Source organism: Pseudomonas sp. RT6P73 (assembly GCF_054897715.1).
Genome location: NZ_JBUBUV010000003.1, coordinates 1 through 96,091 on the forward strand (window position 1 = coordinate 1; position 96,091 = coordinate 96,091).

At 54.9% G+C, this 96,091-nt stretch carries 93 protein-coding genes; 53 read left to right on the top strand and 40 right to left on the bottom strand.

From position 1 onward, the window contains the following. Positions 1-2,072 (top strand): helicase-related protein (locus tag ACYZT6_RS31080; protein ID WP_462030042.1); only part of this gene is annotated, 2,072 nt, incomplete at its 5' end. Between the two features lie 1,278 nt (positions 2,073-3,350). On the opposite strand, the gene ACYZT6_RS31085 is transcribed toward ACYZT6_RS31080, so the two are convergent. The 3 genes from ACYZT6_RS31085 to ACYZT6_RS31095 form a co-directional block, all read right to left on the bottom strand. Continuing rightward, positions 3,351-3,698, bottom strand: a complete 348-nt coding sequence (locus ACYZT6_RS31085) for a hypothetical protein (protein ID WP_462030043.1) — start codon at positions 3,696-3,698, stop codon at positions 3,351-3,353. Continuing rightward, on the bottom strand, positions 3,688-4,173 hold the full coding sequence (locus tag ACYZT6_RS31090) for a hypothetical protein (RefSeq protein ID WP_462030044.1): 486 nt from the start codon (positions 4,171-4,173) through the stop codon (positions 3,688-3,690). The genes ACYZT6_RS31085 and ACYZT6_RS31090 overlap by 11 nt, the downstream gene beginning before the upstream one ends. Before the next feature lie 86 nt (positions 4,174-4,259). After that, the gene (locus ACYZT6_RS31095; RefSeq protein ID WP_462030045.1) at positions 4,260-4,793 is read right to left on the bottom strand and encodes a hypothetical protein; all 534 of its coding nucleotides are present in this window, start codon (positions 4,791-4,793) and stop codon (positions 4,260-4,262) included. Between the two features lie 294 nt (positions 4,794-5,087). Here ACYZT6_RS31095 and ACYZT6_RS31100 point away from each other — a divergent pair, with 294 nt between their 5' ends. Together ACYZT6_RS31100 and ACYZT6_RS31105 are read left to right on the top strand one after the other, a co-directional pair. After that, complete coding sequence (locus tag ACYZT6_RS31100) at positions 5,088-5,516, top strand: hypothetical protein (protein ID WP_462030046.1); 429 nt, start codon at positions 5,088-5,090, stop codon at positions 5,514-5,516. Between the two features lie 63 nt (positions 5,517-5,579). After that, on the top strand, positions 5,580-6,536 hold the full coding sequence (locus tag ACYZT6_RS31105) for a SprT-like domain-containing protein (RefSeq protein ID WP_462030047.1): 957 nt from the start codon (positions 5,580-5,582) through the stop codon (positions 6,534-6,536). Position 6,537: 1 nt separating this feature from the next. Here the strand turns inward: ACYZT6_RS31105 and ACYZT6_RS31110 are convergent, their stop codons facing one another. From ACYZT6_RS31110 to ACYZT6_RS31120, 3 genes are read right to left on the bottom strand one after another with little or no spacing between them, the layout of a single operon-like run. Beyond that, positions 6,538-7,494: a tyrosine-type recombinase/integrase gene (locus ACYZT6_RS31110; protein ID WP_462030048.1), complete on the bottom strand. Its 957-nt coding sequence runs from the start codon at positions 7,492-7,494 to the stop codon at positions 6,538-6,540. Further along, a complete protein-coding gene (locus ACYZT6_RS31115; RefSeq protein ID WP_462030049.1) occupies positions 7,491-8,042 on the bottom strand; it encodes an N-acetyltransferase in 552 nt (183 codons plus the stop codon). Before ACYZT6_RS31115 ends, ACYZT6_RS31110 begins: the two co-directional genes overlap by 4 nt. 13 nt (positions 8,043-8,055) lie before the next feature. After that, positions 8,056-8,445 carry a hypothetical protein gene (locus ACYZT6_RS31120; RefSeq protein ID WP_462030050.1) on the bottom strand — a complete coding sequence of 130 codons (390 nt, stop codon included), beginning with the start codon at positions 8,443-8,445 and terminating at the stop codon, positions 8,056-8,058. A gap of 387 nt (positions 8,446-8,832) precedes the next feature. Between ACYZT6_RS31120 and ACYZT6_RS31125 the strand changes: the two genes are divergently transcribed. Further along, the gene (locus tag ACYZT6_RS31125; RefSeq protein WP_462030051.1) at positions 8,833-8,994 is read left to right on the top strand and encodes a hypothetical protein; all 162 of its coding nucleotides are present in this window, start codon (positions 8,833-8,835) and stop codon (positions 8,992-8,994) included. Between the two features lie 708 nt (positions 8,995-9,702). Here the strand turns inward: ACYZT6_RS31125 and ACYZT6_RS31130 are convergent. Both ACYZT6_RS31130 and ACYZT6_RS31135 read right to left on the bottom strand, forming a co-directional pair. Then, a complete protein-coding gene (locus ACYZT6_RS31130; protein WP_462030052.1) occupies positions 9,703-10,647 on the bottom strand; it encodes a hypothetical protein in 945 nt (314 codons plus the stop codon). Further along, complete coding sequence (locus ACYZT6_RS31135) at positions 10,644-10,859, bottom strand: hypothetical protein (protein ID WP_169878315.1); 216 nt, start codon at positions 10,857-10,859, stop codon at positions 10,644-10,646. Before ACYZT6_RS31135 ends, ACYZT6_RS31130 begins: the two co-directional genes overlap by 4 nt. A 243-nt stretch (positions 10,860-11,102) precedes the next feature. Between ACYZT6_RS31135 and ACYZT6_RS31140 the strand changes: the two genes are divergently transcribed. Further along, positions 11,103-13,061: an AAA family ATPase gene (locus ACYZT6_RS31140; protein WP_462030053.1), complete on the top strand. Its 1,959-nt coding sequence runs from the start codon at positions 11,103-11,105 to the stop codon at positions 13,059-13,061. Between the two features lie 652 nt (positions 13,062-13,713). Here the strand turns inward: ACYZT6_RS31140 and icmT are convergent. From icmT to ACYZT6_RS31160, 4 genes are all read right to left on the bottom strand, one after another. Next, positions 13,714-13,983 carry an IcmT/TraK family protein gene (gene icmT, locus ACYZT6_RS31145; protein WP_462030054.1) on the bottom strand — a complete coding sequence of 90 codons (270 nt, stop codon included), beginning with the start codon at positions 13,981-13,983 and terminating at the stop codon, positions 13,714-13,716. Further along, entirely contained in the window at positions 13,980-15,323 is a 1,344-nt protein-coding gene (gene traJ, locus ACYZT6_RS31150; protein ID WP_462030055.1) for a plasmid transfer ATPase TraJ, read from the bottom strand. Before traJ ends, icmT begins: the two co-directional genes overlap by 4 nt. Positions 15,324-15,810: 487 nt before the next feature. Continuing rightward, positions 15,811-16,377, bottom strand: coding sequence for a hypothetical protein (locus ACYZT6_RS31155; RefSeq protein ID WP_462030056.1), 567 nt, complete (start codon positions 16,375-16,377; stop codon positions 15,811-15,813). 33 nt (positions 16,378-16,410) lie between these two features. Continuing rightward, a complete protein-coding gene (locus tag ACYZT6_RS31160; RefSeq protein WP_462030057.1) occupies positions 16,411-18,666 on the bottom strand; it encodes an LPD7 domain-containing protein in 2,256 nt (751 codons plus the stop codon). Between the two features lie 257 nt (positions 18,667-18,923). Here ACYZT6_RS31160 and ACYZT6_RS31165 point away from each other — a divergent pair, with 257 nt between their 5' ends. The 3 genes from ACYZT6_RS31165 to ACYZT6_RS31175 all read left to right on the top strand — a co-directional run bounded on the left by ACYZT6_RS31165 (position 18,924) and on the right by ACYZT6_RS31175 (position 21,525). Continuing rightward, positions 18,924-19,454: a hypothetical protein gene (locus tag ACYZT6_RS31165; protein ID WP_462030058.1), complete on the top strand. Its 531-nt coding sequence runs from the start codon at positions 18,924-18,926 to the stop codon at positions 19,452-19,454. Beyond that, entirely contained in the window at positions 19,429-20,145 is a 717-nt protein-coding gene (locus ACYZT6_RS31170) for a hypothetical protein (protein WP_462030059.1), read from the top strand. Before ACYZT6_RS31165 ends, ACYZT6_RS31170 begins: the two co-directional genes overlap by 26 nt. Before the next feature lie 1,110 nt (positions 20,146-21,255). Beyond that, complete coding sequence (locus tag ACYZT6_RS31175) at positions 21,256-21,525, top strand: hypothetical protein (RefSeq protein ID WP_462030060.1); 270 nt, start codon at positions 21,256-21,258, stop codon at positions 21,523-21,525. Here the strand turns inward: ACYZT6_RS31175 and ACYZT6_RS31180 are convergent. The 15 genes from ACYZT6_RS31180 to ACYZT6_RS31250 form a co-directional block, all read right to left on the bottom strand. Then, the gene (locus tag ACYZT6_RS31180; RefSeq protein WP_462030061.1) at positions 21,515-21,904 is read right to left on the bottom strand and encodes a hypothetical protein; all 390 of its coding nucleotides are present in this window, start codon (positions 21,902-21,904) and stop codon (positions 21,515-21,517) included. The genes ACYZT6_RS31175 and ACYZT6_RS31180 overlap by 11 nt on opposite strands. A gap of 127 nt (positions 21,905-22,031) precedes the next feature. Continuing rightward, positions 22,032-23,831, bottom strand: a complete 1,800-nt coding sequence (locus ACYZT6_RS31185; protein WP_462030062.1) for a hypothetical protein — start codon at positions 23,829-23,831, stop codon at positions 22,032-22,034. A 103-nt stretch (positions 23,832-23,934) separates the two neighbouring features. Further along, on the bottom strand, positions 23,935-24,696 hold the full coding sequence (locus ACYZT6_RS31190) for a hypothetical protein (RefSeq protein ID WP_462030063.1): 762 nt from the start codon (positions 24,694-24,696) through the stop codon (positions 23,935-23,937). A 33-nt stretch (positions 24,697-24,729) separates the two neighbouring features. Beyond that, positions 24,730-25,233, bottom strand: a complete 504-nt coding sequence (locus tag ACYZT6_RS31195) for a hypothetical protein (protein ID WP_462030064.1) — start codon at positions 25,231-25,233, stop codon at positions 24,730-24,732. A gap of 136 nt (positions 25,234-25,369) precedes the next feature. Next, on the bottom strand, positions 25,370-27,550 hold the full coding sequence (locus ACYZT6_RS31200; protein WP_462030065.1) for a DotA/TraY family protein: 2,181 nt from the start codon (positions 27,548-27,550) through the stop codon (positions 25,370-25,372). After that, positions 27,547-28,173, bottom strand: coding sequence for a hypothetical protein (locus tag ACYZT6_RS31205; RefSeq protein ID WP_462030066.1), 627 nt, complete (start codon positions 28,171-28,173; stop codon positions 27,547-27,549). Before ACYZT6_RS31205 ends, ACYZT6_RS31200 begins: the two co-directional genes overlap by 4 nt. After that, positions 28,173-29,426 (bottom strand): conjugal transfer protein TraW, encoded by a 1,254-nt coding sequence (gene traW, locus ACYZT6_RS31210; protein ID WP_462030067.1) that lies wholly within the window; start codon positions 29,424-29,426, stop codon positions 28,173-28,175. Before traW ends, ACYZT6_RS31205 begins: the two co-directional genes overlap by 1 nt. Further along, complete coding sequence (locus tag ACYZT6_RS31215; protein ID WP_462030068.1) at positions 29,423-32,494, bottom strand: hypothetical protein; 3,072 nt, start codon at positions 32,492-32,494, stop codon at positions 29,423-29,425. Before ACYZT6_RS31215 ends, traW begins: the two co-directional genes overlap by 4 nt. Before the next feature lie 18 nt (positions 32,495-32,512). Next, the gene (locus ACYZT6_RS31220) at positions 32,513-33,259 is read right to left on the bottom strand and encodes an HNH endonuclease (RefSeq protein WP_462030069.1); all 747 of its coding nucleotides are present in this window, start codon (positions 33,257-33,259) and stop codon (positions 32,513-32,515) included. A gap of 45 nt (positions 33,260-33,304) precedes the next feature. Next, positions 33,305-33,760, bottom strand: a complete 456-nt coding sequence (locus ACYZT6_RS31225; protein WP_462030070.1) for a DUF6750 family protein — start codon at positions 33,758-33,760, stop codon at positions 33,305-33,307. A 22-nt stretch (positions 33,761-33,782) separates the two neighbouring features. Next, positions 33,783-34,316: a conjugal transfer protein TraQ gene (traQ, locus tag ACYZT6_RS31230; protein WP_137808332.1), complete on the bottom strand. Its 534-nt coding sequence runs from the start codon at positions 34,314-34,316 to the stop codon at positions 33,783-33,785. Positions 34,317-34,325: 9 nt separating this feature from the next. After that, positions 34,326-35,225: a hypothetical protein gene (locus tag ACYZT6_RS31235; protein ID WP_462030071.1), complete on the bottom strand. Its 900-nt coding sequence runs from the start codon at positions 35,223-35,225 to the stop codon at positions 34,326-34,328. Positions 35,226-35,261: 36 nt separating this feature from the next. Next, positions 35,262-36,614, bottom strand: a complete 1,353-nt coding sequence (gene traO, locus ACYZT6_RS31240; RefSeq protein WP_462030072.1) for a conjugal transfer protein TraO — start codon at positions 36,612-36,614, stop codon at positions 35,262-35,264. A gap of 9 nt (positions 36,615-36,623) precedes the next feature. After that, positions 36,624-37,829, bottom strand: coding sequence for a DotH/IcmK family type IV secretion protein (locus tag ACYZT6_RS31245; RefSeq protein WP_462030073.1), 1,206 nt, complete (start codon positions 37,827-37,829; stop codon positions 36,624-36,626). Positions 37,830-37,837: 8 nt separating this feature from the next. Continuing rightward, positions 37,838-38,584, bottom strand: a complete 747-nt coding sequence (locus tag ACYZT6_RS31250; RefSeq protein ID WP_462030074.1) for a DotI/IcmL/TraM family protein — start codon at positions 38,582-38,584, stop codon at positions 37,838-37,840. Positions 38,585-39,601: 1,017 nt separating this feature from the next. Here ACYZT6_RS31250 and ACYZT6_RS31255 point away from each other — a divergent pair. The 20 genes from ACYZT6_RS31255 (at position 39,602) to ACYZT6_RS31350 (ending at position 55,419) form a co-directional block, all read left to right on the top strand. Continuing rightward, positions 39,602-39,757 carry a hypothetical protein gene (locus tag ACYZT6_RS31255; RefSeq protein WP_462030075.1) on the top strand — a complete coding sequence of 52 codons (156 nt, stop codon included), beginning with the start codon at positions 39,602-39,604 and terminating at the stop codon, positions 39,755-39,757. Positions 39,758-40,010: 253 nt separating this feature from the next. Continuing rightward, entirely contained in the window at positions 40,011-40,913 is a 903-nt protein-coding gene (locus ACYZT6_RS31260) for a replication initiator protein A (RefSeq protein ID WP_256660587.1), read from the top strand. A gap of 336 nt (positions 40,914-41,249) precedes the next feature. Next, on the top strand, positions 41,250-41,543 hold the full coding sequence (locus tag ACYZT6_RS31265; protein WP_462030076.1) for a hypothetical protein: 294 nt from the start codon (positions 41,250-41,252) through the stop codon (positions 41,541-41,543). A gap of 311 nt (positions 41,544-41,854) precedes the next feature. Further along, positions 41,855-42,493, top strand: coding sequence for a nucleotide-binding protein (locus ACYZT6_RS31270; protein ID WP_462030077.1), 639 nt, complete (start codon positions 41,855-41,857; stop codon positions 42,491-42,493). Beyond that, the gene (locus ACYZT6_RS31275) at positions 42,490-42,771 is read left to right on the top strand and encodes a hypothetical protein (RefSeq protein WP_307402472.1); all 282 of its coding nucleotides are present in this window, start codon (positions 42,490-42,492) and stop codon (positions 42,769-42,771) included. Before ACYZT6_RS31270 ends, ACYZT6_RS31275 begins: the two co-directional genes overlap by 4 nt. Positions 42,772-43,834: 1,063 nt before the next feature. After that, positions 43,835-45,469: a DNA cytosine methyltransferase gene (locus tag ACYZT6_RS31280; RefSeq protein WP_462030078.1), complete on the top strand. Its 1,635-nt coding sequence runs from the start codon at positions 43,835-43,837 to the stop codon at positions 45,467-45,469. A gap of 57 nt (positions 45,470-45,526) precedes the next feature. After that, on the top strand, positions 45,527-45,709 hold the full coding sequence (locus ACYZT6_RS31285; protein ID WP_462030079.1) for a hypothetical protein: 183 nt from the start codon (positions 45,527-45,529) through the stop codon (positions 45,707-45,709). A 903-nt stretch (positions 45,710-46,612) separates the two neighbouring features. Further along, positions 46,613-47,389 carry a hypothetical protein gene (locus ACYZT6_RS31290; RefSeq protein ID WP_462030080.1) on the top strand — a complete coding sequence of 259 codons (777 nt, stop codon included), beginning with the start codon at positions 46,613-46,615 and terminating at the stop codon, positions 47,387-47,389. A 149-nt stretch (positions 47,390-47,538) separates the two neighbouring features. Then, complete coding sequence (locus ACYZT6_RS31295) at positions 47,539-47,811, top strand: antirestriction protein ArdR (RefSeq protein ID WP_462030081.1); 273 nt, start codon at positions 47,539-47,541, stop codon at positions 47,809-47,811. Between the two features lie 60 nt (positions 47,812-47,871). After that, positions 47,872-48,189, top strand: a complete 318-nt coding sequence (locus ACYZT6_RS31300) for a hypothetical protein (RefSeq protein WP_462030082.1) — start codon at positions 47,872-47,874, stop codon at positions 48,187-48,189. Positions 48,190-48,281: 92 nt separating this feature from the next. Further along, on the top strand, positions 48,282-48,833 hold the full coding sequence (locus ACYZT6_RS31305) for a hypothetical protein (protein ID WP_462030083.1): 552 nt from the start codon (positions 48,282-48,284) through the stop codon (positions 48,831-48,833). A 65-nt stretch (positions 48,834-48,898) separates the two neighbouring features. Further along, on the top strand, positions 48,899-49,504 hold the full coding sequence (locus ACYZT6_RS31310) for a hypothetical protein (protein WP_462030084.1): 606 nt from the start codon (positions 48,899-48,901) through the stop codon (positions 49,502-49,504). A 336-nt stretch (positions 49,505-49,840) separates the two neighbouring features. Further along, positions 49,841-50,260 (top strand): DUF7831 domain-containing protein, encoded by a 420-nt coding sequence (locus ACYZT6_RS31315; RefSeq protein WP_462030085.1) that lies wholly within the window; start codon positions 49,841-49,843, stop codon positions 50,258-50,260. Between the two features lie 817 nt (positions 50,261-51,077). Continuing rightward, positions 51,078-51,641 carry a hypothetical protein gene (locus ACYZT6_RS31320; protein ID WP_462030086.1) on the top strand — a complete coding sequence of 188 codons (564 nt, stop codon included), beginning with the start codon at positions 51,078-51,080 and terminating at the stop codon, positions 51,639-51,641. Positions 51,642-51,645: 4 nt separating this feature from the next. Beyond that, positions 51,646-53,280 (top strand): DNA sulfur modification protein DndB, encoded by a 1,635-nt coding sequence (locus ACYZT6_RS31325; protein ID WP_462030087.1) that lies wholly within the window; start codon positions 51,646-51,648, stop codon positions 53,278-53,280. A 14-nt stretch (positions 53,281-53,294) separates the two neighbouring features. Further along, complete coding sequence (locus ACYZT6_RS31330) at positions 53,295-53,789, top strand: hypothetical protein (protein WP_462030088.1); 495 nt, start codon at positions 53,295-53,297, stop codon at positions 53,787-53,789. Continuing rightward, on the top strand, positions 53,786-54,124 hold the full coding sequence (locus ACYZT6_RS31335; RefSeq protein WP_462030090.1) for a hypothetical protein: 339 nt from the start codon (positions 53,786-53,788) through the stop codon (positions 54,122-54,124). The genes ACYZT6_RS31330 and ACYZT6_RS31335 overlap by 4 nt, the downstream gene beginning before the upstream one ends. Positions 54,125-54,137: 13 nt before the next feature. Next, complete coding sequence (locus ACYZT6_RS31340; protein ID WP_462030091.1) at positions 54,138-54,374, top strand: hypothetical protein; 237 nt, start codon at positions 54,138-54,140, stop codon at positions 54,372-54,374. Positions 54,375-54,485: 111 nt separating this feature from the next. Beyond that, positions 54,486-54,914, top strand: a complete 429-nt coding sequence (locus ACYZT6_RS31345) for a hypothetical protein (protein ID WP_462030092.1) — start codon at positions 54,486-54,488, stop codon at positions 54,912-54,914. 238 nt (positions 54,915-55,152) lie between these two features. Then, positions 55,153-55,419 (top strand): hypothetical protein, encoded by a 267-nt coding sequence (locus ACYZT6_RS31350; protein WP_462030093.1) that lies wholly within the window; start codon positions 55,153-55,155, stop codon positions 55,417-55,419. An 812-nt stretch (positions 55,420-56,231) separates the two neighbouring features. Here the strand turns inward: ACYZT6_RS31350 and ACYZT6_RS31355 are convergent. Genes ACYZT6_RS31355 through ACYZT6_RS31365 form a run of 3 tightly spaced genes read right to left on the bottom strand, consistent with a single transcriptional unit; the run spans position 56,232 to position 58,059 of the window. Continuing rightward, positions 56,232-56,879, bottom strand: coding sequence for a hypothetical protein (locus tag ACYZT6_RS31355; RefSeq protein ID WP_462030094.1), 648 nt, complete (start codon positions 56,877-56,879; stop codon positions 56,232-56,234). Further along, on the bottom strand, positions 56,872-57,555 hold the full coding sequence (locus tag ACYZT6_RS31360) for a nucleotide-binding protein (protein WP_462030095.1): 684 nt from the start codon (positions 57,553-57,555) through the stop codon (positions 56,872-56,874). Before ACYZT6_RS31360 ends, ACYZT6_RS31355 begins: the two co-directional genes overlap by 8 nt. 9 nt (positions 57,556-57,564) lie before the next feature. Next, a complete protein-coding gene (locus tag ACYZT6_RS31365) occupies positions 57,565-58,059 on the bottom strand; it encodes a hypothetical protein (RefSeq protein WP_462030096.1) in 495 nt (164 codons plus the stop codon). 235 nt (positions 58,060-58,294) lie between these two features. On the opposite strand from ACYZT6_RS31365, the gene mobA reads away from it, so the two are divergent. The 15 genes from mobA to ACYZT6_RS31440 are packed head-to-tail and all read left to right on the top strand — an operon-like array spanning position 58,295 to position 74,967. Further along, positions 58,295-58,600, top strand: coding sequence for a plasmid mobilization protein MobA (gene mobA / locus ACYZT6_RS31370; RefSeq protein ID WP_462030097.1), 306 nt, complete (start codon positions 58,295-58,297; stop codon positions 58,598-58,600). Further along, positions 58,597-60,822 (top strand): TraI/MobA(P) family conjugative relaxase, encoded by a 2,226-nt coding sequence (gene traI / locus ACYZT6_RS31375; RefSeq protein ID WP_462030098.1) that lies wholly within the window; start codon positions 58,597-58,599, stop codon positions 60,820-60,822. The genes mobA and traI overlap by 4 nt, the downstream gene beginning before the upstream one ends. Positions 60,823-60,882: 60 nt before the next feature. After that, the gene (locus tag ACYZT6_RS31380; RefSeq protein WP_462030099.1) at positions 60,883-61,338 is read left to right on the top strand and encodes a DotD/TraH family lipoprotein; all 456 of its coding nucleotides are present in this window, start codon (positions 60,883-60,885) and stop codon (positions 61,336-61,338) included. 12 nt (positions 61,339-61,350) lie between these two features. Beyond that, positions 61,351-62,736 carry a type IV secretory system conjugative DNA transfer family protein gene (locus ACYZT6_RS31385; RefSeq protein ID WP_462030100.1) on the top strand — a complete coding sequence of 462 codons (1,386 nt, stop codon included), beginning with the start codon at positions 61,351-61,353 and terminating at the stop codon, positions 62,734-62,736. Continuing rightward, complete coding sequence (locus tag ACYZT6_RS31390; protein WP_462030101.1) at positions 62,733-63,242, top strand: toxin co-regulated pilus biosynthesis Q family protein; 510 nt, start codon at positions 62,733-62,735, stop codon at positions 63,240-63,242. Before ACYZT6_RS31385 ends, ACYZT6_RS31390 begins: the two co-directional genes overlap by 4 nt. 16 nt (positions 63,243-63,258) lie before the next feature. Then, positions 63,259-65,019, top strand: coding sequence for a hypothetical protein (locus ACYZT6_RS31395; RefSeq protein WP_137808377.1), 1,761 nt, complete (start codon positions 63,259-63,261; stop codon positions 65,017-65,019). After that, a complete protein-coding gene (pilO2, locus tag ACYZT6_RS31400; protein WP_462030102.1) occupies positions 65,019-66,311 on the top strand; it encodes a type 4b pilus protein PilO2 in 1,293 nt (430 codons plus the stop codon). Before ACYZT6_RS31395 ends, pilO2 begins: the two co-directional genes overlap by 1 nt. Then, positions 66,298-66,837 (top strand): hypothetical protein, encoded by a 540-nt coding sequence (locus tag ACYZT6_RS31405; protein ID WP_462030103.1) that lies wholly within the window; start codon positions 66,298-66,300, stop codon positions 66,835-66,837. The genes pilO2 and ACYZT6_RS31405 overlap by 14 nt, the downstream gene beginning before the upstream one ends. A gap of 14 nt (positions 66,838-66,851) precedes the next feature. Continuing rightward, a complete protein-coding gene (locus ACYZT6_RS31410; RefSeq protein WP_462030104.1) occupies positions 66,852-68,531 on the top strand; it encodes a GspE/PulE family protein in 1,680 nt (559 codons plus the stop codon). Next, positions 68,528-69,592, top strand: a complete 1,065-nt coding sequence (locus ACYZT6_RS31415; RefSeq protein ID WP_462030105.1) for a hypothetical protein — start codon at positions 68,528-68,530, stop codon at positions 69,590-69,592. The genes ACYZT6_RS31410 and ACYZT6_RS31415 overlap by 4 nt, the downstream gene beginning before the upstream one ends. A 17-nt stretch (positions 69,593-69,609) precedes the next feature. Continuing rightward, entirely contained in the window at positions 69,610-70,221 is a 612-nt protein-coding gene (locus tag ACYZT6_RS31420) for a type 4 pilus major pilin (RefSeq protein WP_462030106.1), read from the top strand. 12 nt (positions 70,222-70,233) lie between these two features. Then, complete coding sequence (locus ACYZT6_RS31425) at positions 70,234-71,115, top strand: ATPase, T2SS/T4P/T4SS family (RefSeq protein WP_462030107.1); 882 nt, start codon at positions 70,234-70,236, stop codon at positions 71,113-71,115. A gap of 11 nt (positions 71,116-71,126) precedes the next feature. Further along, a complete protein-coding gene (locus ACYZT6_RS31430) occupies positions 71,127-72,806 on the top strand; it encodes a glycine-rich domain-containing protein (RefSeq protein WP_462030108.1) in 1,680 nt (559 codons plus the stop codon). Between the two features lie 14 nt (positions 72,807-72,820). Next, positions 72,821-74,506, top strand: a complete 1,686-nt coding sequence (locus ACYZT6_RS31435; RefSeq protein WP_462030109.1) for a putative bifunctional diguanylate cyclase/phosphodiesterase — start codon at positions 72,821-72,823, stop codon at positions 74,504-74,506. Continuing rightward, positions 74,506-74,967, top strand: coding sequence for a lytic transglycosylase domain-containing protein (locus ACYZT6_RS31440; RefSeq protein ID WP_462030110.1), 462 nt, complete (start codon positions 74,506-74,508; stop codon positions 74,965-74,967). The genes ACYZT6_RS31435 and ACYZT6_RS31440 overlap by 1 nt, the downstream gene beginning before the upstream one ends. Position 74,968: 1 nt before the next feature. Here the strand turns inward: ACYZT6_RS31440 and ACYZT6_RS31445 are convergent, their stop codons facing one another. After that, positions 74,969-75,226, bottom strand: coding sequence for a helix-turn-helix domain-containing protein (locus tag ACYZT6_RS31445; RefSeq protein ID WP_462030111.1), 258 nt, complete (start codon positions 75,224-75,226; stop codon positions 74,969-74,971). 911 nt (positions 75,227-76,137) lie between these two features. Between ACYZT6_RS31445 and ACYZT6_RS31450 the strand changes: the two genes are divergently transcribed. From ACYZT6_RS31450 to ACYZT6_RS31460, 3 genes are read left to right on the top strand one after another with little or no spacing between them, the layout of a single operon-like run. Continuing rightward, the gene (locus tag ACYZT6_RS31450; RefSeq protein WP_462030112.1) at positions 76,138-76,698 is read left to right on the top strand and encodes a hypothetical protein; all 561 of its coding nucleotides are present in this window, start codon (positions 76,138-76,140) and stop codon (positions 76,696-76,698) included. Next, complete coding sequence (locus tag ACYZT6_RS31455; protein ID WP_462030113.1) at positions 76,691-77,137, top strand: hypothetical protein; 447 nt, start codon at positions 76,691-76,693, stop codon at positions 77,135-77,137. The genes ACYZT6_RS31450 and ACYZT6_RS31455 overlap by 8 nt, the downstream gene beginning before the upstream one ends. Further along, positions 77,127-77,864 (top strand): prepilin peptidase, encoded by a 738-nt coding sequence (locus ACYZT6_RS31460; protein ID WP_462030114.1) that lies wholly within the window; start codon positions 77,127-77,129, stop codon positions 77,862-77,864. The genes ACYZT6_RS31455 and ACYZT6_RS31460 overlap by 11 nt, the downstream gene beginning before the upstream one ends. Positions 77,865-78,703: 839 nt before the next feature. Here ACYZT6_RS31460 and ACYZT6_RS31465 read toward each other — a convergent pair. From ACYZT6_RS31465 to ACYZT6_RS31505, 9 genes are read right to left on the bottom strand one after another with little or no spacing between them, the layout of a single operon-like run. Continuing rightward, positions 78,704-81,094: an ATP-binding protein gene (locus tag ACYZT6_RS31465; protein ID WP_462030115.1), complete on the bottom strand. Its 2,391-nt coding sequence runs from the start codon at positions 81,092-81,094 to the stop codon at positions 78,704-78,706. 18 nt (positions 81,095-81,112) lie between these two features. After that, complete coding sequence (locus ACYZT6_RS31470; RefSeq protein WP_462030116.1) at positions 81,113-81,439, bottom strand: hypothetical protein; 327 nt, start codon at positions 81,437-81,439, stop codon at positions 81,113-81,115. After that, on the bottom strand, positions 81,436-81,894 hold the full coding sequence (locus tag ACYZT6_RS31475; protein WP_462030117.1) for a hypothetical protein: 459 nt from the start codon (positions 81,892-81,894) through the stop codon (positions 81,436-81,438). Before ACYZT6_RS31475 ends, ACYZT6_RS31470 begins: the two co-directional genes overlap by 4 nt. Beyond that, positions 81,891-83,276 (bottom strand): ATP-binding protein, encoded by a 1,386-nt coding sequence (locus tag ACYZT6_RS31480; protein ID WP_462030118.1) that lies wholly within the window; start codon positions 83,274-83,276, stop codon positions 81,891-81,893. The genes ACYZT6_RS31475 and ACYZT6_RS31480 overlap by 4 nt, the downstream gene beginning before the upstream one ends. A 9-nt stretch (positions 83,277-83,285) precedes the next feature. Further along, positions 83,286-85,508 carry a TraM recognition domain-containing protein gene (locus ACYZT6_RS31485; protein WP_462030119.1) on the bottom strand — a complete coding sequence of 741 codons (2,223 nt, stop codon included), beginning with the start codon at positions 85,506-85,508 and terminating at the stop codon, positions 83,286-83,288. 10 nt (positions 85,509-85,518) lie between these two features. Then, a complete protein-coding gene (dnaG, locus tag ACYZT6_RS31490; protein WP_462030120.1) occupies positions 85,519-86,793 on the bottom strand; it encodes a DNA primase in 1,275 nt (424 codons plus the stop codon). 51 nt (positions 86,794-86,844) lie between these two features. Beyond that, positions 86,845-87,840: a DsbC family protein gene (locus ACYZT6_RS31495; protein WP_462030121.1), complete on the bottom strand. Its 996-nt coding sequence runs from the start codon at positions 87,838-87,840 to the stop codon at positions 86,845-86,847. 3 nt (positions 87,841-87,843) lie between these two features. Then, positions 87,844-88,962 (bottom strand): secretion/conjugation apparatus DotM-related subunit, encoded by a 1,119-nt coding sequence (locus tag ACYZT6_RS31500; RefSeq protein WP_462030122.1) that lies wholly within the window; start codon positions 88,960-88,962, stop codon positions 87,844-87,846. Between the two features lie 9 nt (positions 88,963-88,971). Beyond that, positions 88,972-89,370, bottom strand: a complete 399-nt coding sequence (locus ACYZT6_RS31505; protein WP_462030123.1) for a lytic transglycosylase — start codon at positions 89,368-89,370, stop codon at positions 88,972-88,974. Between the two features lie 140 nt (positions 89,371-89,510). On the opposite strand from ACYZT6_RS31505, the gene ACYZT6_RS31510 reads away from it, so the two are divergent. From ACYZT6_RS31510 to ACYZT6_RS31540, 7 genes are all read left to right on the top strand, one after another. After that, a complete protein-coding gene (locus ACYZT6_RS31510; RefSeq protein WP_462030124.1) occupies positions 89,511-92,030 on the top strand; it encodes a type IA DNA topoisomerase in 2,520 nt (839 codons plus the stop codon). An 8-nt stretch (positions 92,031-92,038) separates the two neighbouring features. After that, positions 92,039-92,440 carry a hypothetical protein gene (locus ACYZT6_RS31515; protein WP_462030125.1) on the top strand — a complete coding sequence of 134 codons (402 nt, stop codon included), beginning with the start codon at positions 92,039-92,041 and terminating at the stop codon, positions 92,438-92,440. A gap of 1 nt (position 92,441) precedes the next feature. Further along, positions 92,442-92,828, top strand: a complete 387-nt coding sequence (locus tag ACYZT6_RS31520; protein WP_462030126.1) for a hypothetical protein — start codon at positions 92,442-92,444, stop codon at positions 92,826-92,828. A gap of 60 nt (positions 92,829-92,888) precedes the next feature. Beyond that, positions 92,889-93,128, top strand: a complete 240-nt coding sequence (locus ACYZT6_RS31525; RefSeq protein ID WP_307402592.1) for a helix-turn-helix transcriptional regulator — start codon at positions 92,889-92,891, stop codon at positions 93,126-93,128. Further along, positions 93,125-93,322 carry a hypothetical protein gene (locus tag ACYZT6_RS31530; protein WP_462030127.1) on the top strand — a complete coding sequence of 66 codons (198 nt, stop codon included), beginning with the start codon at positions 93,125-93,127 and terminating at the stop codon, positions 93,320-93,322. The genes ACYZT6_RS31525 and ACYZT6_RS31530 overlap by 4 nt, the downstream gene beginning before the upstream one ends. A gap of 224 nt (positions 93,323-93,546) precedes the next feature. After that, positions 93,547-93,852 carry a hypothetical protein gene (locus ACYZT6_RS31535; protein ID WP_462030128.1) on the top strand — a complete coding sequence of 102 codons (306 nt, stop codon included), beginning with the start codon at positions 93,547-93,549 and terminating at the stop codon, positions 93,850-93,852. Positions 93,853-94,001: 149 nt separating this feature from the next. Beyond that, positions 94,002-96,091: Eco57I restriction-modification methylase domain-containing protein (locus tag ACYZT6_RS31540; protein WP_462030129.1), on the top strand; the 2,090-nt coding region annotated here is incomplete at its 3' end.

Here is a 96,091-nt window from a genome sequence, read left to right on the forward strand (position 1 = left end):
GCCGCTACCTGCAGCAGCGTAACGACGGCCGTGGGGTTTTCTTTGCCACCGGCACACCAATCAGCAACACGATTGCTGAGCTGTACACCATGCAGCGCTACATGCAGTACGACGAATTGAAGGCCCGCGGAATTGTCCACTTTGACGCATGGGCTAGTACCTTTGGCCAGGTCGTATCGGGGTGGGAGCTCGACGCTACTGGCGTCAACTACAAACTGAACAGCCGATTCTCGAAGTTTCAAAATGTCCCGGAACTGATGGCACAGTACCGAGTGTTTGCTGACGTCATCACGAAGGCAGATCTCGATCGCCAGGCACAAGAGCGGGGTAGCCGATTCCCGGTACCGCGTGTGAAAGGCGGTCGACCACAGAACATTGTGGTTGAGCGATCGGAAGATCAAGCCGAGTTCATGGGTGTGCAGTCTGTGATGAAAGACCTGCAGGGCCAGACGGTGTACCGCGCCGATGGGATCATGATGAAGGAGTGGAACAAGGGCTCAATCATCCATCGCATGGAGAACCTTCCGAAAGATCCTCGAATTGACAACCCGCTGAAGATCACCAATGAAGCACGAAAGGCAGGCCTCGACTTCCGACTGATCGATCCAAACGCTGACGACCACCCAGGTAGCAAAATCAACGTCGCGGTCGAGAATATTCACCGGATCTGGTCCGAGTGGAATGACCGCAAAGGCACCCAGCTTGTGTTCTGCGATCTGTCTACGCCGAAGCTGAAAAGAAGCTCAGTGGTCGTTGCTTCTGGCGATGAAGATGAAACGGACGACGATCTGCCGGCAATTTCCATGGACGAACTCCTGGCCAATGGATCTTCATTCAGCGTGTATGACGACATCAAAGCCAAGTTGATTGCCCGGGGCATACCCGATCACCAGGTGCGCTTCATTCACGAGGTCAGCACCGACCTGCAGAAGTCCAAGCTGTTCGATGAAATCAACAGAGGAGATGTTCGAATCTGCTTGGGATCGACCGCGAAAATGGGCGCGGGCACAAACGTACAACGGAGATTGGTCGCGGAGCATCACCTTGATGCCCCATGGCGTCCCAGCGACTTGGAGCAGCGCGAAGGCCGCATCATCCGCCAGGGCAACCTGTTCTACGAGCAGGATCCTGACCTCTTCGAGGTTGAGATCCTTCGCTACGCCACAAAGCAGACCTACGACAGCCGGATGTGGCAGACCATCGAATACAAGGCATCTGGCATTGAGCAATTCCGCAAGGGCGATACGCTGCAGCGGGAGATCGAGGACGTGGCCAGCGAAGCGGCCAACGCGGCTGAGATGAAAGCTGCAGCAACTGGTAACCCGCTGATCTTCCTGCAGGTGAAATTGAGTGCCGACCTGAAGAAAATTGAGGCTGTTTACTCAAACCACAAGCGCAACCTGCACAGTCTCGAAAGCCGACTGGATTGGCTCGCCGGCGCCGATTTGCGTGCAGACCGGACCGTGAAACGCTGCAGCGCGGAGATAGATTTGCGTGACGCTAACACCGGTCCTGAGTTCGCTTTCAAGATCAACGACAAGGTGTATCGCGAGAAAGAGCGTGACCATTTGCTCAGCCAGATCATGTACAGCATGAAAAAAGCTGTCGAATCACGCGCCCAGTCGCTGGCCGAAGCCCCTGGAATAATCAAGGTAGGCAATTACCGTGGCTTCGACATCGAGGTCCATGCGCGCCGAGACACCATCCAGTTCTCACTCGCCGGCGTCGACAGCTATGAGCCTGAAAATCTTCGCTACACCGTCGATGACAAATTCAGCCTGGCCGGTTTCACCAGTCGAGTTGACAACTTTCTGGGCAAGTTTGAAGGCTGGAGGCAGGAGGCGGAAGAGTACCGAGTCAAAGAGAAGCTTGAGCATAGTCGTGCGATCGTGGAGAAGGACAAGCCGTTCCCTCAACAAGCAAAACTTGAAATGCTTCGACAGGATGTTCGTGACGTCATGACTGAACTCAAGCTGATACAGGCTGATGACAACCATGTTTCGACTTGGAAACCACTGTCCTATGCAGAGGACGCCAAGCCAACGCAGGAGAAAATGCGACTCCGCATGTAGTGCTTTGAAGGCCGGCCGGCGGCCGGCCTTTTTACTCGCGTAGCGCAACCACTTGGGCGATCGTTGAAGCTCTTTGATGCTCACCGCCGCCGGCGCCTCACGGAGCGCCAAGCCCAGGACGTCGACCAAACCCGCCGCGCGATCGAGCGTGGATCTGCTGGCCAACACCTCACCCTCTCCTGGATATGCTTCACCGGCGATCGCCGGCCGTGCCGGCCGTGCCGATCGGCACCGGCCTCGATCACGATCACCTGCAACAGCTGTCGCCGGCGCCGCCGGCATCGAGCAGCTGACCAGGTGCTGGCCCGGGCACGTCGACCGACGTGCACCAGGTGCGCGATCAGCCGCGGGAAAGAGCAGGGCAGGGCACGGCCACCTGGCGGTGGCCGCCGGTGCCGCCGGCACCTGCAGGAGCACCGATCACCCACGAACCCCACCGCCTGCACGGGGATCCCCTGACCCATCCCCTAACACAGCCCGTGGATTTGTGGATGACGGCCATCACCGGCCGCCGCCGGCGGCCAAACCCATCCCCCCGCCCTTCCCTCCAGGAAGGGAGCGAGTCGGCCTCTGACCCCAACGGCAATGGGGGAGGAGCAACCCCATGACCGCCGGGGGAGCCTTGATCACCAGCCACCTGGTAAAGGGGCGCTGCGCTTCAGTCCTCACCCGTTCGGTGCTCGCCTGCAAGCAGGCTGCGCGCCGCGTGCGGCTTCCGGGCTGACCCTTGACCAGACAACGCTACTCTGTGCGCTTCTACTGGCTTAGCCCAACGGTTTCGGCTGGGCTTGGGTGCAACTGGGCGATCGTTTCCTCGATTAATTCAGTGGCTGAAATACCTTCCATCCACTTTTTGTGGCTTGGGTAATAAGAAAGTCAAAAGCTTCGCGCTTGGTGTAGGCAAACCCCATCGATCGGCCATTGATTTCGTATTCATACTTCTTGTGCGCAGGCCCGACTTCACATCCTGGGACGGTATAGGTCGTCAACGTGGCATCAAGAAGTATCCCGTCGCGCAGGACCTTAAGGTGATCTCTCGACATAATTTTTCCGTGGATTCAGTGCTGATTGCGGAGGGCTGCTTTCGAGGCGTCGCGTTCGATAGCGGCCTGAGTATTCAGGATCGGGAACGAGCCTCCCAAGCCAGGATCGCTCACGACTGCTTTGCTGCACCTGGTGCATTCTTAAATGCAGTAACCCTGCTTGCCGTCAGGATGGCCATGGGCGATTTGAAAGTTGTGTCGGCCTAGCAGGCACAGAATCTTCATAGCGTTTTTCCTATCCGCGATCAATCTTGCAGTGGACTGGTATTACTTGGCGCAAAACCCGTTGGCCATCTCCGCCAATCAATGGCTCCTGTCCTTGCTGGGCGGGTCTATACACGCCATGCCAAGGCGAGTTGGTTTCAGCGTCACCCACTTCGTAGGCGAACCCATTGATGCAAATCTCGGCGCTGGTATCGGCGGTGAGCATTTCAAACTGAATCGGATGTTGCTTAATGACCTGCTGAACCCCCACGGCGCCGATCAGCATCCCGACGCACACACCCAAGGCAGTCGCGGCAATAGTGCTCCAGCGGATCGCTAGGGTTGCTGGCTGAGTTCGTGGTATCACGTTATTTTCCAAGGCTATTTTCCTTCCTGCAATTGGTAGCAATCAAGGCTTCAGCCGCAGCGATGGCGTCTGTATTAAGCCGATACCCGTCGAAGCTGCCTTCGGTTGCCCCCATTTTCTGCCACTCAACAAATTGTGGTCGAAAGTCGCACACGCAGTCAGATTTCAAGTCTTCAGCGAGCATTATCAGCTGATCAATTGGCATGAATGCGGTGAGCAAAGGCCGACCATCGGAGTCCTCAGCTAAGCACTGAAGCGTTTCCTCAATTCGCGCGCTCCAGCGCGCATTTGAACGCAACCAATTCATAATTTCCCCACTGTCTCGTACGACAATTTCAGCATCGGCCAAGGGAACAGAGCAATTGAGCAGGCGGGGCATCTTCATTTGTTCCGCTAAGGAAACCATTTCTGGATCAGTGATTACCTCATCAACGCAGGCGTAGAAGGTGATTGGCATCTTGGTATCAATATGGCTGAGTTTGCTCATTTGGATCTCCACAAAATAGGCTACCAGTGACCACGTCCTGGGAGGCCCAATTAAAGGCGGGTGGTGTGCTGCGGGACTTTCCCCTGTTACCAAAAAGGCGTCAGTGGCACGGACTCGCGACGGTCGAGTGCAGCTTCGTGCTTGTCATGGAATGCTCGGTACGAATCGATGTTCGCCTCGCAAAAGCGCTCCAGTGCTTCTGGGGCCAAGCGCGGGCTGTAGACTTGCGGCGGCTCCTGATCAGCATCGATGAACTGTTGAGTGCCGTCCTCAAACTCTTGTAGCCAGGCCACCGTCACCAGGGTTTCAACCTCGGTGGTGAATGGCCAATCACGGGCGCCGTTTGGGTCAAAAGTTAATGATTCAAAAAACTTGATTGCCTTCAGCCCACGCTCAGTGGGCGGGCCTGAGTGGGGAGCTGATACCAATTCGGTTTTGCCGTCCGGGTAAACTTCGAACTGTGCATTGCAGGCCTCACAGTCTTCGGGCCTTAACGGTAGGTCGTCGTCACGAACCACGCTGATTTGCGTTGCCACTGTACCCGCGCAGTGTGGGCAGGCCACGTCCATGGTCTGCCCAGCAGGCCATACGTGTCTTTTTGTGGCTTGTGATTCCTTCATCGTATTCACCCTTTCCCTTAACTCGTTGCGTCACGCATGTCTGATGCCTTCTGGTAGTGAGTGCGCGCCTGTGGTTTCGCTAGGAGGGCTAGCACCTCCAGTTGTCCGCCGCTCGCAGGCCCTATCGGAGTCGTCCTACACCCACTCCAGAAGGCACCAACTGTTCCTTTTGCAGAATGGCCCACGCAAACCACCTTCTTTGATAGTTTTCGTATAGCAGCTACTATACAAAACATAAATCAGCATCGCCAGCTTATCACCGGTGATGTACACCCGCTGTTGAAGGAGAGGGCTGTGAGAGAAGAAGATTTGACCGTTAAGCAGGCGTTGATCGATGCCGGTTTCGGGGATCAACCAGCGACCTGCCGTGGCGATCTGTACTGGACGTTGACAACACTCATGCAGACCGACTCCGTTAAATACGAAGACCTTGTAGACAGGCTACGCGTGATTCTGAGTTCCGCTGATGCGCTTGACACGGAGGTTGAGCTGGCCAAATTAAAAGCCTTACACAAGGTCATCAAGGCATGTCCGGACTGTGGCAAGCGCCCGGGTATCCTTTCCGGATTGATACCAGGTACAGGGGAAGGCGAGGTGGCCTGTTTACACGAAGAGGACGTCACCATGCGACGCGGGGAAACCCTGGCTGACGCGATTGCTAATTGGAACAGCGATGATTGGACTTTGGGGGTAGTGAGGGCGGTGTACGAGATCACCGGGTAGTTACTCGTAGTCTTTTGAAGCAAGGCCCTGGTCAAGGGCCATTTTTTCAGCACAAAATATGTATTGCACAATACATTTGTAATGGGGATTAACGTGGTGGTGAAAGGTTATCTTCGCCCAACCGAGGAAGCGTACGCTGAGCTTCAGCGTGCTTACGATTATTACAATGACCACCTTTTTGCATCCCAGGAGCGCCTGCCGCCGTGCATGATCACCTACCAGCGCGAAAAGCGGACGATGGGCTATTTTTCCAAGGGACGCTTCATTCGTTTGGATGGAACGAAGACCGACGAAATCGCGATGAATCCCGACTACTTCGCGTCAATTCCTCTCGTGGAGATATTGCAAACCCTGGTTCATGAAATGGTCCACCTGTGGCAGGAGCATTTCGGCAAGCCCAGCAGATCCTGTTACCACAATTGGGAGTGGGCTAGAAAGATGGAGGCTCTGGGCCTGATGCCTTCCTCAACAGGACAACCTGGTGGTAAGAAAATCGGTCAGTCGATGAATGACTACGTCATCCCGGGGGGCCGTTTCGACAAGGCCACTCGCCGTTTGCTGAGCACAGGCTTTGCCATCTCATGGATGGATCGCTTTCCTATCAGCGTTCGGCCACTCGCTGCTCTAGCCCCCAATTCACCGCCTTCGGGATCCATGGATGTGGAGACTGTTCGGCCTGCTGCCGTCGCGAACGATCCGCTTCCACCTGCAGTAGATTTAGACGATGGCCATAACGGCGTCAGTCCTGGTTTTGTGGCTCAGGAACAACTCCCGCAGCAGACACTGATTGATGCCGGCTACCAAGCGCCGGCTATGGGGGAACTCGATATTGGCGTTCGGGAAGAAGTCGATCGGAGTAATCGGGACAAATATTCCTGCCCTACGCCTTCCTGTAAAACGAACGTGTGGGGTAAACCCGGTCTGCTGATCATTTGCGAACCATGCGGCCTGAGGTTGGAGTCCAAGCTTGCGAGCCTCAAACCTACGTCGGTTGTTGGTCTAGAGGAGGCAAGCGCGTAGCTCAGTACTTCACCTTGTACGTGGGTGAATCCTCCGCACGCTGGTCGCGTCGATCGTAGATCCGTGTTGTGCTGATGTTTGCATGGCCCAGCCACACCTGAACCTTGGCGATATCGGCGCCGTGCTCCAGGGCATTGGTCGCGGCCGTGGCGCGCAGGCCATGCACGCCCAGCCCGTCGACGTGGATCCCCGCCGCGTGTGCCCACTGGGCCACCACCTTGTAAATTCCATTCGCGCTGATGCCGGCGCCGGTGGTTTTGCCACGGATCGAGCGGAACAGTGGGCCATTACCCGGCTCGCGTTTGGCGTCTCGCTCCAGGTACACGTGGATCCGCTCGGCCGCGACCGGATGCAGCGGCAAATAGCGTGTCTTACCGCCTTTCCCTTTCACCTGCAGGTGTTTGATCCCGCGCCGCTCCTGCAGGTCGCCGGTCATCAGCTGTGCTGCTTCCTCGCGGCGTAGGCCGTGATACAACAGCACGGCCAAAATGGCCCGATCTCGCGCACCCTTCAATGTTTCGGCGTCCGGTGCCTCAAGCAACAACTTGGCCTGGCCGTCACCGAGTGCCGGCGTTTTCCCTTCATTGGTTTCAATCTTGGGCCGCTTCACGCCGTGCACGGGGTTACCGCCGGCGACGGCATTGCTCTCCAGGAGATGATCGAACAGGCTGGCCAGTGCCGCCAGTTTGCGCCGAATAGTGGCCCCGGCCAGGCGTCGAGTTTCTAACTGGGCACGCCAGGCCAAGACGTGGGCCCGGGTCACGCTGCGAAATTCATCAGCGCCGATGAGGCCGACAAAGCTGCAGAAGTCGGCCAGGTCGATCTGGTACGCGCGGCGGGTGCGCGGGTTATCGATATTGGCAAACCATTCCGCCGCTGCCGGCACGCGGGCCAGCTGCTGAAACTCGGCGGCGGTCAGGCGCCTTTCGCCGGCGCCGGTGCTAATCAGCTCGTTCATCGAATACCTGGCCCTGCAGGTCGCCCCGCCGCGTGTTCGCTGGCCACCCATTCCCAGTATTCACGGATCAGGCGTTTGTCCTCGGCCTCGGGCACCAGATGCTGCCAACGTTGCTTTTCCAGTTCCATTTGCTCGGTGCCGCGCAGCTCCCCCTCGATCACAGCGTCGACCGCTGAGAATCGCCGGCGAGCCCGGTACCAGAACCCATCGGATGAGGTGTACTGGTACAACGGCACAATCGGCACCTGATGCGTGCGCCACAGCTGCCACAGCACGCCGAGGCCGACGCCTTTGCGCTGATGCGCCGGGGCAATGTCGAGCATGTTGATGTAAACGCGATCGAGCAGCGGATTGATGCCGTAATCGACGTGGCCAACGCGCTGGCCACCGACCTCGATGTTGTCCAGGTAGTCGGTACCGGGAAACACGAAGTTGCCCCGGGGGGATTCGCTGCGCAGGTTTAGCAGTCGTACGCCGCTGGCCAGCGCATCAAGGCGGACGATCTGGCGGCGCTGGAAGAAATCGCGCAAGGGATCGAACAAGGGCATGGCCAGCTCCTGGTTACGGGTGGGTGAACGCGACGTTGACGAAGGGGTTGTGTTCGATATTGACGTAATCATTGGCCGGAATGGGCGCGCCGCCGTGTCCTCTAACTGCCAAATACCAGTTGGCAGGATTCCCTCCCCGCTGGTGGGATTGCGTGACGTCGCCCTCCGTCAGCGTCAGCCCATTGCGGTGCACCATCGTGCTGCCGACCTGCACAGTCTTCGCTATTTGACGGGTGACCGTATAGCTGTTCCCGTTATGGTCATCCATAGCAATGATGAGCTGTTGCCGACATACGCCACATATCCAGTGCTTTTTATAGGCCTCTGGAAGTTCAATACGTTGGAGTTGACCACATTGGCAGGTGTAGTGCTGATCGTGGTTTGTTCCGAGGGTAAAAGTCATTATCGCCGTCCTTAGTCAAATAGGTCGATAACCTATTTTATCACCACTTATCCGATGGAGAGAGTATTCCGGCCGGTTGTCGAGATTTTTTAAATATGCGTGTTTAAAAAATCTTGACAGCGGAGGATTTGTTCTAAACGTGACCCATCGCTTGAAAAGTGTGCAATTGACCAATTTTGCGCCCATGTCAGTCGTCGCGATCTCTTCACTACTCGGCTCGATTAGGTATCCTTGCAAATACTGTTAATTTGTACAGGTTTTTATATGGCTCGCGATCTTCCGCCTTTTCGGTCAGTCACCCAGTCAGAGCTACGAGATTTTTGGACTAAGCACCCTGATTCGGACGTCCGTCGCTTAATTCTGGAGGTCGAGAGTTACCGACGTTCAATGCTAGAAATAGATCGCTTGTATGGGTCGATCCAGCAGGCTTGGAATACAGAGGTTGGCGGCGAGTTGGTCGCGCTCTACATGCTCAAGCGCATTGTGTTCGATGAGCGGATGCGTGGTCTGCAAGCCGTTCGTGAACCGATCCATCCCCAACGCTCTTAAGTAGCTACGTTGCAGACCAAGACGCCGGCGCGGGCGTGCGACCGACGTGCATCCGGTGCGTGATCAGCCTCGTGAAAGAGCAGGGCAGGGCACGGCCACCTGGTGGTGACCACCGGCACCACCTGCAGCGCCAAGCAAAGGACGTCACCCAAACCCGCCGCACCGATTGAGCGCGGATCTGCCGGCCAACACCTGACCCTCTTTTAGATATGCTTCACCGGCGAGCGCCGGCATCAAGCAGTTGACCAGGTGCTGGCCCGGGCACGTCGACCGACGTGCATCAGGTGCGCGATCAGCCGCGGGAAAGAGCAGGGCAGGGCACGGCCACCTGGCGGTGGCCACCGGCGCCGCCGGCACCTGCAGGAGCACCGATCACCCACGAACCCACCGCCTGCACGGGGATCGCCTGGCCCATCCCCTAACACAGCCCTTGGATTTGTGGATGACGGCCAACAACGGCCGCCGGCGGCGGCCAAACCCATCCCCCCGCCCTTCCCTCCAGGAAGGGAGCGAGTCGGCCTCTGACCCCAACGGCCTTGGGGGAGAAGCAACCCCATGACCGCCGGGGGAGCCTTGATTACCAGCCACCTGGTAAAGGGACCGCTGCGCTTCAGTCCTCACCCGTTCGGTGCTCGCCTGCAAGCAGGCTGCGCGCCGCGTGCGGCTTCCGGGCTGACCCTTGACCAGGTTTTAAGCAAATAGTGAGGGTTAAGACTTTGGACGCTTTGGCGAGGGGGGAGTGTGTGTAACAGGCCGATCGAGTTCAACTTTTGCTTTCGGCGCAGAGAATTTCGACCCCAGCGGCTCACGGTTATGGCCCTTATATTGGGTTTCCTTCCTCAACCGGGCATCCCCCACTTGCTTCAGTATGCTGGGCCAGTTCTTTTCAATAAACTGTTTGGGTAGCAAGTCGGGATCAATTGGAATTGCCTTTAGCAGGTCCAATCCGTAATCGTAAAATGCGTCTTTACCATTCCGGGAAAGAGCCAACTCGTGAATCCGTTTAAATAGCGGAACGGCTTCACGATATCCGTCCTCAACGAGGATTTCACGTAGATAACAGTTTGATGCGCGAATGGCTAACTGCGTCCGAACAGACTCCCGCTCACGGCTACTACACCAGGGAGCGTATAGGTTGAACAGACGAGATTGTAAACAAGACACTGGGTCAATAATAGCTATGCGTACATCGTCTAGTACAACTGATTCCAAATACTTGTAAATATCAGCAGTGCTGACCCCTGCGATGGCATCAAGAATATCAATAACAATCTTCCGATCACCGTCCCATGCAATTTCTGCCGCGGCTAGGTTCGGAGTATGATCTTCAATAGTGGCGCGACGAAAACTAACATTCATTCGATCTTCACAGAAACCAACGGAACCTTGTCTTCCTATAAAATCGAGATCGTCGCTAGTTGCAAACTGAAGTTCCTCGCCGGTCATCTCGTCAAGCAGATATTCACGCGCCCACAGTGACAACGCCTGTCCACCAACAACTATCAGACCATATTGGTCTACAGCTTCACGTTCTGGTGATCTATAAACATCCTTGATTCTCTCTTTGAAATACAGAAAGAGTTCGGAACGCTCGAAGTGGTCAGGTGTTTGTGAAGTGCCGTCAGGAAGATCAGGGTTATCTTCAGGACTCATTCAGACAATGCCAGGAAAGCCGGAGGAGCGATGCGCTGACGACGTTGCTGAGATCCCGCTGGTTTACGCATAACTGCTTTAATGCGTTCGGCAGAAGCCTCCAGATCGGCAGGCTGCGCAGACGCAACTGCGGACATGAGGACGTCACGCCGCGAGCGTTTGCCTTCCATGATCGCAAAGAAACTGCCTGATGATTGGTCTGGTTGGCGCATAACGTCGCTCCAGCAAGGTGTGTATAGGTCAATCCTAGCACGAGGGCTGATACCCGTCGATGGCCCGTGTGGCAGTGACGGCGGCGAATCCAAGGGCGCAGCGACCGGACAAAGCATGGCATAAATTTGGGGCTTTTACGCTGTTACGTATTTACGCAATTACGTATTCAATTTAAAGTGTCGGCATTGCGCTCGAGCCCTGGCCCGAATGCCGCGACCATCATCCTAGGACGAACCGAAGAAATGAATTCGCCAAGCCGCTTTGTACCAGCACCTGTCCTCTTTCTCCCTTTGGCCCGTGAGACCGCAGGAGGGCTGTCCGATGCAGCGCTTGTCGATAGCTTCTTCAAGACTGCGTCTACCGCTGAGTTAGCTGTGGTGCTGCTAATACAAAACCTGAACGCTCTTGTTCAGCAAAAGGTATCCGTTACCAGGATCGAGGTAATGTATGACGGAGCTCTGCGCGCAGGGCTCGCTTCCACCCCAGCCGATGCACCGTCTTTCGCGGCACAGGTCCAAAGCCGCTTCAAGGCCTCTGTATTTGCGCACGGGCTCACCTTGCTCCCAGCGATCGGAGCTGATTTGCTTGATGCCGACGAACTATCGAAACGTGACTATCTTACTTCTGACGGTAACTGGGACTTTACGTTTGGCCCACGATACAGCCTGAAAATTAAACCTTTAAGCCGCGAGGTACGCCTCCCTACTGGTGGCGTCCTGCAGTTGAGCGACCAACAGAGCCGGCTATTCGACGAGTTCAACGCTTGCCAGGACGAGTCTTTCCACATTCAAGGCTACGCTGGCACTGGCAAAACTTATTTGATCGTAAAATTCTTTGAGTATTTGAACCCAAAGTCGACGTTGTTGATGGCTTACATGCCTGGCCAAGTTCACGCTCTGAAAAACCGGATGGTTCAATCCGGAGTAACAGCGGAGCTTAATGCTCATACCTTCGGACATGTTGCCAATCAGATTCTTAACCGGGACAAAACGTCACTAGGTTGGAGAATCAGCGATCCACAGCGATCGCAGTCAACCTATTTGGTTAGTGATCAGCAGATTGCCAACTGGCTGAACTTCCGGGCTGTAGGCTCTTTAAGGCCTCGGGATGTTGCTAACGTGTGTCATCGGGCTGTGTATAGCTACTGTCTTTCTCCGAGTCCTACTATAGAGCCCCGTCACCTACCTGCAATAGGTGGCGCGCTTAATGACGCGGATATTGCTGTACTGATGGAGTATAGCCGACTGATATGGAGTGAGCTGATATGGCCTTCCGCTCCAGAAATTAGGCTTCCTGTACGTAACGCGCACCGAATCAAGTTTCTATCACTGCGACGGGAGGTTATTCCCGAGGAATACACACACGTCATTATTGATGAAAGTCACGAATTAAGCGCACCTATGCTGCAAATCCTCGACCGCAGCCCACAGGCCGTACTTACTCTTGGAGATGAGTTTCAACATCTACACGGTATGACATCGCGTCATGGCGCAGTCGTTAGACAGAGATACGTGACGCAGTCCGTGCGCGCGGGTAAAGAAATGGGCGAGATTCTGAATCCGTTAATCCAAAAACACCCAAGTGTGATCAAGGAAAGCTACGAAGGCCGGTCAGAACACCCTATGCAATTGCTCCCATACAACAACATGTCGATTCCTGAGAAGCCAACGACAATTATTGTTGCTAACGAATGGGGACTGATGGGGTGGTTCATCAGGCTTACCGAAGCAGGCGCGAAATTTCAAATGGCCGATCGGGCGAAGAAAGAACTTACTACGTTCCTCACAGACCTGATATTGCTGTTCACCGAAGGAACCAGGCCCCGGCATCGTATGATATTCGGATACGCCACTTGGGACGCTTTAGGTTCTGCTATGGGACGCAACTACGAATTCAAAGCAGTTCAAGAGTTACTTGATCGTGGTTTTACTTTCAACGACCTCGCTGAGCGTATGCAGAATTTTTGCAGTGAAGATAATGCCAAGATCAAGCTCGCCAGAGTCGATGACGTCAAGAACCAGGAATACGACACCGTCCTGTTGTCGCGTGATCTGTTACGGCCGCCTCGGGAAGGTTCGACGCACGCACTTGCCACTGTATGTTCCCTTCTTTACACCGCGAGTTCGCGAGCGAAGCACGAGTTGCTGTTGCCTGGCAACATGAAAGACTGGCTAACCGCTCTCTCCCAACCAACCGCCTAATCTCCGTGTCGATCTGCTCGCCGTACTTGGATATTCGGCGCTGCAGGCGCCTCACGCAGCGCCAGGCCCAGGACGTCGCCCAAACCCGCCGCGCCGATCGAGCGCGGATCTGCTGGCCAACACCTCACCCTCTCCTGGATATGCTTCACCGGCGATCGCCGGCCGTGCCGATCGGCACCGGCCTCGATCACCTGCAGCTGTTGGCATCGAGCAGCTGACCAGGTGCTGGCCCGGGCACGTCGACCGACGTGCACCGCCGGCACCTGCAGGAGCACCTATCACCCACGAACCCACCGCCTACACGGGGATCGCCTGGCCCATCCCCTAACACAGCCCGTGGATTTGTGGATGACGGCCAACACCGGCCGCCGGCGGCGGCCAAACCCATCCCCCCGCCCTTCCCTCCAGGAAGGGAGCGAGTCGGCCTCTGACCCCAACGGCCATGGGGGAGGAGCAACCCCATGACCGCCGGGGGAGCCTTGATTAAAAGCCACCTGGTAAAGGGACCGCTGCGCTTCAGTCCTCACCCGTTCGGTGCTCGCCTGCAAGCAGGCTGCGCGCCGCGTGCGGCTTCCGGGCTGACCCTTGACCACATGAACGCAAAAAAAAGGCCCCTCACGGAGCCTCAGTTGACTGGAAAACCAGGATATTCCTAATCGAGATCCTTAAACCGGTTGCGATACCACCATGGCCTGGCAAAGATTCTTGATCCCCTTATAAAGTGCAGAGCCTTACCCCATAGAACTTTGAATGTAAGACCGAAGCGAGCGAGCACCGCAAAAAAAACGATCGTGCCCACAGCCAGCGCAAACGTCCAATATGCCCAGTGAAACATCCAAATAAATATGGGCAAGAATGCCATGCAGGGGATACCGAATATTTTCGGGGAGCGACCAGCGTGTTGCCAAATTGAAGCACTCATGCAGCAACTCCAGAACGTGTACGGAAAGCTTTGTGTCCGGCTAGTTCGATGAACTCCTCTTTATCGATACGCCCAGCTTCGAATAGAGCCCATGCCTTGTCATCTAAGGTCGCGCCGGCTTTTTCAAGCTTTAACCGCAACTCCAATGCCCACCGCTCGTATGAGTGATTTTGAAGTTCGTTTCGTAGATCCCGGTCAAACACCACGAATTCGCGGATAGCTTGTCGCTTTCCATCTGTGGTTTTGAGCAAGCGCTGGACGACGATAACTCTCAAGCACCCCATCAATCGCGAAGCGACAGCCGACTGCTGCGCAGGCGGGTAAACCTGAATAATCCGGTTGATCGTTTCCGGAACCGATTCGGTGTGTACCGTTGCATAACAGAGGTGGCCGCTTAATCCCGCCTCGATCATCGCGTCCATCGTTTCCAGGTCTCGCGCTTCGCCGATACCGATGATGCTTGGCTTCCGGCGCATTGCATTTTTCAAACCTAGCGCGAACGTCGCGATGTCCCGGCCGATTTGTGATTGGGACGGTTGAGGGCCTTTCCAATGAGCGCCTCCCAGGACGAACTCGATCGGATCTTCGTAGGTGACAACCTTGCGATCTGGCATTTCCTGCCCTGCGTAGCCATAGATGCCCGCCTGCAACGTTGTCTTACCCGACCCGGTTGGACCACATACCAGGACCAGGCCTTGGCTAGGGTACATAGCTTCAAAGAGTTCGCTTTCGATCCCCATTTTTAAGATGTCTGGCAGATCTGACGGGATAATTCGCATGGTGATCGAATACGCTTCATCGAGCTTCGCGACACGAGCCTGAACGAAGTTGCAGCGAAACCGGAGAAATCCGCCGCGTTCAATGCCGAGCTCTTCACCTTGCAACTCAAGGGCCCTGTCAGCGCCCTTGCCGGAGCGGATGTTTGACTCAACTTCAGCTTGCCACACGGTTGCAATAAGGGTTGGCAGTTGACCCTGTTTAATGGTGTGCAACGTCGCCCGGCATTGGCGACCGTGAATTTCAGCCCAAATGTAATCGCCGCCCTGGATAGTCAGGTCTGAAACGCCGTTGTCCGCGCAGTACTTCAAGAAACGCTTGAAATTATGAGGGCTAAAATCTCCCTGGAACTCAAATGGCTTAATCAACGTATCCTGCAATAAAAAACTATCTGCAGAGTGCGCCCCTTCAGTTGAGAGTCGTCCTGGTTCATTTTGTGACGACATAGGATGCCTTCTGTCCTGGTGCAGCTGTAATTTTACTAAGCCGGCGCTCAATTTCTTTTTTGTATCGACGCGCAGGTTCGCCTCCAGCAGGGCGGTGGTACATTCCAGCTGCCTCAAGCCAGTCCCCGCTTGTTTGGAAATGTGTCCGCAGTAATATCGCTGCGACCTCTAAATTTCTTCGGGGAAAGAGGGAGTCACACGGTGTAGCGAAATACTTATGTCCGTTGTAACCCCAGTTCAATTGACCAATCCCTATGTCTACCGACTTTCCGCCGTGTTTTGCAACGGCTTTGTTAGCCTCACTACAGGCCTCTTGAAACGTCGCGAAACGTTTTGGCGTTCCTGCCACATTTAATGTCCACGGCCAAGGATAAATACCTATGGTCAGTTCCGTATTGCTCTCAGTTTGAGCAATTGCATATAAGTAGTTAGCAGGCACACCCTGTTGCCATGCAATCTGAATGTATGTAGGCGGGGGCTCTTGGCAGCTTCCTACCGTTGGAAATACTGCTGAAAAGATTGCGACTACTAGAATTCGAAAAATGCTCATCGCATGATCACCATTGAAGATTCAGAATCACGGCTATTTAGGACATTTATGACGCTACTTCCAAATGTCGTTCCAGAATGCACCGTCATCAGAAGTAGATGTATTTCCTGATGGTGTGATTAGATCCTGCGTAGATTGGATGGCAGCAGGGGCGGACGTAGAACTAAAATTAGAAAGCGTTCCTACGCTGCCTGGCGCAGTACCAGGTGAACCTGAATTGATCGTCCCTGCGCCTGTCGCTTGTTGGTACTTATCGTAATCCGAGTACAAATTTTGTAACGCAGAGCCCATTCGGGACTCAGTGGCACCATCAACCGTGTCGTTAATCTTGTCACGGGCTAACATGCAGACTTGGTTGAAAATCTTTTCGGCCCATTCCCCAAATGTTTCTGACGGTCCGTATGTTGGGCCAGCTTTTATTCCTGTTACGCCACCCACACATTTTTCCAAAACGTCTGAGAACGAGAGCTCGTCCTCGACGGTTTGTTCCGCCGCCTTCTTGTCCTCCTCGTATCCGCTTTTACTACCACGAACAGCGGCCTCACCGCTCCGGCACGTTGCTGCATTCACGTTCGCAGACATGCAAAACAGAAGTAGAAGGGCACTGATCATAACTTTCATAACGGATCCTCGGTGGAGAAGGCGGCAGCTCAATCAAGCTCGAGCGCGGCTACGCGGTTTTTTTGGGGCGCTGGGTTCTTGGGCGCTGGCCGCCGCCGGTGGCTGCTTTGCCTCCGGTTGTGCCGCCTGCGCCTTCGTCTTTGGGTCAGTCGCTGCCTCGGCAGACTGTTCCCCTGCCTTGGCTCGCTCAGGACGCGCGACGCGGTCCTGCACGAAACCCAGCTTGCGATGCATGTCCTCGTCGACGTTTTTGGTGATCCGAGCGCTCAGCGTCTTGCCGCCGACGTTGAACAACACATCATCGAAATAAACCGGCTTCTGGTCATTGCGCTTGTTCAGCGCATTACCGAAGCCGAATTCTTCCCATTTGGTGTCATCACCCTGGCCGACCGCTTTGGACAACTTGATGAAGTTCGGTTTGATTTCGCCAGTGCCCTCATCAGGTTTACGCTCATTGAGATGCGCGATAACTTGATGTTTGACGCCGTCAACCTTCATGAAGCCCTGGAGATAATCGCCCTTACCTTTGAAGAGCAGTACGGTGGTGTCGAAATCGTCACCTACCTTAACGACTCCTCGAAGAATCAGCTTTTGATCGTCGCCGTTCTCTTGGTTAACACCTGGACTAGCATTTTGCTCTGTCATCTGACTCTCCTGCTGTGCTGTGTGTGAATATTTCGCTGTACTGCTCTGTTTGAAGGCAACCAGTTGTTCCTGGGCGTTGGATGGAGCAGCAACCTGGTTACCGCTTTTATCAAACCAGTAGAAGATATCTGCGGCAGGCTCCGGCCCAAGATCGCGCAGCAGCGCCTCGCACTCTTTGTCATCGGCACTCCAACTTTCAATTACGGCGTGCTGCACTTGCCACCAATCCTTTGCCGAAATTGGAGTAAGCTCACTGGAAGCAACGACTGGTCGAGTCGTGGGTTCGACCAATTTCAAAGTTGGAGGAGTTGCCTCCTTCAGATCGGCAAATTGCTCATCGGCCGCTGGCCGATCAGTAACCACGATCCACTCATTTCGGTGTGTGTTAATTGTTTCAGTGTCGATAACTTTGCCCTGGTCATCTTTGATGTCCTTTTCGACCGTGACCGCTTTCTTACCGTTATTGACAAGTTCAATCATTTCACCGCCTGCAACGGACGCTGTTGCCATTGCATCGGCCAAACCTACACCCCAAGTTGTCGACAACTGGCCGTCACTGTTTTCCAGGACGACGAAGTAACTGGCTTTGTTGTCTTTCTCATGGTTGTACGGCGCTACACCGTGCTCCACCAATCTGCCGGCGAGCCGATTGACAGGCTCGGGCTCCTCTCGTTTCACCGCAACCAGATTGGCACTGGAATTCACATTGGCCTGCGCGACGGCGGCGACCAACGTTTCGTCTTGAACTGTCTCGCCAGTAGCGCCTTGAGTGTGTTTCGGCATTGCAGGCGGGAGTTTGTAGTTGGGATACGCGACAGCCAATTCGCGCAAAAGCATTTCTTGGGCGGGACTTTTGAGACGGACCTCAACATTGTTCTTGAGCATCACTTCAAGCGCTTTGCGTTTGAACTCATCTGTCCCGGTCAAGGAGAACGCACCGCCGTACTTTTCTTTGGCCAGAAGAATGGCGCCGAGGATCGACTCCTCGTCGTCGAGCGCTTTGTCCTCGACGATAATGTGGCGACCATGATCGATGAACGCTGGCCGCTCGCTCACCAGGTAGAGGACGCTCCCGTCTGGTCGTGTCTTATAGGTGATGCTTTCAAGCACTTTGCTCGCGGTAGGCAACTCAGGTGCATGATCGGGATGCTGCTCGCCGCCGGAGAAGCCATTGAGTCCCGACGTGTCTTTCGGCAGCTTCGCCTGGGCATCCGTATCACGCAGGCGGGCGACGAGGTCTTTTGCAGTAACCCGGTCCTGCTCAATCCCCCGGCGTAAGCTCTCTTTTTTGAGCTCTTCCACTTTGCCCGCCACATCGCCCGCGAGCTGCTGCATTTCTGCGCGGTACGCTTCGTAGTTTTGGAAGTTAGCGGAGATATTGTCAGCAGCAATTTCCTCGTCAACTGACGAGAGAAGCCTGAAGCTCGCGATGTCCCCATCGACCCAGTGACGCAGCAGTCGTTCGGGAATATCCGGGACTGCCTCAGACTCCCCAAGCATTGTGTCGCGCCACTGAGCAAACCTGACAGAACGAGCTTCTATCGCCGCTAGTGGCGATTGGCCCACAAGATCGCTATCCGAGTCGTTTTGACTGTAGACAGCGTCCGTAAATTGTTGCATTTGTGCGTCCGACTCTGCGCTCATGGGGATCTCCCTATGCTTGTGGTAATTGCTACCTCTGCCATCGCCTTCAGTCGTCCTGAACTACTGCTGAAAACGAGGGTCTGAGGTGGTGCCGTTTGCGTACTGCCGTTCTTTTGTATTGTGTATACTATGCAAAATAGCAGCATTTTGGAAGATCTGTAAAATCTCCATGCTCGGAAACCTATTCCCGGCCTGCGAGTCAGAAATTTCCTACCGAGTGATGCTTCTTTGCTACCATCAATTAAAAGAGAGTGGACATGACCAAACAGCCCCTTCAGCCGATCTGCGGAACCGACCTCGAAAGGTGGCGCCTTGAAAATGGCCTATCAAAAGTGGCGGCAGCAGATGCATTCGGTTTGCAGAAGGCGAAATGGGAAGAGCTGACCAGTCAGGAGCGCTCTAGCACTCCTATCAGCGACCCTGCTGTGGCTTTGTGCCTCTATGCGTATAAAAGTTATCCGGAGTCTTCGCCGGTTGAGCATCCGCCCGCTATCAAGGAGTTTTTTGACTACCTTGGGCTCGATGCTGAAGCCCCGCAGGACCTAGAGATGTTTGCTACGTTGACCGGGAGGTCAGCGCCGTCGGCTTACCGTTTGATCAAGCATGGCGGTAAGCCAGGAAGACCAGTAATACGATGGATCGAAGCTGTGCGCAGACTGAATATGACTTCAAAGCAGAGTCAAAAATTTATGCGCGACGCGGTGAGCACTGTTGCTGACCACCAAGGCGTTGAGAAAGTTCTGATTCAAGGTTGGACTAAAAATGGTGAAAGTAGCGAACACGAATGAGCAAGAAAAGAACGAACATATTATCGAGTTATCGACACTTTACTTTTACCAAGGTAACGCGCCGCGCTCCATAGCATTAAAGGACTGCGGATTAAAAACTAAAAGCTCCATTGAAGGGGCTTTTTCTGCGTTGTATGGATATCAAAGTAAGCAGGAAGCTTTTATGGCTGCACGCAGCTATGCGAATCAACATCGCCTAGATTTTACAGTAATTGATTTTTTAGTTAAATTGAATGAAAAGCAAAATCCGCTGATGATGAAACCGGAGGACATGGCTAATCATGACTTCATTACATTTCAACGGCTTTCGAAAAGCTCTATGGAAGAAGTTCAGTCAACTCTCAGAAGCATACTTGTTTCAGAAGGAACTGATCCGGATAGCCTCGGTATATTCAAACCGCATATTGTTTTAATGCAACGCCCCGATCTGGTGGCGAAGTTGATGAATCAACCTGAGTGGCAACACTTCAAGGTAATTGCGCATCCTGCTGATCTTGAGTTTAGCCCCCGGCCATTGAATGTAGGAACTGTACCATTCCGGCATTGGGACGCTATTCAAGAAGCTACTTGCCGTCTCAATCCAAACATTCGCATCACACTTGATCCTCCAGCTCCAACAAACTCCGACAGTTCAGATACTTTAGCTCATACGCCTCTGCATAAGACTAAAGCAACTCAACGTATGCGCTGATCGGATAAGCTACTTAAGAGCCGGCTTCTTGCCGGCTTTTTCGTTGGTCTTGAAATGGGGTAGCATTTTACCCGTCTTGATCGCCCCCGCCGATCGAGCGCGGATCTGCGGGCCACACCTCCCCGCCTCCTGGATCTGCGTCATCGGCGATCGCTGGCCGTGCCGATCGGCACCGGCCTCGATCACCTGCAGCAGTCGCCGGCGCCGCCGGCATTGAGCAACTGACCAGGTGCTGGCCCGAGCGCGTCGACCGACGTGCACCCGTTGCGATCAGCCGGGGAAAGAGCGGGGCAGGGCACGGCCACCTCGCGGTGGCCACCGGCACCGCCTGCAACGCCTGGCCCAAGACGTCGCCCAAACCCGCCGCGCCGATCGAGCGCGGATCTGCTGGCCAACACCTCACCCTTTCCTGGATACGCTTCACCGGCGATCGCCGGCCGTGCCGATCGGCACCGACCTCGATCACCTGCAGCTGTCGCCGGCGCCGCCGGCATCGAGCAGCTGACCAGGTGGCCCGGGCACGTCTACCGTCGTGCACCAAGTGCGCGATCAGCCGCGGGAAAGAGCAGGGCAGGGCACGGCCACCTGGCGGTGGCTACCGGCGCCGCCGGCACCTGCAGGAACACCGATCACCCACGAACCCCACCGCCTGCACGGGGATCCCCTGACCCCTCCCCTAACACAGCCCTTGGATTTGTGGATGACGGCCAACACCGGCCGCCGGCGGCGGCCAAACCCATCCCCCCGCCCTTCCCTCCAGGAAGGGAGCGAGTCGGCCTCTGACCCCAACGGCCATGGGGGAGGAGCAACCCCATGACCGCCGGTGGAGCCTTGATCACCAGCCACCTGGTAAAGGGGCGCTGCGCTTCAGTCCTCACCCGTTCGGTGCTCGCCTGCAAGCAGGCTGCGCGCCGCGTGCGGCTTCCGGGCTGACCCTTGACCAATCAATCGAACACGTCAAACCAATCCGCTTATAGCTGGAGTATTTGAAGGGGGAAAGTCGATCAGCTTACGCAACAACGTATGTACGTAATTACGTAATGTGATAGAGTGGGGTTCACCGGCGGCTACCGGTTTCAGTCAGTACCAATCAACGTCTAGGAGACAGCAATGTTTATCTGCCAACCTGAAAATAAAACAGCGGCCATCTGTGGCTTGGAGCACGGTGAGAGCCTGATCATCCCGTGCAATGGCAGCACAGTTCAATCGACTCAGAACTCTATCCAGGGTATCTATTCCAAGAAGGGGCTGAATACTGCGGAGTTCAGTCAACGCAAGGCGCTGCTGGTCTTTGACGAAAAAACAATACCACTGGCGGTCATTGTGGTGACGAGGACGGTAGGCCCGTTACCAGGTGATAGCGGCTCAGTTACCGCCTGAAGTCGAGTGCGATCAGGCCAGTGAATGCCAGATCCTGAACGCTAACGTCCGGGATAGGCTTTCCCAGAAGCCGTGCTGCTTCCACGATTATAAAACACTCCCGAGGCATCACTCTCATGACCTCCTGAGAGCTGCGCAGACGGTCTAGAGCAGCGTCCGCTGTTTTGAGATTGTCCTCGTCCTTACCCCTCTTAAAGCAACCGATCATGTCACTGGCGGAACGTGCCTGCGTCTGAAGAGCTACCAGCGCGGTTTTCAGTCGTTCAGGCGTTGAGGAGACCATGTTGGGGGGCAATTGGTGATTATTCAGCACCGCAAGTCGCGAGCGCTTGTCAGCAGAGGGGAACGACAACGACGAAGCCGCTTGCAAATCTGTCATATCTTGTTCCATATTAATATAATCTATTAGACTCCGGCCGACTTTAACATAATGTCTATTATACGTATTATCAATGACTTACGATCAGCAGCCGCGCAACATGGCCGCGCGGTAGCTGATCTGACTGTCAGCGCATTCTCATAGGGGTGGCAGTTCTGTTATTTTTTTCCGTAACTTGTTCCGCAGGTGCTTGAGTACCTGGTGCACCGGCCTGTGAATTGTTGCGATCAGGAGCAATCGCCGATTTGTATGCATTGCGCAGTTCAGGATCCCGGAAAAGGCTCTCACCAGAAGGACCATGAACTTTCGCCAGTAAACCCGCGACTTCACGCGCTTTGGCCTTCTCCATGTCCGCACCCCGCGAGCAGCTCTCGATCGAGCTCACGACTTGCTTGAACTCGGAACCGCTCAATGGACGACGATTTTTATTCGCCGCTTCGGTCAACTCATTAGCCCAATGGGCCAGCGAACCCTTTTCTGGCGGCGCGGGTTTAGCAGCTCCATATCCATTGACCAGGTCATGTTCAGCACGCACCTGCTGAAAACGCTCAGGGCCAATCTGGCTCGCTTCGTACTCTGCACGGCGCTGAATGTCAGTCAGGATGGCCATACGGGGTTTCTCGGATTCGAGTGACCCCATAACCCCTTGCCAAGCTTCGAACTTCTGCTGATCGGTGTTCGAGAGCCGATCGTGGTCTTGCAGGCTGGGAAGGGGCTCTTCCGCCTTCGTCGCCGGAAGTGAACGTTGGGCGATGGCCCCATCAATATCACCCTTGACCGTTAACAGATCCTGCGACGTAGCGGCCATAAACTCCTGACGTTTCTCATCGTCAGTCATTAGCGACCGCCGTTCTTGGGCCTCCGCTGTCGATTGACGGATTTCGCGCCACGCCTGGTCGCTCTGAGCTCGCGCCTCGGCCAACTGATCGGCCCCCTGCAGGCTTGCCGCGTATTCTGCGCGGGCCTGTGGATCGTCCAGCCGTAGAGTGCGTTCTGGATCTTCCGCGCGCTGACTGGCCATCCAACTGTTGAATCGCAACTCATCTGCGTCTGAAAGAAGGATTTCCGTGAGGTTTTCTGGCAACACTGTCGTGGTGTCGACCCGCAACTCGGGAACATCAGCACGGAGCAACTGTTCGAGGTTTTCTGGCAACACTGTCGTGGTGTCGACCCGTGACTCGGGAATATCAGCGCGGAGCAGCTGCTCGAGGTTGTCCGGCAACACTGTCGAGGTGTCGACCTGCAAGGTCAGAGGGTTCAAGGCATCGTGAGCTGAGCGAACTTCCGCTAGAACAGAGACACCCAGCTCACTTGCTTCAAACTCAGCGAATCGCTGCTCTTCGGTCAAGCCGGCCATGCGCTCGCGCTGTGACTCGACGGAACCCATAACTGAGATGAAAGCCTCGTAACGCTCGTTCACACTGTTCTTGAGTGCAGGTCCTGGGAGAGTTTCATCTGGTGCCGAGAACGGCTCCTCGAAGCCCGCCTCGAACGATTTGGTAAAATTGCTGATGCGATCGCGAACCGCGACTAGCAACTCACGAACTGCACTGAAAGCATCGTCGGGTACAGATGCACCTTCCTTCACACTGATATGAAGATCGGTTTCACGATCGGTCAACCCTTCCTCGTAGTAACGCAGCAACTTGATGCTGTCTTTTGCTTCCTGAGGGATCGGATCTCCCCGTTCTCCAGCGCTTTTGATCGCGTAGAATTCAAGCTCTTGGCGATTGAACTCATCGTGTTGAGTACGCACGACGGCCAGTTGCTCTGGGCCGAGCCCACTCGCTTTGAACTCAGCGTAGATTTGCTCTTCGCTCAGCCCCGCCAGTCGTTCTTTGATCGACTCCACCGAGTTCATGGTCGTGACCCATGCTTCGAGCTTCTGCTCCTCGGTATTGCTGAGCCGTTCGTTATCTTCTTGCATAGTAAACCTCCAGCCTGTTAGTAAAACTTCCGGTGACACAACGTTTTTTGGGCAAAGCGAACCCGCCGCGAATAATCGCGGGGATACGCAAGTTAGAAGTTAGTTAGAGGTTTACTGTGCTTAGAACTTCTTTAGTAAACGCGTCGACAAGATCAACACTTGCATGCACAGGCACCGTCTTAACCGTGCCACCTTCAACTCCCTGCACGAAGAGATAGATAGTCCCGCGCATACTCAATCCACCTTTGGCCCGCGCGGCTTCAACCAGACGCGCAGTGTTCTCATCAGCAACTGGCAGCACGCACGGCAATGAACCTGGAAGAGTCTTTAAATAGACTCCCTGCTGATTCCGTAACGAGCCTGACCAGCAAGATGCGCCGTAGCCGCTCAGAGGAAAGCCTTTGAAGGAAAGGTCGTAAGCCCCTAGGGTGACATTGGTCATTGCCAATGGGGCTTGAGCCAAGCTACCAAAGGGCAGACTGAAGTAGTCCGTTGCTTTGTAGGTCCGCAGTTTCGCCTGGACTTTAGGCAGCTCTGTATCGGCGATGTCTTTGCGTTTGAAGCTGTCCGGTTCCTGGAAATATGTCGGTGATAGACGACTTAACAGCTCCGACTCCGGTAGAGATTCGCCGGATCGACTGTTCAGCACATACGTCAATGCCAACCCGCCCGCCTCACTGTTCAAGCTCACGTAGCTATTGAGGTTCACGCTAGGGTCTGCCTCAGGCGTAACTTCCTTTGGCTTCACCACATCGTTACTCGACTGCGTGACGGCGGGTCGCAAACCCTTCGGAGTGTTTTCCACCTGGTCGCACGCGCTGAGAAGCGAACAACCCAATAGAGCCACTGCAAGCTTGATCTTCATACGTCTTCCCTACCCTTCATGATCCAGAATCTTTCAGCCAAACGAAGCTGTCAGCCTGGCCATCAAATCGTCCGACTGGCGACGATCAAAACGCACGCCGATCAGCGGCAGAGCCGCGACTGACGTCATCAGTTTCAGCAACGCAGGCTTACCTTTATTGGTTTCGACTTCCCAGGCGCTAACGTCGGGAAAATCGAGCACGGCGCTGGTTCCATCGGAGATATCGACGTAAACCAGTTTTCTCGCCTCACGGTTGAACCCGACATAGCGATTGAACACCGAGGACACAGCCTCGTAATCCACCTTGAAACCCGGTGCACATTTGTGGACCTGGTCAAGGAGGCGGCTTTTCAGCCACTTCGGGATCACAGAGAACACCAGGTAACCCAGTGCAAAGTAACCGGCACTGGCCAAAAGTACCGGTACGGTCACCTCGGGCTCTTTGCTGGAACTGAACAAACCAATCCCGAACAGCAACGCCACCGGGAACAGGCCTACTGCGTAAAACGGTCGAAGCAGATACCAAACGGTGTTCATGGTGTGTCCCCTTAGCGGCGCTGTCTTTTGTATAGTAGTCATAATACGGACTCGTGAGTTGATATTAGCACGCGATATTGACAGCGCAAAGGGGGATTGATAAGGGGCTGGAAGATCTTTTCCAGCCCCTCACCCATCAAGCCTTGATCCCGTTACCCTCTTTTTCAGAGCCAGTGTTCTTCCCGCCACCGCCGCCGCCCTTGATGTTTTGCTCAAGCTTGGCGCCGAACACGTTGAGCGCGTTCTTCATCTTGTCGTTGTCATCGCGGCCGAGAGTGCCCGACGCATGGCCACCGACCCAGTTAATGACCTGGTCCGGCACGATGTAGATCAAGTTGAAGCAGCTATGAACCAGGTTCAGGCACATTGAGCAGTAGATCGTCAGGTAGAAAACGATGCTGACCAGACCAGTAATGGAGTCGAATTGAGCGTTGGCCAACGCGATGCCGAACATCTGGTTGAGCAGTGTTCCACCGGCAACAACCCCGGCGCCGCCAAGGAAAAAGCCGATTACCATCAGAATTGGTCGCACCGTCACGTTCAGCAAAAAGATGTAGCCATGGCCCGACTTCTGGCCCATGCCGTCCCCATCCCCGCCAAGGTGCGCAAGCGCCCAGAGCGGCGCACCGATAATGGCTTCACCCACCACTACCAGCCAGTTGACTGCTGCGCCGAACCAGATCACGAAAGGAACCATTGGCAGATAAGTCGATAGCGTTCCGCCCAGGATGAACAGCGCAATGATCGCCATGACCACAAAGGGAGAGACTGCGTCCAGCACGCCTCCCAGGACGTCTCCGATCGACGTGAGCGCGTTCGCCGCACGAGCGGCCAGGCCCGCGGCGGACAGCCCGTCCTTCACAGCGATCAAGGTTTTGGCAGCTACGTAAGCACCGAGAGCGGTTTCGCCGGCAACCATCGTGTAGTCGCCAAGATTTTTCATCTTGATCAACGGATTCAGCTGGCCCCTGCCCTCCCCGCCGGCATTCACGTCGATCAGGTAATTAACAAGCCTTTGTCCTGGAGCGGAGAACACGGAGCCGATGACCTTGCTCGCGTCGGAACCGGTTGCGCCCTTTGAGTAATCGCCAGAACTACTGGTACCCAAGGTTGGACTGTAGGAAGAACTCGACTGCTGTGCACGAAATGCCGCGCTCGTAGTACCCAGGACCGAGAGCATTGCCGGGTCGCCATCTGCCGACATACCGTACACCGATGCTTTCGCTGCTACCGCGTCAGACAGTTTGGTATTGGCCTGGGCAAAAGTCTGGTACCAGGCACCAAGCGTCAACCACCCCCCTTCCTTGATCGAGTTACTCAGCTTCGAAGCGAGCTCGGCAATGTTGCCCTGCTTAGTGGCCGCGATCGAGCTGATGGTGTTTTCGTACTGCTGCGAAGCGGACTGAATCGCCATCTCAGCGTCAGGTACCGATCCGCTCCCGGCCTGTTTCTTCAAGACACCAGTGACGAAGCCCTGCGCCGCGCTATTGAGGGTCGCTTGCATCTGCTGCAGCGCAGTCAGATGAGCGCGGCGGATATCCGATGCGTCGATCGTGCCGCTGAACCAGCTTGTGGATTGTGGCTGCGGTTCCAGCGATGCGTTGATATCGGCGCCTCCGCAGACAAAGCTGGTGTTTTTCAGGGCGAACCCGCTAGCGGTCGGGCTCTGCTGAATGTACCCGTCCTGCGTTATTAGTGCCCCGCTAGCCTCTGCCTGGGCCAGCCCCGCATTAATGGAGTGCATGCACAGGTTCATCTCGAAAACACTGCGAGCGAGACTCACAGTGCTCGGCATCACCGGCTGAGCAACCATAGACTTGCCTTCGTTGAACGCTTGTACCGACGCATCCACGCCCAGGTTTGCGATCCCTACGCCCATCAAGGACGCGGCCCACAGCATCAGTAGCTGGGATAGCGCCCAACCGTTTGCCGTGGGTACCAACGCAGAAAGGCCCCAAACAAGCCTAATCGGGTCCCACACCATGTGACGCTGTTTATCAAATACGGCGCCGTCGTGTGCCGACTGGGTCAGTTTTCTGAAGAGCATATAGGCCGCGAAGAAGCCACCGATCACGAGCAAGGCGGCATTGGTCACCTGGAACACGCTGGCCAACACCGTGTCCCCTCCTCCGGAGCCACCGGTGGCCAACGGGTTGTTGACCACGTTGCCGTAGATAGATACCAGGGCTTCCCTGGATTTGTCGCCAGTGCGCTTAGCTGCTTCAGCAATGCCGCTCAAAGACGTTGAATCGGCCAATGCCGGCAATGCACTCACGGCGCCGATGATGGCAAGGGAAACACGGATTAGCCTTTTCATGACTGTTTCCTTCCATCGGATCGGCTCGATTTTTGAGCCTTGCGGCTCCAGGTGATTTCCGGATTTATCAGTTGTCGGAACCAATCCCGGTAGTCGGACATGAAGTCGCGGACGCTCCCCCTCTCCTCCACAGAAAGTCGCTTGGTTTTAAGCTGCCACAGCCTGAGTTGCGCCCCTAGCGCGGCCATAAAGAACACTGGCTGGCTTACAAGAAGCGATAGAGCCCCAAGCAGTATGTCCTTGGGATGCCCGAAGAAAATCCCTCCTGCGACGGCACAGCTCCCTGTGAGAGCAAAAAACACTCCCGCTGCAAGTGCCCAACGCTTTTTCATCAGGAACGACCGGTACAGTTCTGGTATCGACGGTGCATCAGCTGAGCGGGAAGCCATTGCTTCCTCGAACGACAAGCCAGGTCGATCTTCATCACTTGCCTTATCGTCGGAGAGAACTCGTTTTGCCTCAGCGCTGAGCTCCTTCAGATACTGCAAGTTCTCCTTGTTCCGCTCCACTTCACGCTTTGTAAGCGACAGAGTCCGCTTCATCGCAGCGAGGGGCATGATGACGTGCCAAACGGTCCAGAGAGAACCTTTGGCACCTGCTTTTACAGCGTTCTTTAAGTCCATTACTGCCCCCCCATGCGGCCAGACACGGACTTATACAAAGTCCCTAGAATCGGCGTGTATTCATCCCTAGCCGCACTGGCCAGGAGCTGACCGTTGATGATGTTCGACTTCTGCAGTTCGTCCTTGATGCCCAGCATCAGCCAGTTGTTCAGAGAGGCAATACGGATTTGCTCACGCTGCAGGTTCTCGCCACTCAAGGCCTGTAGATCGGCCTGGTACTCGGTGTTGGCATAACGTCGGCCAACCTCGAACGCTTCAAATTCCCGAGCAGACATCATCCCGGTACTCTTGGCAGTATCAGACGCGAATTCCTTGTAGTACGCGGCTGCTGCAGGAGAGATCAACGCCTCCTTTAACAGGTCTTTCGTCGCTGGGCTGGGCTGACTGTTCGCGATCCGCTGCTCCTGCGGATCCGCCGCGGCTGAGATGATCGCGTTGTATTGGTTCATCAATCCGACGTACTGGCTGCCGGCAACAGTGTCCGCTTCACCCTTTTTCAGCTGAGGTGCGATCGAACGACGAGTAGAGTTCTGCACGTACATGCGTGCTGCGTCGATCTGATCCTGGTTGAACGTCAGATCAGGAGCCTTCCCATTCTCCCCAGCGCCTGAGAGCACCGAATCAACTCGCTTGTCTGCACCAGGCATACTGGTTGACACGCTTGGGCAGGCCTGTGACCCACCGTACGCCGCGTAGTCGTCAGCATCACAGAATTGAGCGTGAACCTTGGCCGCCCGGGACGAATCGATTTCAGGGGCGATCGGCGGGGTATTCAGTGCTTGAGCGATCGCCTTATTGCTCACCTTCGCTCCACCACCGGGGCGCATGCCGCCCTTCGCAGCTTGAGCAGATCCAGCAACCACGTGTGCACCGCCAGAGGCAGACTCACTGCAAATGTTCGAACCGACGAAGTAGCGCTGACGCGCCTCTTCGAGTTTACGGTTCTTTTCCTGGCTCACTGCGAACTCGCGTTGAGTTTTGCCATCGGCCTCGATAGTTTTGGCGATTTTCTGGCCATTTTCGTTTACTGATGTACCAATTTTTTGCAGCAGCTGTGTAACGCTGCTGTTCATGGAATTAACGGCAGCAGTGGTGCCATTGACGGCCCCTGTAACAGCGGTGTTCATCATTCCCACCGCTTGAATCAGCACGGCGTCTACCACAGGAACAATCGAAGCATTTGCGTTGCTACTCATCGCTACGCAAGCGGCGAGCACCGCAGCTGAAAGCAACTTCCGTTTGTGCAGACTCATGCTCCCACCTCCATTTCCTTGGCCAGCTTATTCAGGTAACCGTCAGCCAGCCTCTTGGCCAACGTGCTCACCACGGACGCGCCGTCGCTGTCAGATGCATCGATTTTCATCTGTTCGATCAACGGTTGAGCGGTGCCTGTAGGGAATTTCTCTGCGAGAAGCTTCCGTGCCGCGTAATCGCCGAGTCGCTTGTACAAACGATCGCGCAGCGCAACGTCCTCGAGCGTTGTCGAGAAGGCCCACAGCTCGATCGGACCAACAGTGTTAGTAAGCAGCTGAACGATGTAGCCAACCTTCGTTTTAAACAGCGCGAGAAAGTTACCGCCGAGACGCGGATCGGGACCGGTGGCTTCGCGTTGCAGGCGGCGGATGGCCTCTTCAGAGATCTTGAAGACGTCACGCAATACGTCTTCGTCGGCAGTGTTACCACCGCGCATGACGTACACCGCTGTCGCCGCGTTCAGCAGAGCCGTCGGGAAGTCGTAGAGGTATTGCGATACGAGCACGACGCGGATACCCCACTTACGCCCTTCCCTCGCATCTTTGATGCAGGTTTGGACGAAGGCATCCTGACCCTGGGTGTTGTGAAACTCGTCGTAGGCAATGACCTTCTTTTCGTCTTTGACGTCAGCGATCCGCTTCATGTGATACTCGTGGTACATCGGCGCAACAACCGGGAGCACCACTTCTTCGCGGAGGAAGTAGTTTTTGGCCGCCATTTGCCGAGCAAACATGTACATGATCGCCGTTCTCACGCTGCCCTCAGGCGTCTGTGAGCCAATTACATCGTTCAAATCGATCGAAATAACGCGGGTTTCACCACTTACCTCAAAACGAGTTCGACCGCTGAATAGCGCGTACTTCGAGATCGCCACGCTGAAGCAGCGAGCCATATATTCCAGTACCGGCTCACCATCAGGAGTTTTCGCGCTTTGATACAACTGACGAACCGACTCGTCAGACAGGTAGGCTCCAAAGTCTGTGAACACAGGAACTGCCTGCCGCTGAGCGATAGCTGCTTCGCGAATGTAGCCAGCAGCAAAGAGCATATCCGTAACTTCCCACCAGGTCGCAGCGCTCCACCAGGCGTCATCGTGTTTGGCACGTAGGCCGCACTCAAGCAGCACCTTGTCAACGACAAGCTCCACATGATCCTCGTACGTAAGAGCTGACTCTCCTGCACGCTTGCTGTAGGCAATCTCAATCAGTTTATCGACGACACCGGAACAAGCCGCCGGCGCCGATTTCGTTTTCGGATCCGTGCAAAAAAGCGTCAGAAAGTCCGACAGGAACTCTTTCTCACGCGAAGTGGGCAGACGAGCACCCAACTGAGTATCAGCAGGATTCACTGCAAACTCGGCCGAGTTCTGCAGGCGCATGTAAACGACTTCGTTTTTGCGATGCTCAGGCAATGAGTCACGGATTAGGTTGATTAACCCTGCAGACGACGGCCCCACATCGATAATCGTCATCAGCGGAAGCCGCGTATTGCCCGCCCGGTGGATCGTTGCGCTGTTCATCGTGTTGAGCAGCACGGATTTGCCGGAACCTGGAGGAGCGGACAACGCTTCGATCCAGGTGTCCTGGAGAGAGCTACCAAGCTGCACCACGTAGATTTTGCCGTCCGGCGTTCTGAGTACCAATGACCCGCCTTCGCTCCACGGCGTTGCCGGCCGCTGGAACGGCATCATCTTCAGCGCATCAGGTAGAGGCGGAACCATCCGATTCGCGGGGTTTTTCAGAGTAAACCCGGGCATTGTCGAAGCCCAAGCCGCAACCGGATCCCCATGAACCGAAGTCACATTGCAGATGCCCCAGGCCTGAATGGCTTTTTCCAATGCCGCCATACGACGCTTGGTTTCACGCTCGGTGCTCGACCAGGTTGAAGCCGTGATCTTCATCGAGCAGATCGCGTCGATCTTGCTCCGTTCTTCCAGATCCAGGAACGATTGGCGGATCTGTTTGTTTGAACCAATCATGCCAACGAAACCGGCCATCATCTGCCGACCTCTGGTTTCCGACAGACCTCCAGGCGACAGATCGATGCGGATCCGCCACGGAATTTCCCGGGCGACGGTGTTGAACAGGTAGGAAAACAGCTGCGGATTCTGTGGGCCAAGCTCCATAGCAATATTGCCGTGCCAGAGATTGTCGGTCTCGATCAGCGAGCGCCTGGTATCAACGTCATTCGTCACGACCTGAAAATTTACAAGTGGCGCAGTGAGATCAGAGAAGTCTTTATCATCCTCACGGCCGTGGGGTATAAAGCGGTCGCCAGGTAACACCGGCCGGAACTTTTGAGACGTTCTTTCGCGGTTTACCATGATGCGTATGCGCTTGGTCGCCTCATGAGCGCTCAGTTGCTTCAACAGTATTCCCGGACGTCCTTCTGCACCACAGCCGTCAAAATCCTTCTGTACCCGCTCAATCATCGTGTCGTGCCGATACTTCAACGTCATCAGCACTTGGGCCGGACTTTGCCCGAACTCAACACGCGGCATCTCGTATTTGAGGATGTCTTGCTCAAGCTCCTTTCGCTCGCGCTTCAGATCAACGCCGATACAGCTCGCATGGGTATAGACCACCAACAGATTCTGCTCCCACGCAACTAATGGTGCGTTCCGCTTCACCCGATCGATGATGATGTCTTCGGTGTTGATGCCCATGCGTCGAGCGGCGTTAATCTGTGGCTCAGCAAGGCGCATCAACTCATCCAGCGCCCGATCTGGATCGCGCTCGAACCCGAACGTCAAAGAGTGTCCGGGCTCACGCATGTAGCCACTCATTTTCAATCGAAGATTTTCGATCAATTTGTCGAAGTCGTCCTCGGACAGGATCTGATAAGTGCCCTGCACGTCGAAAACCGTCAGGAGAGAACCTTCGTGCGTGACGAGCGTATAGGGGTCTTTCAGAGACGGATTACGACTGATGTCCTCATCGGTCAGTCCGATGGCTGTAGCGAGCTCACAGTAGCTCGCAAGGTCTTTACCGACCATGTACCGAGACATGTAGGCAAGGAAGCCTTCAGTGGCATCGACAAGACCATCAAGAAACTTAGCAACGCCCATCGTGCTTCCCTCAAAAAATTATGCTGGTGGGTTCATAACGCTGAAATAGACGTCAGCCCATTTCGCGACCGGATAAGTCACCTGGTAATCATGAGCCCACAAATTTGCGGCCTGGCTGTACGGGCCAGGGTTGAAAACTACCGCCAGCCCCTCGAACACGAGTTCTCGACGGCCTTTGTCGCTGTCGCTTTGACGCAGAAGTGCTTTGGCGAACACAGCCGGTGAATAGGTGCCCCACGCGTCTTCGGTGTACTTGAAATGCGAACCGAGCCAATTCAGTAACTTCTTCGCTTCGGTCTTGGTCGACTCGTCACCGGCCTGCAATGCCACCATCAGCGTTCTCTGCAGATGGTTTACGTCTTGGCCACTCAGGCCCGGGAGATAAGCAATAACAGCGTTCCCTTCACCCAACTCGCCCAGGTGTTGCCACCCATGACAGAGATGATCTACTGCCCGCAGGTTGTGCTCACGGATGTCCTGGTGGTTATCCGTCAAGTTGTGAATCTGGTTATGGCTTGAGTGAAAGCCGCAAAACATGCAGCGGTGGCCATCTTTCAGGAGTGTCTTTTTTTTCAAGTCCCCAGACTTGAACTCCCGCGCCACCGGCTCCCATTCAGCGCCTGACTTATCACCCCAAATCTGGCTCTTCGTAGAGAAAAAAAGCGCCGGGAAGGCCGTCTTGTCAAAGCCTGTGCCCAAACCATCTTTGGGCACGACTTTATCCAGATCGACTGCAGCGGGGTCTTGTTGCGAGAGATCGTTCATGGCGTCAAACCCGGCGACCTTACGGCCGCCGATCCATCAGGTGGATTACTGAGGCACTTGACCGTAAGTGCTAGTCGCCATCCCCACGGTTTCACCAGCTTTACCCATGAGGAACCCGATACCGCCAATTCCCGCGCCGGCAAGGATCGGGATGAAGATCTGGGTCGCCTTGATGTCACTGCGCGCGCCGTCTTGTCCTTTTTTCCACCAATTGAAGCCACCGTATGCGGCACCGCCGAAGCCCAAAAATTTAAAAATTTGTGCCAGGCTATTCGTTCCCGAGGTAGCTTGGCTCGCACCCGTGCTGAGCATTCCAGCCATACCTTCTCCGTCAGCAGATGCGCCCGTGGAGAATGCCAAAGCACCGAAAGTGATCGCAGCGGTGGTTAGCATGATCTGCCGTTGGGCAGGATCCGCTGTGTGCTTATCGCACCAGGTTTGTAGACCGATTTGAGCCTTGCAGCCCAGTTCAATGGTGTAATCCAATAGATTAATTTTCATCAATACATCCCCTTTTTAAGTTTCACCAAACAAGGCCCAGAGAAGCCCGGGCAGCGTCGATCACATCCGGAATTTGCACCAGGAAGGAACCGAAAATCATGTGTGTGAGGGCACGCCATACCGCATCGTCCGCCCCCTGGTTCGACTGACCGTCGACGGTTGCCTTCTTCAGCAGTAAAACGCCCTTGAAGAACATCACTCCACCGAAAACGCTCGCGAGAGTCAGCACAGAGTTGATCGCTTCGGCGAAGCGCCCAAACTCCGCAGCACCGCTGTAGGCAATTGGTCCGTAACTGACGGTGCCGGATCCGAACGACGTCCAAGCAGCGTTGATAAAACGAGACAAATTCGCCATCAGCGCAGCAATGATCAGCAGCGGGACAATGTCCCCAACCGTTACTGGACTGGAACCTGGCAGACGGGATGCTCTTTGCAGCCGCATCAACGCTGATCCCGCGTAGACGGTGCCGACGAGAATCCCCAATACCCACAGGAATCGCCAAAGGGCGACCGCGAACGTGTTCGCGAACTGGGTAATCATTTGTGCGAGATCCATGACAGCTCCTTAGCGAATAACGCCCTTGGTCGTCATGACCCGGCGACTCTTCGGATCAATCGACTGGATCTGCGTATCGCCGACAAGGTCGCCCACTTGCACCACGTAAACCTGTTCGGAATCTTGTATCCAGGCTTGACCGGCGTAGATGGTGTTCAATGTGAAGCCGTTGTTTACAAGCGTTGTGCTGGTCGGTTTGCTCGGTGCCTTCGCCGAACGCGTGGCACCAGGTGCATTGACCTTTGGAGTTTTGTGAGCATCGTTTTTCGCAGCTGCAGATTTGGCCGCTTTTGAGCTGGAGGCACCGCCGGTCGCATCCACACCAGGTCGACCTTCAAGTAATGCGATTTTTGCTTGCAGCTCAGCCATCGACTGCTCAAGTGTCACGACACGCGTCTGCAGCTCTTTGTCGACAATCGGAACGCCCTGAGGCGGCACAGCGGCAACCGGAGGGACGCTCCCAGGCTCCGCTCTAAGCGCTGCAGGCGCTGAGGCAATTTCAACTACTGCAGTCGGTACCTGATTAGCAACACTTCCAGGATCAGAAACGGTTCGTTGCGCGTCTCGGGAGGTGACTTTCCCTGCATCTCGCATGGCGTCCGCCGGCGTGAAAGACGGCTGAGCCGTAACGCTTCTGGGCGCGGGACTCGCACTACCACCAAACGAAAAGAGTCCCGGCATGAAAGACCACACCCCCCCTACCACAACCAGCAATACCAACCCGGCAGGCACGGCGTACTTCTTCACTTTTTCAAATGAAATAGCAGTAGGCAGACTGATGGCCCTCCTAGCTTGCTTCGGTTTTGGCTCGATTTTCTCTCGCTCGTCAACTGCAGGCGCAACACCGGGCGCGGGGACTGCCCGGGACATGTCGAATACGTCCTCTTGCGGTTCAGTCTTATTAGTCATGATCATTCCTTTTTGTATCGTGGCAATGATACAGAATTAATAGGCAGAATAGCCAGACTGAGTGTTTGGGTAAAGCCCAGTCGCCGGCAGATTGGTGATTGGGTACCCCGCTGGTCGAATTGCTGGCTGTTGCTGTTGTTGCTGCTGAACCGGAGGCTGCGATGCCGGTTGGCTGAGCGTATTTAGATCCACCGCGGGAGCAGACGCACCTGCAGAAAGGTCGTCGGTGGACAAGACCGGTGCCATGAACTGAATGCCGATCGTGTCGTTCTTCGGGATCAACACCTGTTTAGTGGGCATCTGCGCGGCGTCTTGAGCCAACACTTTGCCTGCGGTTTCCCCCATGCCACCGATCATCGTTCCAAGTACGGCCGTGCCGTCCGGCGTGGATGGATAGGTCTGAATGACGCCACCTTGCGGGGTGATGATGTTCTGGGCGCTGGACTGTTCGTACAGTTGCCCCGTTCTGCCTATGCCGGCAGCAATTGCTGGAAGGATGATCCGAGTGAAGTAACGGTTGTTGACCTCTCCGGAAAGGGCACTGCGTAGCGTGTTTTGGTCGATCGCCTTTGCGGTAATTTTGTAAGAGCGCCCGCGCCATTTCATGATGGTGAAGGTCATATCGATCGATTCATTTATGCGCTTGTAGCCTTGGGCGTACACAGTCAGCCCCTGGTAAGGACCTGAGGGGACCGAAGCAATCACTACAGAGTTTTCATCGGTGTCGAGATCAGTACCCAGCAACGCAGGGATTCGAACAAAGTCATCAAGGATCTTCACGACGGGTACGGAACTGGTTGGCTGACCCGCGCTCGGGTGGCCACCAGGCACACCTACGCCACTCGATACGCTGTTGTTCACTGTGCCTGCGTAGCCGCTTTCGTCAGTAACTGTCGCAACCGTATGCTTCGATCCTCCCCAGTTTTTGATGAGCCCCGCCGCCTGAGTCCGAATGCGATCTCTGCGCTCTTTTTCCTGGTCGGACAACACCTCTGGCTGATGCTGACCAGCATTCGGCTGAGGCGCTGGCGGATACACGTAAACAATTTGAGGTTGTTTCGGTTGCTCTTGTGCAGCGGCCTTGGATTCAGGTGCTTCCTGAACTGGTTGATCCCTGGTGGAAATCACAGAGACGTAGGTTTTTCCTTCCTGCTCCGCATTAGTTGCATTGGACTGGTTGTACTTGTTCAGCACTTTTCCGTAATGCTCGCTTTCGGGCGAGGCCGTGCCTTTGCCGGCAGTATTGATCGCCACCGAGCTCGGTGCGGCCGTGGAGCCAGTAGCGAAGAAGTAGCCGTAAGCGACGTAGCACCCACCAACGACCACAAGGGCCACTGTGGCGACGATCCAGATAGTGTTCCGTCCAACATCTGCTTGCATTTCACTCATGATTCAACCTCAAAGAATGTCGAGCTGGACGGTCACGGAACGACCCATGTCTGAGAACGTGACGTACGGGGTAATAGGCATGCGGTACACCCGCGTGCCATTGGCAGCGGAACTGGTCTGATCAAACGGAGATTTGATGTCGTACGTTGTTCTGACGAAGAGTTCGTTTTCCAACTGCCAAACCTTCGTGTCAGCTGGAATTTCGCCATTGGCTTTAATCGCCTTGGCACCAGTCGGGGGCAGTCCATCGAGAAAGGCTTGAAGCGTGTCGTCGTATAACGAGATTTTTCCTGGACCGGTCACGGCGTTTTTGGCGTTTGGCCCTCGACCAGGCACGCGGACATCGAGCCGGACATCTACAATCCGACTGATCTCCTTGCTGTTCTCCTCGCCGGTGGCGAGCTGAATGACTACCGGAGTGGCTAGCCCTTGAAGGAATACCGTCACCGTCCCCGTTTCATATTGGCTCAATGCCGAAATCACCACGGCATGGGACGGTTTCAACCATTCGACGTAAAACAACGAATCGTCGGAAATACGCGGTGCGGCCGCTAGCGGCCACGGTGCTCCCGTCGAGTCGATAAAAACCAGCGAGCCAGGTGTGCCCTGCATTAGCCGTGCGATCGGCATCGACGATCCAGGTGACAGGTCGACGGAAATGCTGCTGATTCTCGGCACCGCACGAATCGTCTTAAACGCTTTAGCGTCACGGCTGGCATCAAATTGTTTCCGCAATTCACGGATTTCGCCGGGGGTGAAGGGTGAAACAACCTCCCCCGCTATCGCGCCAGCGGACGGTTGGTTAGGCGGAAACAAGCCCCGTGTACCGTCATCTTGAGGTCGCTGCGGTGGGCCTGGTTGCGCCAGATACTGCGGCTGCGCGCCTGGCTGCACTGGGTAACCTTGAGCGTTCACTGGTACGGGAAAGGCTTGTCCAGGCTGCGGCACCGGATAATTGTTCGGGCCGTAGCTGGTAGGAGGGAATGCGGCTTGTATTTGCTGCTGAGACGACATTGCCTGTTGTTGCGGAACTTGAGTCGAGCTGACCCATTCAAGCGATTCCTTCGAACCGACTTGCTGGGCACCTGCCGCTTGATTTGGCACTGGTGCTTGAGTTGGCACTGGTTGTTGCGTGGGGAAACCTTCGACGGCAAAAACAGAAGGCGAGCCAAAAGCTGCCAGCAACGCGGAGACAATGACTGGACGATAGAACATGAGCTCACCTATAGCGGCTTGGTAACCAGTTGGGCCGCACCGATACCTTCGATTGAGTCGAGAGTGTCGATGCGCTCAACACGCACCGTTGCGAGAAAGCGCTGGGTTGGCAGTTCGGAGGTCTGCCCAGTCAGCTTGATTTGAATAGGGATTTCGATGTTCCAGAAGTACACGCCGTCCTCGATCCCGTCTTTCACCAGCACACCGGTGCCCGCTGTAATCGACATATTCATGCGCTTCTGCCGCACGAGATCGAGGATTCCAGCGTTTTGCAACGCGTCGATGTATGACTTAAAGCCCAGGCGGGTGTATCGAGGTCGGTTATCTTCTAGATCCTGGCGATAGTTTTCGAAGTCCATGGTGAAGGAGCGCGTGAGCGTGTCCTTCGCGTACTGAATCACGTCACCGGGCTTACGGTAGGGTTGCGACATGGGGATCATTGGGAAAATCCGGCCATTGTCACTTGCAAAATACTCACGCAGGGGATGCACGGCGAACCAGGTGCTTACGCAGTTGAGACCTATCGAGACCAGTAGCGCTGTGCCGAGGATGTAATTCATCTTCACTGATGCCACGGCGATGAAGGAGATCTTCTTCCGCTCCTTTTCAACACGTTCAGCAGGCTCAATTGCATCGCTGGTCTGTTTAACCTGCGAAACCACCTCGGATATGATCTGATTGATCAGCGCACGGTTTTCCGAGGCGAAAGGGCTGGGTAATTGGGATCCAGCCCCTAGTGGTGTGTCGTTGCTCATGGCGGATTCGCCCTCCTCGCTTTTCCGTATTATATACACGATGCGAAAAGGAACAAGAGACGAGTACCAGTGCTTTCAGCGCTATACGCCACTATCCGCCAAGTGGTGTCAGGTTTTGTTAGTTTCCATGGTGGATAGATTACAGAAATCAGTATGCGATTCAGGCTACTCGGAAGGGCACGTATAACGCCGACAAAATACGGCTCACTTCGTATATCGCCGACATAATCTAAGGATTGAACGCTGCCAAAAGCCCGTAATTACGCAGCAAAACGGGTGGTTTCATCTAAAACAGCCTGATACACCCCTTCCGAGCTCGACACGTATAACGCCGACGCCCTAGGGATATCACCGACAACTGTGGATAACTCGCTATCTCACACGTATAACGCCGACATACACGACCGTCTATCACCGACATTTACACGTATAACGCCGACAGGCATTTCGTCTTTTACCGACATTCATGATTCCAGAAGCCTTTAGATTCAATAGCTTCAGAGCAATTGTTAAAGGGTTAACACGCGCGCGCGGTTTTTACCTGTCTTAACCAATCTTTAAGCTTCTAACCCGTTATCAACAACCTCGAATGAATTTCCTGACGATCGCAACAGATCCGAAACCCACTCAGAGATGTTCTCCCAGTTGAGCATTCCAGGAACGACTGCAAGCGGGGGGCAAGGTCAGCGGATCGCGGCGCCAGTACTATCTGAAAAGCGTAATCAGGAAGAGCAGTACGCAGTGGCCGACAGGCTGTCGTTGTTCTACGTCTTCAGAGAAACGCACAGAAAGATGCTTTCGGTTCATCCCTCTGAGCCAGGCCTCCGGTTCAACGCATCACCCCGTATCCATACTTGGCAAACACCTCACGCCTCAACGATGAGCCTTTCGCTTGAATGATGAGGTAAGAGTCAACACCGGCCGCCGGCAGCGGCCAAACCCATCCCCCCGCCCTTCCCTCCAGGAAGGGAGCGAGTCGGCCTCTGACCCCAACGGCCATGGGGGAGAAGCAACCCCATGACCACCGGGGGAGCCTTGATCACCAGCCACCTGGTAAAGGGACCGCTGCGCTTCAGTCCTCACCCGTTCGGTGCTCGCCTGCAAGCAGGCTGTGCGCCGCGTGCGGCTTCCGGGCTGACCCCTGACCAGGTAGAGCAGTTAGATGAGGAGTGATTAGGCAAAGCGAGGGTTATCTACGTAATTACGTGTTTACGTATCTACGTAATCTGAGTAACATGCGCGTCAGAAACGACGAAGCCCGAGTGGCGGCTACCGACTCGGGCTTCTACCCGACAGAGTCCGTCTAGGAGCACTTTTGGGTTTCAGCATGTTACGTTTCGATTTGATGGTCAGCAAGTGAAGTGATGACCGGAATTTATCTGATGGTGGTATTTTTGCCACCAGCAGCCTTGCGGGGGGAATGAGCGTGAGCTCGAACGACGACCTTAAACCATTTGAACAAGCCGACCTTTTTCACGCCAATCTCATGGAATGGCCAGTAAAAGACGATTTGGCCAGTATGGAATTCCCTATTTTTTCCCTGTCGAAGAAACACGACACGGAGATCCGGGAATACGAAAACCCCACCACCAAAAAGCGGATCCGGATAACACCCTCTGTTGTCGGAGCTGCTACGGTTTTCGATAAGGATCTCCTGCTTTTCATCGGTTCCCAATTGATCGAAGGGCGGAAATTGGGTCAACCACTTGCTCGCAAGGTAAAGGTCGATATCTATCGTTTCTTGACCGGCACATGTCGATCACCAGGAGGGAACTCCTATTACCTGGTCGTCGATATGCTGCGTCGTCTCAAAGGTACGAACCTCGAAACAAACATCGTCACTGGCGGTGTCGAGCAGGTCAAAGGCTTCGGTTTTATTGATGACTATGAAATTGAGCGAACTACTGCGAACGGCAAGGGTGCACTTGAAGTCAGCGTCACGATTTCCGAATGGCTTTTCAACGCTCTGATCCACTTTGAAGTTCTCACCATCGATCGACGGTACTTCGGACTGGGCCAAGCACTTGAACGACGTCTCTACGAGTTGGCCAGAAAGCACGCAGGGAAAAAGGTTTTTTGGAAGTGTGACATCGAAATTCTCCGGCAAAAATCAGGCTCCAGTCAGGATCTACGACGGTTCCGCTCCGAAATCAGAAGCATCATCAAGCGTGACTCGCTGCCGGATTATCGAATTGCTTTGGATAAAAGCAACAAGGTGCAAAGGGTTGTTTTCTATACCCGTAATAACAAGGCGCTCTCGGAAGAGCTGAGCAACATGGTTGACGGTTACACATGGTACGAGAAGCTGGAAAAAACTATCCCTGTTTAGCTTCCAGGTGTATATCGCCGACATTTCCCATGCGCCCCCCCTCCTCTCCCAAGATCGCCTACCCGGCTAAACGCCGGCTTGGTGTCGGCCTTCTGCCGCTTCAGCGCAGGTTTGTGACATACCCAAAAAAACGATTCGCTGGGGGCTCAGGGAGGAGCTCTCACGCTGTGTTTCGCGGCACGTATATCGCCGACAAACTCAAACTACTTATTACGTATGTAAGTATTTACGTAAGTACATAATATGACTATACTTCGCATGCCACGTCCAAAACACAGCAAGCCACTGGCGGCTACCAGTGCTCGCAGTGCCGAGAAACCGTCTAGGAGCATCGCGATGATTTTTGCGCCAAAACCCCCGGATCCTGATGTGATAAACCAGGTTGAATCCGAAATCCGTCGCTTGAAAGACGCCCAGCAGATGATGCTGGACGCCAATGAAGCCGTAGTCAGAGACGACGAGAAGACACTTGAATGCATGGGCTTCGAGGAAGATCACATCGCTGAACTACTCAAGCGCAAGGAGTCTGGAAGAGCCGCATTTCCTGACTACGCCATCCGCAACAATCAAGAAGCTATCGAACATCTCCAAGGGCTTCTTGCGAAAGCGAAGCGTGGAATTGCTATTTGATAAATTAATTACGTATGTAAATACGTAATTATGTAGGGTTCGCAATGATGCTTAGAGAATACGTCGTCCTCTTTGTAAACATGGCCTCACCGCAGCCCTCCCCCGAGGAGGCTGAGATTGCTATTCAGGTGAACGATCTTGCTGAAGGCCAGATCGAGGAACACCTCCTCGATCAGACAAGAAACCAACTGTCGCAGAAATTCAAAACCGAACCGAGAGACATCGCAGTCCATGGGTTTACCTTGATTTCTCAGCGATCAAATATTAAAGTTACGTAAATACGTACATAATTATTTATGTAAGGGGGCACAATGACAACGTATGCAGTAGTAAACACCAAGGGCGGTGTTGGCAAGTCTACAAATAGCATTCACTTGGCATGCCATCTGGCAACCAAAGGGCCAACGCTACTCATCGACGGCGACCCCCAGGAAAGTGCTGCGACCTGGGCCGCCTGGCGTCGTGATTGCAAGGAGGCTGAAGGTTTGCCTATGCCGGTCACTATTTGCTTGCGTGGTAAAGCCATCTACGACGAAGGCAAACACCTGGTCACCAACTATAAGAACACAGTGGTCGATGCTGGTGGTCGCGATGCGCCCGGTCTTCGTAACGCCCTCCTGCTTGCTGATGTGGCGATTATTCCAGTAGGCGCCTCAGACCTTGATGCAGCTGCAATGACAGATTTGCTCGAGGTGGTGGACATTGCGAAGGACTACAACCCCAATCTTGTTGTAAAGGTCCTGTTGGCCCGCGTGGATCCGCGCACTAAAGATGCCAAAGACATGCTGAAATGGCTCCAGGAAAACAACCTCAGCGCATTATCCGCTCGTGTGTGCGAGCGCGTCGTATTCCGCCGCTCGATTGGCGAAGGCCGGACCGTAGAAGAACTGGCGAAAGACCCGCAAGCAATTGCGGAAATGAAAGCGTTCTATGAAGAGATCACGCAATGAAAAGCAAACCTTCCCTCGAAGAGTTCCGATCGGGCGGCGCCGAAGGCGCTGTTGAGCCATCTGCTGCTGCAGCGTCGGCCCGGGTAGCTACCCCGGTGCCAACCAATGTCAATGAGAAGCAGAACAAAACGATCCGGATCCGTAAGACGTTCAATGAGCGTCTGGCAGATGAGGCATTTGCTCGATCCAAGAGCGAAGGTAAAAAAGTCAATGAGTCGGACATCATCGACGAAGCGCTGGAAGCCTGGTTTACTAAGCAAGACAAATTACGCAAGTAACTACGTATTTACGTAAGTACGCAAGCCGCCTTCGGGGCGGCTTTTTTGTTTGCATTTGTCGGTGATATACGTAGTTCTGCCCTAAGTAGGCCCTCCCCTCCCCCGCCTCCTGACAAAGCGCTCGGCACGCTCCGCGCGGATCTGCTGACCAACGCCTCCCCCTTCTCCTAGATATGCCTTACTAGCGATCAACAGCCGTGCCGATCGGCACCGGCCTCGATCACCTGCAGCTGTTGCCGGCGCCGCCGGCATCGAGCAGCTGACCAGGTGCTGGCCCGGGCGCGTCGACCGACGTGCACCAGGTGCGCGATCAGCCGCGGGAAAGAGCAGGGCAAGGCACGGCCACCTGGCGGTGGCCAGCGGCGCCGCCGGCACCTGCAGGAGCACCGATCACCCACGAACCCCACCGCCTGCACGGGGATCCCCTGACCCATCCCCTAACACAGCCCGTGGATTTGTGGATGACGGCTAACACCGGCCGCCGGCGGCGGCCAAACCCATCCCCCCGCCCTTCCCTCCAGGAAGGGAGCGAGTCGGCCTCTGACCCCAACGGCCATGGGGAGAAGCAACCCCATGACCGCCGGTGGAGCCTTGATCACCAGCCACCTGGTAAAGGGACCGCTACGCTTCAGTCCTCACCCGTTCGGTGCTCGCCTGCAGGCAGGCTGCGCGCCGCGTGCGGCTTCCGGGCCGACCCTTGACCAGTGCAAATATTTCTGTAATTACGTACATACGTATTTACGTACGCACGTAACTGCAATATAGTTCAATCACCTGCTATTCCGCAGGCTCAAATGTCATTGAGGAAACGACGATGCCGCAACCCCGCGTTGATCTTGCCAAGATGTCACTTAACGAAATTCGCGAGCTGCCATTGTGGAGGCTCTCGGAGCTGCCTGTATGGCGTCTCGCAGCCGCGATCACCAGCTGTCCGAGCGCATTGCAGGGCGGTATCTACAAAATGCTTTGTAAAAGTACGTAATTACGTACGTAGGTATTTACGGTGAAAGCCAGGCGGCTACCTGGCTTCTTCCGACACATTCCCCGTCTAGGAGCGCAATACATGACTGCACAAGCGACCATACGCTACCCCCTTCACCACTTTCATATGTGCTGTGGATCTGGAGCCGGGGCCAAAGGCTTTAACATGTCCAATCCTCGGGTTGGCAACCTGGTTGGTGACTGGATCTGCCTCGGCGGTGTAGACGTCGATCTTGATGGCCTGCAGGACTTTGAAAAGCTTACGGGTGTGAAAGGTACACAGATGGATCTTTTCACCCGGGATCAGTACACCAGGTTCCATGGGAAAGAGCCTCCAGTTGGCTGGAAGGAAGCCACCCCAGATGATATTCGGCGCGCTGCACAGAACGTCACTCCACATGCCTGCTTCATTAGTAGCCCCTGTAAAGGCGCTACTGGCCTGTTGCCAGAGTCAATGGCCGGCACACCGCGATACCAAGCCCTGAATGAACTCACCTTGCGCTGTATTTGGCTGATGTTGGAAGCGTGGAAGGATGACCCGGTACCTCTCATCCTCTTTGAAAACGTTCCGCGTCTCAAAACGAGGGGGAGACATCTGCTGGATCAGATTGGCAAGCTGTTGTCATTGTTCGGCTATGCCTTCTCGGAAACAGCTCATGACTGCGGTGAAATCGGAAACCTGGCTGCCAGCCGAAAGCGGTTCTTGCTAATCGCGCGACACACCGAAAAGGTACCAGCCTTCATCTATGAGCCACCGAAGCACAGCCTCCGGCCCATCGGTGATGTCCTGAGCCGTATGCCTTTGGCTGGTGATGTTGAAGCAGCAGGCCCCATGCACCGAGTGCCTTCGCTGCAATGGCAGACCTGGGTTCGCCTGGCGTTGGTCAAGGCCGGCGGTGATTGGCGCAGTTTGAATGAATACGCGATCGAGGACGGGTATTTGCGCGACCTGGTCATCATTCCTGAGTACCGCAGTGGTTATCTTGGGGTTCATCAATGGGGAGACAGCAGCGGAACCATTACCGGCCGCGCAGGGCCGACTAACGGTGCCTTCTCGATTGCTGATCCTCGTGTAGCTCAATCGGCTCGATGGAATCATGGGCAGCAATTCGGCGTGCATCACTGGATGGACAGCTGCGGGACGATACCCGGCCAACAGTCCCCAGGTCAGGGACGCTTCGCGATTGCAGATCCACGTCCTGGGATGGCAAAAAAGAAGGGTGATCCCTACCTTACAGGTGGGCACTATGGGGTTGTAAGATACGATCAGCCAGCATCGGTTGTTTCAGCTAGTGCTCGACATGATAACGGCCGTTTTTCAGTGGCAGATCCACGTCTGCCAGAGCCAAACGAGCGCTTAACTTGTATTATTCGATCGTTGGACAACACCTGGCATCGGCCTTTCACAACCCTTGAGCTTGCTGCATTACAGTCTTTTTTTGACCCTGAGGATCACTGGTCTGCTGACCCTTTAGATGCTCTCGAAATCAAACGGCGCCATGAAATGGAGCTTTTTGAACTCTATGGCTCGAACGACAGCGATTGGCGTCAGCGCATAGGTAATGCTGTGCCGCCCAAGGCCGCTAAGGCCATTGCCGATGTTATGGGCACGACACTGCTTCTGGCGGCGACAGGCGAAACCTTTGTGCTCAGCAATATGCCTATCTGGGTTCGCCCCATCGCAATGGCAATCAGCGTTAGCAGGCACGCCGCTTAATAATGGTTTGCGTACCTATGTAATTACGTACATAGGTACGCAAGGAGGTAAGTACATATGGTGGTCAGCAACGAAGGGATGGATCCGGTACTTCTGGTGAAGGCTGCGCAGTTTTTTTGGGATCTAGGCAGCCAGGAGCAGCTGGGGCCTCTGGAGTTGGTTGAAGTCATTCGCAGGATTTCTCAAGGTGAGCATCCAGCTAATGTGATTCCTCAACGTGTTTTGCCCTTCGGATCGTAGATGTCGGTGATATACGTACTTATTATCGCCCTGCCTTCCGACTATTAGCGCCGCCGGCGTCTCACGCAGCGCCTGGCTCAGGACGTCGCCCAAACCCCGCCGCGCCGATCGAGCGCGGATCTGCTGGCCAACACCTCACCCTCTCCTGGATATGCCTTACCGGCGATCGGCACCGGCCTCGATCACGATCACCTGCAGCAGTCGCCGGCGTCGCCGGCATCGAGCAGCTGACCAGGTCCTGGCCCGGGCACGTCGACCGACGTGCACCAGGTGCGCGATCAGCCGCGGGAAAGAGCAGGGCAGGGCACGGCCACCTGGCGGTGGCCACCGGCGCCGCCGGCAACCTGCAGGAGCACCGATCACCCACGAACCCCACCGCCTGCACGGGGATCCCCTGGCCCATCCCCTAACACAGCCCGTGGATTTGTGGATGACGGCCAACACCGGCCGCCGGCGGCGGCCAAACCCATCCCCCCGCCCTTCCCTCCAGGAAGGGAGCGAGTCGGCCTCTGACCCCAACGGCCATGGGGGAGGAGCAACCCCATGACCGCCGGGGGAGCCTTGATCACCAGCCACTTGGTAAAGGGGCGCTGCGCTTCAATCCTCACCCGTTCGGTGCTCGCCTGCAAGCAGGCTGTGCGCCGCGTGCGGCTTCCGGGCCGACCCTTGACCAAAAAAGCTAAAGAGGCATTCCTAGCATGTGTACTTACGTAATTACTTGCTTATGTATGTGCGCCATGTCTGCGCGGGTTTGTCGGCAATATACGTGCAAGAGAAACGCGAAGGGAAGCGGGGGAGGAGGGTCGTAAAAGAATTTCTATTGTTGCGTAATTACGTATGTACGTACGTGCGTAACTATTGCATTATGTAGGCCCGTGCATTGTCGAAAAGAGAAATACACCCATGCAGAACCCGTGGAAGCACGCATTTCATTCGGGCATGAGCTCCGCATCTGACCTCCGGGCGGCTATCCAGGCTGGCGTGCCTGTAGGGGTAGTTGCGAATCTTTTGACCAATGCGCAGGTGTTTCTGGCTTTGCCGAAGTATCTCGATCGAGGGGGAAAGGTGTTCGTGGACTCAGGTGCTTTCACGGCGTTTCAAAAAAGAGAATCCATGCAGTGGGATAGGGTGTTTTTCACCTACGACGCGTTGATCAACCAAACAGACTTTCCCTCCAATTTGTCCATCGTTGCGCCCGACGTGGTCGGTGACCAAGCTGCCACGCTAGGTTTATGGCATGAGCATGCGATGCAGATCACTGGTTGGATTGCACGGGGAGTTCGAGTGATCGTTCCGCTGCAGAAGGGCGTCTTGAGTGCTGGCCGTATGCTTGAAAAGGCAACTGAGATCTTTGCCTCAAGCAAATTCGCAGCAGGAATCCCGTCAAACCTGGAGGCGATGACAGCCGCTGATTGCTCAACTCTTTGGCATCATGATTTTCACATCCTTGGTCGCGTGAAGCTAACGCCTGATCTCTCTTTAAAACTCGAAGCGTTAGGCAAGAACAACCCAGGGGCTCAATTCACGTCAGATGCAAACTGGCTTCGCTCGCGGTTGAAGAAAATTAGCGCGATTCAGACATCAAGGCCTGACATGCGTTATCAGCTTGAAACTCGCAGGACGCAGGCGGTCAGAGCTGTTCTGGACTTGGACGCCTACGAGAGTGCCATAAGTATTTAGGTATGTACGTACGTACGTTAATGTTTGAGCGGCAACATTGTCGGTGATATACGAGATCGGGAGGGGCAGGACAGCGAAGAGGAGGGGGGGCATAATCCTTGTCACGCGAGCCCGTCCACAAACACACTGAAACAAAAAAGGAGTCGTCTATGAGTCGGCTAATCGATGCGCTAAATGCAACCGTTGTTAAATGGCGAGCAGGCAACCAGGATCGCCGTGGCGGCGTGGTATTAGTTTGGGACGGTCAGGTGTACGGGTGGAAAAACTGCTTGCGGGATGCGATACACGAACGCCCTGGGGCTTATGCTGTAGATGAGGATGGCCATGTCTTTGTCGCCGAGGGTGGCGATGAGTACAACGGGGCCAAATGTTGGGTTGTGGTTGACCTTGACGCGACCGAAGCTCAAGAAGTGATGAGGTAAAAACCCGGTCGCGCCGATCGAGCAACGCCCAAGCCATACACATCGAAGGAGTGAACGCGCATGAAGCCCCGCAATGCACTTAGTCTGAGGTTTACCCCGGACGTGGCTACATTGGAGACCATCAAGCTTGATCTGAGTTCTGGCGTGACTGCCGAAGTGTTCGGTGATCCCGAGAATGCCACCTACGAATGGCGCCTTGTACATGACGATGGGATGGTGGAGCAACATTCCGACTGTGGCTATGGGATTCCATCAATCGCGCTTCGAGACGCCCTGGTGGTCTTCTACGGCCCACCTCCATTTGGCATAGATATCGTGGACCTGCGAACAGAAGATGAACGCACCCAGCGGCACTACGGATTGAAGCAGCCCCGCTGAAGGAAAAATAGCTCCACCACCAGCCCCGCCAGTCGGGGCTAAGCCAGTGAAAAAACACCATTTTTCACGCCCACGAAAACAAGGAACCGATTATGAACAACACGTTGAACATCGAATCGGCGTTGGCATTGGATGGCCGCATTTTTGCCATGCTTACCCCCGCCGAACTGGAGCTGTTCGAACTGGCCCGCGCCGAAGGTCGTAAGCACGGTGTAATCGCCACCATCTTAAGCGCGGCAGATTCTGACGAATTCGCTCAAGCCAACTCGCAGGCGCATCAGGATGAGATTATGCGCCGTATGAACGGCACCGTTTCCGTAGTGCGCGGTACTACAGACATATTCGCGGAAGCAGCGGCCCTGTCACTCAGCAAGTTTCCGCCGCCGCGTTTTGTGACTATCACCCAGGACAAGTCGCAGCTAGAACAGCTTTACCCCAAAGGGGGGGATGGTAAATCGACCGTAGAATCTGACTACGAAGAAATCAACATTACGGCAGTGCTGGAGCAGCGTTTCGCAGTGGGGCAAGGCGTTGTCACGCTATCGGCCAGCATGACAGATGAACAAATGCTGACCTTGATCAAAAGCGCCTGCACCTGGAGCAAAGGCAAAGCGTTTCAGGTCATCCCACCTCAAGCCGGATGAGCAGCAAAAGTCGCTCAGCGGCACCCCAAGCCCCAGCCTCCAGAATCGAGCAGGAGAACGTGATAGTGGTTGAGTACATTGAAGTCCCACCTCAAGAACCTGCGAAGCAGATAACTGCTCGGCATGTTGCACACCATCTCGGTGAACACCTAGCTGGTTTTCTGGCTGCAAACAACTTGAGCAGTTGGGCACCAGAGGACGACCACGTTCTTCGTGAGGATCGACTCAGCGACCAAGTTCTCCTGGTCAGTCAATGTACAGGCCTGTCAGTAGACCGTTTTCGACGGTTGGCTAAAAAGCTTAAAAAGCTTGGGCAGGAAAATGGTGGCGAGTTGACGCTTACAGCGACCAAACACATGCTCGCGCATTCGCTTGGGTATTCCTCATATCAGATGGCAATGCAATGCCGAACCGTTGACGAGTTCATAGAAAATATCTGGCCCAAGGGCGCCGCAATGAGTCTTGTAACCTTGGACAACGCCATAGATGGTTTGCACGTAAGCCCCGACCTTCTGACATTGCTCAAAGAGCGTATTCAATTCAATCAAAAGCGCGACCAAGCCCTCACGGAAACAATGGCAGCCGCCCCTAAGGTAGGGAAGAAAATGAAACAAGAGCGCCGTGAGCGCCAGAGACGCCTGGATCGTGAAGACAAACGACCAAGAGAATAATCTTTAAGTAGATTCAGTCGAAAACGCCACAGTCAGTCGCGCATAGGATTTTTCGATGAAGATGCAGAGCGTAGATCAAGCAGTGTTCAAGTCCGCTGTGCCGTGTGCGCCTGCATCGCTGCGAACCTTCCGCCTGCACTTGACGGTAGCCCAGGCCGGGGGCACCCAACAAGGGAATGGCTACGCCCAAAATGCTCACCCGTTCAGACTCGCTCTGCTCGCTTAGCTGCGGCTTCCGCTTTTGCCCTTGCAGTGCGCTTTCCCGGCCAGTCAACCGGCGTGCTACGGCGAAAGGCACTCAGCGAAGCAATGGTAACTACCTCGGGGGAATCCGATTTGAATCACTCTCAAGCAAATCAAAATCCGGCTCAAGCATCTAGCAAAGCAATGGTTGAAGCGCATTTGAGCGTGGAGCTTCTGCGGAGTAATCCGGACAAAATCTACGTCTTCGGCGACAACCTTTTGCGCCGTGGTACTGCCTGTCAAGCAGCAGTGCGAGGCGAGCCGAATGCTTTCGGCATTCCTACCAAGCGTGCGCCGTCTATGGCGTCATCGGCCTTCTTCTCGGATCGGCCTGATGAGGTGCAGGCAGTGTTGCAAGCTTTGCGCGAGCTGTACGTACTTGCTCGCACCAGGACGGTAGTGTTTCCGGCCGCAGGGCTGGGCACTGGCCTCGCTCGGATGGCGACCAGTAGCCCGAAGGCGTACCAGCAAATGCGCAGCATCCTTTCGGCTCACTTCGGATTCGATCAGTGATTGTCGATAGCCGATTCAGCGAGTCGGCTGCCAACAACCACAGTTAACGGAATTGACAGCTGGTAAGGCTTTCTTAGGGATAACTCCACGCACTGCCACCAGGCGGTGGACTCCGGCACCACCTGCAGCGCCAGGCCCAGGACGTCGCCCAAACCCGCCGCGCCGATCGAGCGAGGATCTGCTGGCCAACACCCCACCCTCTCCTGGATACGCTTCACCGGCGATCGCCGGCCGTGCCGATCGGCACCGGCCTCGATCACGATCACCTGCAGCAGTCGCCGGCGGCGCCGGCATCGAGCAGCTGACCAGGTGCTGGCCCGGGCACGTCGACCGACGTGCACCAGGTGCGCGATCAGCCGCGGGAAAGAGCAGGGCAGGGCACGGCCACCTGGCGGTGGCCACCGGCGCCGCCGGCACCTGCAGGAGCACCGATCACCCACGAACCCCACCGCCTGCACGGGATCCCTTGACCCATCCCCTAACCAGCCCGTGGATTTGTGGATGACGGCCAACACCGGCCGCCGGCGGCGGCCAAACCCATCCACCCGGCCTTCCCTCCAGGAAGGGAGCGAGTCGGCCTCTGACCCCAACGGCCATGGGGGAGAAGCAACCCCATGACCGCCGGAGGAGCCTTGATCACCAGCCACGGCGTGCCGTGACTGCGTCGGGCTATAAGCACACTTGCATACGTATCTATGTAATTACGTATGTATGTGTTTACGTAACTACGTACAATAGATACAATACAACACAGAGCCGATCCGCCCTACTCCCGCAGCGGTGGGAACGTCAAAACTAAAATACTCAGGAATGGACCATGGTTACTCACTACTCAACGATTACTAATCAAGTCGCGTGCGGTCGCAACAACCACAACTTGGTATCAAGCAAGGCAGTCGCACCGGTGACCTGTAAAACGTGCCGTTCGACTGAAGCCTATCGCGCTGCTCAAGCGTCGCCCGCAAAGGACATGCAAAGGGAAGACATCGATGTTCACACTCAAGCTTCCCCGGTTGGTACCGGTACTCCGGTCGCCAAAGTTGCCTTTCAGGAATGGCTATCCAAACGACGTGGTCGGGATCAGTTGCCCCGTGGTAAGTATTTCAATGATAAGCGAGATGGGCTAAAGGCCTTCCAGGTAGGTGACTGCGACATTGTTGCGGCTTATACGCCAAAAGGAGCGATTCAAGTTTTCTGTGAGCAAAGCGGTTTTCCGAGTCTCGACTACACCGTCGCAGACGTTCAGTTGGTCGGCAATAAACACCTTGATTCACTCATGGTGTTCGACCAGGACGAGGGTAAAACTGAAGTGCTAAAAACCTCACTTCGCCAAGACGTTGCTGCCCTCAACGCCCCGGCATACATGTACGGGTGGGAGTGAGCTCATGCACAACGTCGTGATTGCAACCGAAGCGTGCTTTTTGGATGAGCAAGTCTCCCGTGGTCAAATAGTTTCAGTCCACACTGCATCCCATACTGCGAGAGAAAGCGCTCAGAAGCTGAACAAACGCAAACTCGCTTCGTTCAGTAAGCCGATGTTCATCGCGGTACATTCAGACCAGCCGCGTCGCAAAGGCGACATAGCGGAAGAGCTGATAGTAATGCACGAAATGGAAGCGCATGTAGAAACCTGCAAACGCCTCATGCGTGCAATTCTCTCGTTTGAACTCACCGGCAAAGCAGACAAGCGCGCTGATGATGCTGGTTACGAGCTGCAGCAGTTAGGTCTCAGCCTGGAGGAGCTACGCGAGCGCTACGAGCAAGAGGTTCGCGAGGAGCATCAGGACCAGGTACTGCGCCGGCAGACAGAGGCCCACAAGCGGGCGCGTGGGTTTGAAGCGCAGAAATCAGTTGATGAGATCCGGAATGAGCCGTGCTTCGCCGTTCCAGCCGTCCGAGGCGTCCAGGCGGGCAGTGAATATTATTTGGCACAAATTCCCTACTCGATCCTGGCTAGGCTGTTTGTCTTTGATGAAGAAGCGGTGCCGGCCGAACTGCGCGCCCAACGGACGCTGAACAAAAAGCGTGCTGAAGCTATCAGCGATTACATGCTGGAGAACCGTTACGAATATGTGTTGCCCGCGCTGACGGCAAGTGTCGATATCGCCATGGCGTTTGAGCCACTGGAGGGCATCGCGCAGCTAGGGACTTTGCACATACCGATGAGTGCAACGATGCTAATCAATGATGGTCAGCACCGCCGCACTGCCATCGAACTTGCCTTGAAAGCAGATCCATCCCTCCAAAACGAAACAGCGCCTGTCCAAATCCACTTCGATCAAGGACTCGCCCGCTCGCAGCAGATCTTTGCCGACATCAACAGCAAAGCTGTTAAACCTTCGTCCGCGATCAGTGCGCTGTACGACCATCGCAACCCGTATAACGCATGGATACAGACGCTGCTTAACGCGATGCCGAGCATCAAGAAGCGGATCGACTTCGAGAATGCGACACCAGGACAACGCTCCTACAAGCTCTGGAGTTTGGTGGCCTTCAAGAAGTTTGTGACGTTACTCACCGGGGTAAGTGAGAAAACAATAAGTCAGCTGGACGATACGAAATTGAAGGGTATTGCAGGCATGATCAACCGTTTCCTCAAGGAGTGCGGTGATCATTTGCCACAATGGGGCCAGATGATTGAGGGGTGGATTACCGCTGTCGAGGTGCGAGAACAGATGGTGATCGGCCACGCCGTATTCCTTGAAGCGTTGGGCATGTTCGGCAAACAAGCACTGTTCGCTGGCCCTTATCTGGCACCGATTGACCGGGATGCCAAGGTTGTGGACCACACCCGGGCTCGATGGGATGTAATGCAGGGCCTCAAGGGCGTGGAAGTGGGGAAAGGTGAACCCAACTGGGAAAACCGCTGTGTAGTTTTAGGGAAGATGCAGAAAACCAGCGATGGGACCAAATCCACAGCAGCGAAGTTGCTACAGATCGCAGGAGTAGAGCTGTCGGCAGATTTGGCGGCGGTTAATGATCGGGTCGAAGCAGCAAACGGCGCTAACGCTACGGCGTAAAGGGGGAGACCAGCATGGCCACGTCCGAGGAACACAACAAGCTGACGAAACTGGGCGCGAGTTGGTTCCGCAAGAATGGCTTTGGCGTTGTGACCACGGAGCTGACCTCGGCACGTAGTCGCGAACAGCCAGATGTGATCGCTTTCCGGAGCAGTTGCTCCGCGATGATCGAGGTCAAGGTAAGCAGGTCAGACTTCTTTGCAGATCGTAAGAAGCCTGAGCGGGAGGCCGGCGGCGTAGGGATTTACCGCTTTTACCTGTGTCCAGATGGTTTGATCAAGCCAGAAGAACTGCCCCCTAGATGGGGACTGCTCTATGCCAAGGGGCGGACCATTGTCGCCATCGTCAAACCGCAAGGCAACATTTGGCCTCCCTTGGCAAAAGAACACCCAGCATCCGAGGCATACTTAGGGCCATGGCACGAGTTTCAACATGTACCTGATGCTGTCGCAGAACGTAGCGCACTTTATTCAATTGCTCGTCGTCTCACGATGGCAATAGCAAAATGAACGACCAGGTGCGCGAGGAGCGCTCGACGCCGAAACAGACTTTCAAACGAACTGAAAGGAATCCAGCCATGCCGACGACCGAACCACGCTACCCTTTGCTTTTGACCATGGTCCAGTTGAACGAGCTGAAAATCATCCTTGACGCGGCATCGGCCAGCGAGGGGGATCCGGATGCGGTGATATTTTCGCTGCTGGATCAGGTGCGCGAAGTGCGGGTCAAGGCGGCCAATGTGAGCAGTTTGCGTAATCCAGGTGCCCAGGGGCAAGCCGCTGAAACGCTGGCCAACGTGGACTCGGACTTTTACCTGCGCTTTATCTCTGAAGACAAGAAGTGAAGGGAATTTGCCAATGAGCACGAATGAAGCCGAAAAGAAACTCAATGCCGTACAGTCCGACCGCTGGCTTTGGCTGTTGGCCGCCTTCTCCACCGCTAAAACGCAACGCGACGTAGCCCGCGCCATGATCCGTATTGAGGGTTACCTGCTAGGACTGCTGGATGGCCAGGTGATTAGCGAGCTGGAACGCGAGGCGCTGTATCAGCAAGCCAAACCCTTGGAAATGGAAGCCGCGCACCGCACCGCCTAACGCGTATGAAGGAAATATCGCCCGCTGCACCCCAAGCCCCGGCCCTAAAAAGCCGGGGCCAAGGACGTAGAGAAATACGGTTTTTACTGCTATCAACGGGATGCTCTCGCTATGAACACATTGGAACAAACCATCGTCAACCAGGCGAAAAATCGGCTTGCAGTAGTGTCCTCTTATTACGGCAAAGGTGGTGTCTCCGACGAAGACGCTCACGATTTCGCCACCGACACGGCGCAGCTCTTGGCGCTGCTGGAAATTTGGCATATTTCGGGCAGTGGTATGAGTGCCGAAGGAATCGCAGCTTTGGAGGCCGTTGAAGCTGATTATGCTGCGCTTGTGCGGTCGAACAGCGAGGCAATGACTGTGACACTGGACGCCGAAGCGGTCGAGGCACTTTCGCACTACCGGCAGGCTCTGTCAGCATTCCAGGCCGTAGGGCATGGATCTGACGAAGGTGCAGACCTGTTCCTGACCTCCGAGAGAGCCGCCGAAGAGTTGGGCAGGTTAATTGCCTATCTGGCCCCGGCCACCACCGACTGATCCAGGAAAAAACCGATGATTGTCATACAGCAATACGCATTGCGACTCAAGACTAAGAGCCATAAAAACCGACTGCCGCGAGGTGCTAAGCCGATCAAAATAACGGTCGAAGATCCGCCCGAATTCCAGATTCAGGGTGCCAAATCTACGCCCATTATTCGGACGCTGGACTAATTGTTCTGACGTTCAGGGAAAAAAGCCGCCTAGGCGGCGCACGGAGCTGAAAGGAGCCCGCGCCATGTACGACGAAAAGCCCCCGTTTGCGCCCTTGGCGCCGGATGTCCAGAAAGTGCGACTGGAAACGGTCCTGACTGAAACGTTAAGTCTGATGAACGATTGCCCGGACGGAATGAGCCACGACCGCACGGTGTACTACGGCATGGCCCAGGGCCTACTTTCGGCCCTTTTTGTATCCGGCATTATCAGTGACCTGGATTATGAACTGCGCCGTCATGGCCTGCTGGCGGAATACCAATGGGGCAACTTGCCCGCGGACGAGCTGTGACCTGTAAACGATGTCTCCGGTTTAAAACGTAAAGGATGTCTCCAGTTTCTACCTGGCCAACACCTCCCCCTCGTGGATATGCGTCACCGGCGATCGCCGGTCCTACCGATCGACACCGGCCTCGATCAGGATCACCTGCCGTAGTCGCCGGCGCCGCCGGCATCGAGCCGCTCACCAGGTGCTGGCCCGAGCGTGTCGAACGACGTGCACCAGTTGCGATCAGCCGGGGGAAAGAGCAGGGCAGGGCACGGCCACCGGCTCCACCTGCAGCGCCAGGCCCAGGACGTCGCCTAAACCGCCGCGCCGATCGAGTGCGGATCTGCTGGCCAACACCTCACCCTCTCCTGGATATGCCTTACCGGCGATCGCCGGCCGTGCCGATCGGCACCGGCCTCGATCACCTGCAGCTGTTGCCGGCGTCGCCGGCATAGAGCAGCTGACCAGGTCCTCGCCCGGGCACGTCGACCGACGTGCACCAGGTGCGCGATCAGCCGCGGGAAAGAGCGGGGCAGGGCACGGCCACCGGTGCCGCCTACAGTGCCTGGCCCAGGAAGTCGCCCAAACCCGCCGTGCCGATCGGCACCGGCCTCGATCACGATCACCTGCAGCAGTTGCCGCCGCCGGCATAGAGCAGCTGACCAAGCCATGGACGTAGTGCAACACGAGCGTCCTGGTGCGCGCGCGACGCACCCCGTCGCGTCGGCCAGGCCGTACGTGGATTAGGTCGTTATAGAGTCAATCAGATGGCACCCAATGCCGTGTCCGGGCGTCAATGGCCTGGAGCGTTAACACGCTCCCAGGCGCATTGAGGGTCATACGAATGGAAGTATAAATACAGCTGAAAGGCTTAGGAGACTGATACCTGCAACAACAAGCCCCAATCGCTTTCCGTGGCGAATTTCATTCCTCGCAGTCCATATCGATGATGCAACTGCAGCACTGCCACAAATTGCGGCGATCCATCCGGCTGGCGTCCTTGCAATCGTAGACAGAATTATTGCCAAAGGGTGTTGGCCGGGATTAATGACTGCCCAAAAAGGCATCCGGCCAGTGCCCAGGACGAATCCTACAAACGTGCATAAAGCACCAAATGCCACCAGCGCGAGCATGGTGATACCAATGAACTGATACCTGGACGCAGCCACGGCCTTCACCGCGACTGCTTCACTGGTTCGAGCTACCGCTTCCGACAGTGTTCCAAGTGCCTTTTTGGTTTCAACATCCGCAACATCTGCTGCTGTCCTGCGAATGTCCTCCATGACTTGCCCAGCATGCTTCGAGATCATCCCCGGATACTTGCTAAACAGCGTGTCATAGGACTGCAACGTCATCAGTATGAGCCAGAGCGAATCGTTGTCTCGAATGTTGAGCGCGTTTTTTACACGATACATCGCCTCGATTTCCTTCTCTGACGGTTGCCGACCTAGCAACTTGGCGAAGGCAGAATCGAGATCAGACATTGATCAACTCCCCGAGCGTTGGCTTGTATTCATTTCTCCAACGAGTCAGCTCAGCCCTGTTACCGATCGGCAACTCTTTCATTGCGGCCTCTATCGACAAGCGCTTGCTGTACAAATCATCGCTGACGCGATCTGCGAGGTCTGGAAATGTAATCGAGTTGCCTCCAGCAGCTTCAACCGACTCTCGCAGTTTTGACCCGTTATAGAGCTCAAATTTGCCTTCATCACCGAAGTAACTGTTGCGGACTACGTGCACAACTGAGTCAGGGATTGCATCCATATAGTCTTTCAGCAACTCAAGGCTATCTCGTTGACGATTGATCACCCAGAACGTCACCAGCTTTCTGTTCAGCTCTTCAAGAGTAGAATTCAGCGTGCTGCCATAGGCGCTAACACCTTTGTTATTACGTGCTGCGGTGTTGATGATGACAATTGCATCCTTATTTGCGTCGCAGAGGTTGACCATATCGATCCATCCGTTTGCAACGTCAAGATCGATCAGGTGGGTTTCGATCTCGTCTTTGTACATCTTGTACACGTCAGGATTTGAGGTGTCTGATTCAATCAGAATTACCTTCTTTTTTTCGTGCATAGCTGTATCGATAAGTGCGATGGTAACCATCGATTTACCAACACCACCTTTGCTACCACCAGTTACGACAATTGGCTCGTTCATTTGCTTTACCTAAATCTCGCGACTGTCGTCGCGGGGTTGAAATGTTCCGCTTTGGACGGGTTCTTTAGCAGTCGTTTTGTTGCCGGAAGGTGTTGCAGCAACATGGACGCCGTTCTTGCTATCGTCCGTTGCTGTTTTGTTCGTGACAGAATTTGCACCTTCTTGCTTTTTATTTGCTTCATCAGATGCTTTTTTACCGCTGTTATCAAGAGGTTTTGCAGGCGTCCTTGCAGGAGCTTTTTGGCCGCGTTTCTTCGGACCCTTCAGACCCTTCGCCCTCGTGAGATAGCTTTTCAGCGTTTGCGGCTTTATCTCCAAACCACGAGCGGTAAAAATTTCCGCGATCATCTCAATGGTGTAGCCCTTTTCTTGCAGCTCGGCTACTTGAGTTGCAAGCATCTGCACAGCCTCTGGCTTGCTAACCTCACGCTTTTTAACCTCAACCGCAGGAAGGCTTTTCAAGCTTTCTTGCAGGTTTTCGATCGTCTCGATCGCAATCTTCATCCTGTCACCTGCTGATTATGCTTTTCCGCATTCTAGCTTTTGCCGTTGCTGCGTCAACCACTGCGCTATATAGTTGAACACAAGAGCTCTTAGAATCTGGGACAAGGTAGGGTTTGCTATACCGCCATAAATGGCTTTCTAGCAACCGAAAGGGATCCAGTCGTTACACTCCCTCCTCCTTTCTACCTCCCCTGCTCAGGGCAAGCCCCGAGACCCCAAAAGCGAAACCTTGAATATGAGTGACAGCGAAACCCGGAAAAAAACAGAGCTCATTATGGTGAGGGTGACACCCGAGGAGAAAGCAGCGCTCACAGAGCGCGCCCAGGACGCAAATCTCACAACCCCCGCATACCTGCGTGATTGCGGTTTGGGCAGAACTATTCGGAGCAAGGTGGAGCACCACGTCATCAACGAATTGCGCCGTTTAGGTGGCCTTCAAAAGCACTTGTTCAAAGAAGGGGGAGGGGTGAAGTCAAAAGAATTCGCCGAGATCCTGGTTGAAATACAACGGGCAATCGCACGTATCGGTGATAAATCGTGATCGCCAAGATTCCAGAGAAGCGTGACGACGGAGACTCATCCTTTAAGGACCTGGTTGAGTACATGACAAACAGGGATGAAGATCAGGAGAAATTTACCGATGAGCTCAATACAAGCGACCGAAGAAGACACCTCGACGTTCTTAAGGTTATTGGAATCAATCTCGCTACAGCAGGCGACCATCTGCGCGCAGCTGGACGAGTTGATGTCATTGATGGAAACGCCATCAGAATCCGTCTTGGAAGTGTTGGAAGGACTGCTCACTCCGATGCAGGAAAGCATGACCGATCTGACCGAAACGCTGACAACCCAATTGAAGGTGAAATAGATGGGCGTGAACATCAACGAAGTATTGCCCGCACTCGCGCAAATCTTAGAGCAGCAGGTCGCTATCTCGGACAAGCTCCTGAAGCTGATAGAGACTTTCAAGAAAGAGCCAGAGCCCGTCGAGCCCACATTGCGGTTGCTGCTGACGCCGCTGAACGACGGAATCGACGTGATGCAGGAAACATTGATGCAGACGAAAGACTAGCGCTGCTTCAATTAATGGGTGGGCCACAGCAGGTAGTCACGAGCTCCGGGGTGGTCTGCGAACACAACTGTCTAACGCTTGAAAGTGCCAGTGCTGAAATGGCGGCAGTCGCCGCACAGAACGCCCGCGTCAAAGACCCGGTTTACCACGTAGTGCTTTCCTGGGCACCAGGCGAAAACCCTACCGATCAGGAGGCCTTCCAAAGCGCGCACTACGCGCTGAAAGCTGTTGGCATGAGCGATCACCAATATGTTTTTGCCGTGCACCGGGACACCGACAACGCGCACGTCCACATCGCTGTAAACCGGGTTAACCCGGAGACCTTCAAGGCTGTCTATCCAGATCGCGACTACTACAAGCTCGATCGTGCAATGCGCGAACTTGAACTTGCCAATGGCTGGCAGGAAGTCGAAGGCGTTTTCTCTATATTTGAGCGTAACGGAAAGAAGGTCATTGACTGGACGAGCAAGTCTCCAGATTCAAAAGGAAAGCGGCCAAGTAAAGCTTCGGAGATGGAGCGATACGACGGCAGCGAGAGCTTCTTCACTTACGTCCGAAATGAGCCTCGAAACGCCATTGCTGCCGCGCTGAAGCGCGAAACACTTACTTGGCAAGCCATCCACCACTTGCTCGCTAAGTTCAATCTGGAGTTGCGCGAGAAAGGGCAGGGCTTGGCCATCTACGACCTGGGCTCAGACGCAACCACGCCCATCAAGGCCAGCGACCTGCACGAAGACCTCTCAAAGTCCCGTCTGGTAAAACGCCTCGGTGACTTCCAGGAGCCCCGTCCTGTCGAGGTAGAACCGTCGACGAAATACGATAAACACAAACCATTAAAGCGCGACCCTCAAGTTCGTGAGGATCGCCGGCAGGCAAGAGCTGACGCGCGTAGAGCTCTGCGCGACCGCTATCAGGCCTATAAAAAGAGCTTCGTCACGAAGCGTTTGAACCCGGCTGAGGTCAAGCGCCGCTATGCGGAAATAGCCGAGCAGGCGCGCGATCAGCGATCAAAGGTCAAGGCATCGAAAGGCAGCGTTGCGGCAAAAAAAGCGATGTACAGCGTTATCGCTTTTGAAACCCTACGAGATCGGGAGCGCCTGAAGGCCGAAATTCAACGAGAGAGAAACGAGCTTCGCCAAGATTCACACAACAAGACACGGACATTGAAGGAGTGGGTAGAGGAGCAGGCAGCGGCCGGTGACGCCGCAGCGATCAGTCAGGTACGTGGCTGGGCTTACTCCGAAAAACGCAAGCAGAAGGAAATTCAGGATGCTGAGAAAGACGATCGGTGTAACGGGTTGCGACACGATAGTGAAGCTGATCCAGTTGCGAAAACGAACGTCGTCGGCATGACCTTCAAGGTGCGCCGGAGCGGAAGCGTTCATTACCAGAATGATCGGGGTCAGGATCAGTTCGTTGACCAGGGGCGATCGGTCCAGGTGATGCCAGGCGCTGACACGGATCGATCCTCAATCGCTGCGGCTTTAGCATTTGCCAAAGAAAAGTACGGGGGAAGATTCGAGCTGACAGGAACGGACGAATTCAGGAAGCTAGCCGTTGAAGTCATGTCTGAATACAAAATAAATGTGACGCTCAATAGTGCCTCGCAGGAAGCCATGCGCAAAGCTTATGAGGCTGAACTCAGGGCATCTGAGCGCAAGGGGGGAGGGAAAGGGCACCGACCTTCGTAAAAGTGGAATTGCACAACCTTATTCCGTATAGTACCCTTAATACAAAATTAGGGGGTCATTATGGATTCGTGGCGTATCTCTGTTGGGGTTCTACTACTCGCAACCGGTTTAACTGGTTGCGCAACGAAGTCGAACCCCGCTGATGTTCAAACTGAGATCGATCGGCTGATCCTAGATTCCGCCCGGACGATCCAGGCAGCTCAAGCCGATCTTTATAAGGCCGGCGCCCTCAGCAAACCAGCTAACCCCACGCCGGCTCGTATTTTCAGTGGGCAACAGCCGCTTACCTTCACCTGGAAGGGCGATGCCTATCTCCTTCTCCAAACCCTTGCGCAAGACCGAGGGTTCTCATTCTCATCTGTCGGGTCACGACTGCCCCTTCCGTTGAACATGGATGTCAAAGATATGCCTTTCGATACGGTGCTTACCCAAATAAGCGCCCAGATCGGGTATCGAGCATCTGTCGACAAGGGCGTTACCAGTCTCGTTCTCCGCTACAGCCGGCCCATGCCCTAAACGGAGTTCGTGATGAAACGCATTGCAATAGCCATCATCCTCGCTCAAGCGTCTTGGCACACCTCTGCAGTAGGCGCAGAAGGAAGTATGAGTTCCGACCCAAGGCTTACCGGCAGTGGCGCAACGCTCTCTCTTGACGCCTTGATGAATCCAACATCACAAGCCAGCACCGGCGTGAACAGCCTCCGTGCGCAACTTCTGTCAGACGGTGGTCGCACAGTTGGTTTCCGCGGCGGCCTCGCAGCGAGGGCGCAAGACCTAATCAGCGCCTTGCACCGCCGTGAGCGGGCCCTCGATGTCCAGTTCGAGTTTGGTCCTTTGGTAAGTCCCAGTGGCCTGCTACCGCCAGTAATCGTTGAATCGCGTGATGTGGCGGCCTTCGCTCCTGACCAGATCCGAATGGCCAATGTTGTCTACAAAAAAGAGCGGAATGAGCGCTTCGTGAGCGTACCTCCGACTTGGCGTGATTATTTGTTGGTGGGACTGCCTACTCAGGCCAATGTGGACCTTCCTGTTATGGAAGCGCGACCAGTCGATACCGCTGAAATGAAGATCTGGCAGGAAGCGGTAAAGCAGGGCTGGGAAGAAGGTGCGGCTCAGGCAATGACCATCCTTGAAGCCAACTTCAATCGGCTGACCCGTGACTACAAAGGCATGATGCTCTACTCGACACTTCTGCAACACAACATGGTTGGGCAGAGCCAAGTCGCTGAATCCCAGCAAACAGTCACGGGTGATGGCGGCCAACTTACGCTCGGCGACAAGATGCGTCGTTTGGTTGGGAAGGCCGAGTTCGAAGTGGACGCGGCCAAATGGCGCCCAGTAATCAAAGTGGGTGCTCTACCGCCGCCGGCCCCCCCTGTTGCGACCGCACCTTCGCAGGCTTCCCAGGTCGCCGTATTCACGCCGACTTCCCCGTCGCAGAACATCGCTGTTAGCGGACCGGTACCAAACATGACGGCGAGTCTGACTACTTCAGTCGCCCCAGGATCATCAAGCGTACCGGTCACCCCTTCGACTGCAGCTTCGCAGACAAAGTCATCGCTGACTTCTCCGGTGGCACCACCAGCGGCAGTTCCAGGCGGTACGCCTCCGGTCAAATTCCCGCTCGCTGCTGCGCCGGTAAAGGCTCCACTACCAGTTTGGGAGACTAAAGACGGTTCCACGCTCCGCGAGACTTTGACCCAGTGGGCCAAAACTGCGGGTTGGACAGTTGACTGGATGCCAGAGGATCTCAATTACGCAGTCCCACATCTGCGGATCGAAGGTTCGTTCGAGGACGCGGTAATCAAAATCTTTTCGTACTTCCAAAACGCAGAGCGTCCTCTTGAGCCGAAGGGGTCACGTCAGCAGAAGCTAATCAGAGTTTTGGAATCCAACCCGAGGAAGTCTGCATGAATTTCAGATCCGTAGGCAGGCTGACTGTCACATTGCTGGTTTTTACCCTTATGTCGGGCTGCCAGAGTTCAAAACCTGTTGATCGCGATGCCAAGCCAGGTAGCGGATCGGGTACATCGTCAGCACCTGGTCAAAAAACCTCCGCAAGCATTTTTCAGGACGAACCTCTCGTCAATCTAAAGCCATTGCCGGTTAAGAAGCTCGCGAGTGAAAACGCTGTAATTCGTGCCATGCCGGCCCCTGCCGAAAGCTGGATCGTGTCGCCGGCCGACGCAACGCTTCGGCACGTCCTGGGCAAGTGGGCTGCTCGGGCCGGCTGGCAGTTGGTCTGGGAGGCGTCCGTCGATGTTCCCGTAACCGTCAGTGCGTCCTTTGACGGTGATTTCCGATCAGCCGTAAAGCGGCTGTTTTCTTCGCTATCCGCTGCAGAAGTCAACCTGACCGGACTCATGTACTCGGGCAACCGTGTACTTCGCGTGACCGAATCAGGCCGTCGCGCCCAATAACCCAGGAGTAGAAATAATGACTTCGTACACAAAACGAAGCGTGGCGTTCGTGACGGCATTGTCGCTTGCCGGCTGCGGTACCGTGATGGAACGAAACACCATTCGGGATGCAGTGACGCAGGGTAGTAATTCGGTCGAGAACCGTCTTAGCCAACAGCGAGAGGACGACCAACAACGAGGCGCCGTAGTCAGGGAAATCGATGGCGTCTGGCTGGGCGGTAAAACGGTGAAAGTATCTCGTGATGCCGAGCTCCCTTCTGTGTTCAATCAGCCCATCAGATTTGCATTTCCCGATAAACCGACACTGACAGTCATTGGTGACCGAATCAGCAAAATCGTCGGGCTCTCGGTAAGGGTTAGCCCTGATGCCCTGATTCCGTTAGAGGCTTTTTCCGCACAGCGAATGGGCGCTGGAAGTGCCATGGGTGGATTGCAATCTGGCGGCGCGGTAGCGGCAGCGAATAACGTCAGCTTGCCACCGGGTATGGCAATGCCTATGAGCGGTCCTATCGGACAAACCGCGCCAAGCATGGCAATGATGAATGGTGGGTACCAGGGTTTCATGCCAGGGCGCTCATTCATCATTGACCAGGCAAGCCCCTTTGGCGGCACGCTGACTGAATTGCTCGACCAGGTCTCGTCGAAATTTGGTGTCGGCTGGGACTACAAGGACGGCGCTATTCTGATTTCGCGCATCGTGACGCGGACTTATCAAATCGCCTCGATCACGGACACCAATGATGTAAGCAGCACCATTGCGAAGGCGGGAACAACAGGGGGATCGAGCGGCGGCAATAGCGGATCTAACGGCAACATCAGCCAAGCGGGTAACGTGTCGTCCTCTGCTGACGTCTCGGCAAAAATGAGCGCTTCAGTTGACGTGGTTAAGGGGCTTCGTACCGCTATCGAAGGCACTTTGACGCCCGGTGGAATTGGCAAATATTCGATTTCATCATCTGGCGTTATCACCGTAACCGACACGCGCGAAGTTCAGGAACAGATTCAAGATCTTATCGCGGCGGAAAACAAATCGGTCAGCCGACAAGTGCGTATGCGTATGCAAATTGTCGATCTGACAGCCAACACAAACAATGACATGGGTGTTGACTGGTCCTGGCTGATTAACGACGCGACACGCAAGTGGAACGTCAACTTCTTTTCTCCAGCAGGTCTGCCAGGAGGATCGACGGGGTTCGGTCAGTTGGGCGTGATTCGTAACGGTGATAACTCAACCACTTCCGCTTTTTTGCGAGCGCTGGCGAGCGTTGGGAAGGTCAACATCCGTAAGGACGAGACTTATTCGATGATGAACAACCGACCTCTGTCGGTTGCCAATACCGAAAACTTCATCTACCCGGCTCGCTCGTCGCCGGCCACCACCACCACGGACTCCGCGACAGCTGTTCCAGGCGTAGAACCAGCTCAACTCACGACAGGTACGTTCTTGAACATGAGAACGTCGATTCAGCCCAATGGCTCGGTCATCGTGCAATTCTCGATGGATGCGTCTTTGCGTGGGGAGACGAAGACGTTTGTATCGAATGGGGTGACGTTGCAATACCCCCAATCGACCGCTAACCAGTACCAGATTTACTCGAGCATCGTAAACGGTGAAACCGCTGTACTCGCCGGCATTGACAACACGCAGCAGCAATCAACGGACAAATCCTTCGACAGCAAGCTAACCCCATTGCTTGGTGGCGGCATAGCTACATCATCATCGCGCCGCGCGGTGCTTGTGCTGTTGACCCCACAGATCATCGAAGGGGTGAACTGATGTCGGCCTCCGTTCTGATCCCCGGTTTCGGCCAAGCGATTGCCGGCCTCGACTGGTTGCCGTTGCCTGGCCTTGACGGCAAGAGTACGGAAATTAAGCAGCTAGGCCGAGGCGTTGACGCTGCGTGGCAATTCGTCTGGTCAGTCAAGGGTAATGAAGACGAATACGTTGCCTTTATATCGAAAGGTGAAGTGAAAAAGCGTCCTGTGGCCGCCTCGTCATTGGTCCGTTCGGCAGTTGCCGAGGACTTATATCTAGCTCTGGTTGAAGTGGAAGAGGGGCGTTATTGGGCTTTTGCGGTGAAAGACGGGATGCCGGCAAAGAGGATGGATCGCGTAGGCGATGCAACCGATTTGATGGGCATAGTGAAAGACTTTCTCACGTCATTGCCGGAGCCATCAAAGGTACCTATCTACACCGACAAACCGGAGTTGTTTGAACGGCTGCCGTTCGCCGTCGATGTCCGATCGTTCTCTCTGGAAATTCTTGGTCATTCGATCAAGAAGCGTGACTTTAAGAAAGCCGAGTTTTCGTGGTATTCCGCAGCGCCAATAGGAGGTATTGCGATCGGCGTCCTGCTTGTCATTTTGGTGTGTGGTTATTACGCCTATCAAATCCAAGCGGAAGAGACCGCCCGAAGAGAAGCGGCGCAAATACGTCAGCGAGATATCGCTCAGCGCAAGCTGGAGCTGGCCACAGCTGTGAATACAGCCATCAACGCCACACTCCCGGCGCGCGTCACTGTGCCGGCATACCTCGAAACGACAAGCAATATTCCGCGGTCCCTGGCTGGCTGGAAGTTGGCAAAAGTGGAATGCGCGGGGCCTGGTTGCACTTTGACCTACAAGGCGCAGGCATTTGCGACCTGGGCGGGCTACATGAAGGCCAAACCGGCAGAGTGGCCAACACCAACCTTCGACGGTGACATTGAAAAAGTCACTCAGCCTATCCTGGTACCGTTTCCCCCATCCGCACCGCGCATTGCAGACACGTTACCGCAACGCGAAAAAGTACGGATGGACCTTGGCAACCTGGCGCAAGTCTCGAAAACCATTGGCTTAACCATCACGTTGCCGAACGCGTGGCAGCGCGTAGCTGGAAACCCCGCGGTACCGAGCCCCGATGAACAATGGGTGCCGATGTTTGGCGCCTTTAATGCGACAGGTTCGTCCGTTCTGTTGAGCGATCTCGTTAAGCGCTTACCCGACGTTGCCGGCGTCACGACCTTGACTTTCGAGCTTAACGAAAAACTCAACTTTGAACTGAAGGGGAACGTCTATGCGAATCCGTGAATTGGCCATTTCGATATTGCTGTTGCCCGCATTGGCGAGCGCAGCCGATGTGACCCCGCTCGATACGTCTACCGACACTTTCGGCAAGCTTCTTGGGAAGCAGGCCCAGCTGATGGAGTCGGAATTGGATATGAAGATTCAGCAAAATCGAAACCAAGCGGCGGGTACAAGCCTCGGGGGTGTAACGCCCTTGCCAGGTGCAAAACAGGAAGTGAATGAGCAAGAGCCGACTGTTGAAGCGATTTGGGGGCTGGTTGGCAAAGAAGTAGCAGAGATCAACTACAAGGGGCGCCATCTGCCCGTATCGATGCAAGAACCGTTCATTTCGAAAATTGACGGTTGGAAGCTCGAAAGTATTAAGCAGTTCGAAATCACGTTAGTTCGCCTTAGCGGTAATCGCGTTATTCAGCGAAAAACCGTGATGTTGGATTGGCAAGGAGGGCAGGGCAGCCAGCCATCAACAGCGCCGTATATGCCTCAACCTTCGGTCATCACTCCGCCGATTATGTCGCCAGTCATTCGTTGACTGCAGGAGCAATCATGAAAAACATTTGGCACACCCTCCGAGGCAATCGCAGGCGCAAAGGAACGTCATTGGAAGACGCAGCACAACAATCCGCTCGGGTGGTTGGGCTCATGCGCCAGGCAGCACGGGCGAAAACGCGTGACGACTTGCCAGCGTTCCGCGCACCGATGACTAAAGTGCATGGTGTCGTCGGAAACGACCTGTCGGCTGTGGCTGCCGTAGACCTTGGGGGCCGGGAGGCCATTATCCTCGCTTCCGAAGGCGCTGTCGGGCAGCGCCTGCATATGGAACTGCGGCGCCGCGTTGTAGAAGCTGGCTATAAACTGGCTCAAGAACGACTGGCTGATGTTGCGTTGATTGCGGAAATCAATAACGCGATTACCAAAGAAGACATTGACAACAAAGCCAGCGATGTTCGGCCGATCGTTGAAGAAATGATCCGCGATGCGATCAATGAAAAAACGACAGACATTCATATTTGTTGCCGTGAAACCAGCGGCATGGTGTTGTTTCGAATTCATAGCCGTATCTACCAGTACCACGGCTTCGATGTGGTGACCTGCGAGCAGGTTGCCGGCTACATGTTTACACAGATGGCTGACTCCCGTACGCGAAGCCAAGGATCGTTTGCGCTTGAAGCGAAGTCACTGAGTTGCATGATCCGCACAACGGTGAACGGCACCCAGTACAAGCTGCGCTATAAATTCATCCGAGTAGCTGACGGCTGGGATGTGATCATTCGTATCTTGGCGGTGGAAACACCTGGTCAACGCAACAAGACCTTTGCTGAGCTTGGCTATGAAGAGTCGCAAATTAAACAACTTGAACTTAGTGTTGGTCGTTCTATTGGCCTAATCGCGATTACGGGGCCAACCGGGTCGGGTAAATCCACAACACTAAAAACAATGATGGAGTTCGACCCGAAACGTCTTTCAAAAAAACGCTATTCAGTAGAAGACCCCGTTGAATACAAAATCTTCGGTGTCTCGCAAATCTCGATTCAACGCAATGATCACCAAGATGATGACGCCGGTGACAATGAAGCCATTGGGGTGTTACGGGATATTCTTCGCGGTGACCCGGATGATGTCATGGTCGGCGAAATTCGCGACCGGGTTATGACGCAGATGATGGCCGACTTTGTGCTAACCGGGCACAAAATTTACACGACCATCCACACCTCCTCTGCTATCGAAGTGGCCATACGCCTATTTCGTCTCGGACTCGATCGGCATGTACTGGCCGCACGGCGATTCATCTCCGCTCTCGCTTTCCAGCGGCTTCTGCCAGTGCTATGCGATCAATGCAAAGTTCCAGCGAAGGATGTATTACCCGAGGGTAAATTGAGTCTGCTGGCCCTCAAGTACCGTTTGAGTACTGACAATATTTATTGCTCTTCTGAGTCAGGTTGCGAACACTGTAACGGTCGCGGTATTACCGGTTCCACCGTAGTCGCGGAAATTATCACTCCAGACAAAGTCATCCGGCAGAAGATTGCGGATGGCCTGGACGAGGAGGCTGAACTGTATTGGCGGCAGAGTCGGACCACGCGTTTTGATGACGTGGATATGACCGGAAAAACTGCATTTGAACATGCCTTATACAAAGTAGCGGCGGGTCAAATCGACCCGCGCGATCTTGAACAGGAATTTGAGCCGCTTGAAAGTTACGAATTGGTAGAGGTTGACCTATGAACCTCGATTTCAAGGTGTGCCGCTTCCTCTTCAATTTCTTTTCCGACAGTCGCCAGGAGTTTTACGAAGACTTTGCTTCTGCTCTACGTGACGGGGCGTCCGATCAGGAGCGGCTGAAAAAGTTGGCCGCACGTTCGCGCATGCGAAAAACAGGATGGGCTCCGCTGTACGAACACTGGCTGCGCAAAATGCGACGTATGACCTTTGCTCATGCGCTGCAACACACGGTGCCCGACTATGAAGTAATGGTTCTAACAGCAGCAGAAGAAGATGGAAGACTTGAAGAAGCGATGACCTATCTAGGCCGCGCCATTCGACTGTCAGGAAAGATCAAGGCAAGCTATTTGATGTCATTGATTTCGCCGGTCATGGCGTTAATTACGATCATTGGCTTTTTCGTATCGTATGCCGTGGTAATTGCGCCTCAAAACTTGCAATCGCTACCGCTAGAAAAATGGCCGTACATCAGTCGTCAGTTGTACGCAGTATCGAATGCACTTGTGGACGATGGTGTTTTGCTCGCTGCTGGGCTGGTGATTTTGTCTTGGTGTGTTTTATGGAGTCGCCCTAATTGGCGCGGTCGCATTCGTTCAAAGTTAGACAAAATTCCGCTATTACCCTGGAAGGCATACCGCGAACGCGAGGCAAACAATTTTCTTGTCTCTCTCGCCATTCTTTTGCAATCGAACAACCATGGCATGAAAGAGGCTATGGAAAGGATGAGGCAATTTGCGAGTCCTTGGCTCGCGTGGCACCTCTCCCTCATGTTAAAGCGCTTAGAGCTGACACCAAACATGCCAGCACGCGCTCTTGATACAGGGCTGTTTTCCATCCGAGTGATGGACCGGATCGAAGACTATTCAGAACGGACTGACTTTAACAAGGCAATGCGCATGCTGGCTTTTGATCACGGCGATAAAGAGGTTCAGGCGGCAGAGCGGCAGGCCGTTATAAGTGGTTATCTTGCCATGGGCATCATTTCCATGGTGTTAGGCGTGATCGTGATGGGGAACTTCGAGTTTAACCAGGCGATGGAAACTTACATTCAAGCAATTCGCTAACCAAGGAGCAATATCCTATGACCACCAACCCACAGCAGGAAATCAATATGGAAATCTCTAATGTGAACAACATGAAAAAAGGTCTGTCGCGTCTCGGCAAATCCAAGCAGGGTGGTTTCGGACTGCCGGAACTTGCAATCGTACTGATGATTGCCGCACTGATAGCCGCCGCTGCGTTTGTAGTTGTACCTCGAATTCTCGCTAGCGTTCGTGCGGGCAAGATTATTGACGAATTCAACACGGCGATTCCGTCTATACAAACGGCTTACCAAAACCAAACATCATTTACCAGCCTGACTACCGCGCAAGTAGCACAAAACGGTTGGCTGAGCAGCAGTTTTGTTGAGTTTGCAGGTGGCGTGCCTACCGGCAATTTGCTGACCCAGTGGGGCACACTCACTTTTGTTCCAATTTCGTCCGGCTCCCAGGGGCAAGGGACGATGAACAATATCCCGACAAAAGAATGCGTCAAAATCGGAACTAACTTCACCAACGACCTCTACCTGACGGCCACTATTAATGGTACGGCAGTTAAAACCGGCGTGAACAACGTTGATTTGACGGCAGTCGGTACCCAATGCAGCTCGACGGCAAACAACACCATCATATTCACCTTTGGCCGCGCGTAACTCACGATGACGATGCCTCTAATCACTGATGTGCACCTGTCAACTGACGGCCACGGCACGCCGATCATTTTTCCAGGGCAAAAACCGGCGGCAGCTGAACATCAAGAATTGATTGATCAGCTGGTTGCCGCTGTCTCCAATAACCCAGACCGGAAGAAAGTAAAACTTTCAGACGGCAGTCGTTGGCGGGTCCAACGCATGCGCAAAGGGCGTTATGCGCTTCGCGGTCTGCGGGAAACCTGTCCTGACATTGATAATTTGGGGTTGCCGCAATGGGTTAAGGCGCTGTTGCTCGGGTCGAAGTTACGTGAGACGGGTGGCTTAGTTTTCATTTGTGGTCTTACCGGTGCCGGTAAGACCACAACTTTCTCCGCAACGATTGCGGCCCGATTGCGCCTTCACGGTGGTTATTGCCTGACTATTGAAGACCCCCCGGAGGATCTGTTGGAAGGGGAGCATGGTCCAGGTTATTGCGAACAAATTGACGCCGACGAAGTGGGCGGATACGAGAACGCGATTCACGCTGCACTACGATGTTTCCCCGCTAAGGACTCGTCGATGTTGGGATACGGCGAAGTCCGCGATTCATCAACAGCTGCGCAGTTATTGCGACTTAGTGGTGATGGTCATCTGGTGTTAGTCACAGGGCATTCGAAGACTATTCCCGCGGGCCTTCAACGTTTGGCTGCAATGGCTCGGGCGGCCGGAGAAGAAAATGCCGATGAGTTGATAGCTACCAGTTTCCAACTGGCGGTGCATCAGCGCTTTGACCAAGAAGGCAAGTTGGTGGCCACCGCTTTGCCGCGGGATAACAAGGTTACTGCACTCATCAAAGAAGGCAACTTCGCTGCGTTAGCCCAAGAAGTAGATCGCGCGCAATACAGTAACCACTAGGACGGACGACGATGAAACGAAAACAAGCCGCGCACCTATCTCCTTTTCGGAAACAGGCCGGATTCTTAACAGCGCAACTGGCAATTGTAGTGCTGCTACTCTCCGTTATTTCCGCTTATTACGGGCAACGGTATGCGCAGGACACTGTGCGCCAAAGCCGTGATGATAGGGCTCGGCTTGTTGGGACGATGCTGTCAACGGTGAACGATGCGACGAAGACTTATGCAACAACGTTTTTCACGCAAATTCAGCTTGGACAGAGTGTCACGCGTAACGGTTACACCCTTCCGCCTGCGCGCCTCCTCGCACCCACCACAGCCGATCTAAACGCCCTCGGTTTTCTGGCTTCCAGGGCAGTGAACCCCGTTATTTATAACGGCCAATCCGTAGGTATAAAAGTTCAACTCACGGTGGACACCTCGAGCGGTTGCACGGTGCCGACCTGCAACCTGCCGTTCCAAGTGACGACAACGGTTCCGTTGCTTAATCCGAGCAACAACACGGTTGACATCCGCCGCGCGACAATTGCAGCCTCAACTGCTAGTCCTGGCAATGCTGGTGTGTCTATGCCGGCATCATTCGGAGGAAACCCTAGTCTTTTCGTTACTAGCAATGGAGCTCAAACTGGTACGAACCCCGGCGGCGTCGCCGGCCTTATTTCTGTAAGCAATGGCTACGATAGTTCAGGCTTCTTTGTGTTTGATCGCCGTGACGGCAGTCTTCCCAGAACGGGCGACATCAACATGCAGGACACGTCCGGCGTGAAACACAATATTAATAACGCCGGTAGTATTAACTCGGTTTCATCTGTTACGGGGACGCTGCAAGTTACAGGTCTTGCAGTTGAAGGGCAGGCCTGTACACAGATCGGTTTGATTGCAGCAAACTCCAGCGGAAAGCTGCTGGGTTGCAACGGCATTGTTTGGGGCAAAGCCACCGATATGCCGAATGCTCATCGTTACCTTTTTACTTCTTCAACTACCTGGACTGTACCGCAAGGGGTCAAAAGTGCATTGGTGACGATGGCCGGCGGTGGCGGTTCGGGTTATGGCTGGCGGTTCACAAGTCACTACAACACAGGCCCCTCAGGCGGCTTCGTATTCTCCGCACCTGTGAATCTCGTCGAGGGAGAAACGATGACAATTACGGTCGGAGCCGGTGGAATCGGTATGGCTCCATATGCTACCTCGACACCAGTTGTTGGGTATCCACAATATCGCGTTTATGCGCCACCCCCAGGCGATGACGGTCTTGGTGGCTACCCCGGTGGGGCAAGTATGCTGGTTTCGCCTAGCAAAGGAATTTTGCTTGAGTGCGACGGTGGCAGCGGTGCCACTCCGGGGGGAGTTGATAGTTTCACTGGTACGCCTGTACCCGGCAATGTACCCGGGGCGGTAGCCTATTCTGGATTCCCCTCTTATCCCGCGCCTAATCGCGTGGCAAGCGGGCCTTATGTAAATGCTGGTGGCCCCGGTGCTTGTGGTCCTAACAGCTACGGCATTGGCAACCCCGGTAACCAGAGTTACACCGTCTCTTCAGGTTATTACGTTGGTGGCATGTCGCCGTTCGGCTATGGAAGTGGCGGTGCTATTGGCGCTTCAGGCTGCTATGTAAGTCCAACCCAAATGGGTTCATGCATCAGCGCAACTAATGGCCGCGATGGCGTTGTTATGATCGACGTTCTTTATTGATGAAGGGGAAAAGCATGTTCAGAGAAATACTATCTAAATTGCCTTCGCCGGTACTCTTTGTCGGCTCTGGTCAAGATGAAATTACTTACGCAAACAATGCGGCTGTTCAGCTTTTCGCTCCCGCAGCGCTCGATCGGGTTCGCATGCATGATTTGCTCGTGGACGATCAGCAACGCTCAAAGTTTGACGCGTTTATTTCGGCGGGCGATGAAACAGGTGAATTTTTCTTCAATGCAACAAACAACGTGCAACCTGAAGGGTTGGACTATCCCGCAACGACAATTAAAGCTGTTGTTATGCGGTCCACGGTTGCAAATGGCATTGCCTATCTTATTCGTCCGTACGACGACAATTCGAACGCCGTCGGAGGGATGTGGCAAATAGCTCAATTTGATCCTTTGACCGGCCTACCGAATCGCGATCTCATGCGAGATCGGATGGAGCAGGCAATCCATGCTGCAAGCCGTTTGGACCAAGCATTCCTCGGGGTGCTGTTCGTGGACTTGGACCGCTTTAAGAAGGTCAACGATACGTACGGGCACGCGGCTGGGGATGCGGTCCTGGTGGAAGTCGCGAGGCGTCTACGGGGGTGTCTGCGGGAAAGCGATACTGTTGCTAGATTTGGCGGGGATGAATTTGTTGTATTGCTCAGCAATCTGCGCGCAACGGAAGAGACTGCGATTGTTGCCGAACGCATCCTGGACGCTTGTTCTCGACCGATTGTGGTCGGGGACAACATCTTTCAAATCAGTGCGAGTGTGGGTGTCGCTGCATGGCCTGGCGATGGGAAAACTGTCGATGAGTTGCTGCAGAACGCCGATCTAGCGATGTATAGCAGTAAGGGCGAGGGTCGAAATACCCTGCGGTTTTACAACGCGGAAATGAATGAAAAAGCAGAAACGCGCGCCACTGTCGAAGCTGAGTTGAAGGAAGCACTTCGGGACGGTGACTTTGTCCTGCATTACCAGCCGCAATTCTGTGCTCACACCAACCGAATCGTCGGGGCCGAGGCGCTGATTCGTTGGTGTCACCCAACGCGCGGTCTTATTCCGCCATCATCGTTCATTCGGTTTGCCGAAGAATCCAATTTGATCACTCCGATCGGTGACTGGGTTCTAAAAGAGGCTGTGCAGCAGGGCCGCCGCTGGAAGGACATGGGACTAAATTTGCGGGTCGCTGTTAATTTGTCGGGTCGTCAATTTGTGGATTCCTTGCCTGCTCGTGTGAATGAAGTCCTCGTGGAGTCTGGATTCCCAGCGTCGCTATTAGAGTTAGAGCTTACTGAAAGCTTCCTGGTGTCCGACACCGATAAAGCTGCGCGGATTTTGCATGCTCTGCGCGATCTTGGCGTGCGGGTAGCCCTGGATGATTTCGGTACCGGATGGTCATCGCTGAACTATTTAAAGAATTTCCCCGTGGACACGCTCAAAATTGATCGATCGTTTATTGGCTCGACCGCCAGTGAATTCGATGGACGCATCGTTCGGGCAATACTGGCAATTGCACGAGAGTTCAACCTCACCACACTGGCCGAAGGCGTTGAAACGGACGAACAATTGGCGAAGCTGCATGAGTTGGGATGTGACGCATGGCAAGGATTTCTGCTATCGAGCGCAATACCACCCGATGACCTGACCGACTTTTGCCGGCTTACGGATATGTCCATGAACCGATTCACTATGACCCAGGGGAGCCGGTGATGGACTTGTTAACGCTGGTGATGGTGTGCGCGCCTTTCGTGTCAAATAACACGATGCTTGCGGTTATTCATCAGGAATCGGGGGGCAATCCTTGGGCGATCGGCGTGAATGGCGACCACAAATTCCAAAAAGCCGGAAACTATTCGGAGGCGATTCTGGAGGCGAAGCGCTTGATTGCCAAGGGCGCCAATATCGATATGGGATTGATGCAAATTAATTCAAAAACGATGGTGAATCTTGGTCTTACAGTCGAGCAGGTATTCGACCCCTGTACAAACGCTTACGCTGGTGGAGTTGTTTTAACGCGAAACTACGTAAGGGCAGCCAAAATACACCAAAGCGACCAGGCTGCGTTGCAAGCGGCGCTTTCTGCTTACAACACAGGGGATTTCTCGAAAGGCTTTAAAAATGGATATGTGAACAATGTATTGAAGCATGCAGGAAAGTACCCCAACTACTGAACTACCCTTTCCTATTTTCCAGTTCGGCCTCTATGAGGGCTGAAAGTTGCGTCAACGATATATTCAGGACTTTGCAAAGGCGCATTAGTGTATCGAGCGTAGGGGAGCGTTTGCCTCGCTCAAGGAGGCTGAGAAACGACCGGTCCATTTTTGCCTCAAATCCTAACTTTTCTTGGGACAGCGCTAAGCCCTTGCGTTGTTCAGCAAGTACGCAGCCAAATGCGACGTTGTGGTCAAGAACCTTAGGAGTTGCTTTCAAAACATTGACCCACGAAACCAGGCCGGGATTGTCGGTTTTCTGACTAACATCGTCAGCGGACTATTGTCCGCAGCGGGATCATTCCGATTTTGCCACCATGACTTTTGTGTAGTTTACAGATATGGCATTGCGCTACTACCGCCTGTGCTAGCAGTTTTGACAGATGTTCAATGTGCGCCCGCTGCTGGACGTAGACCAAACCCGCCGCGCCGATCGGGCGCGGATCTGCTGGCCAACACCCTCACCCTCTCTTGGATATGCTTCACCGGCGATCGCCGGCCGTGCCGATTGGCACTGGCCTCGATCACCTGCAGCTGTCGGCATCGAGCAGCTGACCAGGTGCTGGCCCGGGCACGTCGACCGACGTGCACCAGGTGCGCGATCAGCCGCGGGAAAGAGCAGGGCAGGGCACGGCCACCTGGCGGTGGCCACCGGCGCCGCCGGCACCTGCAGGAGCACCGATCACCCACGAACCCCACCGCCTGCACGGGGATCCCCTGACCCATCCCCTAACACAGCCCGTGGATTTGTGGATGACGGCCAACACCGGCCGCCGGCGGCGACCAAACCCATCCCCCCGCCCTTCCCTCCAGGAAGGGAGCGAGTCGGCCTCTGACCCCAACGGCCATGGGGGAGAGGCAACCCCATGACCGCCGGTGGAGCCTTGATCACCAGCCACCTGGTAAAGGGACCGCTACGCTTCAGTCCTCACCCGTTCGGTGCTCGCCTGCAGGCAGGCAGGCTGCGCGCCGCGTGCGGCTTCCGGGCTGACCCTTGACCAAACGCGCGACCAATATCGTTCCGGATGCGCTGAAAAACACTCATAACAATCCGTATAATGGTTACAATACGGAATAATGCGTATTCAAATCTATTGGCAAAACTTGAATTGACCTAACGGAGGCTCAGCAATGCGCGAAAGGTATTTACTGGCATTAGTCAGCGCGGCATTAGCAAGCGTCAAATATCGAAGTGTTCGTCGCATCTATGAGCAATCGCTGTTCATTGGTCCGTGGACCCAGCTGCCTGATGGATCCTTGGCCCGGATGGGCAATGAGCGATGGAGCAACTCAACGGAAGACGCTCGTACCACTTTGGCCAAAATTCTTAGGGACGAGTCTTACTCAAGGTTTGTATACGCCCATCCTCGCGTTTCTTCAGATAGCCATCCAGTGGTCAGCGGGGAAGCACCCGGTGATGTAGCGTCACGCGTCGCATACGCCCATGCGCGTGACAGTCTGGTAGTCGCACTCCAGCATCTTGCTGAAATCAGCCTTGACGAAGAGCGTGACCCCCGCGCTTCCGCGTTGTACGAAAGTTTGGATCTACGTCACGAATTGCTGGATCTACTCGATCTCTCGTCTCATGACGTAACGACCTCATATAACCTCGGAGCTCAAGCAGTTGCATCCGACCCGATTGGAATCATTCGGTCGCTGTATTTGGCCGGCCAGAGGAAGAAGCATGCGTGAGTTTGAAGGTGTCCGGATCCTTGAAAGCGCCGATGATCTTTTGACCTTTATCAAAGAAGATCCGTTGGATCGACTGCTTGATTACCGGGGCGATCGCTTTTTAACCGTGGTGTCCATGAGAGCTCTCGGCGTCACCTCCATCAACCAGTATGTGAAAGCAAAACGGGCCGAACGAGACTCCGATCGTACTCATGACTGCACGCTCGCCGTGGTTGGAGTCAAAAACGGGATCGCTACTCACAACGGCGAAATCCCGCAGGACATCATGGCGCTCTGTAAAGCGGCCGAGGACCTGGCTCCAGGCCGATTACTCTCTTGGGCGGGCTATGAAGGCCTCTGCGTCCTCGCAAACCATCCTGATGCGGAAGTTGGTGAGGCCGAATGGTTCACTGCTGTTGGCACAACCAGCTCGATCAAGGAGGAAGAACATGCCAGATAGTTTGACTTTTTTTGCTGCTGTGTTTGCCATTGGGATCATTGCAGGTGCCGCTATCAACGTTGTCGTAGCCTGGTTACCTACGTACCTGTACGGGCAATGGGAGAAGGAGGCCCGGGACATTCTTGGGCTATCGGTAGATCATCCGTCTCTGCCTGAATTCAACAACCCTCACTCAGCGACGCGTCGAACGCTTGTTGTCATTGCCTGTGGTTTCCTGAGCGTTGGAGTTATTTACCGTTTCGAGCTTACGCTCGAAGGGTTGGCGTTCATTGTGCTGACGTGGTCATTGATCGCGGTAAGTTTGATCGATGCAGATCACAAGGTCCTACCGGATATAATTGTCCTACCGCTTGTATGGGTTGGGTTGATAGCGAATAACTTCGGTTTTTACACTACAAGCTCGGCGGCGTTGTGGGGGGCTATCGGCGGTTACATGTCACTTTGGATTGTCTCCTGGCTCTTTCGCATGGCCACCAGGAAGGAAGGTATTGGCCATGGCGACTTGAAGTTGATGAGTGTTATCGGGGCTTGGGGTGGCTGGCAGGTTCTGCCATTCACGGTGTTTTTAGCCGCATTATTCGGCGTCCTGGTGTATTCACTTAAACGAATTGTAAGCGTTCATTCCACCTCCGATTCGGCCGTCTTTCCGTTCGGACCCTACATTTCTGCTGCAGGGTGGGGTGTAATGCTCTATTCGATGGATGTGGTTTCATTTCTTATCGACTGATCCAAAACTCAATATCCCAAACAGCGCGGTTGTACCGGAGAGCGTTTTGTCAGTCCCGGCAGGGTGACAGACCACGACAGCTGATTAAGCGCTCTACCAGTGCAACTGTCTGAATCTTTGTTTATTCGATAAAATCCGCCGTGCCCGATCGAGCGCGGATCTGCTGGCCAACACCTCACCCTCTCCTGGATATGCTTCGCCGGCGATCGCCGGCCGTGCCGATCGGCACCGGCCTCGATCACCTGCAGCAGTTGCCGGCGCCGCCGGCATCGAGCAGCTGCCCAGGTCCTCGCCCGGGCGCGTCGACAGACGTGCACCAGGTGCGCGATCAGCCGCGGGAAAGAGCAGGGCAGGGCACGGCCACCTGGCGGTGGCCAGCGGCGCCGCCGGCACCTGCAGGAGCACCGATCACCCACAAACCCCACCGCCTGCACGGGGATCCCCTGACCCATCCCCTAACACAGCCCGTGGATTTGTGGATGACGGCTAACACCGGCCGCCGGCGGCGGCCAAACCCATCCCCCCGCCCTTCCCTCCAGGAAGGGAGCGAGTCGGCCTCTGACCCCAACGGCCATGGGGAGAAGCAACCCCATGACCGCCGGTGGAGCCTTGATCACCAGCCACCTGGTAAAGGGACCGCTACGCTTCAGTCCTCACCCGTTCGGTGCTCGCCTGCAGGCAGGCTGCGCGCCGCGTGCGGCTTCCGGGCCGACCCTTGACCCGTAGAAAGCACTAAAACGCCTCTGGCGCACTCGAAATGGTTTTGAGCGGGAATGAAAAAGGCCTGGAGCGAACGCAGCCAGGCCTGTTTGTAGTTACAAATGTGATTGAGGTAGAGCCTAAGCCACGTCGGTAGCCCGCCACTTCAAATATGCTTCGACGTTCCAGAACCCGGCAGCTGCCGCGTTCCTCTCCAGGGACCAAAGTGACTCACCTTCCTGGACAAGATCGCGGCAGTCTTCCGCGACCCGTAGCCGCGCATCACCTTCGGTACGCTCGGCTTCGGCTTGGGCTTCGGCCTCGAGCTCCATTTGCTCAAGCTCTTCGAAGGAGAGGTTTTCCTCAAGGTAATCGGAGAAGTCGTAATCTTCGTGCTGTGCTTCCCAGTCTTTTCTTTCCCAAGCAGCTCGGACTTCGTCGTCAGATCCAGTGTGATCCCAGACGGTAAAAAGGTGAAACACAGCTTTGTCGTCGAGCGTTTCTGGAGCGACACCCAGAATAGCCGCCGCATTCTTACGAGCCCACTCAAGCCAGGTTTCATGTTCTTTTGTCGCAGTTTCTACGCGCTCGCGGTTTTGTTTTTCAATCTCAGCCTGATCGAGCGCTGCGCGCTGGAGCACGGCTAACCAATCTGGAGGTTGAGGGCAAACACCACGGGAAATGAGTCCAGCGTTCACCACGTTGATAAGCGCCATGTTTTCTGCAGGGACTTCGGCCCGGACGAGGGGCTCCGCTGACAGGTCTTCAATTGCCGGCGAGAGCCCGCGCTTCACACGCCCGCTCCCTACACGATCGACCAGGTAGCGCTCTCTCCAGGCATTACCGCTGGCCTTCTTACCTTCACTTTCCATGCTGGTCGTGTATTTCATGAGCCACATGTGCATGAACCGCTGACGCTCTGGGCTCATTTGAATGGAGATGTCGTGATAGCGCTGATAGAACGCCTCATCATGGCCACACTCGAGACTATCGCCCTTGTGAGCAATTTCGTGCTCTACAAGTCCAAAAATGTAAGCCGCCGTTTTCAGAGGTTCAGCAATCAGACGCTTCACAATGCGGACATTAATTGCCAGGTACGAATCACCATCGGTCCAGGCTTCTGCTGAGTTTGACTCCCCTAAAAGTACGTGCATCCGAGGCTCATCGTAAGCCATTCGGCCATCGGTGTAGCGCTTCGCGCCAGAGCAAGCACCGGCATATTGCTGAATGCACCAACGCAAAGCCACCCATGCTCTACGTGTTTCTTTGTCAAGGGCGGTCTTTTCAGAAACGATTTGTGTCCGTTCGACGAACGCGTCCCGCAGAGTTGAAAAAGACACGAGCTCGGGCATTGGAAACCAGCGCAGCAAATCCTCTTCTGACCAGGTTTTACCATTCGTGAAGGCCTCGCTTACGTTGGCGATCGCCCGCTCTAAAACTTCCTGAAAGTCCTCTTGCCCGTTACATCCGAACCGTTCGAGTGTTTGTGGGTGTACAACTTGGATAATTCCGTCCCGGGCGATTGCCTCACCCTTTGGAACGTCATCACCATACTCAACGATGGTGATCTTGCCTTTGTGATCACGTCGAGCCTTACGGATGAAGTCCTGCAGCGTGACATGTCTTTTTCCAGGCAGCAGAGTGATCACTTCTTCTCGTTGGAAAATCGATGTGATTTGTGGGTCTCCACTGAGTAAAGCCCGAGCGTTTTTTTCGCGGCGGGCCTCGGTTTTTCTGTGATCGCCCAGGCGCGCTGATACTTCGTTTGCGAGCTTGGCGAACTGTTTTGCTATCGGTTTCCAAACTACGCAGGTCTTCCGCAAGATCTCGGTGCGCGAGACGTTGAGGTCAATTGCTTGTTTCGAGACAATAAGCCCGCCCGCCCCCCAGACGTGCGAGGAGTCGTGGCGTACCAACACGCCCTGGTTGTAGATCGAAACCGGACCTTCCTCTTTCGCGCGGTAATAGGCCCATTCATCCTCGAAATCCCATTTCTCACTGCTTGGATCGCGGGTGATGATCTTGCCATTGAGCTCTACAGCGATGGTGGTGTAACGCACCAGGTCACGGATTTCCTGTATTGCCGACATCAATTCGAGATCATTGAGCGGCTCGTACCAGTTGCCCTCGATCGTGCAGCCAGGGGTCCCCTCCGACAGATCATCGAGGTCGTAGTTGTACCCCATCGAGCGGGTATCAACGGTCATTTTCCAGCTGTTGGATGACCATTCTGTCGTTGCGTGAGCCATGATCTGCCCGCGTCCAAGGCGGAAGCGTCCGTACGTGGCATCCCCTTCCTGGTGCGGAGTGCCGAAACGACCGAAGTAGCGCAATACGTCTTCACGGCTCGCAAAGCCGCGCCCATCATCACGGCAATTGAAACCGCTTTTGGTCATCGATAGCCGTACTGATGTTGCGCCGGCGTCGACCGAGTTCATCAGCAACTCAATAATCGCCTTACCGATCGAACCGGCCTGGCTGTAAATGATGTGATGAATAATTTGTGGATCAAGTTCAAATGGCAGAATCATGGTGCACCTCTCAATCAATCATTGCACCACGATCGGCGGCACGACGACGCGCACCTGCCAATCGTGGGCCAGAACGGGGTTATTAAGGTTCAGGTAGGCCGAATGAATCTGGTGCTTGATGCCGAGCTCGCGGAGCATGCTTCCGGCGCCGGCACGAGCGCGTGCTTGCCTTACATCGTCGACGGGGGCATCCCAGTACAAGAGCTCGCCATCAGGCTCCTGCGTCACCGCAGTGACGCCTTGAGGCCACTCGGCAACCCTGTCGACGACATCTGCCAGTGAGAGCAAACTCGTCGGGCCGCACAGGTGTTTACCGACACCCAGGATCTCCGCAATCGGATTCATTTCGATGAACCCTTTGCTGCATCGATCCACCACGGCACCAGGTGCACGTTGATACATTCGTCGATCGACACCCGGTTGGCTTCGTAGAACGCGCGGTATTGATCAATGTGGCGTTCACAGAACGCCTCCAGATCCGCTTTTGCCAGGCGGGGTGAGAACACAAAACCAGGTGCCAGATCGAAATCGGTGATGAGCGCCGTACCGTCTTCGAACTCCTGCAGGCCGGAGCCCACCAGGTCCATGACTCTGGCAAGGTAGCCGCTGGAAAAATCGATTTGAATGGGGCCTGGTTCTCTTACCTCGCCCGGGATGTGCGCTTTCCCATCTTTCAGGTACGGGGCGGCCGTCACATGGATCAGCTGCTCGGCGTGAACAATCAGATCACCTTCTAGCAATTCCATTGCTGGTACAGCCGACCAACGATCGTAGCGAAAGCACTGCACGGAATGGCTCATACACGAGACTCCTTTTGCTGAAAACTGACTTGACGAAATGCCGCTTGTTGTCCTTTTTCAAGCATGCGTACCGCCCCGGTCTGCTGTGGTTTGAAGTACTTCAGGTCTTTTTCTTCAATGCGCAATTTGGAGGCGGCTTCCTTCCAGTCCGAAGTGGACAGATTCAACAACAACAGGGTGCCGGCGTTTTTGATGAAGTCTTGTGAGAAGTGCGCGGGCGACTGTCCGGCCAACAAGATGGCCAGACCGAACTTGCGCATTTCATTGACGATGACGTTGATCGGGTTGCTGCCGTCTTCGCTGTTGAATTTTTTTGATTCGTCGAGAACGATCATCCGCCGCAAGCGGCCGCCGGATTCGCCGCGCTGCATCATTTCGCGAATGATTGCGCGCATGCGGAAACGGACGAACATCTTCAGCTCATCTTCGGATTGGGCCAGGGGCTTGAGGATGTAACGCCGGATCCTGGCATTACCGAAGGGCGGCGGATTAGGATTGAAAATGCCCGTGGAGCTCAGGTTTTCCAAGCGCGTGATAACGCTCAGCAGCACATCTTTGCTGTTGTATTTGATTGCTTCTTCAAACTCACGGCCGGTGTCCATGCTGTTGACGAACGTCGTGAAGCTCTCGATGGACTTTGCCTTCGAGGTCTCCATGCGTTTTTCCATCTTTTCCAGCTCTTCGTCGTTGCCCCCACCCGAACGATTCATCTTCGTCCGGAGTAGATTCAGTGCGCCCTGCGCCTTGCAGTAGTCATCGAAAGCGCCCAGGGCATTACGTCCAGTTTCTTTATCTTCAACACCCATCCAAAGCGCCTTCAGCTTGCGTCTGGCAAACTGGATCACATCGTCGAGTGATGGGTACACGTCGCGCAGCCCGGACCAGTTTTTCTTCTCGATCATGTCGCGAATTTCGGCCTCGGACGCTTCACGCTTCACCCAGGACCGAGGGTTGTTAGAAAAAATGCCCTTGAGCATGTAGGTGTCTGTCAATAAGTGACGGAGCACACCTTCTTGGTTGCCGCCCAGTTGTCGAGAAGTGCTGTTGATCGCTTCGATCACATCGTTGACGGAGCGCCGCACGCCGCCGTAGTGCTGGTCAGTGTTGAGGACCAACGGGTTGAAGCCGTAGCGGGTCGCCTCGCTGAACATCACGGTGGACGCTCCCGGGATTTCGATATCGCCGTGGTAATCGAAAATATCGATCTCAACGTCATCAGGCATGCCGGTGACAAACTCGCGGATCCAGTGGGTTTTACCGGAACCCGACGTGCCAGCCACACCGACGTGGTGATTCGACACTTGGCTTTCCTGCCAGTAGACCGGGAGCTTGTTACCTCTGCGCTCTTCCCAGAAGTCGTTTCCAATCAAAATCTTGGACATGTTTATTCCTTATTCATCAGTGTCGTAGGCGGATTCGGGGATGTCTTCTTCATCCTCTTCCGGCGTCAATTCGTATGGGTCGTCGTGACGAGGTTCGTGCATGTATCCGGTCAGGCCTGCTTCTTCCGCGGCCTTCAATCCACGACGTGCGGCTTCGAACAGCACGATGCCGCGCTCGATCGGATTCACCTCGAAACGACGGATGTCGTTCATCTGTTCAGCGGCGGCTATCACGTGGTCGAGAATCGGGTCGACCAGGTTCGGGTAGTACGGTTTTTCTGAGCGCCGGAGTTGGGCGAAGATGTAGTCCGCAGAGGTAACGTCATGCTCGTCCAGCTTCACGGCCGAACGAGGAAGGCGGGCATAAACGGGGCGTTCGATCTGCAGGAAGCGGTTGATACGTGCCGACAGCTTCGCCGTTTTCTTTTCGTCGTCCGGGATATAGAACGAAGCGCTCGGAATAACCGCGTCTTTGAAGATCACGAGCCCTTGGCCAGAGTCCAACCCTTTCAACTCGCGAAGACTGACCCGATCGCGTTTTTCGATCGTCGCGGTACGATTATTGTCGTAGGAAGAAGAGAGCATGCCTTGTGTTGATTCATGCCCTGTAAGCACGCTGTAGTAAGCGTCGCCCCCGGCCTTTTTGATGAGTTCGTAGGTGTCTTCCGGGTCTTCCAGCGCCAATGTCCATTTGACTTTCGTGTTAGCGATCATCGACGCGGATTCTTCGCTCGCTTCGCCTCGTTTCAGGCCCTGGATGTCCTGAACAGCTGCGACCATCATGAATCCGAGTGATCGAGCCTGTGCAAACATCACCGCGATGCCGGCAGCGAAGTAGTAAGCCAGCTCATCGCTGATGATTACGTAAGGATTCGGCGAGTTTGTTGCTTTTGCATCCAGTACTTCTGCCTTTGTGCCCTCTAAGCGATAGCCAAGGTTCTGCGCCATCATCAGTCGAATCGACGAGATGTACAGCTTGCCGAGCGCCGCCGCTTCCGATGCTGACTTCTCGAGGGACGGGATCATGACGACAAGGATTCGGTTGTTGAGGAGCACATCGAGCATGTCGATCTCGGGGTACTTGTCCTCGAAGATGAATCCGTAGGTGTCCATCATCATGCCGAGCGTCCGCGCGAATTGGCCGGTCAAATACCCGTGCTGGTTGAATACCTCGGGATCCCACTGAGATGGGTCATTTGCAAGGCTTGGATTGAACCCGGGTAGGCCGGTTTCGAAATACGCTTTGATGGGGAGGAAGGCGAGTTCGGGGATCTTTCCCTCAAGACCTTCGATGTAGAACTTCACTAGGTTCTGCAGGGCCATGTAGTTACGGATCACTGCGATGGAAATATCGAGTTCACCCTTCGCCCGCTTGTAGCAAAGCGTGCGGATCTCAGCGTCAATCATGTTGAGTGCTTTGTCTTGCCACCCAGCACCATCACCACCGGCCTTAGGCTGCAAAGAAGCCATCAACTGCAGCAGAAAGTCGGCCGATCCATCAAAAAACGGATTCATGGAGTTGGACTGAGACAAGAATGCTTTGCCGGCGAAACGACCCTCCTCGCGGTCCACCATGACCTTGAAGGGGTCCATTCCGCCAGTCAGATAATTGAGTGCCAGGAAATCGTCTTCACGGCCCCTGCGGCGTGTCAAAGACCACAAGCAGAATGCAAGGTTAGAATCGGCCTTTCCGTCCCCGTAGCAAAATCCGCTGGCCCAGCAGAGGGCGTTGTAGCCGATTCCCATCAGGGTTTCACTTTTTCCGGAACCGGTGGTACCCCCGAGGAACAGGTGCGTGCGTGCGTCCGAGTTGTTCAACCAGAGCTCGCGACCTTGCTCTTCTTTATCTTCGGTACGGAAGAAACCCAAATAGAGAATTCCGCCTGCCGCGAGGTAACGACGGACTGTTTTGGATTTGCGGATCAGACCCCAGAGAGTGTTCTTCTCAACAAGCTCTTCGTAGAAATCGGTGGTATCGAGACCACCCACATCCTTCGGAAGGCGAAGCGGCATGTTGAACTCTTGGTCCTGGAAGGACATGAGCATGATCAACAAGACAACGATCCATACCGGCCAAAGCGCGGGAACGAACAGTTGCAATCCCGCGAAGGCAATCAGGAAGGTTCGGAAGTTTGCTGGCCGGTAAAGCCAGACCATCGAGCGTTGCCAAGGCGACCTGGTGTCGCGGGTTAGCTGCGACTGGTCAATTTCGTGTCTGCTGTCGAGTGCCATCGTTATCCCCTCAACTCAAAGGTACGCCGACCAGGTCTTCAAACTTCAGGCGCATCGCATGACGGAACATCAGCGCCTTGGTTGTCCTGGCCAGGATCGCTTTCGCTTTATTGGCAGCGGTGACTTGTTGCTCCGGAACAGAACGATCAAGCCTGTGCGCGACGTAATCGCAAAGGAACGTGCTCAATGGGCGTGCTGCAGCGAGCGCAGCTTCCCAGCCGGCAAGCCCGTGCGTGCGGATAAACGTGTCGGGGTCTTCGCCTTCTGGCAGGAACAGAAATTGCGCGGATTGCCCGTCTTTGATTTCTTCGAGCAAAACAACGGAAGCAGACAGCGCTGCGCGTCGACCAGCACGATCCCCATCGAAAGCGAACACGATTCGATCCGTATGGACGAACAACCGGCGGATCTGATCTTTTGTGATTGCGGTACCCATCGGAGCGACAACTCGTTTATCGCCCTCCTGGTGCGCACTGATAACGTCGATGTAACCCTCAACAGCGATCGCTAAGCCCGCTTTACGAATTGCTGCCTTGGCCTGGAATAAGCCATACAACTCTTTGCCCTTGTGGAAGATTTCTGTTTCCGGGCTGTTGAGGTACTTCGGTGCCTTGTCCGGGTTCGCCAACAGGGTTCTGCCGGCGAAGCCGATGAGGTTTCCGCTTTCGTTGTGAATGGGAAACATAATTCGCTGACGAAATCGGTCATAAATTTCGGTGTCGTTGCGGGCAGCCAGGCCGGCGCCGATCAAAACTTCCTCACCCGATTTAGACAGCAGACCGATGACGCCCTTGGTCACCACGCCAAGCCCGAATTCTTGGATCGTCTCTTCTTTGAGTCCACGCGAATCGTGCAGGTACGACCGCGCTCTAGGACTTTTCGCCAATCCGCTTTGATAGATGCGGGCAGCTTCTTTGAGCACTTGGTAGTAACGGCCCAACCGCTGACGTTTCTCCTTATCATCGGTCCCGTCGACCTCAGCGGCCGGGAGTTCAACACGGTATTCTTCCGCGAGCTTCACGACGGCATCGTAGAAGCTCAGGTGAAACCGCTTACGCATCCACTGGATCGCGTCACCCTTGGCAGGGCATCCGTAGCAGCGATACGTATTGCGCTCCGAGCTGACCGTGAACGAACCACGCTTTTCGTCGTGGAACGGGCACAGCGCGGTGAAACTGCGGCCCGAGCGCTTCAGTTTAATTTCGCGATTGATCAGTTCCGGAAGACTGATTTGGTCTCGAAGTTTCTCAAGGAAGGCGTCGTTGAACCGTATGAACTTAGCCATGACGAGAGCCGTCCTGGATCCGCACGGTGAAGACGTTGCAGGGCTTGACCATTAACGATTTGCTCCCGCCGACGTAGCGATCCATTGCGTGATGTTTTCGGCGGTCGCTCGTTGATTTGACGGGAACTCACGTCCCTGCGAGTTGATGATGACAGGCGTTCCCTCGAACAGCATCGCCCGGAAAAATTCGTTATTTGCTGCGAGCACCTCAGATGCTTGCTCACACGAAGCTGGATGCTTTTCGCGGGTGCTGCTGATGGCTTGTTTCCAGAGGCCCGCGCGTGTATTAGCCTCACTGCAAAGCATTGGGCCAAGCTGCTTTATCGAGTCGTCGCCGCCGATCACGGATACCGGAAACAAATGGATCGTGTAGTCATCGGTCAACTTTTCCAGTTGAGTTTCCAGGCGTTGGCAGTACGGGCAGAGAGGGTCAGAAAAGACATAGAGATCGCCCTTGGGACCACTCGATAGCTGGATGCTGTATTTGTTCGCAGCCACGCCATCTCGCAGCGCATTCGCCAGAAGCTTGCTGTCCGGACGAGGTTTTGCCGGCTTAGGCAATGACTCTGCAGCCCGCCGTTCGCTCGCCATACTCGCTACTGCCAGTTCCGGCGAAAGCGGCGAAAGATCTGAATGCTGAACCGCTACCAGTGGCAGGCCAGCCGGTACAGCACCAGGAGCGACTGCCGCTGTAACCGCGGCGTTTAGCGATACGACAAGGATGAACGCCAGTAGTGGGCTCAGCACCCATTTGATTGCGCCTTTGTACCAGGCCGTCAACCGACGCTTTTTTGCATACCGATTGAGCTGATGTTGCAGATGGGCGAAGCCGGCGCTCGCCAGTTGTTCCGTGCCGAAAGATTCGATGGTCTGTACTACGTCAGAACCATGTCGTTGCACGGTGATCGCTTTTTCACCCTTCTGCAGACAGAAACTAACACCTTGGGTCGCCAGATCGATCGTCGAGATCGTCTGGCTCTCACCGGTGCTACCGAAATGAACGAGCATCGAATGCTCAACCACACGCACGTTATCGTTGCTTTTCACAGGTCATTCCTCGGTAGCTTTCGGGGCCAACAGGCCGATCTTGATCAGGTATTTTTCGATGCCGTCTATGGCGTCATCGATATAGGGTTCAACAAGCCGGTAGCCTGTATCGAAGGCGTACTCTTCCCAGAGCGTTTGGGTGAACACCGCACATGACTCAAGGAATGGCCCTTTCCGGCCAGTAGTATTCAGGGCGTACCAGAGCCCACGATCCATGCCTTTGAGCCAATGGAAGTGGGAGGAGGGGAGCTTTCCGCTCAGCATGGCTTTCGCGTGCATGGCATGCAGCATGGACCGGGGATAGCTATGCTTTTTCAGCCAGTCGTCAGCTTCTGGATGAGCTGAATATTTTTTGAAGGCCTTGTCCGCTAAAGAGAGATCGGGGTAGCCCTTCTTTCCCTCGAACGTATGTGTGTGGCATGACCGGTTCAGCGCATCGAGAAGGTCTTGAGCTTTTTTCAGATCTTTGCCGTTGGAGAGCAGTCGCGCGCCGAACACTGCAAAGAGGGCTTTTTCGTGGGGTTTCAACTGATCCAACGAGGTTATTGGTTTGCCCAGATCCAGAATCAACATCGACCTGATTCGATCGCGGTCGAGCTGACCGTTGACGAGCAGTCCCTTGGCCTCGACCCATTCTTCAGGGTTGATCGAGGATTTATGTTCTTCCGGATCAGTGTTGAGCAGATCGCCGTAGTACAGCGACGGGATCACACCAGGTGAGTGGTTGGACATGATCCATGGCAGGGTCTCTGCCGTGATTTTCCGGCGCGTTTTGTAAGCAGGATGGGTCGTCGCTAGCTTGATTCCGCGCAGTGTCATCAGCAACGGAATCACGATAAAGAAGTAGCCTGTTTTGTTCAGCACCGCGAAAAGTTGCTCGAAAGTCACGAACGATGGCTGACCAGCCAGAATCGCAGCCTCTTGCCGCCAATGGCGGATGAACTCAGGCATGAAGGGCCAATCGAATACAGCTAGCTGATACCAAGCCCACTTCAAGCCCTGATACGCGAAATAGGTGTGTTCCATGTACCAGACGGCAACGCACACGCCGATGACAATGCCTACCAGCGCAATATTTAACATTCCGCTGTCGTCGCGTTTGATTTCGCTCTGACCACTCATAGGCTCACCTCAAAAACTCAACGGCTTGGCATTCGAGCGATCTAGATACTGCACACGGATCGTCGGGATGTTGGTGAAGGGATCGGTAGCCTCGACCTGTGATCGGTCAAAGTCCTGCTCCTGGCTGAAGCGCAGGATGTAAGCAGTCGCACGGGCTCCCCAGCATTGATCGCTTGCGAGCGCACCAGGTGATGTCCCGAACTGAACTTCAAGTTGTTGCACCCAACGCAGGCCAATGGGGTAAACCCCGTTGGCCTTCTTCCTTGATGGCTCAGCAGTCCGGCGGATTACCCGCTCCACGACAGCTTGTCGTCGAGCAAGGAGTGCAGTGAGCGGTACGGAATAATCCCGTGCTGCCTGGATTTCGCAGGCCGCTACCGGGGGCAACGCGGGGGGCATTTCTACCATCACTGATCCTCTCTGCATCGGGTGCATTGGGTGCTTAATTATTTTGTATGGTATATATTCTACAGAATATCCGCAAGCAACCAACCCATACATACATGCACCCATGGGGCAGCATTGCCCCGCCGCAACGAGAGGAATTCATGGCGAATGATCAAAAGGTTCTCCTGGTCGGAGAGAAGAAATCACTCATCGAGGCCGTGCTGAATGTGTTGCCTGGCCGCAATGATGAGGAGGCGAGAACGCACATAATTCGTGGCAACTACCACTGCGTATGGCTGACTGGCCACGCCTATGAGCAAGCGAAGCCGGATCATTACCTTCCCGAAGACCTTCCGAAAACCGCGAAGGGAAATAAGGTCTGGCGCAGCCAGGATCTGCCAATCATTCCCCAGCAATGGGTATTGATCCCCAAGGATGCGAGACGTCCAACCCTGGCGAAACTCAAAGAGTTCCTAAAGGTCTGCGACGTGATCTATCACGTCGGCGACCCCGATCAGGAAGGGCAGTTGCTGGTTGATGAGGCGCTGCAGTTCCATGGCGTCGATGTCTTCCGTACTACCAATCCCATACAGCGCGTTCTGATCAACGACTACAACCGCTCGAAGGTAGAGCACGCTCTGGCCAATCTCCGCGACAACAACGAGGAAATGTTCCAGGGATGGCACCGATGGGCTCTTGCTCGGGGTCGTTACGACTGGTTGCTTGGCCTCAACGCGACGAGAGCAATGACACTGCGAGGTCGTGAGCTCGGTTACGACTCAACACTGCCCGTTGGCAGCGTTCAAACGCCTCTGCAATTCATCATGCGTGAGCAGGAGCGCAAGATTGAAGGCTTTGTGCCGCAGACGTTTTTCAAACTCAAAGCTCAGATCCAGCATGCCAATGGCCTTTTCGCCGCGCGCTGGAAACCTGCCGAAGGGCAGGAGGGAATCGTCGATGGTCGTTTGGTCGACGCGGATCGAGCAAAGGGCATCGCTGAACGCGTGAAAGATAAGCCCGCCCGGGTTGAGCTCTACCAGGTTGAACCGAAAGACCAGCAGCCGCCATTGCCATTGGCAATGGACGAACTGCAGATGGAGGCGTTTTCGCAATTCGGCTACACCGGCGCCCAGGTCATGGAGGCTGCGCAACAACTCTACGAAGCCTACAAAGTTGCGACCTATCCTCGATCAGATGTGCGTTACCTGTCTGAAGCCCAACACCAGGGCGCACCAGAAGTCATTGAAAGCGTGCTCGGTATCCGTCCGGACCTGACTCACCTGCGCGACAAAATCGACCCTTCGCGCAAGTCCGGTGCCTTCGACGACAAGAAGATGGTGAACTCGAAAGGAGAGCCGACCCCGCACCACGGTATCGTGCCGACCATACCGGAGAATCCGGTTACGCCAAGCCAGTGGACGGAAGTCGAGCGAAACGTCTACGACTTGATTGTTCGGTCCTACTTGGCGCAGTTCGCAGGTCCCTATCAGTACCTGAAAACGAGTATCGAGGTGTCAGTCGAAGGCGAGGTTTTCGCTGCGTCAGGTAGCACGCCAGTTAAGCCGGGTTGGAAAGACGTGTTCACCGTTGCAGATGATGCAGAGCCTTCGGACGACGCAGAGGACGACGACAAGCAGGTACTACCTGCCATGGCAGAAGGAGACTCCGCGCATTGCAATGGTTGCGAGGCGAAGACCGCAAAAACCACACCGCCGCCGTATTTCGACGACAAGATGCTGATCGCCGCCATGAAGAACGTACATAAGTACGTAAGCGATCCCGTGGCGCGTGCGCGACTTAAAGAAGGTGACGGCATCGGCACCACCGCAACACGAGCCCCGATGATTCAGGAGATGAAAGATCGCCAGGTGATCATTCCGCTCAAGCCCGGAAGCCGCAAGCTCAGGACTTCGGATCAAACAAGGGCGGTCATCGATGCTTTGCCGCTCGAAGTCAAAGATCCCGCGCAAGCCGGCGTTTTCAAGTCGATGCTCGACCAGGTATCGACCGGCGAAGTTAGCCTGGACAAGTTCATGGCTCAGACAGTCGAGTTTGTACGGTCGATCGTGCAGCTCGCTGCAACAGCTGAGATGCAACTGCCGGTCAAGCCCAGCAGTACGAAGGCTCCGTGCCCGCGCTGTCAGGCTAGTTTGGATGAAGATCGCCGGACGATTTTCTGCAAATCATGCGATTTCAAGTTGTGGCTGGAAGTCGCTGGACGGACGCTCAAGCCGGCGGAAATTGATACCCTTCTTCAAGGCAAGGAGACGGCGCTGCTGACGGGTTTCAGTTCCAGCAAAACGCCCAAGTCGAAGTTCTCGGCGAAACTGAAACTCAATGTCGAGTTGAGCAAGGTGGAGTTCATCTTTGAGCAGCGCGCCGCGCCGCTGCAGGAGGGACCGATTACAGCGCTAGCGGCCCCATGTCCAAAGTGTCAGGGCACTTTCGAGAACAGGGCAGGGGTGTACGCCTGCACCACCGCCGGCTGTCTCCAAATTCGCAAAGAGATCGCCAGCCGAAAGATCCAGGTAGACGAAGCAGAGTCGCTGTTGACTCAGAGAAAAACCGCTTTGTTGAAAGGGTTCCAGAAGACGAAGCCACCTAAGCGTGCGTTCTCAGCGTACCTGGTACTTGATGTCGCGGCCGGCAAGGTCGAGTTTGAATTCGAGCCGCGGAAGTGAGGTAGCCAATGATGAAGCCCAAAACGCGCTTGTGGTTGCCTGTGGTCGCGATCCTGATTGCTCTCGGCGTCACTGGCTGTGAGAAAAAGCAGACAGAGCAAACCGATCCGAGCGGCACTACCCGGCGACTCGTGCAGGGTATGCAGGTGACTTTCTATGAGATCGAGCAAGGTGAGGAGCGCTGGTTTGAGGTCGATATTGCTGTCGACGGCAGCCGATCGTTCCGCATGCCGGTGTTTTTTACTGAGAACGGGCAGCTCGTGGCAGTTGCCGCAGAAACTGCAAAGCAACGAGTCGACGCCTGGCTCAAGCAGCGAGCAATGACTGTGGCGGCACTCAGCAGTATTGGGCTTCACGAGGGACAGAAATCGCGCTACATCACCATCAGCGAAAAACCTGGGGGACACTAAAATGGAATTCCCGCAACTAGAGGCTGTTCCGGCCTATCACGCAACGACAATAGACGGTCGAACGGTGCCTTTCATCATTGCCATTTTGCTTTATGACAGTGAGGGCAACCCTCGATTGACGCCAGCCGTCGAGCGTTCCATCGACCGCACGATCGACGTAACAGGCCGAGAAGGTCTTGCGCGCGCGACGATTCGCGAATCAGAGAACTTGTACGACACCGCGTCCCAGTATCTGGAGCGAGCCATGGATCTGGATGGGGCGATCGTCCTATTCCGCTGTGAGAGCCCAGAGTTGTGTGAACGCCTCATGGCGCATTTCAACACTCACTACACCTTGAGCATGGTTCAAGAGAAGGTCGCGAGCGCAGATGAAGAAAAACTCCCGTGACCACTTTACAAGATGCCCTTTTAGGGCAATGATGCACCTCAAGGGCATTTAGAGATCAGCATGAAAAACAATCAGTGCAAAGCAGCCAGGGCACTACTGGGCTGGAGTCAGCCGGATCTTGCCCGCGAGAGCAAAGCCGCTCTGCGGACAATCAAGAATTTCGAGTCAGGGAAGGTGGAGCCCCAAAAATTGACACTCCTGGCACTGATTGGTGCTTTTGAGCGTCACGGCCTGGTAATGCTGAAAACCGGTGGGGTGGATTATTTAGCGAGCGCGCATGAAGGAGGTTCTGACCAATGAAGAAGCACCTAGGGATCCTGCTGCTGGCCATCTTTGCATTGTCGCTCAGCGCTTTGTTCTTGTTCGCCGGCTTTAACGTACCAACCCACCCATCCAGCGCGAACTGGCTGCGATTCGGAGTGATTAATCTGGGGATTTTCGGGCTTCTGGCTTGGCGTTACTACTTCCTAAGGCCATCTAAGCGCGGCACCTGACCTAGTAACTACAGGGCTCGCATGCGCGCGGGCTGGTTTGTTGGGAAGTATTTTGTATACTGCCTACAATACAAACCATGTAGGAGCGTAGGCAGTGGCACGACGTCGACAACCCAGTGAGAACCTTGACCAGTTCTCGTTCGATTTCACCTTCAACAAAACATTAGAAACCATCCAGGTTCTCGAAGCCGAGATGGACCACGATGACGACCAAGGAGTCACCCATGCTGATCGGACAACAACAACCGCTGGAAATCGCCTCGAAAATCTTGAAAGCGGAAACGCTTCAAGCAGTCCGGAGTTCTCCCTCGTACAGCCTGCAGGGCTGGAAGATCCTCGACCGTTGGGCGTTCAACACTCCGGATCGGCTGGTAGCCCTGGAAGCGGAGGGAGAAGTGATCTTGCTCGGCCGCTTGCTGGAGCAACAGACGATCGAACAGAACGTGCTCGATCAAGCGTTCGAATTGCTGCAGGCGGGCAGCGCGGCTCACGAGATCCTCGCGCAGAACGAGATCAATACAGAGCTGTAGCACCGCGCAACTACACCATCAGCGCAGACGACAACCTCGGCGACGGTGGTGCAAAAGCCAAATTCAAGGACAACATCGCTGCAATCGAGCTCCTCAAACAGCTCGCGTCTGAATCCCGATCGGCGACGCCGCTCGAACAAGCCACGCTCGTGCGCTATGTCGGTTGGGGTGGCCTCCCGCAGGCCTTTGACCACCAGAACAACGACTGGCAAGTGGAATATCGCCAGTTGTCTGAACTGCTTACCCAGGACGAGTTCGAGCGCGCCCGACGCTCGACCCAGGATGCCCATTACACCTCCGAGGTGATCATTGGGGGCATTTATCAAGGCCTCCAGCAGATGGGCTTCGACGGCGGCAAGATCTTTGAGCCAGCCGCCGGCACCGGCAACTTCATAGGTTTGATCCCCACAGCGTTGCGTGAAAAATCGAAGTTCACCGCCGTCGAGCTCGACCCTCTCACAGCGGACATCGGCAAGCAGCTCTATCCCGAAGCCACCTACATCAACAAGGGCCTTCAGGACGTTGTGATTCCAGCAGGTTACTTTGATGCGGTCATAGGCAACCCGCCGTTTGGCAGTCAGTCACTCTACGACCCGCATCACCGCGATATCAGTGGATTCTCGATCCACAACTACTTCCTCGCCAAGTCACTCGACAAACTCCGCGAAGGCGGCGTGATGGCCCAGGTTGTAAGTCGCTATTTCCTTGATGCTAACAACTCTTCCGCCCGGTCGTATATCGCCGACAAAGCCCATTTTCTCGGGGCTATCCGCCTGCCAAACAATGCGTTCAAACGCAACGCGCTCACCGAAGTTACCACCGATATCGTGTTCTTCCGCAAGGCGGCCGCCGGCGAAGAAACGGATAAGGGCTGGGTGAATGTCGGTGAAATACGTGACCGTGAGACAGGTTCGCCAATCACCCTCAACCAGTACTTCATCGAGAACCCGCAGCAGATGGCCGGCACGATGGTGCTCGCTCGCAACATGCACCGTGAAACTGCAGAGCTTGTGGCAGAGCCAGGTCAGAACCTGGCCCTGGCGATCGCCGAGCGGCTATCCGTGCTACCGGTGAACGGATATACCCCCGCCCGAAATCCAGGCGAACGCGTTAACTCTGATGCTCCGGAAAAGCCAGCCCTGGTGCTACCTAGTGCGCTAAAGGTCGGTTCGTTTTTCCTTATTCCAGATGGGCGTATCGCCCGTCGCTTGCCCGACTTGCTGGCAGACCACGACTACGTCGTCATCGAGCCAAAGAATGAACGTGCCGGCGAACGCGTCAAGGGCATGATCCAGATACGTGAAGCCTTGCGTGATCTGATGCAAGGAGAGCAGTCGGACTCTTCAACTGACTTCGAGCTGGCCAGCAAACGCCAGGCGCTGAACCAGGCTTACGACCTGTTCCTGCGCAAGTTCGGTCACGTCAGTGCCCAGGCCAACCGTCTGGCGATGAGTGAAGATCCTGAATATCCACTGATCCACGCCCTGGAGAGCGACTACGACAAGGGTGTGTCGGCTGAAACGGCGAAGAAACACGGCGTAGATCCCCGCGCGCCTTCGGCGAAAAAAGCGGCGATCTTCTCCAGACGAGTGATGAGCCCTCGCGTAGAAGTCACCCAGGTTGAAACGGCCAAGGACGCCCTGGTTGTCTCTATGAATCAGTCCGGACGGATCGACCTGTCGAGGATGATGAGGCTTTCCGGCAAACCTGAGGACGAGCTCATTGCCGACCTGAAGGGGCTGATCTACCAAAACCCGTTACTGCAGCGCTGGGAAACAGCCGACCAATATCTCTCTGGCAATGTGAAGGACAAGCTGAAAGCAGCAGTTGTCGCAGCTGAGCTCAATCCGCGTTTTATCGAAAACGTCGAGGCGTTGCGAGCCGTTCAACCAGCGGACATCGAACCCGTGGACATTCGGGTGCAACTCGGGTCCACCTGGGTACCCGACTTAGACGTGGAAGAGTTTGTCAGGCATTTGCTTGGCCGCGTGGCCTGCAGGGTTTCGTACCAGCCGTCTCTGGGCAAGTACATGGCCAAGATCGGCGCCGCCGATCACACCACTGGCAACGTAACGTGGGGTACCGATCGCTACCCGGCGCACCAACTCGTTGAAGCCATACTGCTGGGCCATGCGATCCAGGTTCGTGACGAAGTCGGCAAGGATGATCGTGGCAACAAGATCTACCGAATCAACGACGTTCAGACGGCAGCGGCAAATCAGAAAGCGGATGAAATTCG

What these genes read in the sequence shown, in the direction of transcription:
- ACYZT6_RS31175 (WP_462030060.1), top strand. Translation starts at nt 21,256, where the DNA reads ATGTTTATCTGCCAACCTGAAAATAAAACAGCGGCCATCTGTGGCTTG.
- ACYZT6_RS31415 (WP_462030105.1), top strand. Translation starts at nt 68,528, where the DNA reads ATGAACCTCGATTTCAAGGTGTGCCGCTTCCTCTTCAATTTCTTTTCC.
- ACYZT6_RS31350 (WP_462030093.1), top strand. Translation starts at nt 55,153, where the DNA reads ATGTACGACGAAAAGCCCCCGTTTGCGCCCTTGGCGCCGGATGTCCAG.
- dnaG (WP_462030120.1), bottom strand. Translation starts at nt 86,793, where the DNA reads ATGGCTAAGTTCATACGGTTCAACGACGCCTTCCTTGAGAAACTTCGA.
- pilO2 (WP_462030102.1), top strand. Translation starts at nt 65,019, where the DNA reads ATGTCGGCCTCCGTTCTGATCCCCGGTTTCGGCCAAGCGATTGCCGGC.
- ACYZT6_RS31345 (WP_462030092.1), top strand. Translation starts at nt 54,486, where the DNA reads ATGAACACATTGGAACAAACCATCGTCAACCAGGCGAAAAATCGGCTT.
- ACYZT6_RS31215 (WP_462030068.1), bottom strand. Translation starts at nt 32,494, where the DNA reads ATGGGCGTTGCTAAGTTTCTTGATGGTCTTGTCGATGCCACTGAAGGC.
- ACYZT6_RS31095 (WP_462030045.1), bottom strand. Translation starts at nt 4,793, where the DNA reads ATGAAGGAATCACAAGCCACAAAAAGACACGTATGGCCTGCTGGGCAG.
- ACYZT6_RS31305 (WP_462030083.1), top strand. Translation starts at nt 48,282, where the DNA reads ATGAACAACACGTTGAACATCGAATCGGCGTTGGCATTGGATGGCCGC.
- ACYZT6_RS31420 (WP_462030106.1), top strand. Translation starts at nt 69,610, where the DNA reads ATGACCACCAACCCACAGCAGGAAATCAATATGGAAATCTCTAATGTG.
- ACYZT6_RS31200 (WP_462030065.1), bottom strand. Translation starts at nt 27,550, where the DNA reads ATGAAAAGGCTAATCCGTGTTTCCCTTGCCATCATCGGCGCCGTGAGT.
- ACYZT6_RS31480 (WP_462030118.1), bottom strand. Translation starts at nt 83,276, where the DNA reads ATGTCCAAGATTTTGATTGGAAACGACTTCTGGGAAGAGCGCAGAGGT.
- ACYZT6_RS31520 (WP_462030126.1), top strand. Translation starts at nt 92,442, where the DNA reads ATGGAATTCCCGCAACTAGAGGCTGTTCCGGCCTATCACGCAACGACA.
- traW (WP_462030067.1), bottom strand. Translation starts at nt 29,426, where the DNA reads ATGAGTCTGCACAAACGGAAGTTGCTTTCAGCTGCGGTGCTCGCCGCT.
- ACYZT6_RS31290 (WP_462030080.1), top strand. Translation starts at nt 46,613, where the DNA reads ATGCAGAACCCGTGGAAGCACGCATTTCATTCGGGCATGAGCTCCGCA.
- ACYZT6_RS31195 (WP_462030064.1), bottom strand. Translation starts at nt 25,233, where the DNA reads ATGAACACCGTTTGGTATCTGCTTCGACCGTTTTACGCAGTAGGCCTG.
- traQ (WP_137808332.1), bottom strand. Translation starts at nt 34,316, where the DNA reads ATGGATCTCGCACAAATGATTACCCAGTTCGCGAACACGTTCGCGGTC.
- ACYZT6_RS31115 (WP_462030049.1), bottom strand. Translation starts at nt 8,042, where the DNA reads ATGCCCTTGTTCGATCCCTTGCGCGATTTCTTCCAGCGCCGCCAGATC.
- ACYZT6_RS31530 (WP_462030127.1), top strand. Translation starts at nt 93,125, where the DNA reads ATGAAGAAGCACCTAGGGATCCTGCTGCTGGCCATCTTTGCATTGTCG.
- ACYZT6_RS31255 (WP_462030075.1), top strand. Translation starts at nt 39,602, where the DNA reads ATGACCACCGGGGGAGCCTTGATCACCAGCCACCTGGTAAAGGGACCG.
- ACYZT6_RS31090 (WP_462030044.1), bottom strand. Translation starts at nt 4,173, where the DNA reads ATGAGCAAACTCAGCCATATTGATACCAAGATGCCAATCACCTTCTAC.
- ACYZT6_RS31485 (WP_462030119.1), bottom strand. Translation starts at nt 85,508, where the DNA reads ATGGCACTCGACAGCAGACACGAAATTGACCAGTCGCAGCTAACCCGC.
- ACYZT6_RS31245 (WP_462030073.1), bottom strand. Translation starts at nt 37,829, where the DNA reads ATGTTCTATCGTCCAGTCATTGTCTCCGCGTTGCTGGCAGCTTTTGGC.
- mobA (WP_462030097.1), top strand. Translation starts at nt 58,295, where the DNA reads ATGAGTGACAGCGAAACCCGGAAAAAAACAGAGCTCATTATGGTGAGG.
- ACYZT6_RS31265 (WP_462030076.1), top strand. Translation starts at nt 41,250, where the DNA reads ATGATTTTTGCGCCAAAACCCCCGGATCCTGATGTGATAAACCAGGTT.
- ACYZT6_RS31380 (WP_462030099.1), top strand. Translation starts at nt 60,883, where the DNA reads ATGGATTCGTGGCGTATCTCTGTTGGGGTTCTACTACTCGCAACCGGT.
- ACYZT6_RS31535 (WP_462030128.1), top strand. Translation starts at nt 93,547, where the DNA reads ATGCTGATCGGACAACAACAACCGCTGGAAATCGCCTCGAAAATCTTG.
- ACYZT6_RS31190 (WP_462030063.1), bottom strand. Translation starts at nt 24,696, where the DNA reads ATGAAGATCAAGCTTGCAGTGGCTCTATTGGGTTGTTCGCTTCTCAGC.
- ACYZT6_RS31120 (WP_462030050.1), bottom strand. Translation starts at nt 8,445, where the DNA reads ATGACTTTTACCCTCGGAACAAACCACGATCAGCACTACACCTGCCAA.
- ACYZT6_RS31470 (WP_462030116.1), bottom strand. Translation starts at nt 81,439, where the DNA reads ATGAATCCGATTGCGGAGATCCTGGGTGTCGGTAAACACCTGTGCGGC.
- ACYZT6_RS31165 (WP_462030058.1), top strand. Translation starts at nt 18,924, where the DNA reads ATGACCAAACAGCCCCTTCAGCCGATCTGCGGAACCGACCTCGAAAGG.
- ACYZT6_RS31285 (WP_462030079.1), top strand. Translation starts at nt 45,527, where the DNA reads ATGGTGGTCAGCAACGAAGGGATGGATCCGGTACTTCTGGTGAAGGCT.
- ACYZT6_RS31430 (WP_462030108.1), top strand. Translation starts at nt 71,127, where the DNA reads ATGAAACGAAAACAAGCCGCGCACCTATCTCCTTTTCGGAAACAGGCC.
- ACYZT6_RS31250 (WP_462030074.1), bottom strand. Translation starts at nt 38,584, where the DNA reads ATGAGCAACGACACACCACTAGGGGCTGGATCCCAATTACCCAGCCCT.
- ACYZT6_RS31525 (WP_307402592.1), top strand. Translation starts at nt 92,889, where the DNA reads ATGAAAAACAATCAGTGCAAAGCAGCCAGGGCACTACTGGGCTGGAGT.
- ACYZT6_RS31355 (WP_462030094.1), bottom strand. Translation starts at nt 56,879, where the DNA reads ATGTCTGATCTCGATTCTGCCTTCGCCAAGTTGCTAGGTCGGCAACCG.
- ACYZT6_RS31295 (WP_462030081.1), top strand. Translation starts at nt 47,539, where the DNA reads ATGAGTCGGCTAATCGATGCGCTAAATGCAACCGTTGTTAAATGGCGA.
- ACYZT6_RS31160 (WP_462030057.1), bottom strand. Translation starts at nt 18,666, where the DNA reads ATGAGCGCAGAGTCGGACGCACAAATGCAACAATTTACGGACGCTGTC.
- ACYZT6_RS31110 (WP_462030048.1), bottom strand. Translation starts at nt 7,494, where the DNA reads ATGAACGAGCTGATTAGCACCGGCGCCGGCGAAAGGCGCCTGACCGCC.
- ACYZT6_RS31125 (WP_462030051.1), top strand. Translation starts at nt 8,833, where the DNA reads ATGCTAGAAATAGATCGCTTGTATGGGTCGATCCAGCAGGCTTGGAAT.
- ACYZT6_RS31440 (WP_462030110.1), top strand. Translation starts at nt 74,506, where the DNA reads ATGGACTTGTTAACGCTGGTGATGGTGTGCGCGCCTTTCGTGTCAAAT.
- ACYZT6_RS31340 (WP_462030091.1), top strand. Translation starts at nt 54,138, where the DNA reads ATGAGCACGAATGAAGCCGAAAAGAAACTCAATGCCGTACAGTCCGAC.
- ACYZT6_RS31435 (WP_462030109.1), top strand. Translation starts at nt 72,821, where the DNA reads ATGTTCAGAGAAATACTATCTAAATTGCCTTCGCCGGTACTCTTTGTC.
- ACYZT6_RS31130 (WP_462030052.1), bottom strand. Translation starts at nt 10,647, where the DNA reads ATGAGTCCTGAAGATAACCCTGATCTTCCTGACGGCACTTCACAAACA.
- ACYZT6_RS31390 (WP_462030101.1), top strand. Translation starts at nt 62,733, where the DNA reads ATGAATTTCAGATCCGTAGGCAGGCTGACTGTCACATTGCTGGTTTTT.
- ACYZT6_RS31135 (WP_169878315.1), bottom strand. Translation starts at nt 10,859, where the DNA reads ATGCGCCAACCAGACCAATCATCAGGCAGTTTCTTTGCGATCATGGAA.
- ACYZT6_RS31170 (WP_462030059.1), top strand. Translation starts at nt 19,429, where the DNA reads ATGGTGAAAGTAGCGAACACGAATGAGCAAGAAAAGAACGAACATATT.
- ACYZT6_RS31365 (WP_462030096.1), bottom strand. Translation starts at nt 58,059, where the DNA reads ATGAAGATTGCGATCGAGACGATCGAAAACCTGCAAGAAAGCTTGAAA.
- ACYZT6_RS31220 (WP_462030069.1), bottom strand. Translation starts at nt 33,259, where the DNA reads ATGAACGATCTCTCGCAACAAGACCCCGCTGCAGTCGATCTGGATAAA.
- ACYZT6_RS31410 (WP_462030104.1), top strand. Translation starts at nt 66,852, where the DNA reads ATGAAAAACATTTGGCACACCCTCCGAGGCAATCGCAGGCGCAAAGGA.
- ACYZT6_RS31270 (WP_462030077.1), top strand. Translation starts at nt 41,855, where the DNA reads ATGACAACGTATGCAGTAGTAAACACCAAGGGCGGTGTTGGCAAGTCT.
- ACYZT6_RS31405 (WP_462030103.1), top strand. Translation starts at nt 66,298, where the DNA reads ATGCGAATCCGTGAATTGGCCATTTCGATATTGCTGTTGCCCGCATTG.
- ACYZT6_RS31450 (WP_462030112.1), top strand. Translation starts at nt 76,138, where the DNA reads ATGCGCGAAAGGTATTTACTGGCATTAGTCAGCGCGGCATTAGCAAGC.
- ACYZT6_RS31325 (WP_462030087.1), top strand. Translation starts at nt 51,646, where the DNA reads ATGCACAACGTCGTGATTGCAACCGAAGCGTGCTTTTTGGATGAGCAA.
- ACYZT6_RS31275 (WP_307402472.1), top strand. Translation starts at nt 42,490, where the DNA reads ATGAAAAGCAAACCTTCCCTCGAAGAGTTCCGATCGGGCGGCGCCGAA.
- ACYZT6_RS31225 (WP_462030070.1), bottom strand. Translation starts at nt 33,760, where the DNA reads ATGAAAATTAATCTATTGGATTACACCATTGAACTGGGCTGCAAGGCT.
- ACYZT6_RS31500 (WP_462030122.1), bottom strand. Translation starts at nt 88,962, where the DNA reads ATGAGTGGTCAGAGCGAAATCAAACGCGACGACAGCGGAATGTTAAAT.
- ACYZT6_RS31515 (WP_462030125.1), top strand. Translation starts at nt 92,039, where the DNA reads ATGATGAAGCCCAAAACGCGCTTGTGGTTGCCTGTGGTCGCGATCCTG.
- ACYZT6_RS31320 (WP_462030086.1), top strand. Translation starts at nt 51,078, where the DNA reads ATGGTTACTCACTACTCAACGATTACTAATCAAGTCGCGTGCGGTCGC.
- ACYZT6_RS31235 (WP_462030071.1), bottom strand. Translation starts at nt 35,225, where the DNA reads ATGACTAATAAGACTGAACCGCAAGAGGACGTATTCGACATGTCCCGG.
- ACYZT6_RS31505 (WP_462030123.1), bottom strand. Translation starts at nt 89,370, where the DNA reads ATGGTAGAAATGCCCCCCGCGTTGCCCCCGGTAGCGGCCTGCGAAATC.
- ACYZT6_RS31385 (WP_462030100.1), top strand. Translation starts at nt 61,351, where the DNA reads ATGAAACGCATTGCAATAGCCATCATCCTCGCTCAAGCGTCTTGGCAC.
- ACYZT6_RS31455 (WP_462030113.1), top strand. Translation starts at nt 76,691, where the DNA reads ATGCGTGAGTTTGAAGGTGTCCGGATCCTTGAAAGCGCCGATGATCTT.
- ACYZT6_RS31335 (WP_462030090.1), top strand. Translation starts at nt 53,786, where the DNA reads ATGAACGACCAGGTGCGCGAGGAGCGCTCGACGCCGAAACAGACTTTC.
- ACYZT6_RS31180 (WP_462030061.1), bottom strand. Translation starts at nt 21,904, where the DNA reads ATGACAGATTTGCAAGCGGCTTCGTCGTTGTCGTTCCCCTCTGCTGAC.
- ACYZT6_RS31460 (WP_462030114.1), top strand. Translation starts at nt 77,127, where the DNA reads ATGCCAGATAGTTTGACTTTTTTTGCTGCTGTGTTTGCCATTGGGATC.
- traO (WP_462030072.1), bottom strand. Translation starts at nt 36,614, where the DNA reads ATGAGTGAAATGCAAGCAGATGTTGGACGGAACACTATCTGGATCGTC.
- ACYZT6_RS31475 (WP_462030117.1), bottom strand. Translation starts at nt 81,894, where the DNA reads ATGAGCCATTCCGTGCAGTGCTTTCGCTACGATCGTTGGTCGGCTGTA.
- ACYZT6_RS31360 (WP_462030095.1), bottom strand. Translation starts at nt 57,555, where the DNA reads ATGAACGAGCCAATTGTCGTAACTGGTGGTAGCAAAGGTGGTGTTGGT.
- ACYZT6_RS31510 (WP_462030124.1), top strand. Translation starts at nt 89,511, where the DNA reads ATGGCGAATGATCAAAAGGTTCTCCTGGTCGGAGAGAAGAAATCACTC.
- ACYZT6_RS31185 (WP_462030062.1), bottom strand. Translation starts at nt 23,831, where the DNA reads ATGCAAGAAGATAACGAACGGCTCAGCAATACCGAGGAGCAGAAGCTC.
- ACYZT6_RS31300 (WP_462030082.1), top strand. Translation starts at nt 47,872, where the DNA reads ATGAAGCCCCGCAATGCACTTAGTCTGAGGTTTACCCCGGACGTGGCT.
- ACYZT6_RS31205 (WP_462030066.1), bottom strand. Translation starts at nt 28,173, where the DNA reads ATGGACTTAAAGAACGCTGTAAAAGCAGGTGCCAAAGGTTCTCTCTGG.
- ACYZT6_RS31330 (WP_462030088.1), top strand. Translation starts at nt 53,295, where the DNA reads ATGGCCACGTCCGAGGAACACAACAAGCTGACGAAACTGGGCGCGAGT.
- ACYZT6_RS31395 (WP_137808377.1), top strand. Translation starts at nt 63,259, where the DNA reads ATGACTTCGTACACAAAACGAAGCGTGGCGTTCGTGACGGCATTGTCG.
- ACYZT6_RS31280 (WP_462030078.1), top strand. Translation starts at nt 43,835, where the DNA reads ATGACTGCACAAGCGACCATACGCTACCCCCTTCACCACTTTCATATG.
- ACYZT6_RS31140 (WP_462030053.1), top strand. Translation starts at nt 11,103, where the DNA reads ATGAATTCGCCAAGCCGCTTTGTACCAGCACCTGTCCTCTTTCTCCCT.
- ACYZT6_RS31425 (WP_462030107.1), top strand. Translation starts at nt 70,234, where the DNA reads ATGCCTCTAATCACTGATGTGCACCTGTCAACTGACGGCCACGGCACG.
- ACYZT6_RS31155 (WP_462030056.1), bottom strand. Translation starts at nt 16,377, where the DNA reads ATGAAAGTTATGATCAGTGCCCTTCTACTTCTGTTTTGCATGTCTGCG.
- ACYZT6_RS31465 (WP_462030115.1), bottom strand. Translation starts at nt 81,094, where the DNA reads ATGATTCTGCCATTTGAACTTGATCCACAAATTATTCATCACATCATT.
- icmT (WP_462030054.1), bottom strand. Translation starts at nt 13,983, where the DNA reads ATGAGTGCTTCAATTTGGCAACACGCTGGTCGCTCCCCGAAAATATTC.